94 protein-coding genes (2 of these 94 running past the window's edge) are annotated in these 115,343 nt (G+C 38.7%); 41 read left to right on the top strand and 53 right to left on the bottom strand.

Going from position 1 to position 115,343, the window contains the following annotated elements; translation table 11 throughout:
* The 3 genes from BUA72_RS18685 to gdhA form a co-directional block, all read left to right on the top strand.
* Positions 1-59, top strand: partial view of a rhomboid family intramembrane serine protease gene (locus tag BUA72_RS18685; protein ID WP_072924539.1) — the end only. It extends 709 nt beyond the left edge of the window; 59 of the gene's 768 nt are visible here — the last part of the coding sequence; the start codon falls outside the window, past its left edge; it ends in the stop codon at positions 57-59.
* A 227-nt stretch (positions 60-286) separates the two neighbouring features.
* On the top strand, positions 287-1,396 hold the full coding sequence (dprA, locus tag BUA72_RS18680) for a DNA-processing protein DprA (protein WP_072924538.1): 1,110 nt from the start codon (positions 287-289) through the stop codon (positions 1,394-1,396).
* Positions 1,397-1,586: 190 nt separating this feature from the next.
* The gene (gdhA, locus tag BUA72_RS18675) at positions 1,587-2,945 is read left to right on the top strand and encodes an NADP-specific glutamate dehydrogenase (RefSeq protein WP_047451015.1); all 1,359 of its coding nucleotides are present in this window, start codon (positions 1,587-1,589) and stop codon (positions 2,943-2,945) included.
* 410 nt (positions 2,946-3,355) lie between these two features.
* Here the strand turns inward: gdhA and BUA72_RS18670 are convergent, their stop codons facing one another.
* From BUA72_RS18670 to BUA72_RS18650, 5 genes are all read right to left on the bottom strand, one after another.
* On the bottom strand, positions 3,356-4,876 hold the full coding sequence (locus tag BUA72_RS18670; RefSeq protein WP_072924536.1) for an amidohydrolase family protein: 1,521 nt from the start codon (positions 4,874-4,876) through the stop codon (positions 3,356-3,358).
* Positions 4,877-4,979: 103 nt separating this feature from the next.
* A complete protein-coding gene (locus BUA72_RS18665) occupies positions 4,980-5,720 on the bottom strand; it encodes a LytTR family DNA-binding domain-containing protein (RefSeq protein WP_072924534.1) in 741 nt (246 codons plus the stop codon).
* A 150-nt stretch (positions 5,721-5,870) separates the two neighbouring features.
* Positions 5,871-6,209 (bottom strand): hypothetical protein, encoded by a 339-nt coding sequence (locus BUA72_RS18660; protein ID WP_072924533.1) that lies wholly within the window; start codon positions 6,207-6,209, stop codon positions 5,871-5,873.
* A gap of 115 nt (positions 6,210-6,324) precedes the next feature.
* A complete protein-coding gene (locus BUA72_RS18655) occupies positions 6,325-6,813 on the bottom strand; it encodes a YkgJ family cysteine cluster protein (RefSeq protein WP_072924531.1) in 489 nt (162 codons plus the stop codon).
* Positions 6,814-7,785, bottom strand: coding sequence for an ion channel (locus BUA72_RS18650; protein WP_072924529.1), 972 nt, complete (start codon positions 7,783-7,785; stop codon positions 6,814-6,816). It abuts the gene before it with no gap.
* Between the two features lie 153 nt (positions 7,786-7,938).
* Between BUA72_RS18650 and BUA72_RS18645 the strand changes: the two genes are divergently transcribed.
* Positions 7,939-8,319: a group III truncated hemoglobin gene (locus BUA72_RS18645; RefSeq protein WP_072924528.1), complete on the top strand. Its 381-nt coding sequence runs from the start codon at positions 7,939-7,941 to the stop codon at positions 8,317-8,319.
* A 168-nt stretch (positions 8,320-8,487) separates the two neighbouring features.
* Here the strand turns inward: BUA72_RS18645 and BUA72_RS18640 are convergent, their stop codons facing one another.
* From BUA72_RS18640 to hflX, 10 genes are all read right to left on the bottom strand, one after another.
* Positions 8,488-9,558: a calcium:cation antiporter gene (locus BUA72_RS18640; protein ID WP_034724228.1), complete on the bottom strand. Its 1,071-nt coding sequence runs from the start codon at positions 9,556-9,558 to the stop codon at positions 8,488-8,490.
* A gap of 241 nt (positions 9,559-9,799) precedes the next feature.
* Entirely contained in the window at positions 9,800-10,138 is a 339-nt protein-coding gene (locus tag BUA72_RS18635) for a DUF6122 family protein (protein WP_034724230.1), read from the bottom strand.
* 32 nt (positions 10,139-10,170) lie between these two features.
* Entirely contained in the window at positions 10,171-11,409 is a 1,239-nt protein-coding gene (locus BUA72_RS18630) for a hypothetical protein (protein ID WP_072924526.1), read from the bottom strand.
* Positions 11,410-13,440, bottom strand: coding sequence for a hypothetical protein (locus BUA72_RS18625; protein ID WP_072924525.1), 2,031 nt, complete (start codon positions 13,438-13,440; stop codon positions 11,410-11,412). It lies immediately after the preceding gene.
* Positions 13,441-13,456: 16 nt separating this feature from the next.
* Positions 13,457-14,125 carry a hypothetical protein gene (locus BUA72_RS18620; RefSeq protein ID WP_072924523.1) on the bottom strand — a complete coding sequence of 223 codons (669 nt, stop codon included), beginning with the start codon at positions 14,123-14,125 and terminating at the stop codon, positions 13,457-13,459.
* 85 nt (positions 14,126-14,210) lie between these two features.
* Positions 14,211-14,930: a DNA alkylation repair protein gene (locus BUA72_RS18615; RefSeq protein ID WP_072924521.1), complete on the bottom strand. Its 720-nt coding sequence runs from the start codon at positions 14,928-14,930 to the stop codon at positions 14,211-14,213.
* Positions 14,918-15,571 (bottom strand): DUF4919 domain-containing protein, encoded by a 654-nt coding sequence (locus BUA72_RS18610; RefSeq protein WP_072924520.1) that lies wholly within the window; start codon positions 15,569-15,571, stop codon positions 14,918-14,920. The genes BUA72_RS18615 and BUA72_RS18610 overlap by 13 nt, the downstream gene beginning before the upstream one ends.
* A 21-nt stretch (positions 15,572-15,592) precedes the next feature.
* A complete protein-coding gene (locus BUA72_RS18605; protein WP_047451036.1) occupies positions 15,593-16,879 on the bottom strand; it encodes a cation:proton antiporter in 1,287 nt (428 codons plus the stop codon).
* Between the two features lie 21 nt (positions 16,880-16,900).
* A complete protein-coding gene (locus BUA72_RS18600; RefSeq protein ID WP_072924518.1) occupies positions 16,901-17,530 on the bottom strand; it encodes a DUF4919 domain-containing protein in 630 nt (209 codons plus the stop codon).
* Positions 17,530-18,756 (bottom strand): GTPase HflX, encoded by a 1,227-nt coding sequence (gene hflX / locus BUA72_RS18595; protein WP_047451039.1) that lies wholly within the window; start codon positions 18,754-18,756, stop codon positions 17,530-17,532. Before hflX ends, BUA72_RS18600 begins: the two co-directional genes overlap by 1 nt.
* A gap of 204 nt (positions 18,757-18,960) precedes the next feature.
* Between hflX and BUA72_RS18590 the strand changes: the two genes are divergently transcribed.
* The 4 genes from BUA72_RS18590 (at position 18,961) to BUA72_RS18575 (ending at position 23,285) form a co-directional block, all read left to right on the top strand.
* Positions 18,961-19,668, top strand: a complete 708-nt coding sequence (locus BUA72_RS18590) for a LytR/AlgR family response regulator transcription factor (protein WP_072924516.1) — start codon at positions 18,961-18,963, stop codon at positions 19,666-19,668.
* 160 nt (positions 19,669-19,828) lie between these two features.
* Complete coding sequence (locus BUA72_RS18585) at positions 19,829-20,311, top strand: T9SS type A sorting domain-containing protein (RefSeq protein ID WP_072924515.1); 483 nt, start codon at positions 19,829-19,831, stop codon at positions 20,309-20,311.
* A 4-nt stretch (positions 20,312-20,315) separates the two neighbouring features.
* Entirely contained in the window at positions 20,316-22,865 is a 2,550-nt protein-coding gene (locus tag BUA72_RS18580) for a beta strand repeat-containing protein (RefSeq protein WP_072924513.1), read from the top strand.
* A 6-nt stretch (positions 22,866-22,871) separates the two neighbouring features.
* Positions 22,872-23,285, top strand: a complete 414-nt coding sequence (locus tag BUA72_RS18575; RefSeq protein ID WP_072924512.1) for a hypothetical protein — start codon at positions 22,872-22,874, stop codon at positions 23,283-23,285.
* Positions 23,286-23,368: 83 nt separating this feature from the next.
* Here BUA72_RS18575 and BUA72_RS18570 read toward each other — a convergent pair whose 3' ends face one another.
* Positions 23,369-23,803, bottom strand: coding sequence for an META domain-containing protein (locus BUA72_RS18570; RefSeq protein WP_072924510.1), 435 nt, complete (start codon positions 23,801-23,803; stop codon positions 23,369-23,371).
* Between the two features lie 86 nt (positions 23,804-23,889).
* On the opposite strand from BUA72_RS18570, the gene BUA72_RS18565 reads away from it, so the two are divergent.
* Both BUA72_RS18565 and BUA72_RS18560 read left to right on the top strand, forming a co-directional pair.
* Complete coding sequence (locus tag BUA72_RS18565; protein ID WP_072924509.1) at positions 23,890-26,100, top strand: S46 family peptidase; 2,211 nt, start codon at positions 23,890-23,892, stop codon at positions 26,098-26,100.
* A gap of 75 nt (positions 26,101-26,175) precedes the next feature.
* Complete coding sequence (locus tag BUA72_RS18560) at positions 26,176-26,646, top strand: YdeI/OmpD-associated family protein (protein ID WP_072925047.1); 471 nt, start codon at positions 26,176-26,178, stop codon at positions 26,644-26,646.
* 71 nt (positions 26,647-26,717) lie between these two features.
* Here the strand turns inward: BUA72_RS18560 and BUA72_RS18555 are convergent, their stop codons facing one another.
* Complete coding sequence (locus tag BUA72_RS18555) at positions 26,718-28,775, bottom strand: hypothetical protein (protein ID WP_139259648.1); 2,058 nt, start codon at positions 28,773-28,775, stop codon at positions 26,718-26,720.
* Positions 28,776-29,002: 227 nt separating this feature from the next.
* On the opposite strand from BUA72_RS18555, the gene BUA72_RS18550 reads away from it, so the two are divergent.
* A complete protein-coding gene (locus tag BUA72_RS18550; protein ID WP_072925045.1) occupies positions 29,003-30,226 on the top strand; it encodes a spondin domain-containing protein in 1,224 nt (407 codons plus the stop codon).
* An 82-nt stretch (positions 30,227-30,308) separates the two neighbouring features.
* Here BUA72_RS18550 and BUA72_RS18545 read toward each other — a convergent pair whose 3' ends face one another.
* The 10 genes from BUA72_RS18545 to BUA72_RS24260 all read right to left on the bottom strand — a co-directional run bounded on the left by BUA72_RS18545 (position 30,309) and on the right by BUA72_RS24260 (position 47,474).
* Complete coding sequence (locus BUA72_RS18545) at positions 30,309-33,416, bottom strand: non-ribosomal peptide synthetase family protein (protein WP_083544249.1); 3,108 nt, start codon at positions 33,414-33,416, stop codon at positions 30,309-30,311.
* A gap of 424 nt (positions 33,417-33,840) precedes the next feature.
* Positions 33,841-35,376, bottom strand: a complete 1,536-nt coding sequence (locus BUA72_RS18540; protein WP_072924506.1) for a YifB family Mg chelatase-like AAA ATPase — start codon at positions 35,374-35,376, stop codon at positions 33,841-33,843.
* Between the two features lie 178 nt (positions 35,377-35,554).
* Positions 35,555-36,517, bottom strand: a complete 963-nt coding sequence (locus tag BUA72_RS18535) for a T9SS type A sorting domain-containing protein (RefSeq protein ID WP_072924504.1) — start codon at positions 36,515-36,517, stop codon at positions 35,555-35,557.
* Between the two features lie 42 nt (positions 36,518-36,559).
* On the bottom strand, positions 36,560-37,954 hold the full coding sequence (locus tag BUA72_RS18530) for an outer membrane beta-barrel protein (protein WP_072924503.1): 1,395 nt from the start codon (positions 37,952-37,954) through the stop codon (positions 36,560-36,562).
* Complete coding sequence (locus tag BUA72_RS18525) at positions 37,947-38,513, bottom strand: RNA polymerase sigma factor (RefSeq protein ID WP_072924501.1); 567 nt, start codon at positions 38,511-38,513, stop codon at positions 37,947-37,949. Before BUA72_RS18525 ends, BUA72_RS18530 begins: the two co-directional genes overlap by 8 nt.
* 96 nt (positions 38,514-38,609) lie before the next feature.
* Entirely contained in the window at positions 38,610-39,194 is a 585-nt protein-coding gene (locus tag BUA72_RS18520) for a DUF4840 domain-containing protein (protein ID WP_047451347.1), read from the bottom strand.
* 312 nt (positions 39,195-39,506) lie between these two features.
* Positions 39,507-39,815, bottom strand: a complete 309-nt coding sequence (locus BUA72_RS18515; protein WP_034724272.1) for a hypothetical protein — start codon at positions 39,813-39,815, stop codon at positions 39,507-39,509.
* Positions 39,816-39,821: 6 nt separating this feature from the next.
* Positions 39,822-42,050, bottom strand: a complete 2,229-nt coding sequence (locus tag BUA72_RS18510; RefSeq protein ID WP_072924499.1) for a zincin-like metallopeptidase toxin domain-containing protein — start codon at positions 42,048-42,050, stop codon at positions 39,822-39,824.
* Between the two features lie 163 nt (positions 42,051-42,213).
* The gene (locus BUA72_RS18505) at positions 42,214-43,773 is read right to left on the bottom strand and encodes a hypothetical protein (protein ID WP_072924498.1); all 1,560 of its coding nucleotides are present in this window, start codon (positions 43,771-43,773) and stop codon (positions 42,214-42,216) included.
* Positions 43,774-43,808: 35 nt separating this feature from the next.
* Complete coding sequence (locus tag BUA72_RS24260) at positions 43,809-47,474, bottom strand: hypothetical protein (protein WP_139259647.1); 3,666 nt, start codon at positions 47,472-47,474, stop codon at positions 43,809-43,811.
* Between the two features lie 470 nt (positions 47,475-47,944).
* On the opposite strand from BUA72_RS24260, the gene BUA72_RS18495 reads away from it, so the two are divergent.
* Both BUA72_RS18495 and BUA72_RS18490 read left to right on the top strand, forming a co-directional pair.
* Positions 47,945-48,775 carry an AraC family transcriptional regulator gene (locus BUA72_RS18495; protein WP_072924496.1) on the top strand — a complete coding sequence of 277 codons (831 nt, stop codon included), beginning with the start codon at positions 47,945-47,947 and terminating at the stop codon, positions 48,773-48,775.
* Between the two features lie 63 nt (positions 48,776-48,838).
* Positions 48,839-49,474: a DUF417 family protein gene (locus BUA72_RS18490; RefSeq protein ID WP_072924495.1), complete on the top strand. Its 636-nt coding sequence runs from the start codon at positions 48,839-48,841 to the stop codon at positions 49,472-49,474.
* A 181-nt stretch (positions 49,475-49,655) separates the two neighbouring features.
* Here BUA72_RS18490 and BUA72_RS18485 read toward each other — a convergent pair whose 3' ends face one another.
* From BUA72_RS18485 to BUA72_RS18440, 10 genes are all read right to left on the bottom strand, one after another.
* Positions 49,656-51,071 (bottom strand): TolC family protein, encoded by a 1,416-nt coding sequence (locus tag BUA72_RS18485; RefSeq protein WP_072925040.1) that lies wholly within the window; start codon positions 51,069-51,071, stop codon positions 49,656-49,658.
* Positions 51,058-54,216, bottom strand: a complete 3,159-nt coding sequence (locus BUA72_RS18480) for an efflux RND transporter permease subunit (protein WP_072924493.1) — start codon at positions 54,214-54,216, stop codon at positions 51,058-51,060. The genes BUA72_RS18485 and BUA72_RS18480 overlap by 14 nt, the downstream gene beginning before the upstream one ends.
* 32 nt (positions 54,217-54,248) lie before the next feature.
* Positions 54,249-55,358, bottom strand: coding sequence for an efflux RND transporter periplasmic adaptor subunit (locus BUA72_RS18475; protein ID WP_072924492.1), 1,110 nt, complete (start codon positions 55,356-55,358; stop codon positions 54,249-54,251).
* Positions 55,359-55,748: 390 nt separating this feature from the next.
* Positions 55,749-56,516 (bottom strand): LytR/AlgR family response regulator transcription factor, encoded by a 768-nt coding sequence (locus tag BUA72_RS18470; RefSeq protein WP_072924490.1) that lies wholly within the window; start codon positions 56,514-56,516, stop codon positions 55,749-55,751.
* On the bottom strand, positions 56,513-57,631 hold the full coding sequence (locus BUA72_RS18465) for a sensor histidine kinase (protein ID WP_072924489.1): 1,119 nt from the start codon (positions 57,629-57,631) through the stop codon (positions 56,513-56,515). Before BUA72_RS18465 ends, BUA72_RS18470 begins: the two co-directional genes overlap by 4 nt.
* 418 nt (positions 57,632-58,049) lie before the next feature.
* Complete coding sequence (locus BUA72_RS18460; protein WP_072924487.1) at positions 58,050-58,841, bottom strand: phosphatase PAP2 family protein; 792 nt, start codon at positions 58,839-58,841, stop codon at positions 58,050-58,052.
* Positions 58,842-58,865: 24 nt separating this feature from the next.
* Positions 58,866-61,295: a TonB-dependent receptor domain-containing protein gene (locus BUA72_RS18455; protein WP_072924486.1), complete on the bottom strand. Its 2,430-nt coding sequence runs from the start codon at positions 61,293-61,295 to the stop codon at positions 58,866-58,868.
* 67 nt (positions 61,296-61,362) lie between these two features.
* Positions 61,363-62,649: a sensor histidine kinase gene (locus BUA72_RS18450; RefSeq protein ID WP_072924484.1), complete on the bottom strand. Its 1,287-nt coding sequence runs from the start codon at positions 62,647-62,649 to the stop codon at positions 61,363-61,365.
* 11 nt (positions 62,650-62,660) lie between these two features.
* Positions 62,661-63,338 carry a response regulator transcription factor gene (locus BUA72_RS18445; RefSeq protein WP_034724293.1) on the bottom strand — a complete coding sequence of 226 codons (678 nt, stop codon included), beginning with the start codon at positions 63,336-63,338 and terminating at the stop codon, positions 62,661-62,663.
* A 132-nt stretch (positions 63,339-63,470) separates the two neighbouring features.
* The gene (locus tag BUA72_RS18440) at positions 63,471-64,946 is read right to left on the bottom strand and encodes a hypothetical protein (protein WP_139259646.1); all 1,476 of its coding nucleotides are present in this window, start codon (positions 64,944-64,946) and stop codon (positions 63,471-63,473) included.
* Positions 64,947-65,326: 380 nt separating this feature from the next.
* Between BUA72_RS18440 and BUA72_RS18435 the strand changes: the two genes are divergently transcribed.
* Positions 65,327-66,478, top strand: coding sequence for a serine hydrolase domain-containing protein (locus BUA72_RS18435; RefSeq protein WP_072924481.1), 1,152 nt, complete (start codon positions 65,327-65,329; stop codon positions 66,476-66,478).
* Between the two features lie 107 nt (positions 66,479-66,585).
* On the opposite strand, the gene BUA72_RS18430 is transcribed toward BUA72_RS18435, so the two are convergent.
* Complete coding sequence (locus BUA72_RS18430) at positions 66,586-68,046, bottom strand: RagB/SusD family nutrient uptake outer membrane protein (protein ID WP_072924479.1); 1,461 nt, start codon at positions 68,044-68,046, stop codon at positions 66,586-66,588.
* Between the two features lie 7 nt (positions 68,047-68,053).
* Entirely contained in the window at positions 68,054-71,008 is a 2,955-nt protein-coding gene (locus tag BUA72_RS18425; RefSeq protein WP_072924478.1) for a SusC/RagA family TonB-linked outer membrane protein, read from the bottom strand.
* Between the two features lie 736 nt (positions 71,009-71,744).
* On the opposite strand from BUA72_RS18425, the gene BUA72_RS18420 reads away from it, so the two are divergent.
* From BUA72_RS18420 to BUA72_RS18395, 6 genes are all read left to right on the top strand, one after another.
* Entirely contained in the window at positions 71,745-72,308 is a 564-nt protein-coding gene (locus BUA72_RS18420; protein ID WP_072924476.1) for a hypothetical protein, read from the top strand.
* 10 nt (positions 72,309-72,318) lie between these two features.
* On the top strand, positions 72,319-72,963 hold the full coding sequence (locus tag BUA72_RS18415; protein ID WP_072924474.1) for a hypothetical protein: 645 nt from the start codon (positions 72,319-72,321) through the stop codon (positions 72,961-72,963).
* Between the two features lie 15 nt (positions 72,964-72,978).
* Entirely contained in the window at positions 72,979-73,749 is a 771-nt protein-coding gene (locus BUA72_RS18410; protein WP_034724302.1) for a sensor histidine kinase, read from the top strand.
* The gene (locus tag BUA72_RS18405) at positions 73,746-74,390 is read left to right on the top strand and encodes a response regulator transcription factor (protein ID WP_072924473.1); all 645 of its coding nucleotides are present in this window, start codon (positions 73,746-73,748) and stop codon (positions 74,388-74,390) included. Before BUA72_RS18410 ends, BUA72_RS18405 begins: the two co-directional genes overlap by 4 nt.
* A gap of 665 nt (positions 74,391-75,055) precedes the next feature.
* Positions 75,056-75,901 (top strand): caspase family protein, encoded by an 846-nt coding sequence (locus BUA72_RS18400; RefSeq protein ID WP_047451094.1) that lies wholly within the window; start codon positions 75,056-75,058, stop codon positions 75,899-75,901.
* Between the two features lie 65 nt (positions 75,902-75,966).
* On the top strand, positions 75,967-76,977 hold the full coding sequence (locus BUA72_RS18395) for a trypsin-like serine peptidase (RefSeq protein WP_052202345.1): 1,011 nt from the start codon (positions 75,967-75,969) through the stop codon (positions 76,975-76,977).
* A 176-nt stretch (positions 76,978-77,153) separates the two neighbouring features.
* Here BUA72_RS18395 and BUA72_RS18390 read toward each other — a convergent pair whose 3' ends face one another.
* On the bottom strand, positions 77,154-77,552 hold the full coding sequence (locus tag BUA72_RS18390; protein ID WP_072924470.1) for a hypothetical protein: 399 nt from the start codon (positions 77,550-77,552) through the stop codon (positions 77,154-77,156).
* A gap of 221 nt (positions 77,553-77,773) precedes the next feature.
* Here BUA72_RS18390 and BUA72_RS18385 point away from each other — a divergent pair, with 221 nt between their 5' ends.
* The 4 genes from BUA72_RS18385 to BUA72_RS18370 are packed head-to-tail and all read left to right on the top strand — an operon-like array spanning position 77,774 to position 79,673.
* Entirely contained in the window at positions 77,774-78,283 is a 510-nt protein-coding gene (locus BUA72_RS18385; RefSeq protein ID WP_072924468.1) for a hypothetical protein, read from the top strand.
* Positions 78,280-78,627, top strand: a complete 348-nt coding sequence (locus BUA72_RS18380) for a tRNA-binding protein (RefSeq protein WP_072924467.1) — start codon at positions 78,280-78,282, stop codon at positions 78,625-78,627. Before BUA72_RS18385 ends, BUA72_RS18380 begins: the two co-directional genes overlap by 4 nt.
* 14 nt (positions 78,628-78,641) lie before the next feature.
* Positions 78,642-79,343, top strand: a complete 702-nt coding sequence (locus BUA72_RS18375; RefSeq protein ID WP_072924465.1) for a 3'-5' exonuclease — start codon at positions 78,642-78,644, stop codon at positions 79,341-79,343.
* Between the two features lie 3 nt (positions 79,344-79,346).
* The gene (locus tag BUA72_RS18370) at positions 79,347-79,673 is read left to right on the top strand and encodes an SUF system Fe-S cluster assembly protein (RefSeq protein ID WP_034724315.1); all 327 of its coding nucleotides are present in this window, start codon (positions 79,347-79,349) and stop codon (positions 79,671-79,673) included.
* Positions 79,674-80,294: 621 nt separating this feature from the next.
* On the opposite strand, the gene BUA72_RS18365 is transcribed toward BUA72_RS18370, so the two are convergent.
* Both BUA72_RS18365 and BUA72_RS18355 read right to left on the bottom strand, forming a co-directional pair.
* On the bottom strand, positions 80,295-81,131 hold the full coding sequence (locus BUA72_RS18365) for a sulfurtransferase (protein WP_072924464.1): 837 nt from the start codon (positions 81,129-81,131) through the stop codon (positions 80,295-80,297).
* 193 nt (positions 81,132-81,324) lie between these two features.
* Positions 81,325-82,173: a hydroxymethylglutaryl-CoA lyase gene (locus BUA72_RS18355; RefSeq protein ID WP_072924461.1), complete on the bottom strand. Its 849-nt coding sequence runs from the start codon at positions 82,171-82,173 to the stop codon at positions 81,325-81,327.
* Between the two features lie 924 nt (positions 82,174-83,097).
* Here BUA72_RS18355 and BUA72_RS18350 point away from each other — a divergent pair.
* From BUA72_RS18350 to BUA72_RS18285, 14 genes are all read left to right on the top strand, one after another.
* Positions 83,098-84,822, top strand: a complete 1,725-nt coding sequence (locus tag BUA72_RS18350) for a S41 family peptidase (RefSeq protein WP_072924459.1) — start codon at positions 83,098-83,100, stop codon at positions 84,820-84,822.
* Positions 84,823-84,859: 37 nt separating this feature from the next.
* Entirely contained in the window at positions 84,860-85,057 is a 198-nt protein-coding gene (locus tag BUA72_RS18345) for a FlmA family RiPP peptide (protein ID WP_047451111.1), read from the top strand.
* A 231-nt stretch (positions 85,058-85,288) separates the two neighbouring features.
* Entirely contained in the window at positions 85,289-86,752 is a 1,464-nt protein-coding gene (locus BUA72_RS18340; RefSeq protein WP_072924458.1) for a FlmE/OhkG family radical SAM/SPASM peptide maturase, read from the top strand.
* Positions 86,753-86,767: 15 nt separating this feature from the next.
* Positions 86,768-88,642: a S8 family peptidase gene (locus BUA72_RS18335; RefSeq protein WP_072924456.1), complete on the top strand. Its 1,875-nt coding sequence runs from the start codon at positions 86,768-86,770 to the stop codon at positions 88,640-88,642.
* A 5-nt stretch (positions 88,643-88,647) separates the two neighbouring features.
* Positions 88,648-89,463, top strand: a complete 816-nt coding sequence (locus tag BUA72_RS18330) for a JmjC domain-containing protein (protein ID WP_047451117.1) — start codon at positions 88,648-88,650, stop codon at positions 89,461-89,463.
* A complete protein-coding gene (locus BUA72_RS18325; RefSeq protein ID WP_052202346.1) occupies positions 89,460-90,023 on the top strand; it encodes a FlmC family 2OG-Fe(II) oxygenase in 564 nt (187 codons plus the stop codon). The genes BUA72_RS18330 and BUA72_RS18325 overlap by 4 nt, the downstream gene beginning before the upstream one ends.
* Positions 90,020-90,280 (top strand): acyl carrier protein, encoded by a 261-nt coding sequence (locus BUA72_RS18320; protein ID WP_047451121.1) that lies wholly within the window; start codon positions 90,020-90,022, stop codon positions 90,278-90,280. The genes BUA72_RS18325 and BUA72_RS18320 overlap by 4 nt, the downstream gene beginning before the upstream one ends.
* Complete coding sequence (locus tag BUA72_RS18315) at positions 90,264-92,624, top strand: outer membrane beta-barrel family protein (protein WP_072924455.1); 2,361 nt, start codon at positions 90,264-90,266, stop codon at positions 92,622-92,624. The genes BUA72_RS18320 and BUA72_RS18315 overlap by 17 nt, the downstream gene beginning before the upstream one ends.
* The gene (locus tag BUA72_RS18310) at positions 92,621-92,989 is read left to right on the top strand and encodes a hypothetical protein (RefSeq protein WP_072924453.1); all 369 of its coding nucleotides are present in this window, start codon (positions 92,621-92,623) and stop codon (positions 92,987-92,989) included. Before BUA72_RS18315 ends, BUA72_RS18310 begins: the two co-directional genes overlap by 4 nt.
* Before the next feature lie 14 nt (positions 92,990-93,003).
* Positions 93,004-94,584, top strand: a complete 1,581-nt coding sequence (locus BUA72_RS18305; protein ID WP_072924452.1) for a glycosyltransferase family 9 protein — start codon at positions 93,004-93,006, stop codon at positions 94,582-94,584.
* Positions 94,585-96,234: an ABC transporter ATP-binding protein gene (locus tag BUA72_RS18300; RefSeq protein WP_072924450.1), complete on the top strand. Its 1,650-nt coding sequence runs from the start codon at positions 94,585-94,587 to the stop codon at positions 96,232-96,234. It begins immediately after the preceding gene.
* Complete coding sequence (locus BUA72_RS18295) at positions 96,200-97,096, top strand: DUF6734 family protein (RefSeq protein WP_072924449.1); 897 nt, start codon at positions 96,200-96,202, stop codon at positions 97,094-97,096. The genes BUA72_RS18300 and BUA72_RS18295 overlap by 35 nt, the downstream gene beginning before the upstream one ends.
* Complete coding sequence (locus BUA72_RS18290; RefSeq protein WP_047451133.1) at positions 97,080-97,607, top strand: hypothetical protein; 528 nt, start codon at positions 97,080-97,082, stop codon at positions 97,605-97,607. The genes BUA72_RS18295 and BUA72_RS18290 overlap by 17 nt, the downstream gene beginning before the upstream one ends.
* Before the next feature lie 4 nt (positions 97,608-97,611).
* A complete protein-coding gene (locus BUA72_RS18285; protein ID WP_072924447.1) occupies positions 97,612-98,937 on the top strand; it encodes a condensation domain-containing protein in 1,326 nt (441 codons plus the stop codon).
* 184 nt (positions 98,938-99,121) lie between these two features.
* Here the strand turns inward: BUA72_RS18285 and BUA72_RS18280 are convergent, their stop codons facing one another.
* The 11 genes from BUA72_RS18280 to BUA72_RS18230 form a co-directional block, all read right to left on the bottom strand.
* Positions 99,122-100,651: a TSUP family transporter gene (locus BUA72_RS18280; protein ID WP_228407918.1), complete on the bottom strand. Its 1,530-nt coding sequence runs from the start codon at positions 100,649-100,651 to the stop codon at positions 99,122-99,124.
* Between the two features lie 2 nt (positions 100,652-100,653).
* On the bottom strand, positions 100,654-103,530 hold the full coding sequence (locus tag BUA72_RS18275; protein ID WP_072924446.1) for a TonB-dependent receptor: 2,877 nt from the start codon (positions 103,528-103,530) through the stop codon (positions 100,654-100,656).
* 135 nt (positions 103,531-103,665) lie between these two features.
* Positions 103,666-105,339, bottom strand: a complete 1,674-nt coding sequence (locus tag BUA72_RS18270; protein ID WP_072924444.1) for an NADPH-dependent assimilatory sulfite reductase hemoprotein subunit — start codon at positions 105,337-105,339, stop codon at positions 103,666-103,668.
* A gap of 18 nt (positions 105,340-105,357) precedes the next feature.
* Positions 105,358-107,067, bottom strand: coding sequence for a diflavin oxidoreductase (locus tag BUA72_RS18265; RefSeq protein WP_072924442.1), 1,710 nt, complete (start codon positions 107,065-107,067; stop codon positions 105,358-105,360).
* The gene (cobA, locus tag BUA72_RS18260; RefSeq protein WP_072924441.1) at positions 107,057-107,902 is read right to left on the bottom strand and encodes a uroporphyrinogen-III C-methyltransferase; all 846 of its coding nucleotides are present in this window, start codon (positions 107,900-107,902) and stop codon (positions 107,057-107,059) included. The genes BUA72_RS18265 and cobA overlap by 11 nt, the downstream gene beginning before the upstream one ends.
* 24 nt (positions 107,903-107,926) lie before the next feature.
* Positions 107,927-108,838 carry a cysteine synthase A gene (gene cysK / locus BUA72_RS18255; RefSeq protein ID WP_072924439.1) on the bottom strand — a complete coding sequence of 304 codons (912 nt, stop codon included), beginning with the start codon at positions 108,836-108,838 and terminating at the stop codon, positions 107,927-107,929.
* 33 nt (positions 108,839-108,871) lie between these two features.
* On the bottom strand, positions 108,872-109,702 hold the full coding sequence (gene epsC, locus BUA72_RS18250; RefSeq protein WP_072924438.1) for a serine O-acetyltransferase EpsC: 831 nt from the start codon (positions 109,700-109,702) through the stop codon (positions 108,872-108,874).
* A 3-nt stretch (positions 109,703-109,705) separates the two neighbouring features.
* The gene (locus BUA72_RS18245) at positions 109,706-110,944 is read right to left on the bottom strand and encodes a sulfate adenylyltransferase subunit 1 (protein ID WP_072924437.1); all 1,239 of its coding nucleotides are present in this window, start codon (positions 110,942-110,944) and stop codon (positions 109,706-109,708) included.
* Between the two features lie 131 nt (positions 110,945-111,075).
* Positions 111,076-111,984, bottom strand: coding sequence for a sulfate adenylyltransferase subunit CysD (gene cysD, locus BUA72_RS18240; protein ID WP_072924436.1), 909 nt, complete (start codon positions 111,982-111,984; stop codon positions 111,076-111,078).
* A gap of 11 nt (positions 111,985-111,995) precedes the next feature.
* Positions 111,996-112,709: a phosphoadenylyl-sulfate reductase gene (locus tag BUA72_RS18235; protein ID WP_072924435.1), complete on the bottom strand. Its 714-nt coding sequence runs from the start codon at positions 112,707-112,709 to the stop codon at positions 111,996-111,998.
* 84 nt (positions 112,710-112,793) lie between these two features.
* Positions 112,794-113,210, bottom strand: coding sequence for an RrF2 family transcriptional regulator (locus BUA72_RS18230; RefSeq protein ID WP_072924434.1), 417 nt, complete (start codon positions 113,208-113,210; stop codon positions 112,794-112,796).
* Positions 113,211-113,356: 146 nt separating this feature from the next.
* Between BUA72_RS18230 and pepT the strand changes: the two genes are divergently transcribed.
* The 3 genes from pepT to BUA72_RS18215 form a co-directional block, all read left to right on the top strand.
* Positions 113,357-114,604: a peptidase T gene (gene pepT / locus BUA72_RS18225; RefSeq protein ID WP_072924432.1), complete on the top strand. Its 1,248-nt coding sequence runs from the start codon at positions 113,357-113,359 to the stop codon at positions 114,602-114,604.
* A gap of 5 nt (positions 114,605-114,609) precedes the next feature.
* Positions 114,610-115,179: an energy transducer TonB gene (locus BUA72_RS18220; protein WP_047451157.1), complete on the top strand. Its 570-nt coding sequence runs from the start codon at positions 114,610-114,612 to the stop codon at positions 115,177-115,179.
* 159 nt (positions 115,180-115,338) lie between these two features.
* Positions 115,339-115,343 carry the 5' end (the start) of a hypothetical protein gene (locus BUA72_RS18215; protein ID WP_139259645.1) on the top strand. It continues 229 nt past the right edge of the window, so 5 of the gene's 234 nt are visible here — the first part of the coding sequence; it begins with the start codon at positions 115,339-115,341; its stop codon lies beyond the right edge, outside the window.

Here is a 115,343-nt window from a genome sequence, read left to right as displayed (position 1 = left end):
TCCCTTATAAAAAAAGAGATGATATCTGGGATCATTTGGAGGAGTTGAGAAGGAAGTAAAATAAAGTTGGAAGCTGGAAGAGGGAGGATGGAAGTTACTACTAACCTTACAGCAACTAATAAAGTTCCGGGATACGGGTTTCGTGGTTAGGAAAAACAACTTCAGCCAGCAACCCTCAAACCCTCAAACACTCAAACCCTCAAACACTCAAACACTCAAACACTCAAACTCATACCACGTAACTTCAACTCGGGTTATTTTATTACATTTGGGGGAAACACATACAATGATCTCTGAAGAATACCTCTACGCCATCGCTCTGCGCGAATGCAGCCTGATTGGCGACATTAATTTTCATAAACTTGTAAGAATATTCGGAAGTGCTGAAGAAGTCTGGAAAAAAGCAAAGAAAGAGTACAGCAAAGCCGATGGCATAGGACGAAAAACGGTTGCCGATATTGGAAAGGAAGATTATCTGAAATTTGCAGAAAAGGAAATAAAATTCTGTGAGAAGAACCAGATTATGATCAGGCTGAGACACCTCAATGAACTTCCCTATTTGCTCAACGAATGTGATGATTCGCCCGCCATTCTATATCAGAAAGGAAGTTTTGAGGATTCGTTACCAAAAATAAGTCTTGTCGGAACGCGCAGTATGACTTCTTACGGCAAGCAATTCATCAGCGATTTCTTCGAAGCAACCAAGCCTTACAAATACATATCCGTCAGCGGATTAGCGCTTGGAGTGGATAAAGAAGTTCACGAACATTCCCTTCAACATCAAATTCCTACCATAGCTGTTCTGGCTCATGGATTTCACACGCTTTATCCATCGAAAAATAAAAAACTGTCTGAAAAAATTGTAGAAGAAAACGGAGCATTGATCACCGAATTCAATTCCTCCAGAAAACCTGACCGCGAAAATTTCATCCAGCGAAACAGAATAATAGCCGGACTTTCTCCTTCAACGATTGTCGTGGAAACCGGATTTGGAGGCGGATCTGTAAGTACCGCTTCATTTGCCAACGACTACAACCGGGAAGTTTTTGCCTTGCCGGGAAAGATCACAGATCCACACAGTCAGGGATGCAATCAGTTGATTTTCCAGAATAAAGCATCCGCCATTTCTACCATAAAAGATCTTATGAATTCACTTGGATTCAATCCTACCAAAGAGAAAACATCAGAACTCTTCCCGTATAGTGAATTAAACATACAACTTACTGAAAGTCAGGAAACCGTTTATCAGTCGATCAAAGCCCATCCGCAGGTATCTCTGGACGATCTGGCGCAGATGATTTCGATGGCTTCTTACAAAATTCTTCCTATAATTTTAGAATTGGAGCTTTTGGGGAAAGTAAAATCATTTTCCGGGAGGCAATTTACCGCAATTTGAGAATTAACGATTTCTTAATATTGCATTATTTGAGACGTAACTTTTAATTTTCAACAAAATTTGATCACTAATTATCAATTTAATAATATTTCGGGACATTATTATTTAATTTTTAACAATGTTGAAATAGAGTATTGTGAATCTTGAAAAAAAAATTAAATTTGTTGACAATAATATTCAACCCTAATATATGGAACAATATAATATTGACCAGAAAATCCAGGAGTTTATTGCCAAGATTGAAGCAAAAAATCCTAATGAACCAGAATTTTTACAAGCCGTAAAAGAAGTAGCTGTGACTGTAATTCCGTTTATTATGACCAAGAAGGAATATACGGGAATGAAGCTTCTAGAGAGAATGGCTGAACCTGAAAGAGTTATAATTTTCAGAGTTCCATGGGTTGATGATAAAGGAGAGATCCAGGTAAACAGAGGATTCAGAATCCAAATGAACTCTGCGATCGGACCATACAAAGGAGGAATTCGTTTCCACCCTACTGTAAACCTTTCAGTTCTTAAATTCTTAGCTTTCGAGCAGGTATTTAAAAACTCATTGACTACTCTTCCGATGGGCGGAGGTAAAGGAGGTTCAGATTTTGATCCGCAAGGAAAATCTGATATGGAAGTAATGCGTTTCTGCCAGGCATTCATGACTGAATTATGCAAGCATATCGGTCCTGAAACAGATGTACCTGCAGGAGACATCGGTGTAGGAGCAAGAGAGATCGGATATCTTTTCGGACAATACAAAAAAGTAAGAAACGAATTTACAGGAGTACTTACCGGAAAAGGTCTTGCTTACGGAGGTTCACTGATCCGTCCTGAAGCTACAGGATACGGTGTAGTATACTTCGCAGAGCAGATGCTTAAGACGATCAACGAAACATTTAAGGATAAAATCGTAAGTGTATCAGGTTTCGGAAACGTAGCCTGGGGAGTAATCAAAAAGGCAACTGAGCTTGGAGCTAAAGTAGTAACAGTTTCTGGTCCGGACGGATACATCTATGATAAAGACGGTATCAGCGGAGAAAAAATCGATTATTTATTAGAATTGAGATCTTCAGGAAACAACAGAGCTGAAGACTATGCTAAAAAATATCCTTCTGCTGAATTCCACGCTGGAAAACGTCCTTGGGAAGTGAAATGTGACGTAGCATTCCCATCTGCAACTCAAAACGAACTGGATCTTGAAGATGCTAAAGTTTTGGTAGGAAACGGATGTCTTTGCGTTACTGAGGCGGCTAACATGCCTTCTACTTTAGATGCAATTAACTATTTCTTAGACAATAAAATCTTATTCTCGCCTGGTAAAGCTTCCAATGCCGGAGGTGTTGCTACTTCAGGTCTTGAGATGACGCAGAACTCTATCCGTCTTAACTGGACTTCTGAGGAAGTTGACGCAAGACTGAAAGAGATCATGATCGGAATCCACAAGGCTTGTAGAGACTACGGAAAAGATGAAGATGGCTACGTAAACTACGTGAAAGGGGCAAACATTGCCGGCTTCGTGAAAGTTGCGGAAGCAATGCTGGCTCAGGGAGTGGTATAAAATAAATAAAGGTTGGGTAAATTCCCAGCCTTTTTTGATACAGCCTGTTCCCGGGATAATGGGAAAAAAGTAAAAAGTGAAAGGAGAAAGCGCTGTACATGTTACAGCGCTTTTTTTATTGTATCAACTGAAAAAAATTAACCGGTATCTTCAACTTAATCTCAAAACTTGGGGAGCAAGCTTTTTTAAACATTAAGACATTAAGATCTTAAAAGATGGAATACTTAAAGATCAATTTATTGATTTCTTCATTCATAATAATAAGGATACTGCTTAAATCCTTACTGTTTAAATTAAGAAATAAACTAAAGTTTATTGAGGTTAAGAAAATTAAGATCAATTTTAAACAGACCATTATAAGTTTGATTGTATTTATTGTACTCTCCAATTTTTGAGACTGATCCGTATCTTCACTTCAGGTATTCACCAATTTCTATATTCCTGTTTTCATTATTGGCATTCTCAATGCTTTTCAAGAGCATTTTAATTTGAGTTTTGCTTATGATATGACTGTTAAAAAACACATACTCAATAGCCTTTGTATTCCTGATATCTTCCAATGGATTTTTAGCAAGCAGTACCATATCTGAATGATACCCCGTCTTGATCTTCCCGGTCTTACTTTTCATCCATAGACCCGGCTCCACCGTCGCAGAATAAATAGCCTGTGAATTGGTCATCCCGGATCGAGATAAAGACTCTAATTCATCGTGAAGGGCAAACCCGGGAACAACCGTGGCAACATTAGCATCTGTTCCGGCCATAACGGGGACATGGTGATCTACCAATGCTTTGTTCATGATATGGATCGCTTCCGCATAGGTCTTCCAAAACCTTAGTGATAACTTTTTGGCTTCAGGTGTATCTTTTCCATCATATTCATAGCCATTCTTACCGGGTAGCCAACCCATTTTGTATAATGGTGTTCCTTCAATAATTTTGGGATTAGTATATCTTAGTTCTATTTCTTTAAGTTTAGTTTTTAAGTCAAATCGCTGGGTTAAAAAGCTTTCGCATAACCAAACGGTTGAAGTAACACTTATTTTATTTTCTTTTAGTTTTTTGGCGATCTGATCTGACCGTATTTTTAAAAACCGGAGATATTCTTCTGGATTTTTAGAAATTGGTTTTCCGAATTCATCAATTGTTTTAACCGTTATTTCCTCAATGTGGGCAACTTCCTTCTGACCTGAGGAAGAAAAGGTTTCTAAATCAACCAACGGGATGTGCCCAATAACTGGTATCTTATTTTCTTTCGCAATTTGTATTGTTGTTTTAAACATTTCCGGATTGACAAAACCGTACATTTTAATGGCATCGTAGCCCTGCTCCTTTATTTTTTTTATGGCTTTTTCCGCATCTTTTTTATTGGAATAATTGACGGACTGTCTTGTCCAGCTATAATAATAACCCGCCAGACCAGCCTCACTAAAAATAGGTGGTGAAGCAACAAACATTCTCGGTCCCAAACCGCTTTTCAGGATTGATTTCCGCCATTCTAAAATCTCCGGACGCCCGGCCATTTCCCTGATGTAGGTAACCCCATTCGCCAGATATAAAAACAAATCATTCTTACTTTCTTTCACATGAACATGGCTGTCTACAAGACCCGGAATAAGATACTTTCCCGTACCGTCAATGATAGTAGCATCCTTATTCACCTGCTGATTGGCGTCAAGCTGAACAATGAGTCCATCTTTGATAAGGACGGTCTGATTGGTAATAAAATGAGTACAATCTTCCGAAAGGACATTAACATTTCTTATCTGAACTAATGATGATGATTTAGTAAATGAAGAAAAATCAATAACCCGGGTAGATTTCCCAAGAACTTTATTCAGTTCATGATCTGCCCATAAAAAAACACAGCCCATCATACACAATCCTATTGCAGATGACCATAAAATTCTCCTGATCCAAAGTTTTTTCATATAATATCTATTCTTATCTGGAAGGCAAAATAAAAACAAAAACACCGTTCAACAAGGTGACATGAGGGATTAGGGATGAAATACGCGGTTTTAGGGACGGAAATTATAAGGACAACAACTGTTCTCTGTAATTTTTAGAAACGGGAAGTTCAATTTGAGTAAGCGAAATGGTATCCGCATTTTTCCAGGCCTTAAAATGAGATGGATTGATGAGATGCGAACGATGAATCTGAATTAAAAAATCAAAATCATTCTGAATCTTTTTAAGGGTACTGCGAATGAGTTTTACCTTTACTTCATTTCCTTCTACAAAGAAAATCTCAACATAATTCTGAGCATTGGAAACACAGATCAGTTCATCTTTTTTTATTTTTAAAATATCCAGCTTATTGTCTCCCCTGATAATGATGATGTCATTCGGTGCAGGAATTAATGAAACCACATAGATCCTTGCCAAAACGATGATGGGCGTTGAAATCAAGGCTGATTTAAGAATGATGGTCTCTAAAAACTTAAAAAAACCATATCCTCCATTCAAAACAGGGCTTTTATAAAAACAATACGTGCCTATCCAAAAAAGAAACTGAAAAAAAACAATGCTTATTAATTCAAACCCGATGTTCCATTTTGCCAGTTTACTATAAACCCATTTCTGCAGGAAAGCAATAACTCCATAACACAGAAATGCAATGACACTAAATCCAATACTGATAATGAGCCATACCTTAAAACTAATGGTTCCGTCGTCAAACGGTCTTATAAAAAAAGCAAAAATGAAAAGCCATATACTCAGGAAAACTCCTATCAGTAGATGATGCTTAACGGAAGGGTTTAATCTTTTCATTGAATAAATCAGCTTGGCCCGGGTAATCCGGATCTATATTTACGCCCGAAATATACGTAAATAATGAACGGGTTGATTATTCAAAGAATGGATAACAAAAAAATCCTGAAACATGAAGTCTCAGGATTACCTTTCTACTTTGCTCAGTATTTACTTAGATGACTTTGCTTTTTTCTTAGCTTTTTTCTCTGCTTTTGTTACCTCTGATGGTTTCGTAGCATCTGTAGCTGCCTCCGCATTTACGGTCGCCGCAGCATCAACTGTTGTAGCAGGAGTGGCTGCTGCATCTACCGTAGCGGTTGCAGTTGTGGTTGTGGTTGCCGGAGTATTTTGTTTTTGGGTAGAAGTTCCCGGTGTAGTCTGTTGTTTAGTTTGAGTGGTCTGGTTATTAGGCGTCTCGGCTGGCTTCTGCTGTTGTGTCTGGGTCTGAGCCGATACTGCGATTACGCCGACTAAAGTAAACGCTGCTGTTAAAACTAACTTTTTCATAATACAATATTTTAAATGGTTGTTTAAATTAAACGACTCTTATTATATTAAATTATGCGTAATAGTCTTATTTAACGTACTTTATCATTATTTAAGAGATTTTACAAACTCTGATTTATTTCATAATATTCTTCATCATCTTTTCCACGAATTCAAATGCAGCGGGGCAGATAACGGTGTTTTTAAGCATCAAATCATTGATCTGATAGATCTTTTTACGGTCTGTATGCGGATATTCCCGGCAGGCTTTCGGCCTTACTTCATAAATAGAACAGGTATTGTCATTATTCAGGAAATAACACGGAAGATTCTGAAGGACCTTATCGTTATCTTCGTCTACTCTTAAGAATTTGGCTTCAAAATCAGCCTGCTTCATCCGCAGATGTTTTGAAATACGCTCGATGTCTTTTTCGGTGTATAAAGGTCCGGTGGTTTTGCAGCAATTAGCGCACTGAAGGCAGTCTACTTCATCGAAAACTTCATCATGGGTTTCCTGAACGATATAATCGAGGTTCTTGGGCGGTTTCTTTTTCAATCCGTCCAGAAACTTTTTGTGCTCCTTCTGCTTCTGTAAAGCCTGCTTTTTATAGAGGTCTAAATTCATTTATTCGTTATTTCCAGCTGTAGCCGGAAGATCTGTTTTTTGATAGTCATTAATTTTATCCAGATCCAATATCGTGGTCAGATCATTCTGGTCGGGATAATACATCGGAGTAAATTTAGCTCCGTAAACAATTTCTGCAGAGACGTATGAAGATCTCTGAACCACTGTATTGGAAAAGACTTCGTCAAATGCACGCACCTGAACAATAATCTCAATATCCGTATTCTTAAAATCATCCTCAGAAAAGCCATAAAAAGGTGAATCTTCCTTGATTTCGTGAACAACCGTCCAGTTCAGCGCCAATGTATTGATCTTGCTTAAATGGGTCTTTAAAGAGTAGAAGTTACTTTTCGGAACTCCATTCTCAATCACTTCAATCGCTGTAGAAACAATCACATCCGCATCCGTTAAAGCATTATTTTTAAAAGGTGCCAGTCTGAACATCAACGCCCGTGAATGTTTAAACGGAGCAATCACAGCGATATCCGAAAATCTCAGATAAGCTCTCGGTCTTGAAAATCTTCCGTAAAAAAGTCCGGTTGCGATGGCAAAGGTAAGCAATCCCAGAAAAGCCTCAAAAGTAGCTACAAGACTTGCCGTAAATCCTACAGGCGCAATTCTCCCGTAACCCACGGTAGTAAAGGTCTGCGAACTGAAGAAAAACACATCAATGAACTCGTTCAGCGGATCGCTTTTATCAATTCCGGTAAGATGCTCTACGCCTATCAGATAATAAATCATTGCGAATACGAGATTGATCAGAATATAGGCCACCACCAGATAAGACAGGAACCGGAAAGTCGAAAGGTTCAGCATCGTGTGATACCAGCTTAGTCTGTTGAATACATTCACGCCTCTCCGCTTGACATTCGGAAGTCCGTCCTTATTGATGAACCTTCCGGATGCATTGCTTCCAAAACCACTGTTTTCAGTGTTTTTCTGACGGATCTTCTGTCCGAAGCCTCTTGCCATTTTTATACTGTTTATCTTTTAAAAGTAAGTGAATAAAATGATTTTACAATCTCTTATTTCACCATTTCCGCTGCAAAGATAAAATATTGTTTTCATGAAATTTATCAAGCTGCCGATTCAGTTTTTAATTTGATTTTGCAGTACATTTGAACTATGAAAAAATTGGAATCCAGAGAGGATATTGAACATCTTGTGAATTCATTTTACACGAAAGTTGTTAAAGATGAGACCATTGGGTTTTTCTTTAATGATGTAGCCAAAGTAGACTGGGACAAACACCTTCCTAAAATGTATTCATTCTGGGAATCTATTCTGTTTGGTCAGATGAGCTACAAGGGAAATCCTATGGGCGTTCATTTTCCGATCAATGAAATTCAGGCGATGGAACAGCAACATTTTGACCGCTGGCTAAAGCTCTGGAGCACCACTATCGAAGAAAATTTCGTTGGAGAAAATGCCGACATGGCTATTTATAAGTCTGAAAATATCGCTAAGCTCATGGCTTTTAAAATGGAGCTGGCGAGGAGGCTCTAATAAGTTTGAGAGTCGGAGCGTTTTGGGTTTGAGAGTTTCGGGATGCCGGTTTTCGAGATGCGGGGTACGAGATTTTTGGATTCGAGTTATAGATTTTGGATTAAAAAAAACGGAAACTCCAGGAAACCTGACTTTTCTAACTTCTAATATCTAATTTCTAACCTCTAATTATGGAACGATGACCGTAAAGATGTAAGCAGCAAGGTTAACTAATAAGACCGTTCCGTACAGGATATTCGTCTTTCCACGGCTTAAAGAAAGCATCACAATAAATACGGACAAAGAAAGAAGGATAATGTCTTTTTTATCCAATCCTAATACCAAAGGAATATCATACATGATACAAACGGTAGATACCGCTGGAATCGTCAGTCCGATACTCGCCAATGCAGATCCCAGGGCCAGATTTAGACTGGACTGTATCTGATTGCTTCTCGCCGCACGGATCGCTGCCACTCCTTCAGGAAGAAGTACCACTCCCGCAATAATAACCCCAACCAACGATTTCGGAGCGCCTATGCTCTGTACCATTCCTTCAATCGTTCCGGAAAGTCCCTTCGCCATCAGTACAACAATGACAAGACACACCACCAGGAAACCGAAGCTGATCAGCGTTTTGTTCAGGGAAGGAATATAATGCTCTTCAGGATGTTCATCAGGAACGATAAAGTAGCTTCTGTGACGCACCGTCTGTACCATCAGGAAAACTCCGTAGATCACAAGACAGGCAATAGAAATAAATATTAATTGGGCTTCGTTATAGAAAGGTCCGTTGACACTTGAAGTAAAATTAGGAAGGACAAGGGTAAGCACCAGAATGGAAACAATACTTACCAGATAAGTGGTTGCAGAAGTTCTTGCAAAGAACTGTTCGTGGTATTTCACACCACCTACGAGGATACAGATCCCCAGAATTCCGTTAAGAATAATCATGACGGCAGCAAAAACGGTATCTCTGGCCAGCGTGATCGCCTGATCTCCGCCGGCCACCATGAGCGAGATGATAAGCGCGACTTCAATAATGGTGATACAAAGGGCTAGGATAATGGTTCCGAACGGCTCGCCTACTTTATGAGCCACCACTTCTGCGTGGTGCACTGCAGATAAAACACTTCCGGTGAGCAGAAGTCCTGCAATAATGTCATTGACAACTCCACCGCCCATCAGGCCGGAAAAATAATACCCCACCGCCAGAACAGGGAAAATATACGTATAATGTAAAAGTTCTTTTAATCTCATAAAGTGTCTACAAAATACAAAAAATCTATCAAATTTGAAATACTAAAAGAAAATATTAATGATATTTTAATGTGATAAGGATGGAAGTCAGAAGCTCGAAGAGGGAAGTTATCGAAGTCATAAACGACGAAGACTACCATTCTTTTCTCTTTTAAATCCTACTTTACTAATCTATTATCACCGTAATTGATCCTGAAACTGACTATTAACTTCCAGCTTCCCTCTCCCATCTTCCTCTCTCCTAGTGCATCCACAGGTTAAAATCCAGAAAATCCGTCAGCATATGAAACAGAAGACCAATAGCAATAATTCTGATATTTCCTTTGAAAAACAGCAGCAAAAAATACACCGCAATGGCATAATAGGAATGTAAAATATGAAAACCTATGCTATTTCTTGACGGATCAAAAACAGGATTGGCAAAAAGATGGTCCAGATCCACCAGCATCGTCGCCAGCATAATGCAATACGCCTTTTTCCAGTTTTTACGAAAAAAGACCAGCGCAATGAAAACCGGAAAAACCAGATGTAAAAAATAATGGGTACAAGTTTTCAGCAGTGCAATGTCAGATGGATTCATGAATACTTTTTATGTTTAAAACTGAAGAATTTCTACCATCTTAAAATTAAAGGCAGTTTTCCCTTCTTCGCTTTGATCTTCACCCAATAGTTCTGTGCTTTATTCCCGTAGAATATATACTCCAGGTCAGAAAGCACTTCCTTTTCCTTAGGTGTTAAAGTACTTAATGAAGAGAGCAACAACGGACTGTTTCTGATGAAGATATAGTTTTGTTTAAGCTTTGGAGATAAGGGTATCGTCTTTCTGGTAGACTTTATGATCAATCCGCCATCATTTTTTCCGATATGATTGGGCTGAAATGGAATCGCCGTGAACTGATCCTGAGCATTGATCCATTTTTTATACTGAAAATAATCCCAGGTCTTTTCAGGAGCCGGACTTTGAAGATCCATCACATAATTGGGCTGAATAATTTTCTGAAAGGTCTTTTTCTCGACTTCATTAAAATTATCGTCATATTCATAACTGATGATGGTATCATTTACCTGTTCAAGATCGGAAGTTGCTTTAAAGTAACTGATCTGGGCGGAATCTGCGAAGTTTTTATCGAAAAATCGGGTGTAATGCTTTACATTTTGAGCATCCAGTTCAATATCTACAAAGTGATTATTCTTCTGAATTCCAGCTATAATAGAAGCCAGAGTTCCTGTATCTGATATATTTTTGATCTCAACTTCATCTGCATGTAATTCAATAGAAAAATTCTGAATTTTCTGTCCTGAAATGAATGAGATACTTCCTACCCCATGATCAATCAACTGATCTGCTGTCAGCGTATTTTTTTCGGAAGAATGAAAAAGAAGCTTGTTGACATGATCAAAAGCCTGATCAGAAGTTCCTATCAATGCGTTGTCACCTTGTATTTTAATGAATATCTGATCTTTTTGGAAGAGATCTTTTCCTTTACTGATAAACTGATGGCTCTTTAGAAAAGCTGAGAATTGTTGCGGGTCTTTCAGTTCAACCACGCTGTACCATTCAGAAAATTTGGTGTCTTTGAGGTGGAAAATCTGTAAAAAATCCGGAATTCTGATCCCTGAATCTTTTAATGAAATCTCCTTTTTATCTTTTTTTTTGCTTCCCGACCATTTTGAAGGATGGACGATGAAGCTTGAAATATACTGTCCCGTTAATTTTTTCACATCGATTAAAACGACTGCATCTGCATTCTTAGGGACAAATTTTAATGTTTTGTCTTTATAAAAACACACAAAATAGAGCGCAATTGCGAGTACAAGAATTAACGGGACAATAAGTTTCTTTTTATTCATCTATAATATTTGAGGCTTTTTGTCTGCTTCTTTAATTTTATAAATCTCATCAAACAGATCAAAGAAATACATCAGGCTGTTTTCTGAAGAATTTTTAATCTTATAATCCATTTCCGTTTCTATGCTTTCTCCTTTTACTTCAGTTTTAAAGTACATTTCACCTACATTTTTTCTGAACAGATCCAATGTTTTTCTTTCGGAAGGCGTTTTAAATTCTTTCTCCAAACCGGTTACCAGTCTCTGGATATCCAGTCTTCCTGATAGTGGATATTTAGAAGAATCTTTGGCCCACTGCTTAGAAATATCAGACTGACTTTGAGGATTGACATTCTCTGTAGCGCTCGTCAGATAAACGATACCATCTTTTACCGTCATAAACAGTTGATCCATATATCCGTCTCCTTTTTCATCCTTGAAAGCATAAAAGTTTCCGATTTTTGAGAATTTCTTAGACAGATGTTTATTGGTAGCCATTACATTGAAAACACGGTTCCAGTAGCCTTCATTCTCTGTGGCAAAAGCAAATGTGAAATTAGGAACGGCTACATCTTTGGTTTTCTTTACTTCCTTTTCATTATAGTCTTCATCATATTCGTAGTCTGTGTAGTCTACTTTTTTGGATTTCAATTCATTCAGAACAAAGATTCCGTTTCCTGGAGCTATTTTGGTGATGGCTTCTTCATCCAGAACAATTTTCATGGTTTCCATCATCAGCTCCATTTCCTTCTTATATTCACCATCTCCGGTGTCCTGAAGCAGGTCGTACATCATGTCAAAAGATTTCGCGCCATTCACATTCATCACATAATACCCGATGCTTTTGTCATTGATAAGCTCAGCCAGCTTTTTGTTTTTCTTCCCTTTATAAACGGATGAAATGGTTTTCTGAATACCCGGATTTTTATGCTGATAATTGTTCACCAGCTTCACTTTATCTTTATCGAAATATAAGTTGTAGTAGGAATTGGAATCGTATGCATTTCTGAAAAACTGTCCGAATTCAAAACGCTTCATCATTTTCCCATAGATTCCGTCATTCATCATTCTTCCGTAATCTGTGTAGACGTATGCATCTGAATTTGGATCTCTGAAGCTCAGCATCGCTTTCGGCACTTCAAGCTCTAAATTGGAACTGAAATACAGATCGAAACGGTCTTCGGCAATTTTCTTGACTATTTTGAAATTCTCAACATTCATGGAATCCAGTTCTTTCTGGTACGCAGAATCTATTGCAGGCTCCGCATACTCCTCCTCTTTAGGATAAACATCCGGTTCTCCTTCAGAATGCTGGGTATCTACGTTTTCCTTCGGATATTTATGATTCTTTTCCAGGTATTTGATGTCTTTCTGAATTCTCGTGATCTCTTTATTATTTTCTTTGATGTTATCTTTTAAATATTTGATCTCATCTTTCAGATTGATGATTTCTTCCTTATAATCGAAAGGTTTTTCCGGCTCTCCGACATACACACTGTCTACAGCGACAGCAGCATCTGCAGCAGCAGTTGCAGCACTGTCTACCACAGCATCAGACCAGATATCTTTATAAGGTTTGGTATAGTTCACCATACTCAAAACAGCACGGTCATTGCTCCAGGCCACAAAAATATTATCATCTATGTCTACGTAAGAATAGTTCTTTTTCTTAGAAATTTCAAGCCCTTTTTTCTTGGTTGAATTGATGAATTCCTGAAATTTCTCTTTGTTGTCTACAATAAAATGAGTCGTGTAGGTTTGTATAGAGTCATTGAAACTGGCATAATGATACTGCGTGGCATCATATTTAATTCCCGTTTTAGAATAGTCGTTCCACGAGGTTTTTTCTTTATCCTTGTCCTTATCTTTCTTGCTCAGTTCATGCAAAAGAGGATTAAGCTTCTGCCAATTGATTTTCTGATTAAGCTGCTTTCCGTTGATTTCCATATAAAATACGGCATCACTAGGAAGTTTCATACTTTTCTGTGCGAAAACAAGCATAAAACCAAAAAGCGCGAAAGTAATTATCTGTGTTTTTAATACTATAGATTTCATGGTCGAGTGTTAGAATTTATTGAAATAATATGGTGTTTTGTAGTTGTTTCTTTTGAAAAATAAGGTCCAGGATATCCGCTTCCAGCTTGACCGCTTTTTTGTTCGGAGCCAGTACGTAAGAAGAATTGGTTTGAGATTTCACCGTGTTTTCAAACTGCATGATGGACGTATATCTGGCATCATTAAAGACTTCTATGTCTGCCTTTCCCATCTTGTCGTAATCTGCTTTGAAGGTATTCACCTTGTTTCTGGTCAGTGATTTTTTCTCAAGGCTCTGGCTGTAAATTTGAGTAGGAATCATTTTACCGAGGATCTTTTTAGCTTTCAGCTGCTCCAGTCCGGCGTTGATATTTTCAATTTTTTTGAAATTACAGCTTAATTTGATCACGTAATTATCGAAATCCATGGAAGTTTTTACGTTGCTGATTCCCGGCGTTCCTTTAAAAATTTTAGCCGCTTCATTGATTTTATTCTCAATTTCAGACTTTTTCGGAACTTTTTTCCCGTTAATCGTTTCCATTTTAGAGATGGAAGCCAACCTAGTTTTGCTTTTGCTGGCATTCAGAATGATGGTATATTCTCCGGTTCCATCGGCTTTGACATTCACTTTATCTAAAATATCAAAACAGCTGCTCAGCAACAATAAAGGCAGAAACAGCGCCAACAGCTTCAGAAAATTTTTCATAATTGAGTTTTAAAACACAAAACTACTTAATTCCGTTTGAAAATGCTTTATAGACTCTGGTATTTCACTGAAAACAGCTATTTTTTTAAACCCTGCCTTTCAAAAAATCCTGCCTCACTTGCTCATCCAGCTTTTCGATAGCGTATCTCAGACAGGTTCTCGGCATTTCCTGATAGTGTTTATTTAAAAAAGTGATCAGTTCGGATTCATTTTTATTCCCCACTTCACGAAGCAGCCATCCGTTGGCTTTATGCATCAGATCATGCGGATGTTTCAGATTTTTGGTCACGAATTCTTTCGTCAGTTCAAAAGATCCTTTTTTCACATAATGCATCGTGCCGACCACAGCAATTCTCTTATGCCACATTTCTTCAGAATCCGAAAGGGTTCTCAACAGGTCTTCCTTTCCATGTTCAAAGGCATATCGTCCCAGGATTTTATAACAGCTTGAATCTACCAGATCCCAGTTGTTGACATACGGAAGATGATCCAGATAAAACTGAATGATTTCTTCTTTTGCAGCTTTATCCTTTATTTTCTCAAACTTAGAGATCAGCATAAAAAGCGCGGTAAGTCTGTGTTCGTGGTATTTTGAAGACAATATAACACTTAAGTCTTCTAAGTTTATTTTGGAATAATACTCCTTAGCTATCGATCTTTGGTCCGGAACGGTTACGCCCAGAAACAAATCTCCCTCTCCATATTCTCCTTTTCCTGTTTTGAAGAACCTTGGAAAGAATTCAGCTTTTTCAGGAATGGAAAGGACAGCCAGAGCTTCCTGTATTTCTTTGACTATTGTTCCCATCTGAAGCCGCCAACAAGTTTTACAAAAATTTTCTTTTTTCCCATGGAATAAGCGGTAATTGTGCTGCCATCAGGTAAATATTTCATATTTTGCTTAAAATCTGCGGCTGTTCCGTAGCCATGGAGATTATCAATCTGCGCAATAACATCTCCTGCCCAGATGACACATATGGGAGAATCTTCCGAATCCCCACTCCCACTATTTTTAATGGTATTCATCACAGCGTTGTATTGTATCATGGCCAGTTCTTCTTTGGCATTATCTCCTAACACACTATAGATATTTGAAATGTTTTTTAATATTAATCTATTCAATGGATCTTTGACGTAAGCTTTCTCAGCCTTAGTTACAATTTTTTCAGCGTTGCTTTTGGAGAGTTTTTTTTCAGACGGTTTCCAGACTTCTTTATAATCGTCATTATAATTTGAAAGATCATATTCAGACTTCACAAAACGACTTCCATAATACAGTTGATTCATTTGCTCCTGAGTAAGGCTGGCCGGATTCTTTTTGAAAATCTCCAAATAAGACTTGTATTCCTGTGGATTTTCCGTCACGTTCTTTTTAATTTCCTCAACATTGATTTGAGAAAAACAGATTCCAAAGGACAGAATAAATATAATTTGAAATAATTTATTCATTTCAATTCGTGTTTTATTTAATTAAGCATGGTCATCCAAAGCAACACTTTCCTGCGCCTCCTCTTCTTTTGCAATGGCTTTCGGATTGGCCACTTTAGCAATGGTAAGTCCCTGAACGATAATGGAGAACACCACAACGCAATACGTGATACTTAAAATAATTTCGCTGTATTCACTTTTTGGAATAGACATGGCCAAGGCTATGGAAACTCCCCCACGGATTCCTCCCCAAACCAAAACTTTGATGGTCTGCGGACTAAATCTTGTTCTTAAAGACATAAATCTTGTAGGCACCCAGATCGAAATCAGACGGGCAATCAGAACGACTGCGATGGCCAAAAGCCCCGGAACCATAAAATGCTTTAAGTCTTTGATCATCAATAATTCAAATCCGATGAACAGGAATAAAACGGCATTCAGAATTTCATCAATCAGTTCCCAGAATTTGATGAGATAATCCTGCGTGACAGACTTCATTTTAAATCTGACGTTAAAATTACCCATAAACAAACCTGCGGCAACCATCGTCAACGGTCCGGAAATATGCATCTGTCTGGCGATAAGATAACCTCCCATTACCACAGAAAGCGTTACCAGAACGGAAATTATATAATCATCCACTTCACGCATCAGTCTGGAAGTAATCCATCCCAATACGACACCGAGAAGAATACCTCCACCGGCTTCTTTCATCAGGAGTAAACCTATGCTTTCAACCCCAAGATCCACTTCTTTTCCAATAGCCAGCTGCAATACTACGGTAAATACCACTACGGCCATACCATCATTGAACAGAGATTCTCCGGCTACTTTTGTCTCCAGTGATTTGGACACATTCGCCTGCTTCAGGATACTTAAAACCGCAACCGGATCGGTAGGTGAGATAAGCGCTCCAAAAACCAGACAGTAAATAAACGGCAGCTGAATTCCTAAAAACGGCAATAGATAAAACATCCCGAATCCTACCACAAAGGTGGAAATAACCACGCCCGCTGTAGAAAATATAAGGACCGGCCGGAACTGCTCCTTAAGATCGTTGATATTGATATGAATCCCTCCCGCAAAGAGCAGGAAATTAAGCATAGCACCCATCAGAACTTCTGTGAAGTCAATACTATTCATTAAATTATTAAGGTGCCCGAAAGTACGCGGAAGGACAGCTTCTCCAAACATCACCAGAAAAATGGAAACGACAATGGCAATCACCATAATCCCGATGGTACTCGGAAGTTTCAGAAATCTGTAATTAAGATAGGCGAAAATTGATGCTAATACTATTAAGGCTGAAAATGAATAATATAACTCCACTAAGTGTTTTTTTTAATTAATTTATAGGTCTAAATAAAGTATTTTAATAAATAACTGATGTCCGTCTTTCTCCCAGACATCAAACATTCCGTCTTTGCCTGCCTTTGATGCTCTCACATAATCTTTTCCGATATTCAGGATATTCAGAAGGATGTATTCGTCTCCTACAGAATTTACGAGATAGGCTGTCTTTTCAGAGATTCCGTCTCCGGAATTCTTGATCCCTCCCGTCAGTGAACGGAACTGGTCCAGGTGATGGATGAAATTGCTACCGTCTTTCTTTGAATCATACGCCCTCAGAAGGACAAGAAGGATATCCAGGTTCGTAGGATCTTGATTATAGAGAATTTTTCCCTGCCTAATGCATTCTTCAAAATTATTTTCTTTAAAAGCATCCGCAAGGCTCTTGAACTGGTCATCAGATGTCGAAATTTTATCATCCCTGAAGTTTCTTCCGTAGTACAGGTACTGGGCTTCAATGCTGTCCAGGGATTTCGGATATCCTTTGTATTTAAAAATCAGTTTCTCATAATTGTAAGGAGAATCTTTCTTTTTAAGGCTTTTTTCAATGTCTTTCAAATCAATTTTTGATTTCTGGCTGAACCCAAAAACCGAAAATAAAACGAACAACAGGAAAAAGTGATATTTCATTAATCGTTGTTTTCTTCTACCTCGTCGTTGTCGAAATATTCGAAAAGGAAATCATTGTACGGGAATCTGGAGATATGAATCTTCATCACCTCATCGTAGATCATTTTCTTCATTTCCGGGAAATTTTCTTTCGTCAGAGCCGAGATGAAAACCGTAGGATATTTAGATTTACCCATCCACGTTTTGGTCCATTCCTCTAAAGAAATATTCTTTTTGGTAGACGGCGTAAGGTCATCCTCATCTTTTTTATCGTAGCTGAAATCATCGATTTTATTGAACACCATGATCATCGGTTTCTGATGGGCATTGATCTCCATTAAAATATTATTCACAGATTCTACCTGGTCTTCAAAGCTTTCATGGGAAATATCAACGACGTGAATAAGCAGATCTGCCTCGCGAACCTCATCCAAAGTGGATTTGAAAGATTCTACCAGCTGAGTCGGAAGTTTTCTGATAAATCCTACCGTATCCGTTAGCAGGAACGGTAAATTTCCAATCACCACTTTTCTTACCGTAGTATCCAGTGTTGCAAATAATTTGTTCTCTGCAAAAACGTCAGACTTGGAAAGTGCATTCATCAGCGTAGATTTCCCTACGTTGGTATAGCCCACCAAAGCAGCACGCACTACTTTTCCACGGTTGTTACGCTGGGTAGCCATCTGTCTGTCGATGGTTTTCAGTTTTTCTTTTAACAGGGAAATTCTGTCACGAATGATACGACGGTCAGTTTCAATCTCCGTTTCTCCGGGACCTCTCATCCCGATTCCCCCTTTCTGACGCTCCAGGTGGGTCCACATCCTTGTCAGACGTGGTAAAAGATACTGGTATTGAGCCAGTTCTACCTGAGTTCTTGCATAGGAAGTCTGTGCTCTCTGTGCAAAAATATCGAGGATAAGATTGGTTCTGTCCAGAATTTTTACTTCTATTTCCCTTTCAAGGTTTTTCAGTTGGGAAGGAGATAATTCGTCATCAAAAATGACTGTTCCGATCTCGTTTTCCTTGACGTATTCTTTTATTTCCTGCGCCTTTCCGCTTCCGATAAAGGTTTTGGAATCCGGCTGGGTTAATTTCTGTGTAAATCGTTTTTGTACCGTTGCACCTGCTGTGAACGCCAAAAACTCTAATTCATCCATATATTCCGTAAGCTTGTCTTCATCCTGATGTTGGGTGACAACCCCCACCAAAATAGCCTTCTCGTAATGATGTTCTTTCTTATCTAGCATTAATTTCTGTCTATGTTTGTGATTTTCACAAGATACCAATTTTCAGGAAAAAAAACAAAATCATTTTTGAGTATTCCCTATATTTTAATGTTAATTTAAGTTTACAATACCTTTCTTTTGCGAAAAATTAATACCTTTATAAAGCTGATTTATAATTAATAAACATAAAAAATTATAAATCTTATAAAAACTAACACCAAAATCATGATTACGCGTATTAACTGTATGATCATTGATGATGATGAACTGGACAGACTGGTTCTTCAGCATCACATCAGACAATATGACAATATAGAAATTATTGCGTCTTTTAATTCGGCGGAAAAGGCTGTTCCTTATCTGGAATTCCCGATAGACCTTCTGATCTGCGAAACACGACTCTCCGGCATGAGCGGACTGGATTTCAGAAAGCTGGCCTCTAAAATCCCAGCCTGCATCTTCGTAAGTTCCCACACAGAAATGGCCGCAGAAGCTTTTGAACTCGATGTACTGGACTTCGTCACCAAACCTCTTAAACCGGAACGTTTCCACACGGCAATGGAAAAAGTTTTCCATTTTTTTGAAACGAAGGAAAAATGCGACTGCTTCGATGCCCTTCTCGGTGAAAACTGTATTAAAATAAAAGAAGGCAGCCATGTCTCTCAAGTCAAACTTACCGACATCCTTTACCTTGAAGCCTTAAAAGATTACACCCGGCTCATCACTTATGATAAGAAACACTGCATCCTGGATTCTCTGGGTAATCTGCTCCATAAAAGTTTTTTCGACTCTTTTGTAAGGATACACCGCAGCTATGCCGTTCCCCGTCATTTCATCCGTGGAAAAAACAGCCATGAAATTGAACTGATCCATCAAATCAAGCTTCCTATAGGCAGAACCTATAAAGACAGCCTCTCTTTTCTCGATCCTTAATCTCTGAATACCAACATTTTTGTGACAAAGTGCCGTTGGTCGATTTTTTTTACCGTTAGTCTATTTTCCTCTTATCCGGTTGTGATATGTGGTAATTTAGTGTCTACAAATTTTCAATTGAAAACTTGGAAAACCAATTAATAACCACAAAACTATTTACATGAAAAGAACATCTATTCACTGCTTCTTTCTCATCCTGTTCTCCTTTACCGTCAGTATATTACACGCCCAATCTGTGGTGCTGGCTACGGGAACAAATGCATCAGGAAGCAACGGCTCGGTTTCTTACAGTGTCGGCCAAACCACTTACCTGTACAAGGGAGCCAGTTCCCAGGTAACAGAAGGGGTACAGCAGGCCTACGAAATCACGACACTTTCTGCCAGTGAAACCGCATCAAAGCAAGACGGCATTTTACTCTATCCTAATCCTGTGAGAGATTATCTGTACATCGATTTTAATTCAGCTCCCTACAAAGGATCCGAATACCAGGTGTTCGATGCTCAGGGCAAGTTGATCAAAAAGGACATGATCTCACAGTCAAAATCCGAACTCGATTTTTCCTCTCTTCCTTCGGCAGTATACATTATCCGGATCAATCAGAGCGGGGAAAACCTAAAAACATTTAAAGTCATCAAAAAATAACGCCATGAAAAAAATATTACTATCGCTGGGGATCATGCTGGGCCTCTTTATGGGGCATGCGCAGGCTCCGGAAAAAATGAGCTACCAGGCCATTATGAGAAACGGAACCGGCCAGCTTCTGGTCAATCAAAATATCGCTGTTAAAGTAAGTGTGCTACAGGGCTCTCCTGCCGGAACACTGGTCTATTCTGAAAGATTAACAGGACTTACCAACGCGAATGGACTTATCAGTATGGAAATAGGAACAGGAACGGTGCTTTCCGGAACATTTTCTACCATCAACTGGCCTTCAGGCAGCTACTATTTAAAAACTGAAACCGATCCGGCCGGTGGTACCAACTACACCATAGCAGGGACAAGTCAGTTATTAAGCGTGCCTTATGCCCTATATGCCAAATCTGCAGGTGGAACTGGTGGAACCTTCGCCATTCCTTACACCAATACCGTAAACAATGCCTCCACTCTATTCTCGCTCACCAATGACGGCGACGGAACTTCTGTGGAAGGGATCAACAATACAATGACTTCCAGTATTGCCCCGGTACGCGGAATTGTAAACAGCACCACACCAGGAGGATTCTCCAGTGCAGTAAGAGGGATCAATAACGGAACCGGCGGACTGGGAATAGGAATCTGGGGAAGCCAGGCCGGAAGCGGATGGGGTGTGTACGGAGTTACTCCTACCGGTCTTGGAGTATATGGAAATTCATCAGGCGCGGGAACAGGTGTCTATGCCAACAGTAATACCGGAACAGGTCTTACTGCTACCAGTAACAATGGCATTGCAGCCAGTATATCTATTTTCAACAATGCCAACAGTAATAATGTCCTTAATGCCAATACACTTGGAAACGGAACCGTTATCAATGTTTCCTCATCAGGAAGCGGTGCAGGGGTTTTCAGTTCAACAGGAAGCGGATTTGCGGTACACGGTATTACCAGTGCACAAACTTCAGCAGGTATTATCGGGGATAATAACGGAGCTGGTGAAGCGGTAGTTGGAAGAACCACAAGTGATATTGCCGGAGCCGTAGTAGGAAGAAATGATGGAGGTGGTTATGGGGTAAGAGGTTTTGTCGCGACCAATACAACCGGAACGGCTGTCGGGGTTTTAGGACAGGTAGGATTAAACAACAGTAAAGGACGTGCAGGACGTTTTGAAAATTTAAATGCAGCCAATGAACTCAATAATGTATTTGAAGTGGAAACCAACGGTAACGGAAATATTCCGGATAATACCCAGGGTAATGCCGCTTCTTTCTTAGTTGACAATACCAACAGTGTTGGGGCAGCAGTAAGAGGTGAAGTGAACACTATTTTCGGAAACTTCGGTGCCGCAGCTGTTTTTGGCGTTTCTTCAGGAACAGGAGGCCGTGCAGGATTATTCTACGCATCCAATCCTTCCGGAAACGGAGCCGCATTAATTTCTTTAACTGACGGAAACGGAAATGCCATCACAGCCAATGCCGGTAAAGATGGAAACGGTGTTGAAACCAATATCGACGGTGCCGGAAATGCTCTTTACGCATGGGTCCCTACTTTTGCAACAGGCCGTGCCGGGAAGTTCAATATATTCAATGATACGAATACAAGCGATGTCATAACGGTAACCACTGTGGGTAACGGTACTGCCGGAAACTTTAAGGTTGACCGCGTAACAGGCACCTCTCCCGCTGTAAAAGGAGAAGTAAATTCACAATTTGCCAATTTTGGAACTGCCGGTGTTTACGGTTTATCATCCGGAACAGGTGGTTTTGGTGGACTATTCTATGCTTCCAATGCTTCAGGAAATGGGCCTGCTCTATTAGCTTTAACAGAAGGCAACGGAAACGGAATCACTGCCAATGCCGGTAAAAATGGAGATGGTGTTGAAGCAACAGCAGACGGAACAGGAAATGCCGTGTATGGATGGACGCCCAATTTCGGAGTCGGAAGAGCTGGAAGATTTGCCAATTTCAATGCAGCCAACGGTAATCCTACCGTCCATGTAACCAATGTGGGAACAGGAAGTGTATTATTACTGAATCATCAGGGCCCAAGCGGAAATATTGCGATACTGCAAACGAACAGCGCGAATGTAGCCCGTGTAGACAGAACCGGCAAAGGATTCTTCAACGGAGGAACCCAAAACAGTGGTGCTGACGTTGCAGAAGCATTTGATGTGGAAGGGCATACTTCAGACTATGAGCCGGGCGATATTTTAACTATCTCAACAGATTCTGACCGTACCGTAGAAAAATCATCAAAACCCTACTCTACACTTGTTGCCGGAGTTTATGCAACAAAACCGGGTGTTCTTTTAACAGAAGAAAATATAGATTCTGAATTAATTGGAAAAGTTCCGATGGGAGTCATTGGGGTTATTCCGACGAAAGTATGTCTTGAAGGTGGGAAAATTAAGAGAGGAGATCTTTTGGTGACCTCTTCCCTATCCGGAACTGCCATGAAAGCGAATCCTAAAAAGGTAAAAATAGGACAGGTGATCGGAAAAGCGCTTCAGGATTATGATCAAAATTCGGTTGGTAAAATTAAAGTACTGGTAAACATTAAATAAAGTATCATGAAATCACTATATATCATTGCATTCGCAGCATTAAGCGTAAGTGTTTATGCTCAGGAAAACAAGAAAGCTGCCGAACCTGAAGATCAGGCCCAAGTCGTTAAACAGCTCAGGGATCAGGAAACTCAAGTAGCCAAAGCAGCTCAGGAAAATGCTCCCAAAAAGCAGGCTGTAACCACTCTGGCCTCGGAGCAGGGACTGGAAGTGAAAAAGCAGGAGACAAAAGCTCAGGCTGCTCCATCCAATAATTCAGGGAAATTACTGCCCAATACGGTAAGTCTCGCTGAACTTAAAACTTCAATTCCCAACAGACAGGCATCTCATCCGATTTCTAATAACACAAATAAAAGCGTACAGGGCTTGCCCAATACCGCAACTTTGGAAGAAATAAAAAAAACAATCCCAAAAAACTGATAACCAAAATCGATTTCAAAAAGAAAGTCCGCTCAATGCGGACTTTTTATATTTTTACACCTAACCGGACTAAGACTATACTTTTAGTCCCAATCAGCGGCTACAAATTTCATCACATTTCCACTGTCATCCGATAAGGTAAGAAAATGTCCTTCTACGGAATATTGGGTCATCTTATCAAACTTTTGAATAAATGCAGTTTCGAGATCCATATTCTGGCAGGCTTTCATAGTACTTCCCACTCCTGAAATCTTTACTTTTCCTCCGCTTTTAAATTCAGAAGTAAAGAACATCCCGTTGCATCCCATATGGGCACTTCCTTTTATTCTTCCTTTCTCCATTGTCCCTGTCAGATTGATTTCTGCCTTGTTTCTGATCAATTCATCCTTGGAAAACTGACCGAAAGAAACGAGCATCCACTGCCTTTGAAGGCTCGGATTCTTTTCAGGTACAGCAGAGCAGCCGACAATGGCTCCGAGAAGTAAAACGGCAAAAAATAATAGGAGTATTTTTTTCATGCGCATTATCCTTCCATTTTCATACCATTCCGGGACAGAATATCGTAAAAATTAGTAAATTAGCGACACAAAAATTATTTTATAAAATGAAAAGACTATTTCTACTGTTCACTTTCTTATTGGGCTTTGCTCAGATGAGGGCGGATGAGGGGATGTGGCTGTTAATGCTCATCAAAAGACTTAACGGGGTCGATATGCAAAAAGAAGGACTGCATTTGACACCTGAAGAAATTTATTCGGTAAACAATTCAAGCTTAAAAGATGCTATCGTGAGCTTCGGAGGGTTCTGTACCGGGGAAATTGTTTCTGATAAAGGACTTATTTTCACCAACCACCACTGCGGTTACGGAGCTGTAGCTGCTGCTTCTACTCCTGAAAAAGATTACCTGAAAAACGGATTCTGGGCCATGAAGCAGAAGGATGAATTTAATGCAAAAGATCTTTATGTAAGATTTTTAGTAAGAATGGATGATGCTACGCAGAGAATCAATTCTAAGCTAAATAACAATATGACCGGGGCAGAGAGAAAAGCAGTTATTGATGCTGAAACAAAGGCTATCCAGACTGAAAACTCTGAAAACGGAAAATACACAGTAGTGGTAAGAGATTTCTTCAACGGAAATGAATTCTACTATTTCGTTTACCAGGATTACAAAGACATCAGACTGGTAGGTGCACCACCATCATCATTAGGAAAATTCGGAGGTGATACAGATAACTGGGAATGGCCAAGACATACGGCTGACTTCACCGTATTCAGAGTGTATGGAGATGCAGCAGGAAACCCTGCAGAATTTGCTCCAAGCAACGTTCCATTGAAGCCTAAGCACTTCCTTCCGGTTTCTCTTAAAGGAATCAAGCCTGGAGACTTCTCAATGATCCTTGGATACCCTGGAAGAACCAACCGTTACCTGACTTCTTACGGAATTCAGCAGATGGTAGGCAAAGACTATCCGGCTTGGGTAGAAGCTTCCAAACTTGCTATGGACGTTATGAAGAAGTATATGGACAAAGATAAAGCGACTCAGCTTAATTATGCGTCTCAATATGCTTCTGTAGCCAACTACTGGAAAAACAGACAGGGAACTATCGATGCGGTAGAGAAAAACGGAACGATCTCTGACAAACAAAAAATTGAGGATACTTACAGAAAATGGTCTGTAATGCCAGGAAATACGGCTTATGACGGTATCTTAGAAGATATTGAAGCGTACTACAAGCAGGTTTCTGAGAGAAATGTTGAAAGAAATTATGCTTCACAGTTCTCAAGAAACGCAAAATATATTACGCTTGCCCTACAGGTAGGATCTACACTTAAAGCTTACGCTGCTCAGGATATGCAGGGAAGACTTGCGATGAAAGCTAAGACTGAAGCAGCACTTAAAGGAGCTTACGAAAACTTCAATCCATCTCTGGAAGGAGAAATGCTTGCTTCTATGGCCAACCTTTACCAAACCAGAGTAAAGAACAAGGAAGTGGCCTCTGCTACTATTTTAGGATTGGATGCTAAAACGCTTTCTAACGTAGCTTATTCTTCAATCTTCGCGAATAAGACTTCTGCTACAAACTTCTTACTGAACCCGGATGCATTGAAACTGGATGCTGATCCACTTTGGAAAATTGCCAACGGAATCGTGGCTGACCAAAAAATGAGCACTGAGAAGTATGCTAAAGTTGATGACAACTTCAACAAAAACAACCGTCTTTTCTTAGCTGGATTAATGAAAGCTATGCCTGAGAAGAAATTCTACCCGGATGCTAACTCTACGATGAGATTAACATACGGAACGGTAGATAAACTTCCGGTAAGACAAGACAGAAACTACTTCGGTGTTACGGATAACTATTATACTGATATGACTGGTCTTGTTGGAAAATACAAGAAAGGTGATGAAGAATTCGACCTTCCACAAAGAGTGATCGATCTTTATAACCTTAAAGATTTCGGACAGTATGCGGATGCTGCAGGATATATGCCTGTCAACTTCCTTTCGAACAATGACATTACTGGAGGTAACTCTGGTTCTCCGGTAATTGATGGAGACGGAAACCTTATCGGTATTGCATTCGACGGAAACAGCGAAGCATTAAGCGGTGATATCGTATTTGAACAGGAGTGGCAAAAAACGATTAACGTAGATGTACGTTTCGTTCTTTGGACTATCGACAAATACGCTGGTGCAAGAAGATTAGTTGACGAATTAAAGCTTGTAAGAGGAGAAAACACTCCTGCTGATACCAAGACTAAAAATTCCGGGACTACTCAAATGCCTAAGAAAACAAAAACCAAAAAATAATCTTTTTTGATTTAAATATAAAACCGTGAATGTATGTTCACGGTTTTTTTATTTTTGAACTATAAATCTTTCCCTATGAAACCGATAGAGTTTAAAGCAATCATCCAGCAGAACGGTGAAATGAACGCCGCTTTTGTAGAGTTTCCGTTTTCTACAGAGGAACTGTTCAGCAAAAAAGGACAGATTAGAATTAAAGCAACATTCGACCGTAAAGTTGAGTATCGCGGAAGCCTTGTTAGAATGAATTCCGACTGCCATATTTTAGGACTAACACAAGAAGTACGAAAGCAACTTGAGAAAAGTTTCGGGGATGAGGTTTCTGTTTCCTTAATTGAAGATAAAGAGGAAAGAACAGTGGAAGTTGCTGATGATATTGCTTCTGTTTTTAATGAGAATTCTGACGCGAAAGCCCTGTTTGACAAGATGAGCTATACGCACCGGAAAGAATATATCCGCTGGATTGAGGAAGCTAAGAAACCGGAAACTAGGGAGAAAAGAAAAATTAAAATGATAGAAATGATTCTGGAGGGGAAAAAGGGAATATAAAAAGAGCCCAGGAAAATCCTGAACTCTTTGGGTTTATTTTAAATGAATTGGTTTAGTAAGTATTTGTTTTTTTATGCAAACGGAGGATTCATACTGTTGACAATATTAGAAGGCAATCCTGAAACACCGGCATATTTAACATTATTAACCAATGATACGCTACCAACTGAAGGAAATACGTAATTTCCGGTAAAAACACAGTTTTGAAACAGAGCATGAGTAAGATGATCAATTTTCCCCCCTTTCCATTCTACATTTTTGAACTGGATGTTACAATTAGAAAGGGATGCTTCCGCACGATCCGTATTAAAATCATTGATTTCTCCACCATCCATGATAAGAGTTCCAAGATTTGCTCCACTAAATACAACTCTTCCATATCCGAAACAATCGGTTAAATATATATTAGCTCGACGGCTAAATACAGTGTGGTCTATTGAACTTAAATATACACATGTGGTAGCAAGCGCATTTGTTGTCAGCCTACCGGTGATTTCTATATTTGTATTGTGGTCCTGCTGATTAACATTATCCTTAATGATTTGTACTGCAGTATATTGAGTTGTAGGCTTTGCATTTAGAATGGTATCCGTTATTTTCAAATTTTTAATATTGGTATACGCCCGATTTAGAACGCCCAAGAAGAAGCCATACACTAAATCAGCATCCGTATTAATAATTGGGTTGATTATATTAAGGCTCTCAGGAAGTTTTGGATCTACCGCATACTTTTGTAGCATTGCATTCCCAACATTTCCGCCCGGGCTGGTATATGAGAACATATAAATATCTCTTGTGCCTGATTGATTACTGGAATCTTTAGTGTTAAAAACAGGATTATTTATATTTACAATTCCCCCTAAGCTGGGCGTATCCAACCTGATCCCGAAGAATATGCTGGCACTTCCATTCACTATCGGAGAGTTGAGAGTAATATCATTGCCTGCAAATTGAAATGCGGCCGCGCCTTTCCCTGTTTTTACAATGGTATTATTGGCTGTAAATCTATCTGTCCAGTGATCATCTATACCGTCTTCCCAAACGCCTCTGTTGATGGTGACATCTACACTGTTTCTCCCGGTATATCCATGTCTGCATTCTACTACATTTCCATCATTAATAATGACACCTATTGAGTAATAATTTGCAATACCATACCCAACACCAGCCTTTCTAAACCCTTTTATGAAAGGACTATTTATGATAACGTCAGCACACTCCTGTATTTCAAGAGCTACAGCTCCTACATTAACGACTCCCATATTATTTATTTTATTAATAATTTGCGGGTTGTTAAGGGTAACATTATCTCTATTAACAAATAAATATTTAGCCTCGTTTAGATTTCCATCCGTTTCAATACTAAGATTATCTATAGAAATAGGCTCTTCAAAGATGTATTTCTTAACCTTCAGTACCTGAAGGTTAAGAGAATCTTGTCTGTAAGAACAAACTAAAGGAGTAGTCAATTTACCGTCAACACTTCTAATAAATTCTCTCTTATTATAATAAGTTTCAGAAGAAGTACCATCACGGTCAATCAGTATCTCTTCGGAATCAAAATACAGATTAGCAACGCCTGTATTACTAAAACCTACATCCAAACTGCCACGTTTCATTTTAACCGTATCCCATGTGCTTATATCCACTGCCTCACCATTGAATTTTCGGGCAATTGTTATGGCCACCTCACTATTCTCATTCCTAAGAATAAATTTTCCGTCGCATCTTCCGCTCGTTTTAATTTCAAAAGACTGCTTTACAACGACTTTAAAATTACCCGGAACGACCCAAAACAGATTATTCGCATTAACGTAATTAAAGTAAGATAAGACAAACGGCGTATCATTATACGTCCCATTTCCTTTTACTCCAAAGTATCGGACATCCAGATCATGGGTGAAATTATGTTCCAGTTTGATTCCTCCCGTTTCAATAACACTGCCTCCATCATCTGTGCCCAATGTAGCAGACAAATGATAAATAACAGGGTTTGGTGTATCTCTTTTTTCATAATATCCTAAAAGACAAACTCCCTTATAAATGCCGTTTTGAAGATCTGTTATTTCCGCAGCCGACAGACTTCTCATCTCTGCCATCGTGTTCTTTACAATACATGGAAAACTCATAAAAATATTTTTTGTTGGTTAATTTTAAGACAGAGATTTTATAGGTAACTATCTCTCTTCCCTCCTCCTGCAAATATCGCCACGCAAAACGACAGAACTCGACGTGTTATATTTAAAAAACAAAAAATAAATACACTGATTTTCAATACATTAAAAACAAATGAATGAAATTCCTGTCAGGATTTACCAACCTCCCCGACAGTAGTGGTGTAACAAAAATTTTATTTATGAAAAAAAACCTATTCAAAACAGCGTCGTTAGCAGCGGGAATACTGACAGCGTTTATTCTTAGCTCTTGTGATGATAATGACAATATGATGATGGAAAATACTTCTGTCCAAAGAACCATCACTTTTGAAAATGTGGTCACCCCAAAAGATTTTGTCGAAAGCGGAAGCTTTCAGGGGACAGGCAGCACGGTGATTTTGCCCGGGCAGTCAGCTTCTTTTACATTTAGTGCGGGAAAAACACAAGCTCTTATGTTGGCAACGATGTACGGAGCTTCCAAAGATTGGTTTTTTGCCTCAAAGCAGCCTGGAATTAAGCTATTTGATGACAATGGAAATGCGGTCATCGGAGATGTTTCTTCACAGGTACTATTGTGGGATAACGGAACAAAAAATGACATTTCCGGCCAGGTGGAAAGCAAACCTATTGCTCAGGTTCCAAATGTGAACGCTCCTCAACTGATGAAACTTAATCTTACGTACAATGACGTTTCTTCTGAATTTACACTGACCATCAGCAACAATTCCGGAGGAACAGCCAACGAAACTCCATTTTCGCCGGGCGTATGGGCAGTTTCAAATTACAATGGATCTCAACTTCTTAACAGCACTCCCTTTTTCACAGCAAATGCTTTATCAAATCCTGAAATTACGGATATAGCCCAGATGGGGAACATTAGCAAAATGATGATGAAACTTAATGCAAATACGGGAATTATGACAGGATTATCCCCTGCTTTAGTCGTTGTTTACACCGGTGATAAAAATCCTGTGTATGAATTAGGGCAGACGGATGCAGGAAAAGGATTAAAGGAAATTTCACAGTCTGGAAATGTTTCAAAACTTCAGACCAGCCTAAAAACTTTACCGAATGTTAAAGGTGTTTATGTGGCAGGAAGTGCACCTGTAGCTCCCGGAAGTAAGGTGATGACTCAATTTACGGCCGCTCCCGGAGATAAAATCGCCTATGTTACCATGTTTGGGTTCTCCAATGACTGGTTTTATGCTAATGAGCAAAGTATTGATGCCAATGCTAAAGGTGATCTTACTTCAAAAACTACCCTATTTGATTCCGGAACGGGAGTAGATCAATATCCCGGTGCAGGAAACAGACAGGCTTTATTCGGAGGAACACCGCAAAGTGAAAGCAAGCCTATTGCAAAAGTGGGAAGCATCTTTCCGGTTGCGGCAGTGCAGAATGTGATTAAAGTAACGATCAATTAACAATTTAAAAGTCTTTTAAATTCAATTCATAAAAATACCAGACAGCAAGACTGTCTGGTATTTTAGGCTATAAATAAAATAATTACGAAATAGGAATTCCTAAATAGTTAAGGTAAGCATCAAGCATTTTCTTATCAAATGCAGGTTCCTCAATTCCGGAATTTTCTAAGAACTGTATCACATTGGAACAATCCCAAACATACGTATTCTGATACAGCTCCACCGTGGAAAGTCCTTCATGCATATTATCCTTAAAGAGACTGGTCAGTGGATATAGCCTGTTTTTACTGTCATCTTCCCATTGTTTTCTCCATTCTTTATAAGGAAGTCCTTCAAGAGTCAGCGGATAATATTTCTTCAACAGCGCAAAGAAACTTTCCAGGGTAAGATTGGTTTCCGGTCTGGCGATAAGATTGAACTTTTTCCCTACTGCTTCTTTATTTTTTGTGATGTGAGCCATTGCTTTGGTCATATAATCTACCGTGATCAGTCCTTCCCTTAGCTCTGTCAGCAGAGGATAGGATTTAAATTCCACACAGTTTTTTACCAAACCGGACCACCACTGATAAGGCGCACTGGCACCTGTTTCACTGTGACACATCGCATAACCCAGACGGTAGGTGATCAGCGGAAGGCCTTCTTTAGCCGCGAGATCAGCGACTGCTTCCATCACCCATTTGCTTCTTACATAACCAATGTCTTTGCTTACAGACATCAGATTCTGGGCAATGTCATCACTTTCCAGCATAACTGTTTTACCAGTAAATACGTGTCCCCAGCTATAAACAGAAATGGTAGAAAGAAGGGCCAGACATTTAGTTTTTTCGGCGCCGGCGAGCTTTATAATCTCTCTTAATCCTTCCACATTTGGAGCCTTCATATAGGAATAAGGTTCAATAAAATTCACAGAACTTCCGGAATGATAAATAAGGTCCAGCATCCCCGCAAGGCTTTTAAACACCTCATCAGAAAGGCCCAGTAACGGAAGTGAAAGGTCACCAATTACCGGAATGATTCTTGGTTTCTGCTCTTCTTTCCGTTCAATATGATACTGTTTAAAACATCGGTCTATTTTCTCCACGGCATGAAATTCATCCTGAGCTCTCACCAGACAGTAAATATCCGCATCGGTCGTATTTAAAAGTTCCTGCAGAAGATGAATTCCTACAAATCCGGTCACTCCGGTCAAAAATATCGTCTTAGGTTTTTCCAATTGTTTAGGATCAAAACCGCCGGCAAAAACGGTTCCGGGAGCAAGGTAAACATCCTGTTGAAGAGCGACATAAGGTTCAACATCTTCCACGGGAATAGCTTCACGCGCTTCTTTAGCTCTGGTAATCAATTCATCTGCGAGCTGTTTCAATACCGGAAACTGGTAGATATCCCGCATATAAACTTTGGTATCAAGCTTTGAGTTCAACGCTGTAGCCACTATAGCCACGAGGAGAGAATTTCCTCCGATATCAAAAAAGTTATCTGTTATATTAATCACCGGACGCTCCAGTTCCTCTGACCAGATGTCTGCAATAATTCTTTCAGTCTCGTTGGTAGGCGGTTCTGTAGAAATAAGTTCTTTAGCCTCTTTATCTGCCAGTTCTTTCAGGAAATGAATGTCAGTTTTTCCATTCGAAGTAAGGGGTATCTTATCCACACTTACAATTTGCGCAGGAATCATGTAGCCGGGTAATTCTTCTTTTAACTGCTGCCTTACCCACGCTGCATCTGCTTTTGCATCCGATTTAAATACGATAAACGCAACGATGTATTTATTGCTTCCCGCATGGTCTTTAGTGATTACTGCGGCTTCCTGTATTCCATCCAAACGGGCAAGCGTACGTTCTATTTCTCCCAGTTCCACGCGGAATCCACGGATTTTCACCTGATTGTCTATTCTTCCTAGAAATTCAATATCGCCGTCCGGTTTCCAGCGGGCGAGATCTCCGGTTCGGTACAGTTTTTCGTTTTCCCTGAACGGACTCGCAATGAATTTTAACGCAGTAAGTTCTTCATTATTGAGGTAACCTTTGGCAAGAATATTTCCTCCGATGTATAATTCTCCGACTGCTCCAACAGGCAGAAGTTCATAATTTTCACTTAAAATGCAAGCCTTTGCATTGGCAACCGGTTTACCGATGGAAGAAACATAGGCTCCATTGATGTCTTTTACTTTTTTAAAAGTTGCATAAACCGTGCATTCCGTAGGCCCATAATAATCGATCAGTTCATAACTCAATTCGCTGGTAAGAACAGGCTTTAATTTTTCACCTCCTGTAAAAAGGTATTTGAGCTCCAGATCTGTATAATTTCTGGTTTCAGCTACGACAGAGGGAACCAGAACAGTGGGTACAAATCCGTGAGTAATGCGGTTTTTACGGTAATACTTCACCAGTTCTGAAGCTTCTACCCGGTCTTCATTGCCTGCGATAAAAAGTACGGCACCGGCAGTAAGTGCCGACCAGGTTTCCCATACTGAGATATCAAATGCCAGTCCGGCGACAAGCGTAAGGCGTGAGGTATGATCAACATGAAAATAATGGTTGTGCCATGTGACCAGATGCTGGATGCTGTGATGAGAGATCATAACCCCTTTTGGATTTCCTGTAGACCCGGAGGTGTAGATCGTATAGGCCAACGCATCCTGATGAGGCGTGATATCCGGCTGCTCCGGAGAAAACCCGGCAAGGCTTTCCATCTGATCCAGATAGAAAATTTCAGTCTTGATCCCGTTCGGCAGGAGATTTCCCCGTGACGGGTCGGTCAGTATGATTTCTGCTGAGGCGTCTGCAAGAATATATTCTACACGCTTAACTGGATAAGCAGGATCTATCGGTACATAAGCGGCACCGGTTTTCAGAATTCCCAAAATGGCAATAAGCCATTCTAATGAACGGTCCAGCCATACCGGAACATACATTTCCTCTTTTATTCCTTTTTCTAAGAGAGCATTGGCCAATTGATTACTTTTCAGATCAAGTTCCCGATACGAAATCTGTTTACCCTGATAAACAGCAGCAGTATTTTCAGGATGAAGAGCTACCTGCTTTTTGAAAAGGGAAACCAGCGTTTCTTCTTTGGGGTAATCCCAGTTTGTGGTATTGAAATCATTAAGAAGTTTTTCACGGTCTTCTGAAGATAAAAGAACCGGCACACCGGCCGGCTGCCCCGATGGGTTTGATAAGGTATTTGGCATATTAGTTTTTTCGTTTTTGGTTAATGATAAAGATCGGAATGATCTGCATGCATAGCAGAACCTTAAACGTGTTTAAAAACAGTCTATTACAATTCAACCGGTAAAGAATAGGATTAATTCTTCAGGAACGTTATTTAATTTAGGCTCTCCTAAGTTCCATTAATTGATTTTTCTTTCATAATGTAATATTTTTAAAAATTTGGTAATCAAATTTAACATAATATTTTGCATCATGAGTTAAATAAATATAAATCTTCCCATTGAAGAGAATTAATTCAAATCATAAAACCAATCATTTTAGACTGTATTTAGGAGAAAATTAAATCGAAACACCAAAATCAATCAAGATTAAATACTTAAAATAAGAGATTTTTATAAAGAAGACAGGATTATTGAAATTAAGTATTTATTGCACAATTCAGAATTATACATTCCAAAACTCACGGTCCAGACTTCTGTATTGAATCGCTTCTGAAATATGATGGGAAAGTATAGGTTCAGATCCCTCCAGATCGGCGGCCGTTCTGGCCACTTTCAGGATCCGGTCGTAAGCTCTGGCGGAAAGGTTCAGCTTTTCCATCGCCATCTTGATGAGGTTCAGTGATGTTTCGTCCAGACTGCAGAAGGCCTCAATTTCCTTTGGACCTATCTGAGCATTATAGCTGATATTAAGATCTTTATACCGTTCATTCTGAATATTGCGCGCTTTTAGAACGCGATCCCGGATATCTGAACTCTTCTCCCCTTTCCTTTTTTCAGCAAGCTGTTCAAATTCAACTTTCTGTACTTCAATATGAATGTCGATCCTATCTAATAAAGGTCCGGATAATTTATTCATATATCGCTGCATTTCATAAACGGACGAAGTATTCCCCGGATCATCGGGAAAAAAGCCACTGGGACTTGGATTCATGGATGCAATGAGCATAAAACTCGCAGGGTAGTTGACGGTAAATCTGGCTCTTGAAATGGTGACTTCACGGTCTTCAAGCGGCTGTCTCATGACTTCCAAAACCGTTCTTTTAAATTCCGGCATTTCATCCAGAAATAAAACTCCGTTGTGGGCGAGAGAAATTTCTCCGGGCTGAGGATAACTTCCGCCTCCTACCAGCGCCACATCCGAAATCGTGTGATGCGGTGAACGGAAAGGACGAACCGTCATGAGGGACGTTTCTGCTCCTATTTTTCCTGCGACAGAATGTATTTTAGTGGTTTCCAAAGCTTCTTTGAGGGTGAGAGGAGGTAAAATTCCCGGAACTCGTTTGGCCAGCATGGTTTTTCCACTGCCCGGAGGCCCAATCAATATAATGTTATGTCCTCCTGCCGCAGCGACTTCCATGGCTCTTTTTGCGGTTTCCTGTCCTTTAACTTCAGAAAAATCGAAGGGAAAATCATTGATCTTTTCCTGAAATTCTTTTCTGGTATCTAATATGATTCTTTTAATTGGTTTTCCTTCATTAAAAAAATCGATTACTTCTTTGATATTCTCAGCGCCGTATACTTCAAGACTGTCTACAATAGCGGCTTCCCGGGTGTTCTGCATGGGAAGAATAATCCCTTTAAAACCTTCTTCTCTGGCCTGTATGGCGATAGGAAGCACTCCTTTAATCGGCTGCAGGCTTCCGTCTAATGACAGTTCGCCCATGATGATGTAATCCTGGATATTTTCGGCGAGAATCTGATCTGAAGCGGCCAATATTCCAATAGCGATGCTGAGGTCATAAGCAGAGCCTTCTTTCCGAAGGTCTGCGGGAGCCATATTGATGGTAATTTTCTTCCCTGGAATTTTGTACCCGACATTTCTTAATGAGGCGGAGATCCTGTAGCTGCTTTCTTTAATAGCATTATCAGGGAGCCCAACCAGATGATAGCCTACTCCTCCGGTGTCTACATTCACTTCAATAGTAATGGTTTGTGCCGCAACTCCATGGATGGCACTTCCATAAATTTTTACCAGCATGATTGTGTTTTTGGTAAAATTAGAGAATATAATTTTTCAAAATTTGGTCTTTAAAATTGACAGATTTAAGCTTCTTCATCCATTTTATAAAAAATTTCAACAAAAAGACAAACCGGTACAGACTGTCTCTATACCGGCTCATCAGCGATTAAAAAAAACTAACTCAGGATGTGTTCTATTACTTTTTTATGAACTTATTCTTGTAGGTATTTCCTTCCGTATCTTTAGAAAGAATCATATAATTTCCGGGAACCAGACGGCTTACATCTATCGGTTCGCTATAGTGATGACTGTTTTTCTGCAGTGCTACTTTTCCGGACATATCCATGATGGTGACTTCTTTATATTTCTTATCGGAATCTTTTCCGATGTACAGGAACTGCGCCGTAGGATTCGGATATATTTTAAGCGTATTTTCTTTGCGCTTTGTTTCGCCTGTTGCCAGCGTGCACTGTTCAAAGTTTCCGAAATTCAGCTTTATAAAATTTCCTGTGCCTAAAAATTCACACTGATCCGGACAATACTCGGTACAGGCATAGAATCCAAATACTCCGGAATCTGTTGCTGTATATGAATCTCCGGTTACTCCATTGATGACACAAGGATCTCCCGGCGAAGGCGGCGGGCTGTTCGGAATACATCTGTACCACACGTGGTTTCCGTAGAGATCAGGAAATACATCATCAAATCTCACTGATGCTCCGGCACAAATATTATATTCTCCATCTCCCAAATCCTGAAAAGTTCCGGGGGTAAAAGTGCTGAGCATCGCGGGAAGAGCATAAGCAAATCCATCTGCCATCACCGCCGGACTTTCTGCGGAACAGTCGCCTTCTGTAACCTGTACTTTAAAATAATACAGCTGGTCATCATTCCCATTGATGGTCAATGTTTGTGAAGTGGCTCCCGGAATTGCCGTCCAGGGATTGTTGTTGGGCATCTGCCATGTCCACTGCTGTTTGTACCATTGATAACTTCCAAATGTTTGGGTAGAAAGTGTCTCTGTTTCGGTATTACAGAACACGATCTTATCCGGAAATTTTACGCCCAGTCTGGGACTGGTAATGGTAGGATTACACTGTGCTTTCATATTCATTAGGGCCATGAATAGTACAGCCAAAAAAATCAGTTTGGTTTTCATATTTAAATATTTTAATGGTTTGGTTTAGCTTTTTTAGTGAAATCAGTCCAGTAACAGTCTGATTCCGAACTTCATATTAAAGTTTAATGGTTTTTCTTTGTAAATGGTATTAAGCTGGCTGTCATTTTTGAAATGATACCCTATTCCCGGCTCAGCATAGATTCCGATTTTATCTATAATTTTCACCTGAAGACCTACCGCGGAACTCACAGAAAACTGTACCGGTTTCACATCCAGACGCTCGTCCTGAGTTTCCGTCACCTCATCATTGACTATATATTTTGTCCTAAGTTTTCCTGCCACTGCTTTTTCAGCAAGCACTCCGCCGGTTACGTATCCTGTAAATCTTCCTTTCTGAATCACATTATAATTGACCTGAACCGGAATACCGATATAATGAATGCTCTGTTCGCCTTTTATATAATTGGAGTTGCTTCCGGAATGCAGTTCCGAGGTAAGTTTCGTATAACTGACTCCGGTTCCTATTCCCCATCTTTTTCCGATATTATAATACATGGACAATCCAAATGTCACAGGAATTTTATGCCTGATTCTCGCTTCCACTTCTTTACTTTGGTTGGCCAGCAGAACTTCCGTAAGCGGATCGGCTTCTGTACCTGACATAAATACATCACTGAAAGTCATGGGACTTCCGCTGATGGAAGCGTACCCCGGAAACTTCTGATCGGATGAGTTGGAGGAAACATTTCCTGTAAGCATGCTTAGCATCCAATTTTTGGATTGGCGCCCTGAAGGTTTAGGTTTCTCAGTAGCAGCCATCTTTTCATGAAGTTCATTTTCAGTTTTGTTGAAAATTTCCTCAACTTCTTTTTTGTCTTTTAATACCGGATTCTCATTAGTTGAAGGAAAAATATTTGTGGGTTGGGTTTCTTTCGTTAAGAGTTCAACTCCTTTTTCCTTTTCATGAGATCCTGAGATCACTTTATCGTAATCAAGTCTCTGCCCCAATACATTTTTTAAAATTTCTTTAAAGCTTGCCTTATCGGTCAATATATTTCCTACATGACCGTATTTTTCAACTTCACTCGTTTTTGTCTTGTCATTGGTATCTGCAGTTACAGGATCTGTGGTCTTTTTTCCGGTTAATGTACTGTCATCAACATTTTCAGCTCTTTTTGTAATCTGAGGACCGCTCTTCTCTGCATTCATATCCAGTAATAATTTTCCGGTAAAGAATAACATGGCAATAGCAGCAGCAATTCCTCCGACACGGTACCATAGGGATTTTCTGCTTGTAACAGAAGGATTTATGTTTTCTTTTTCATCATCAGCTCCAAGCATCATGGCTCCGGCCATTCCGTTTTCTTCCTCTTCAGAAAAAAGCTCATCTTTTATATCTTCCCACAGCCCATCCGGAATATCCTCTTCGTGGTCTTCCATTTTCCTGTGAAGGTCATTTAGCCACTGATTATTCATATTGTGCTTTTTTTGACATTTTATACTCTTTAATTTTCTGGACAAGCAGTCCTTTAGCCCGGTGAAACTGGGAGGCGGAGGAGTTTTCTGCTATACCTAAAAGCCCTGCAATCTCCTTGTGGCTTTTCTTCTCAAATACAAACAGGTTAAAAACCGTTCTGTAGCCATCCGGGAGCGACCGTATCATTTTCATAATGGCAGCCTGCGGAATTTCCTCCAGATCAGGTTCTTCCTCATTGGGGATATCAGGAAATTCAGCCAGATCTGTTTCTGTGGTCATGCCGGAATGTTGCTTTATATGTTTCAAAGATTCATTGACCGTGATCCGCATCATCCATGCTTTCAGGGAACCGCTTCCTCTGTATTCGAATGTTTCAATAGACCTGAACATTTTGATAAAACTGTTCTGAAGAACATCATGAACATCATCTTTTCCCGGAACATAACGAGCGCAGACCCCGGCAAGATTTCCGGAATAGGTTCCGAAAAGTTCTTTCCAGGCAGCTTCTTCCTTCGTGAGAAGGCGTCTTATCAAAATCTGCTCTTTGTTTTCTTCCATGTATGGGTAAGGTCCGGTTTAGCGGCCGGTTAAAATTTTAAGCAAAAATAGACTGCATCCGGCAAAACACAATCTATTTTTCATATGATCTGTCTATTAATTAATCCTAATACAGTATGGAAAGTTGTAGTAAATTGCTTCAAAAGGGCTCACAACCGTTGTTCCGTCTACCGTAATCTTTTCTGCTGCCAAAACAAATCTCAGCGTATAATCCAGTCCTATGAAATATCCTTTCTGCTTGGTCACCAGGGTAACGACTGCCTTTTTATTGACCCCGTCCACCGGAATCTGAAGTTCCAGCTCCTTTGGAACAAAAGTGAGTTCCACCCAGTTTTTCTCAGCATTTAATACAGAGGTGTAATTTAGCTTGTATTTCACTTTTCCCATAGCAGCCAATGCGGTCTCTGTTTTTATGGGATCTTTCACCACGGCTTTCACAATTTCTTTGATGGGAAACTCCGGAAATGTAAGGGTATCTTTCTTTATTTTAAAATCTACTACTTTCTCTCCTCTGCTCTCTCCCTGCACGGTAATCAGTCTTCCTTTATAATCCCCATAGACATTTTCAAGCTTTACCGGTGGTACTTCTATCCTGTCCTCATTCATGCATGAGAACAGGGAGAAGATAATTGAGATCACCAAAACGGTAGTAATCACCTTAAGTACTATTAAATTCTTCATTTCATTATTTTTTTTAACATTAAACATTAATTGTATTGAGTACTCATCTATAAAATCCCTTTTTGAGAAAATCTTGCATGAGGTTTTGAAAAAAAGAATGAAACAACACGGTAACCCACTGATTTTAAGGCGATAAATTTTTATTTTTTTATTTTTTAAAAATGAGAAACCAGCGTGGTTTGCACGCTGGTTTTGAAAGTAAATATCATTTTTAATTACTAGAGAATAGATATTTCGTAAATATATCTTTCTTTAAATCCAATAATATATGCATCGCTTTTTAGCTTATCTATCAATAAAAATTATTGCTGCCTATGGTCTTTTTTCTATAATAAAATATTTATCTTTATCTTCATTATACTCTATTACAATAGAACCATTACGTATGGATATATCATTTTTCACTATTCCAGTATCAGCATCAATCATTAAATTTCCATAAATATGTCGATCAAAGTCTTCAAAACCATATGGAAAACTTAACAACCAACAATTAAAATCATGATATTTTCCTCTTTCTAAATACTTAACATCAATCTTAGCATTGTTGTCATAATTAAAATTTATATCAGACATTACTTTTAACCCTATAGCTAATGCGTCTTCTTCTGTTAAATTCATAGTTTTCTATTTTAATAATTTTTCTAATTCATCTATTATTTTTGGTTCTGCTCCTTGTCTTAAGCATTCATCTCTGTAATACTTATATGAGTCAATTAGTTCCTGTTTTGTCCAACGGTGCTTTTGTTTCCAAACTCTTTGCCAAACCAATTCTTCCAATTTCCAATTAGGTATATTATGATATTCTTCAAAACCAAATTTTTTAAAATCATCAATATGCCACATTTCATGCTGTATTGTAAGTTCTGTTGCATCAGCTCTGAGAAACATTATAGGTGGAATTTCATGTGTTCTACAACTTGCTAAAATATCGTTTGGATAGTTGGTCCATCTTCTATACCTTTCTGGATGACTGTTTTTAGTAACAACTTCAACTTTTAATCCAATATCAGAATATCTTTTTTCGATTTCTTTTGCTATTTGCCTTAACGTACTTCTTCGATACCTTTGCCCCCCACCAGAACCTTTTTGAGCCTTCCTGAAAACTTCTTCTTCATCACCAGGAAGATAACCTTTATTTTTTTTCCTTACTAACCTTTCCTGCCTTCTCCCATTCTTCTCCTTCACCCTCCTTTCCGAAGGTGTCAAAGCATGATCCGCCACTTCATCTCCAAAACCAAAAACCTCATCTAAAACTTTCCCTAATTTAGAGAAAATTTCTTTTGTTCCTTTTTTAAATTCGCGAAGGAGCATGCCAATAAACTCCATAATCCTTGTCAGAAAATTTCCAGCCTGTGTAATCGCTTTGGAAATCTTCTCCAATGGGTTTAAGATAAAGCTTTCCACTGTTTTAGCCAACTTAGCCACAGCTGCTGCTCCACCGGTAAGAAGAGTTTCTACGATAATGTCTATAATGATCCCAATGATATAGCCGTAATAATAAGCCGCTTTCTCTAAAGTAAACTGAGGTACTTTTTCATCAATCCACATTACAAGGCGGATAATAGTTCTTATCTGAAATGTAATGCACTGCTTAAAAAAGTCTACATAATCAAATTTCATGATTCCTTCCATCAGATCTTCCATCAGTTCAAGAAACATTTCACCATATTCAACTTTGCGATCATTCACTTTATCCATGGCAGCCACTGCTTTGAAGATAAAACCTATAATTGAAAAAATTCCGGCAATAATATCAATGAGACTGTTATAAATTCCGCAAAGAAAAGCATTGACCGACTGATAACTTCTGTGGATGACATGTTGCATTCCCATAAGCGGATCAATAAGAAATTCTTCTATCTTATCGATCTGCTTGAAAAATAAATCCAAAGACTGTTTTATTTTCTTAAAGATAAAAGCAGGAAAGAAGCTTTCCCCATTGCTCAAGAGATTATTAAAATCTGCTTTAACTCCGTTTATCCTTTCAAATAAGGATTTAATGATCTTGGAATTTATTTTCTTCTGTCCTTCCAGTTTTTCATATGGATTGCCGGGAGTTGTATGTTCATAAAATTTTTTAAGCTCTTCATAAAGTGCATCAGGGATAAATGCAGGATCGTATTCCCCTTCTTTAGCATCCGGATTCCAGCCGTTTTCTGAAATTCTTAACTTAGCGACGTTATCTGCGATACCCTCAATAAAAAAATGAGCAGCTCCCTCTAGGATTTCCTGTTTAAAAAAGCTGAAGATTTGCCCTACACTGGCATCTTTTAAACCCAAAAGCCAGCTGACAAAACCTACTTTATTTCTATAAATACCATTTTTAATCAGGTCTTCAAGTGCTTTTGGAGAAACGGCCACTTCATGCTTCCTTGTAAAAGTCAGTATATCATTGAATGGTAACTCTTTATTTTTTGCAAGATCCGCTCCGGCCACAACGCGCATTACTGTACTGTAATTATATTCGTCATTGATTTCCAGGAAAAGAATCAGCTGTTTACTGCCGGGCAAAGCTTCCATATAGCGCTGAAGAAGGAATGCACCGTTTTTACTTGCAAAAAGAACAACATCAATTCCTCCGATCATTTGACTAAACCTGCTTTTATACACCACTACTTCTTCGATATTTCCTCCGAACACCGGTTCATCTGAATAAATCTGAAAACCATTGCCCTCCATTACGGGTTTGCCACTGTAATAGGTATTGGCGATCTGTTTTGCTGTGAGCTGTTTAAGCTCTGGAGGAGAGGTCAAAACTGGAAAAGTAGAACCGGGGAATTTTGCAGACTCGCCCTTTAAAAAGGAATTCAAAGAATTTCCAGCTAAAGGATTATTTAATATTTCTAAACTCATTTTGTGATTTTTAAGTGTTTAAAAAGGCAGAGCATTACGCCCTGCCATCAATTCATATTTCCTAGGAAAGCTTATCCAGCTGTTCTTTGTGGGTTTTCAATGCTGTTAAGCATTTCCTTAATGTTTTCCGGTATTATTAAATGTTCATTCATAATTTTAGATTTTAAAAAGTGTATATCTCTTTAATTCTCATGCTGATATACTTTGGGACAGCGGAAGCATATGCTGAATTCTGAAAAATTGCAGCGATGTAGAATGCTGTTCCATTAGGTATTGTAACATTGTCTATATAAGTTGTAGGAGCTGTCCCTCCCCCAAGTCGCGTCTGGAATATACGCGTGAGTACATTTCCTCTCTTTATAAAGGTCATCACAGCAGTTTGATTATATTCAAGAGGCGTCAATGCTGGTCCATTATAATTCGTCCATCTCATATAGTCCAGCCTGATTCCAATATCTGCTCCACCAACACAATCATTGTTTAAGTCATTATGATTAGGTACGGCCGACAGCCCGAAAGTATTGGTATTGATATTACCGTTTACCCAATACATAGGAATCTCGAATTCAAAATAAAAATCAGAATTTGCCGGAAATATCGGAGTTTGTGTTTTCGCCTTAAACAAGTACGAAGATTCATCCGCATTTGATTTAACGTTTGCATCTAATCCGTAATACACTGTATTTCCGGTGGCATACATTTTTGAAGTTACTACATCATTATACACCTTTGTATTCCAGGTTAAAGTTGAAGGATCTATTGTCGTTACAGTATCAACCAACTGAAAGTTTACAGGCGTTGTATATTCTGCCACTCCGTTTCTTAGTTTTACTTTATACGTTCCAAGAGACAATGAAAATAAATTAGCCCAAAATACCAAATCCAGTCCCGAGGTATAGAGCTGTACCTGTGAGGAAGGAATATTTAAAACAACATTCCCGTTAAGATCTACAATGTCAACCTGAAAATTGGTAGGATTGAGATTGAGATTGGCTCCTTTCAATGAAATGTAGCTTATATTATTTTTCTTTTTAATGATAACCGGGTTAATAATTGCTACACTCATTGTTACGGTAGTCCAACCGCCATTCATGAGGGTCCTCCATGATGTTTTCTCGGTTTCAGTCAACTGGTTCGGAAGATTCATAAATGCTCCCTTTCCGTTTGATTTTCCCATTCTGCCGGATGCATTCTGAGACAATAACATATTAAAAGTTGCATCACTTGATACATCACCTAAACCGCTAATGGAATAGTAAAGTCCAGAAGTATTAAGTGTCCAGTTGGCTCCTAATGTCAATCCTGCGCCGGACACGGTAGTTAGAGAGGAGTTTGCAACATTTTTTCCCAAATCCCCTGCAGGCAGTTTTGCCGTGTTCCCGTTTCCATCCAGGCCTATCACTTTTGTAAAGTTCTGGGTGTTTCCGTCAATTAGTGGAACATTAAGTTTCTGATCCAGATTCTCATTCATATTTTTATTGAATTGAGCCTGATTTGAAAATCCCTCTGACACCAGATCTGGATCAGAAATTTTAACGAGGCTATCCTTAAGATCCTGGGCAGAAGAATCTGTAGCATGCGTTTTCATATCGCCGTTTTCATCAATGGCATAGTCTGTATAAGTAGCTGCACCGGGTGCAGCTACTTGGTAAATGACATTGTTTTCTCTTTCTCCTTGCGGAGGCAATACACTTACCCTAATAATTTTTCCTATCGTAGACATATTTGTGTTGTTTTAATTGATTGCGATTGATTGTTTTATTTCCAGTCTCCGGAAATTACTTTTGTGGCAGTAGTTGCAGTCTCCTGAACCCCCAAAAGATTAGTATTGTGTTCGAAATTGAATTTCTCCTCAGTAATTACTTCTGAAGGCACTTCAAAATCATCCGGATTTTCTGTGCTGAATGGCAGCGCATGTCTTACTTTCAGCCCGATACTTTCAGCCTGAAGAATATTCAGAGCTGTAGGAAGTCTTGTAATCCATGCCTTTCCCTGTTTCAGACCTTTTGGTTCTTTCATTTCATCCGCAATTGACAGATAAAGTTCATCTCCAATGACAGGAACTTCACCACCATTCCAGATTTTTCCGGTTGCCAAGTAGAACTGTACTGTTTCTTCAAATCCTGGTCGTACCGTCACCACTACCCTGGCCATCCCACTCTGCATGAAGGCTCTGAATAAAGGATCCGCATCTTCAGACTGGTAAAGGTTCACCCAGTTTTGCTTGCTGCCCCAGTAATAAGGGTACAGATTATAAGAAAGATTTTCCCATTCAAAAGCCTGCTCCATAAATTTCACAAAAGCAGTGTATTTGTCCAGACTACCATTTAAAACGGTTTCATAGTTGTTGAAAGAAGAACCACTGGTCAGCCCTTCCAGACCATATCCATGGGTAGATCCTGAGGCTCTGTCTGCCATGTAAGAAATACAGTTTTTACGCAAAATGGTATTCTCAATCTGACGATAGAACATTGGATTTGAACCTTTGATTTCTACGCCCTTGCTCTTTTCTTCTGTAAGCTTATTATTGTATTCTACCAACGCATCTTCGTAAGCATCCATAATGGCTTTAAATACTTTTTGATACCATGCATTTTTAGCTTCCTGTGTCAATTGAAGATCAACTACACAATTTGCTGTTCCTGAGAAAATCTCATAAAAAGTAGCTGAAATAGGAACTGCTTTAGAATAAGGCTTAGCAAAAGATTTTCTTGGATAAAATTTTAACTGTGACCAGAACCCATGATGGAAGAAATCCTGATCTCCTACCATAATACACATCGCAGATTCACTGCTGTCTCCTGCTGCACTATACCCCGCCAAACAGCTTACTGCTACATAGCCATCCGGAATCTGAATTTCATCTTTAAAAGCAGCATTCTGAATAGCACTATGCTCATCTGTAAACTGACCGCTTAACGATTTTCCTATGCTGTAGTTTTCAATAGGTTTTTCAGGAACTTCCACATTGTATTTTGATGCCCAGTATTTTAGAACAGCATCTGTTGCTAGCGCATCATAGTTTTTCATTGGCATGCCAACTGATGTTCTCGGATCTTCCGGTTTGATCAGATCGATCTGGTCAGGGGCTTTCTGAGACTTCATCCCCAATAAATGTAATTTAGCCGGTTCAGGAACCATGAATTCAAACATCATTCGCTTACCGTAATTGTAGATCTGATTTTTCATCAGTTTATCTACCCATCGGTAAACACCTACTACATTTTTATCGCCCTTTCGGTTATCAAATCCGTGAGAATTGTTTTCCTCAAATTCCTCAACAATTTTTTCGATCCTCTCTTCATGGACTTTTGTTACAATCCTGTCCATAGCTCTTGCCGTAATATCCTGAGCCTGTGTGACAGCCTGCCTCGTACTTTCATCTTTAGAACGGTGATTCGCATAATTTGCGCCAGCGCTCACTGAAAACATTTTACCACCATAGCTGGCATTGACAAAACCTGCAAAATCATTGGACTCCTGTAGAACCTTGGAAACTTCAGACTGCATTTCAAAACGGTTAGCCGTCGTAGTATCTGAAAGCTGCTCTCTTTCGGTATCAGAAGATGAAGTGGTGGTATTTTCGCTTCTTCTTAATTTTCGGGTAGATTTCTCACGATATTCTCTCGCCATGATATTCTCAATATGAGCCACTTCTCCCTCTACATAAGCATGGGTACTCTGCTCAACTTTCAGATAATCAGCAATTCCGATCTGTTTGAAGCCAAATCCTGAAGGAATAAAATTCTGTTCCTCATTAATTGGTATTACAGGATGGTCTGTGTCTTCAATTTCCAATTCAAACTTGGAAGAAATACAGCCTCTTATAGTAATTCCCGGTGTTTTAAAGTGAGCTACGCGACCATTGGTAAAAGATATTCTAAGATCAAAAGAAGCGCCCTCAAACATGGCAAATTCTACACCCTGCCCTAAAAGATCATTTAAGAAAATAGTATTCCCGTTTCTGGATTTTACAAAATTAGATCCTGTTTGAGTAGGCAGGCTCCCACTAACTAATTCATAATAGACGTCTGAAACATCCCAGGAAGCATCAGGAACATTTAATGACATGGTAAGTCCAAATAGCTTATAAATTCCTTTTGGGCACAACTGATAAGTAAATGGTACTGCCGCAGCTTTTGCCATTGGAACAATAACACCTCCGATACTTGTATACACTTCTGTATTCGCTTCTGTATTTTCGGCAATAACTTTGTTGCTTTTTTCTCCGGCCTCTGTGATCAGAGAAGTGATTTCTGAAAACGTATTTCTTCCTTCCAGTAGTTGATTCAGGTCAGGTGCTCCCGCCTTCTCTACACGTTCTTTATCTGTTGATTCACGTTGGAAATCGTACCCTAAAATATCCAGTAAGGTATCCATATTTTCAGGTTTCAATGCCCTTGTAAGATATTCTGCTTCAATTTCAGTACGGAATTGAAAATTAAATTTAGGTAATACAGGTTCAGGAACTCTCGGAATTTGCTGGCAAGGATCTTTCGGATCATAAGGTACACCAGGAGTTCTAGTAGGACAGTATTTTTCTCTGACGGCAGCTACTTCCTTATTGTAATTATCAATAATCTGTGCTATTTCAGACTGATACTGTTCATATTGAGTTTCATATTCTTTCTGATATTCATCTCTGTACTGTTTTTCCAGAAGAGAGAAATTCTTTGTCAGTTTCCCATACCTTTCAAGTTTTACCTTTCCTTCCGAAATAAGCTGTTGCTTTCTCATTTCCTCATTGGGAGTTGTTTCCTTAAACTCATTGCCTTCTATCTTTGAAAGCCTCTGAGGCCCTGAAGCCGTATTTTCATCCAGCATCAGTTCTTTAGGGAGCACAACCTTAGCATCCAGTAAAAGTTTTAGCTCCTCTTCATTGGCTGCAGAATAAACATGCTGTACCAAAAGAACCTGCATAACTACTTCTTTAATATAAAAATCTTTTTGAGCGACAACCTGATAAATAAGGTTATTCCAAAGGTCTATCCTTTCAGGTGTGGGATACAACTGGTTAAATTCACCTCCATATATTCTGGCTTTTTTTGCCTCAAACTCTGCATATGTACACGTATTTTTATTTTTTACGAGCCATGCCCCAAATTGAACATCTCTGGAATAAATTCTTTTGAAACCTTCAAGATTATATTCACTATTAGGTCCGGAAGAAATACATTTTGGGTTGTTCGCAAAATTCGCGGCACATTCAAGCAATTTTCTATGTTTCGACCCTGATGCACTATTGACTACGGGCTTATAAAAAGTTTCATTCTCTTTTAATTCCTGAGGAAAAAGAATAAATCTTTTATTCTGTTCATTTTCATCAGACAGTTGCGGGCTTCTTAAGCTTACAAATCGGAAAAGCGTCTGTGACGGAGTGTTTTCTGCCGGTAATTCAGCAGCATTGTTTTCAATGTTGTTCATTTTGTAATTTGATTTGGGTTGTATTAATTGATAAGATTGAATGTCATTTGTATCATAATGACTTCTGAAGTGAGCCTTATTTTTTTAGGTGGTATCCGGCCGGAGATCTCCACCCTTGGTTTTAAAGTCTGTTTTCATTTGTGTGTTTTTCTGAAGCAAATATCAGAGCTGGAAACGACAGAACTTGACGTGTTGAAAATAAATTTCAAATTAAAGTCTGATTTTTAAGTTGAGTCTAAGGTTGAGAAACGTCAATGGTGAATTTTGCTTCGCAAGTGAATGGTGAATTTCTGAGCAGATACCAGATGTCAGACATCAGATTTCAGACAATTCAAAACCTACATCCTAAAAACTCATCACTCATCATTTATAACTCATAACCTCTCAAAACTCTCCAACACTACGGCGCTAAAACCCGCATCCCGCATCCCGAAACTCATAACTTCCCAAATATTTCCTATATTTATTCCATGTCAGTGCAAGTACAATCCTATCCCGCTTCCGATTTTCCATCAGATTTTAATACTGAAAATTATGGTGTGGTTTTACTGAAAGGAACTGGTGTCTTTTCGGTGGATCAGATCAATTATTCTTATGAAGGCTGTACCGTTCTTTTCCTGACCCCTTATCAAAAATTAAAATTGATTTCAGAAACGGATGACCCAATTTTTATTCTGTTCTTTCACGGCGATTATTACTGCATAGAGTATCATAAAGAGGAAGTGGCCTGCAATGGACTTCTTTTTAACAATATTTATCTTAATCCAAGTATTAAGCTTACCTCAGAGAATTATGAATATATTCTCGGGATTTTTGATCATATTCAATATGAGCTTTCTGAAAAACATCTTTTCTCAGAATCTATCATTAAAACATACATACAACTGATCCTGGCGATTTGCAGCAAACAAAAAAGCGGCAGTCTGGAGGAACAGATATCCACAGGACGGCTTCCCAATAAAAACGCAGCCGAATTTCAAAAATTGCTGGAACTTCATTTTAAAGACGAAAAAGAGCTTTCATTCTACAGTACAAAACTCAATATTACAAACAGTACCTTGAGTAAAGCTGTTAAGAAAGAATTTGATAAAAGCCCCAGCCAGCTCATCAATGAAAGAATCACACTGGAAGCCAAAAGACTTCTTCATTTGACGTATCGTTCAATAAAGGAGATCGCTTCAGACTTAGGATTTAGTGATGAATTTTATTTCAGTCGGTATTTCAAGAAATCGGTGGGTTGCTCCCCAAAAAAGTACCGGGAAAAAGTAGGCATTTCCATGGTGGCTAAAATGTCCATGTAATGTCCTGATATCTCTATTTTTATGCATCCTGCAGCGATATACCTTTGTCAAAAAGTAAATCAGATGCAAACAAATAAACTTTACACCCGTCTTCTTAGATTGGATTCTTATTTTCTTAATTTTTTAAGAATCTCCATATTCATAGTTATGGCCTGGATCGGAGGACTTAAGGCTTTTCAGTATGAAGCTGACGGAATTGTTCCTTTCGTAGCCAACAGTCCTTTTATGAGTTTCTTTTATAAAAACGCTGGACATAAAGTACTTAACGAAGAACAAAAACTGGTCTCAGAATATACGTTATACAAAAATCCGGAGGGAAAAACCGTAAAGAAAAATATCGACTGGCATACAGAAAACGGAACTTATGCATTTTCTTACGGATTGGGGACCATGATCATCATTATCGCTATTTTGGTATTGCTTGGAATATGGTATCCTAAGATTGGAGCTTTGGGTGGGGCTTTAACTTTCATCATGTCTTTTGTGACGCTTTCTTTTCTTGTAACAACTCCGGAAGTATACGTTCCCAATCTGGGCGGAGATTTTCCTACGCCACAATTCGGGTTTCCTTATCTGTCAGGAGCCGGACGATTGGTTTTAAAAGATATTATCATGATGACTGCCGGGCTGGTACTATTTTCAGACAGTTTAAAGAAAGTTCTCAGAAGTTCAGGCATGACCACGGCCAATCAAAACTAAACACTTAGTTTTTAAATATTTAAAGTACAAAACAACAAAAAGAAGCTCCATTTTGCAGCTTCTTTTTGTATTGAATTTGTTCAATTTTTATTTTCATATTTCAAACATTCCTGATTGGGTTTTGAAACTTATCCAGCTAACATTTATTATGTTGGAAAAACAAGTTTATTTAAAGATAAAATTAACGAGTCCCTCCTCCTAATGCTCTGTACAAATCAACTTTGGCATTGAGTTTTTCCAGAGTGACATTCACCGCTTCCAAATCATTCTGCAATTTGTTATTCTGTGCTGTAATGACTTCCAGATAGGTTGCCATTCCACTTTTATACAGTTTCAGCGCATCGTTGATTCCTTTATCTAAAATAGCCGTTCTCTGCTCCAATAATTCCAGCCTTTCAGAAGAACCTTTGGACTTAGCCATGGCATCAGAAACTTCCCCCACAGCTGTCATGACGGACTGTTTAAAACTTATTACAGCCTTCTCCTGCTCTATAACTGCCGTTTCGTACGCTGTTTTCAGCTCTTTCTTTTGAAAAATAGGAGCTGCAAGATTGGCTGCCAGCGTTTTGGTAATAGATCCCGGCAGGTCAAACCAGGTATTAAATTTGTTCGAATTCACTCCAATTTGTGGCGAAAGGCTGATGCTTGGGTACATCGCTACTTTTGCCAGACCAGTTTTTGAATTCAGACTGATCACATTGAATTCTGCCGCTTTCAGATCCGGACGGCGGCTCAATAACTGGGCAGGAATCCCTTCTGAGAGTTTATTTTCAGGAATCATTCCTGCCAGATGACCTTCTCTTTCAATGCTTCCGGGATATTCCCCGCAAAGAATGCTCAATGCATTTTCCTGAACGGAAATATTCTGTCTGGCCAGTGGAATCAATAGCTCCGCCGTTTTTTTCTGTGCTTCCGACTGCTGTACCGCCAGTGAATTGATTTGTCCGGCTTTGAACTGAAGATTCATCATCTGCAACGTGTTATTGCTTAAATCAATATTTCTCTCCGCTATTTTCAGCTGTTCATCCAGACTTATTAAATTATAGTAAGCCTGTGCCACCTGAACAATAATTCTGCTTTTTAAGGCATTCAGGTTTTCCTTCTGAGCAAAGTATCCGGCAGCAGCTGATTCTTTCTGCATTTTGGATTTCCCCCAGATATCCACTTCCCAGGAAAGTCTCAGGGAGGCGCTGAAATCATCGATGTACTTATTTCCGGTAAACTGCTCGTTAAGCGATCCGTTAAGACTGTTTTTCGAGGCCCAGCTTCTGTTGGCTCCTGCACTGAAATCAAGCGTTGGCAGCAATGCATTTTTTGCCTGTTTATAAGCGAGATCCAGCTGTTCCATATTCTTAAGTGCTATGGAAACTTCATTATTTTTAGCCAGTGCTTTCTCTATTAATCCCTGAAGTTTCTGATCTTTGAAGAAAGTTTTCCAGGGAAGTACGATGGTATCTCCGGTTACCTTTACCGGATCTCTGTATGCTGATGGGATATTGACATCCGTTCCTGCATAAGGTTTTCTTACAGCGCAGGAGGCCAATATAGAGACCAATGCGCCGTAAAAAAATATTTTATTGATGTTAAATAGTTTCATTTGATGGTTGATTTTCCAGTTTCTCATTATATTTCTTTGATGAAAACTTCTCATCCAGATATTGAAAAAACATATACAATACTGGAATGACAAAAACGCCCAGTACCACACCGCTCAGCATTCCCATCGCCGCACTTGTACTGATGGATCTGTTTCCTGAAGCCATTCCTCCTGAAGAAATCATCAGTGGGATCATTCCTACAATAAATGCCAGGGAAGTCATGATGATAGGCCGAAGTCTTGCTTTTGCTCCGTCTAGTGCAGATTCCAGAATAGACAGCCCGGATTTTCTTCTCTGAACCGCAAATTCCACGATAAGAATGGCATTTTTAGCCAGAAGTCCGATCAGCATGATCAATCCGACCTGCACGTAGATATTATTATCCAGTCCGATGGCCTTTATTCCCAGAAACGCTCCTACAACTCCCGTAGGAATGGAAAGCATTACCGCCAGAGGAAGGATGTAGCTCTCATATTGTGCCGCAAGAAGCAGATACACAAAGAGCAGACACAGTCCAAATATGGCAATGGTTTGATTTCCGGCTGATTTTTCTTCCAGACTTAATCCGGTCCATTCGTAGCTGTAATCGGAAGGAAGTTTATCCAGTGTTTTTTCCAGTTTTCCCATCAATTCTCCGTTACTTACACCTGGTTTTGGGGATACATTGATGTTCAATGAATTATAAAGATTATATCGCTGAGTGGATTCAGGTCCGTAGACTTTATGTAAGGTGATCATGGTATTGGCCGGAACCATTTGCCCCTGATTATTTTTCACGAAAATATCGTTGAAAGCCTGTTCATCCATTCTGAACATTCCATCCGCCTTGATATTAACTCTGTAAAACTTCCCAAATCTTGAAAAATTCTGAGACTGATCTCCTGAAAAGTACGTCTGAACAGTTCCCAAAAGATTAGAAATACTTACTCCCAACTGTTTGGCTTTATCTTCATCCACTTCAAGTTCCATCTGCGGATAATCTGCCCTGAACATGGTATACGCAAACCCTACTTCCGGCACTTTCATCAGCTGTCCGATAACCTCATCAGCTTTTGCTTTCAGTGCCTGAGGATCTCTTCCCATTCGGTCCTGAAGCACAATTTCTGCATCATTGGTCATCCCGTATCCTTCTACGGGTGGCATTCTGAAAGTCATTACACTTCCTTCTTTAATGGAAGCCAGCTTTTCATTGACTCCGTTTAAGATTTCATCAATATCCTGGACTTTTCCTCTTTCTTTTTTAGGTTTAAGTTTCACAAATCCCATCGCATAGGCCGGACCAGCACTGTTACTTAATAAATTGTATCCTGTGATGGATGTATTTTCATGAATTCCCTCTACATTTTTCAGGATAGCATTGATCTTGGCTGCTGTTTCAGTCGTTTTGGTCAAACCTGTTCCCGGCGGCATGCTTAAGGTGTACATGAAAAGCCCGTCATCTTCCATCGGAACGAAACTTTTTGGAGTACTGGTCATCAGCCATGCTGCCACACCGATTACACCAACAACCAAACCTCCTGCTATCCATTTGCGTCCGATCAGAAATCTTACACCGTTTACATATCGGTCGGTCATATTATTAAAACCGGCATTGAAAGCTACTGCAAATCTTTTCCCAAATCCCTTCGGATGTTCTCCGCCTTCTGAATGATTGTTTTTAATGAATACAGCACACAAAGCAGGCGTTAAAGTCAAGGCATTCACTGCTGAAATAATGATGGCAATGGCCAATGTATAGGCAAACTGCTTATAGAACATTCCCGCTGATCCGGACATAAACCCGATGGGAATAAATACGGCAGACATCACCAGAGTAATGGAAATAACCGCTCCTGTAATTTCACTCATGGCTTTATGAGTCGCTTCTTTTCCTGAAAGATCTGTTCCTTCCATATTGGAGTGAACGGCTTCTACGACGACAATAGCATCATCCACCACGATACCGATGGCCAGTACCAAAGCGAAAAGCGTCAGTACATTGATCGTAAACCCTAATACCAAAAGGAAAAAGAAGGTTCCTATAATGGCAACGGGAACTGCTATTGCCGGAATAATAGTAGATCTGAAGTCCTGCAGAAAGAGAAATACCACAATAAACACGAGAATAAATGCTTCGATCAAAGTAGATTTCACCTGTCCGGTGGCTTCATCCAGTCTTTCTTTTGTACTCATCACCTTGGAATATTTTATCCCGGGAGGAAACGATTTTGAAAGCTGTTCTATGGATTTGTCGATTCCTACTTCAATGGCGTTGGCATTAGAACCTGTCGTCTGCATAATCGCCACCGTCACAGCATTTTTCCCGTTGGAAAGGTTATCTCCACTATAAGAAAGCGACCCGAATTCTACGCGGGCGACATCTTTCAGGCGTATCACCTTGGTTCCGTCGTTTTTAACGATAATATTTTCATACTGTTCCGGTTTGTTCTTTTTTCCTTTATAGCGGATCACGTATTCCAGTGCTGCATCAGATTCCTCGCCCAATTTTCCCGGGGCAGATTCTAAACTGTGATCTGCAATAGCATTGGAGACATCAGCCGGCTCAAGGCCATACGAGGCCATTTTTTGAGGATTCAGCCAGATTCTCATGGAGTAATCTTTAATTCCGAATACCTGTGCCTGTCCTACTCCTTTTACTCTTTTGACCTGCGGAATCAGGTTGATATTGGCATAATTCTGCAGAAATGTTTCGTCATATTTGCTGTTATCATCGGTATAAATATTGAAAAGCATCACCATGCTGTTCTGCTGTTTGGAAGTTGTCAGTCCCATCCTTACCACTTCCTGAGGAAGTATCGGAGTGGCCTGCTGAACCCTGTTTTGTACGTTGACAGCGGCCTGATCTGCATTAACGCCCTGTTTGAATATGATAGAAATGGAGAAGCTTCCGTCGTTACTGGCAGTAGATTTCATGTATTCCATATCTTCCACTCCGTTGATCTGCTCTTCCAGAGGCGTTACCACAGAACGTATTACGGTTTCACTGTTTCCGCCCGGATAAGAACCCATCACGGTAATGGTGGGCGGCGAAATATCCGGGAATCTGGTCACCGCCAACTGGCTCAGTCCTATGATCCCCAATATGACAATGATCAGAGATATTACCGTTGCCAGTACCGGACGGTCTATTATCTTTTTTAACATGTTTAAATTTTCTAAGAATGAATGATTATCTATTATTTCACATCCGCTGACACCAGCGCTCCGTCTGTAAGCACGTCAATCCTGTTCACTGCGATTTTATCACCGGCTTTCACTCCGTTTTTCACGAAATAATCCTGAGATGTGCTTCCTGAAATTTCAATCGGGGACATTTTTACTTTATCCTTCCCTTCCAGTTTGTATACGAAGAATTTATCCTGAATATCTTTGACTGCCGTTTTGGGAAGCTTAACAATTCCGTCCAGAGACTGATGTAATAAAACTCTTGCAGTTCCTCCTGCTCTCAATAATTTATCCGGATTCTGGAAAACGGCTTTCATCTGAATGCTCCCCGTGTTTTTATCAAAATTCCCACTGGCATTCTCCACTTTTCCTTTGTAGGGATATTTTGAGCCATCAGCAAGGATCAGTTCTACATTTTCGGTCTGTTCTCCTGATGATGCTTTTCGGCTGTAGGTTATAAAATCTGCTTCATTCATTGAGAAGTAGACATTGACCGTATTGATATTCGAAAGTGATGTCAATGGTGCGGCATCCGACGGACTGATGAGGTTTCCTACCCTGTTTGGGATTCTTCCGATATAACCGCTTACCGGTGCTTTGATGTAGGTGAAATTGGCATTGATTCGTGATGAACCTAATGAAGATCTCGCCTGTGCTGCCTGTGCCGCTGCTGCATTATAATTGGCCTGAGCGGTTTTGAGCTGCATATCGGAAACAACTTTTCCTTCTACCAAAGGCTTTAGCTTTTCCACTTCCAGTCTTGCCGTTTCCTGAGCGGCTATAGCGGCTTTCAAAGCAGCTTCATTACTATTCACCTGCTCATTATAAACAGAAGGGTTGATTCTGAACAGGGTTTGACCTTTATTCACATACTGTCCTTCTTTAACATAAACGGCTTCCAGATATCCTGTGACCTGAGCTTTAATATCTACATTATCCTGCCCTTCAATACTTCCCGGATATCCCGCGGAAACATCTGCATCACCGGATTTCAACTGAATAAAATCTGTAGGTACCGCCGTCATCTGCTGAGCTGTTTCCTGACCGTTTCCTGAACCGCAGGAGCTAAGCCCCACAACAGCGGCTAACGACAGCACCCAATATCCTTTTTTATAATTCATAATGATCTTTTTTTTAAATTTTACACTTGCAAAATAAGCGCACAGAATAAGGATACGGATGAAGAAATCCGGTGAAACGTAATTAATCGCAGGTGAAACGTAGGCTGAGGAAAATGAAAAAATCTCTCACGAGAGATTGCAGATGTCAGATATGAGATTTTGAGGTTGAGGTTGAGGTTGAGGCAGAGATTGAGGAAAGTGAATGGTCAATTTTGCTTCGCAAGTGAATGGTGAATTTCTGAGCAGCTACCAGATGTAAGATTTCAGACAAATCCAAAACCCACGTTACATGATTCATAACTCATTATTTATACCTCATCACTTCCCGAAACTCTAAAACGCTAAAACGCTCCGACGCTCAAACCTGCACCTCGTATCCCGTACCTGATTTTAATAATCCATCCAGGACTTGAAGACAGAGGCTTTTTCTCTGCTGACAATGATTTCCATGTCAGATTGCTGTTTTCGGAGTTCCAGTTTTAGTTTTCCGTTGAAGTGGTTCAGCACCTGCTTTACCGAGTCTATGTGAATAATGAACTGCCTGTTTGCCCGGAAAAAGAATTTCGGATCAAGCTGTCTTTCGAGTTCTTCGAGAGTTTGAGGAACATTTTCTATGGCACCGGTATTCAATACGGCTTTGCTGATTCCGAGTTCTGTATAAAAATAGAGGATATCTTCAGCCAAAACGGTTTTATATCCGTCGCGGTGGGCAAGAAGGAAACGTTTTCTGTAGTCTTTGGGTTGGATATAATTCAATAGCCCCTCAATCGCTGTTCCTACGAACGGAACGGTTTCTATAAAGGTTTCATAACGCCTCAATGCGGATTCCAGCTCATCTTCGTCTATGGGTTTAAGAAGATAATCTATGCTGTTGTATTTAAAAGCCTGTACGGCGTATTCGTCATAAGCTGTTGTAAAAATCACCGGGCTGCGGATGTCAAATTTATTAAAGATCTCAAAGCTAAGACCGTCTGCCAAACGCACATCCATCATGATCATATCGGGAGCCGAATGATGATTCAGCCATTCCACTGCTGAGGTAATGGATTCTTCTACCGACATGATTTCCACGTGAGGCCTCAGTTTTAAAAGAAGCCTTTTCAATCGGTCTGCATTCAATTTTTCATCTTCGATGATTAAAATCTTAGTAATCTTCATATCAGGGGAAGTTTTACAATGAATTTGTTTTCTGTCTTTTCTATTTCCGGCTTTCCGTAGCCTAAAATCTCATATCTGGCTTTGATATTTCTAAGCCCGACACCGGAAGAATCCGGTTTATTGATCAGGGGCAGAAAGGTATTCGCAACGACCAGTTCTCCGGTCGGAAGCGTATAGACTTCTATTTCCAGCGGATTTGTTTTTGAGGTTTGATTATGTTTAATGGCATTTTCAACCAACAGCTGAAGAGACAGCGGAACGGTATGCATTTTCCGGTGTTCTTCGCGGACATCAATCTTAAATATAACGCCGTCTCCGATTCTCTTTTCAATCAGAAAAATATAGGATTCCAGAAACTTCAATTCTTCTTCTACAACAATGACATCTTTCCTGGAATTGACGAGAAGATAGCGGTAGACTCTTGCAAATTTCTCTGAATATTCATAGCCCAGCTGCTGATCTTCCAGAATGAGTTCAGAAAGCACACTGAGATTATTAAAGATAAAATGGGGATCTATCTGTAGTTTAAGGGCCTGAAGCTCTGCAGCCATTGCGGCCTGTTTATGTTTTGAAGCTCTGAGTTTATGCTGGGCAGCTTCTTCTGCGGTTTTTTTCCAGTTTTCGAGCAGATAATCAACGGTATTAAAAGCACTGATAATCAATGATATCATGATATTCGTCGCGACCCACTGACCTAAAAGTGTGAATTCCTTACGGTAATCAAGTTTGGAGAGGTTTTCTGTGGTACTTTCTATGATAAAATTGACGATGATGATGATGAGTACACTCCCTACAATCTGGATAACACACTGGATGAGAAGTCTTTTCACTGTTCTGTTGCTCCAGGGAAGAAGTTTATTAAGCGTCCTGTCGATGAATATACTCACCTCTGACAGAAGGATGGAGAAAAGAATTACCCACAAGAAATCTTCTACCATAAGCTGCCACGGACCATTGAGATAATCCATCCATGCAGGATCAAACGGGTCAATCAGGTAGGAAAAAATATAGAAGGTAATAATAGCCACCAGCCAAATCACCAGCCTTCTTTTTGCGGTGGAGATAATTTTCCTGTTTCGGGTTATTTTTTTTCTGATCTTGCCAATCCTGTTCATATTCGGGACTTTGTAAGTGTAAATATAAAAATTGATTTGATAGGAAATCTTTCTATTTTGAACGAGCCCGCGAAAACAGCAGATGAAACGTACCATAAGCCGTTTGGAATGTACCTCAACGTTTCATCATCAAAAAAATACATTTCATCACCTTATTCAGTCACATCACCCTCTTTTTTATAAAGAAGAGAGTCTTCTCATCCTAATTTTGCCATATTGAATTTGAAAGATGAAAAATTTTCACCTCATCAAAAAATATCAAATAATAAATGCCTCATACTATCAATCCCCAAACATAGATTAAGTTCAATAGAAATCTGAAAATATTTGAATTATCCTTTTGCCTTAACGGGCTAAATTTTACACTTAATCTTGTTAGTAAGGCCCGGCAATTGCCGGGCCTTTATTTGGTTTGATCTTAAAAAGTTTTGACAATTCCTATTCCTATGCTTTTATCCTGATAGAAAGGCATGATCATGGTCGCCGTATTTTTGTTTTTACCTTTTAACAGGGTATTGATTTTAGGAAAAAGCCAGTAGGCAAGTTCTGTGGAAAGAATCCCAAATCCAGCCCCTGCAACTACATCTCCTACCCAGTGTTTATCATTCAGCATCCGGTAGGCTCCTGTAAAAACAGCAATAGGATATCCGGATAAACTCAGCCAGAAATTGGTGTCTTTATACTCCCGGAACATAAACTGAGCGGAAGAAAAAGCGGCCGCCGTGTGCCCTGACGGAAAGGAAAGATTATTAGACTGATCGGGTCTTTCTTCTTTCACAATATGCTTCAAAGGAAGTGTAATGGCTGCTGATATGATCTGGGATGTCGCATAAATAATGGTCCGGTCCCTGAAATTATGTTTCCCTTTAATTCCTGCTGCATTTAAGCCATAGACCAGAACTGCCGGTGCATATTGTGTATAATTATCCAACCTGATATGATCCGGTTTGTGCTCATTGATTTCGTCCCTGGTAGAAAAGTTGAGCTGCTTCAGATCTTTTACCGTTAAGCTGGCCACTCCATAACTGATAAAAGCGGCTGGGATGATCAAGCTTTTATAGTTTAAAACAGGCTTTTGATTATTCAGTGTAACCGCACTGTCCTGCTGAGGTTTCTGCACCTGAACCGAATCATTTTGGGCGGCGAGTCTGCCATATGCTGACAATAAAACAATACAGCAGACCGTTATTTTCTGATGAACAATTGACATTTTGATCGTAGTATTAGTTGGTTATTAAAATTTATAGCTGTACCCTAGTCTTACGACCTGTGTTTCGTAATAATCATCGCTTGTGTACTTAAATCCTGAGCCCTGAATCTGTTTCTTAATCACCATTGTATTCAAAAGATCCGATGCGTTCAGGAATAATTCTCCTTTCCCATTCTGAATAGATTTTTTCACCCCCATATCTATTGAAAATCTTGACTTTATCTTCCCCTGCGGAATAATATCCGGAGCTAAATAAACAGCAGTAAGCTGGGCATCAAATCCTTTAGAAAATTTGAATGTATTGTTGAATTTTAAGTTTCCGGAAACCGCCGTTTGTCTGCCCGCTGAGAAAACAACAGGCTGCGGATAGAGATTTTCCACCGAAAAAGCATTGATCTGATTACGGTACAGATTTCCATTGACATTGAATGAATACACCTTCGATACTTTCTGATTCCAGATCATTTCCAAACCTGAATTGTAGCTTTTTCCTGCATTCTGAAATACAGCATAGATTAAATTACTTTGTGGTGCCGTACTGGAAATCCTGGTAATCGTTCCATCTGCAAAACGATGGTATAAAGCTGAGTACAGATACCCATTATCCCAATTGTATTTATGTCCCATCTCTATTGAGTTGGTAAACTGAGGCCTAAGACCAGGGTTTCCTACTTTAATAATTTCGGCGTCATCATATTTCGGAAAAATCCTGATATCTACTTCGTTAGGGCGGTCTACTCTTCTGTTATAAAATATGGACAGTTTATTATGACCATTAAGCTTATAGGCTAATCTCAAATTGGGAAACGGCTGTGTATAATTATAACTGTCGCTTTTGTAAGTAGGATGGTTGGGATTGACATCATACTGAACTTTTACATATTCAAGTCGTACCCCAAGTTCTGCTTCCCATTTTTCATTTTCGAAAATATAATTTCCATAAACGGCCGGAATTAATTCTTTATAAGTTGCTTTTCCTCCTGCATTGACATCCAGAACGGAGTTGGTTCCCGGTATAAAATTCATATCGGTAGGAATACTTCTGCTCCTAAGTTTGACTCCTGCCTCGATGCGCCCGTATTTCAAAGGTTTTACGTAATCTACATTGAAATCATACACCTGTTCATCGGATAAAAGTTTAAAAGCATCCGTTCCTGTAGAAGCCGGCAGATAATTGTCATAAAAGTATTTTTCATCTTCCCTGTGGAATGTATAATTGAATCCTACGTTTAACAAATGTCCTGCTTCTTTAAATTTATGCTGATAGGCTGCCGTAGCCATCACGGTCGTTTTCAATTCATCTTCCAGAAACTGCCAAAAGCGTAGACGTTGGGAATAATCTCTATTGAAAAAAGGCTGATCACCACGGTCTATAATCTTTTCACTTCCGTAAAGTCCGGAAACCGTCAATGTATTTTGAGCGTCAATATTCCAGTCTATTCCTGCTTTGGTGGTGAGATAATTCGTGTTCCGGTTTCTTTTTAACTGTGAATTAATGACCGTTCCATCATCATAAGTTCTGGTTACAAATTCATTTTTATTAAGAGTCTGCGTATATAAATTATCTGCCTGCAAAAAGACATTGACCTTATCTTTTCTGTAGTTAAGGGAAACCGATGGATTGATTTTCGGTGTTAAAGTATATTGCGTTCTTATGGTTGGCAGATTCTGCTTTCTTTCCCAAAGCGAGCCTAGTCCGGCGGTAAATCCTACTTTTCCATTCCAGCCGTTCTGCTTGTTTTTCTTCATGATAATGTTAATGATCCCCGCATTACCGTTCGCATCGTACTTTGAAGACGGATTGTTGATGATTTCTATTTTATCAATGGCCGAGGATGGAATGTTATCCAGTTCTGTCTGACTTCCAAAACCCGTCAGTGCGGTTTGTTTACCATCTATTAAAACCGTGACCTTATCATTTCCGCGCAGCTGTACTTTCCCGTCCTGAACGGTAATTCCCGGTAAATTCTGCATGCTTTGCAAAACAGATCCTCCGCTCTGGCTGATATTATCTGCAACGGAATAGGTCTTTTTATCAAGTTGGCTGCTTATTTCGTTCTTTTTCGAAGCTGATACCACCACTTCTTCAATTTTCGTTTCCGTTACTCCCTGATTCTGATCCAGTTCAATGGGCGGAATTTCCAGAAACTCAGAAAGGCTTCCGATGAAAAGAGGCTGAGCCTGTGTATGATATCCGGAAAGAGAAATTTCCAGTTTGTAATTTCCCGGTTTTATATTGGCCAGTGAAAATCTGCCCTCTTCATTAGTGATCGTTCCCGCCACAAATGCGGTGTCTTTTTCAGTTTTTGCCAATATATTCACATAGGCCAAAGCCGATTTGTTGGTTTTATCCTTAACGATACCTGAAATGGTGACAGAAGATATCTGTGCAAACGAAAAATTAATAAACAGCAGTGAAATAAACAGTGAAAAAATTAAACTCCTTTTTTGCATGAGTAGGTGTCTTTAAGATTAATTAATGACACAAAATTCCAACCCGATTTAGAAGAAATTTAGAATTTTAGAGGGACACAGAAAAAATATGGTGATTATTTTCAAATCTGTAGGACACTTTCCATCCGTGGAATGTGCAAATCTCTTTGATAATAGCCAACCCCAGGCCGCTTCCGCCACTTTCTGAAGATAGTTTGGAAAATCTTTTAAACAAAAGATCGCCATTCAGTGGTTCTGTCCCGGAATTGGCCACTTCAAAAACTGAATGGGTCAGTTTCATTGAGATTGAACCATGAACCGGCGTATGACGAATGGCATTTAGCAGTAAATTATTGATCAGGATTTCAATCAGGCTGCTGTTTCCATTCACCTGCACCTGTGATGAATTGTATTCCTCAACCGAAATATTTTTCTGTTCAAAGTGTTCCTCTACCGCCTCCATACTTTGTTCTAAGATAACGTCAAACCGAATCTCCTCCGAATTATCAAACTGGTTGTTTTCTATCTTGGCAAGGAGTAAAAGATTTTTGTTGATCCGGGAACTTCTCGTTAAAGCCTTATTCATTTCCTCAGCAATCCGGTATTGTTTTTCTGTGAGATCTTCACTTTGCAATAAAATATCTAATTTATTTTTTAGAATGGCTAAAGGCGTCTGTAATTCGTGGGACGCGTTTTCTGTAAATTCTTTCTGGGTTTTGTACACCGAAATATTGTGCTCGATCAATTTGCTCAACGACTGATTTAATTCTTCAAACTCAGCAGTATCGGTTGGGTCAAATTCAATTTTAGTCTGACTGTTCAGATTAAATTTCTTTAATTTCTCCAAAGTATCCCTGAATGGCTTCCATACCGAATCCGAAAGTTTTCTGTTGATGAACAAAAGCCCTAAAACAATCATGATAAAGAAGAAAACGGTCGTTATGGCAATAACCACAATGGTTTCCTGAGATTCTTCGATATTGGTTTCAACGGTAAAACGGAATGGTTTGTTATTAACGTAAATAATGGTTGAAAGTGTTCTGAAACGGTCAATATTAGGTTCTTTGGTATAGGATTTCTGTTTTTCAAAAGTATAAATACTGTCTTTTAACAAGTCGCCTTTTTTTATATCCTGAATATCCGTTCCGGGTTGGATGCTGTTCCAGAGTTTTATACTTTCGGCCAGTTTCTGATCTGTCAGTTTTAATCGGTTGAGTTCGTAGGCCGTTTTCTCAGCGATAATCTTATTGTGCTCATCCAGTTCCGCTTTCCAGATGGTATCCACCACCAGATAATATACAGGAATACTGATGACCAGTACACAAAGTACATAGATCAGGAAAGGTTTTGTGATTTTGCTTAATAATGGTTTCATAGGTCCGTTATTTAATTACTTTCCCATTTATATCCCGTTCCGTACACTGTTTTCAGATAATGATCGCAGCCGGCGTCATATAATTTCTTCTTCAGATTTTTCACATGGGCATATACAAAATCATGATTGTCCAGCATATCTGCAAAATCTCCCGAAAGATGCTCTGCTAAAGTACTTTTAGAAATCACTCTGTTTTTGTTTCCAATAAAATAAATGAGTAAATCAAATTCTTTTTTGGTGAGGATGATGGTCTGATCATTCACGGAAACTGTTTTTGCGAGCAGATCAATCTGCAATTCATTCTGCTTGATAATATTGGAGTTGCTGAACTGCTTCCTGCGGATGATAGAATAAATCCTGGCCATCAGTTCTGAAAGATGAAAAGGTTTGGTGAGATAATCATCGGCTCCCAGCTGCAGCCCTTTTATTTTGTCGTCCAAAGCATTTTTAGCGGAGATAATGATCACACCGTCCTGCTTGTTCTGCTTTTTAAGTTCTTCTAAAATAGTAAGCCCGTTGCCATCCGGCAGCGTGATATCCAGCAGAATACAGTCATAATGAAAAGCTTCAATTTTACGCATCGCCTCACTGAATGTGGCTGCAAATTCGCACAAATAGTTTTCTTCCGAAAGGTATTCGGAGATGCTTTTCGCCAGCTCGGTTTCGTCTTCTATGATCAGTAACTTCATGGTGCAAATCTAAATACTCAATTTTGAAGAAATTTTGAATTAATATAAAAAGAATATTTTATTTTGCACCTATCTTACTGAAAAAGACCCGACAATTGCCGGGTCTTATATTAAAAATTAAAACAGGTCAGATTACGGACAGCCGTATATCGTTTGCTTGAAACTCCCGTTTACCCCATCCGATGTTCCTACTTCATGCTGTACCGTGAAGGAAGACAATGCTGCTGTTGCGTAGGTATTGGTATTATACATTCCCATATGCCTTTCTACTCTTTTCTGATTGGTATTTGATCTGCATTCGTACTCATTCGGCAGATAAATAGGATCTAAACAAAAACTGGAACTGAACGAAGAATTGAATTGTCCCTGATACAGCGTACCCTGTACAAATTTGACACAAAGGGTGGTGCTTTTATCTTTTCTTCTGTTCCAGTTGCCATTACCGTCAATGTGATGTAATTCTGTCCAGCCAGCCAGGGATGATCTGTTTCCACCAATAGGAAAAGGATGCCAGTTGTAATAATCTATTTTTCCTCTCAATACATTCGATGAGTTAATCACCATATCCTGTAATCCTCCCTTTGTTGCCATTGAACATGATTGATCCATCGACCTCACATAAACATTATAGGTCTGAACCACATTCCATGCGCTTGCATTACTGTATGGACTGATTGACTTTACTTTCACTGTAGGATGATAAGTGGTATTTGTAGCTGGATAAACGTGTTCTACAACCGGTAAAATGTACTGATTAGGAAAAAGCATAAATTCCGCGGCAGCATTGGTCCCATCATTAAATTCAATTCTGTATCTGGCCTGTTGGGAAACCGACAGACGGCTTAATGTAAATCCTTCAAATCTTACTTTCCCAGGACTTCCGCAAGTGAAATTTTCATAAACTGTACCGCTTAATCTGAAAATCTGAACAGGAATAGGTGTTCCTCTTATCCCTTTGGCATTCGCAAAATCAACGGTTCCAAACTCCCTTTGTACATTTTTAGCAGAAGAAACTGATATAATTTCCCTGGCCAGATCGAGCTCTAATAGCTGTTCCAATGAAGGATTATCTCCCAATGCTTCTACTTTTTTCAGCACTTCAGGATGATCTGCCTTTACGGAAACTATAAATTCAGGATTGATATACTTTAACACATAATTCCCCACTTTTACTTCTCTGTTTACATTTAAAATAGAGCGGAGGATATTGGAAGTGATCCAGTGTTCTTCGGGAATTTCCTGATAGGAACTCCAGCCGATCGCATTTTTCTGTTCAAATTTTGCAAAAGCATCTGCTCTCAGGGAATTCAGACCCATAACCTGTTCTACTTCCATTAAAAAATCATTTTCACTCATTTCATCATTGGGTGTAGACGCTACATCTGTCAGGTAATCGTAGTAACAATAGAATTGTTTCTCATCGGTAAATTCCAGCATTCCATTGTAGATGGACGGTGCGGAACAGGGTAATGAGACCTTTGATGAGGTCTTTTTTAATAATAACTCATTGTCTGCTTTCTTATTTTGCTGAAGCTCATCTTCACAACTCCAGAGAAAAAACAGTGAACACAGTATCACTATATACTGCTTTTTGAAAATTGGTTTCATATACATATTCTTTGTCTGAAATTACTTCTTGCTGTAAAATCCCACAATCAGGACTTATTAAGTGTATATTGATTTTAATTAAGTGTAGGAAAAATAGGGTTAGCTGTTTTTAGTGAACAGAATCATTACACCTGGAGAAATTCTTTTGAGAAAGCTATACAATATAAACCGACCAGTCTCTTCTTACAGAATTAAAAATTTATTAAAATAACAATGGATCAGCGTTCGGTTTTTCTTAATACATTAGCGTAAAATAATCCTATATAAGAAAGCTTTAAAACGAGATAAAAAACTGAGCGACCATGTTCATATCCTCATTTTAATCATTAATATTTTGCCTTTAAATTTAAACATCCATTTAAAAAATATTAAAATTTCTTATGAAAAAACTAAGGTTTATCGCCGCGGCAATAGCCGTTTTTACTTTAACCAATTCCTGTGAAGACGAAAATACATCCGTCCCATCTGTTACAACTCCCTCTAATTCCGACCAGTATCAGAAGATTGTAGATCAGTTTATGGCTGCCGGAGCTGTAGGGGTAAGCATCGCTGTCATTTCACCTGAAGGAACCTGGTCAGGGACCGGAGGAAAGGCCGACCGGGAGAAAAATATCGCCATGAGCCCCGACAGGAAACTACGGATCGGGAGTATGACCAAGATGTTTGCAGCGACCACAATTCTGAAATTACAGGAGGAAGGTCTTCTCAACATTAAGGATAAAATTAATAAATACCTTCCCAAAAGTATCACAGACCATATTGCAAATGCCAATGAAGTGACCATCGAGCAATGTCTCAATCACAGATCAGGTATCCGAAATTATCTGCAGGATATTTCAGCCGGTGTTTTTGATGGCAGTATCGCGAATTATTCGGCAGCACAAACGCTTAGTCTTATTTACGATAAACCGGCAGATGACCCTATTGGAAGCGGATATTACAGCAACTCCAATTATCTTCTGCTCTCTTTAATTATCACGAAGGTTACGGGAAAATCTTCTTACGAGGTCGTGAAGCAGAAGATTATCAATCCACTGGGTTTGCTTGACACCTCTGCCAGTACTCTACTTCCTGAAAAACTCACCCGCTCTTACTATACGGAAGATCCGGCAGGAAACAGTCTGAATGACGTCACTCAAATAGACAATAACGGAATTGGAGGCCAGGATGCTTTAGATGGCGGAATGATCTCTACAGCCTCTGATGTCACAAGATTTGTAGAAGCTTTAATAACCGAAAAGCTTCTTTCTCCTGCGTCCATGCAACAGCTGGAAACTTTCGTTGATAATGATCCCACTCGCCTGGAGCCTGATCTGAAGTATAATAAACAGTATGGCCTTGGCCTGATGAAGCTGGAAACTGATCAGGGAGTCGCTTTGGGACATGATGGACATGTCTTTGGATTTGGCGGAAGGGCCTATTACTTCCCCAAACAAAAAACTACGGTTTGTATCTTGCTAAACACCTGGTCTCCAAAGGTGGTGGCGGTACTTAATGCAAAGGCTACTTTGAATTTGTTTTTTAAGAATTAAAAGATAAGTTTCAGAATAAGATATCTAAAAAACCGGAGCCTATAATGACTCCGGTTTTTATGTTTTTAATCACCATCCATTTTAAAACAAATCTGAGATCTGTCTTATCAATTCTGTATAATCTGCGGATTGTTATTGATCTCTTTGTTCGGAATCTGGAATATGAATTTATCCGGTGAAAGGTTCAACCTTCCGAACGTATGATTGGTTCCCGTGTATATTCTTTCCAAAGGAGTTCCCAGTCTTTTCATATCAAACCAGGCGTATCCTTCGCCCCAAAGCTCAATTCTTTTTTGGAGAATAATTTCATTAATCAACTCGTTTCCTGTTTTGACGGATAAGGTGTAAGCACTGTTTCTTTTCGAAGTGATTTCATATAAAACCTGTCGGGCTTCGGCTTCTTTTCCCTGTCTCGCCAACGCTTCAGCTTCTGTATAATAAAGTGAGGACGCTCTGATGTAGATATAATCTCCTTCAAAAAGCGTAGGATCTTTAAATTTCCAGTTCACATAAGCAGGATAGTTTTTCGTTTTTGTATTAAAGGTATAGGCAGCGCTCTGGCTTCCATTGAATACCTTTTTACGGTAATCGGTGTTGGGTATCGCATCATAAAGACGTTTGTCAATCAGCTTGTAAATTTTTGCTGCACCGGCGTAGCCTTCGTTGGTATTATCAAACATAGAGAAGAAAGAAGCATAATAGTTTCCAATACTCATGGTAGATACCGTGTTATGAAAACCCCATAAAACCTCAGGATTATTGATATTTGAGAATCCGGTTGTGGTATAATCATTTTCCGTCATCAGTGCGATTCCCTGTTTGCTTTCATTGGCGTATTTTCCGGCTCTGGTATAATCTCCCGTTTCCAGATATATTTCAGAAGCAATGGCTTTCGCTGTTCTTTGATCGATCTGAGCTCTGGACGGACGTGCATACGTATCCAAAAGAACAATAGATTCTTCAATATCTCTTTTAATCTGAATATAAACATCTGAAACCGACGACCTTGCAAGGCCCAGACTTTGGTTACTGCTCGTCAGTACCAACGGAAGACCCGGAGCTGACTGATTGTCTTTGTAGCTTTTAGCATAAAAACGAACCAGATAAAAATAAGAATATGCTCTCAGGGCAAGCAACTGTCCTTTGATGGCTGCATTATTGTTTTTGGTGTCGCTTTTTAAATCATCAAGGAGTTTATTGATCACAAATATCCTTGCATAAAAAGTGGTCCACACAAATTCAGATGCAGAATTACTCGCATTGGTCGCTTCATAATTATAGAACATTCCCAGATGCTGATTGGTGGCCTGTATCACATCATTGGACATCAGATCTGATCCTCCTTTGATGGCCATAATTCCAAAGTCAGAATGTGCTGTAGAACCTCCGGCCCCGTTACTGCGGAGATCCAGATAGATTCCGCCCAGTATTTTTTCGGGTTTGGACTGGTCGGTACTTAACTGTTCACCGGAAATATCGCCTTCCGGAAGTGTATTTAGATCATTGGCACAGCTGTTTGTGATCACGCTGATGGATAAAGCTGCTATAAAATATTTTATTGTTTTCATCTGTTTTTTAAAAGTTTAATTTGAAGCCTAAAGAAACGCTTGACAGCAATGAATATCGGTATGCATCTGATACTCCGGTTAAGGACGCTCTCGGATCATATCCTTTTCTTTTAGACCATAAATAAAGATTGTTTCCTGTGACATATACTTTCAGGCCTGATAGACCAGCCTGTTGTGCAAAACTCTCCGGCAGCTGATACGATAAAGTAACATCCTGAAGACTGACGTAGTCCGATTTAATAAGATACAGCGTAGAATTCCCGTTCTGATTGGTTGAGGTCAGATCTACTCTTGGCAGGGCTGCATTCGGGTTTTCCGGTGTCCAGGTTTTGCTCAAATCCGTTGAATAATTGGAAGCATAGGTATCTGAATGGAATAAAGATCTATAGATGTCATCATAGCCGTAGCCTCCGAACTGGTAGGCAAAATTAACCGCCAGACTGATCCCTTTATACGTAAAATCTGTCCCGAAACCACCATATACTTTAGGAATCGCTGATTTTCCAGTGTTATAATCAGTAGCCTCTTTATAATTATTGGTAATCGTTCTTTCCTCTCTTTGTGTCGCTGGGTTAAATATTGTTTTATACCATTGTGCATCCCCGTTTCCAGGATTTACACCTGCAAATTCTTTCAGATAGTAAGTATATCTGTCACCACCTTCTGACAGAATAAACAGACCGCTTACAAGACCTGTATTTCGCTGCTCGGCAGGCAGTTTGGTGATTTTATTTTTGTAATGAGTCGCATTTCCGTATACATTCCACTGGAGCTGCTCTGAACGGAGAATTTCCAGATTCAGATTGGCCTGAACTCCTTTGTTGATCATATCTCCAATGTTTCCGTATTTTATAAACGAACCTGCGTTGGATGGAGGCAAAGGAAGCGCATAGATCATATCTGAAACTTTTCTCTCAAAATAATCTGCATTCAGATTAATTCTGTTTTTTAGAAGGGAAATTTCAAATCCGGCATTGAGGTTTTTAGAGGTTTCCCATTTCAGATCTTTATTTCCCTGTTTTTTAAGGGACAGAACTGGTTTGTCATCTCCAAAATTATTGATTCCGTAGATATCCTGATAAGCATAATAATCCCTTGCAGAACCGTCCAGCAAAATATTATCATTTCCCTGCTGCCCATACGAAGCTTTTAGTCTTAATGAATTGATGACTGTATTATCTTTAAGGAAATCTTCTTTAGCCACATTCCAGGCTACGCCCAAACCGTAAAAATTACCCCATCTGCTCTCCGGAGAAAATACGGAAGAACCGTCTCTTCTGATATTGGCATTGAAGAAATATTTGCTGTCATAATTATAGAGCAATCTCGTAAAATAGCCTTCTACAGCATATTCATAGCCATTTCCGGATAAATCGGTGATTCTTACCGCATTATCAAAAGACAGCGAATTGGGTAATAAGAGTTGCTGTTTGGTTCCTGAAAAACCGTCACTTTTTATTTTATTCAATTCATGTCCCGCCAGAATATTGAAGCTGTGTTTATCGAATTTTTTCTGATACGTCAACAATTGCTGATGGTTTAAGGTATATTTAAAAACAGACCCCATATTGATATTCCCTCCTACCGATGAAGAAGTTCCTCCCAATGTGTTTCCGAACTGAAGATTTTTTGTATTTTCCAGATAACCTCCGAAATTGTAGGTGAAGTCTAATCCTTTGATAATTTCATAGTTCAGTCCTAAATTAATATTCGTTATATTATTGGTTGTCTGAGATTTATCATACTGAAGGTTTCCTACAGGATTTTCAAAAACGGCATAAGATCTTGTAGCTCCGTTGGGCCCCTGCCCGTCTCCATAATCGTATAATACCTGCCCGGTATTGTCATACAGAATATTGTAATTGTCATCTCTCAGAAAAACAGGATAGAAAGGCGCTATATTTCTCGCAAACTGAAACGGATTCGAGAAGCCTCCTGTTTCTCCAAAATCCTGTTTGCTGTATGTATAGGAAAGACTGCTGGTCAATTTTAATTTGGAAGTAATGGTATAATCCAGATTGGACCTTATCCCAAATCTTTCAAATCCTGATCCAATAAGATATCCCTTATCATCCAGGTAATTTAATGAAGTATAAGATTTTACCTGATCGCTGTTTGCCGTAATTCCTATGCTGCCTTCTCTCCTTAATCCCGGCTTAAATATCAGTTTTTTCCAGTTGTCCTGGTATAATAATTTGGCATCCGGATTAAAGACTCCATCCTTTCCTATCAGTTGGCTAAAAGGTACACTATAAGCATTATACCCCAATTTATTTAAAGCTGCAAGGCCTACATCATGAGGACTTGTTCCGGAAGAAACCGCTCCCGGCTGCGTTAATCTTGCCACTTCACCCACTCTTGCACGGTTATAATACGCAGTATAATAATCCTGTGGCGATGTATACACCGAATAGTCTTCAATCGATCTGAAATTCACTCCGGTTTTCACATCTGCCTCGATGTGGAGACCTTTGGATTTACCTCTTTTCGTATTCACGATAATCACGCCGTTTGCCCCTCTGGAGCCATACAGAGCATTAGACGAAGCATCTTCAAGAAAAGAAATGCTCTCGATATCCGACCCCGGAATGCTGTTCAGGTTTCCGTTGTAAGGAATTCCATCAAGAACAATGAGTGGGTCACTCGATGCATTAATGGAACCTATTCCCCTCATTCTGATGACAGGCTGTGATCCCGGCTGACCGGATGATATCACCTGTACTCCAGCTACTTTCCCTCCAAGTCCCTGAAGGATATTTCCATTTTGAAGATTGGCCAGATCTTTGGTTTTCAGTGACTGTACCGATCCTGTTATTTCCTCTTTTTTCTGTTTTCCAAAAGCAACTACTACCACTTCCTTGATGGCCTGTTCTTTCGAAATACTGTCCTTTTCCTGTGCAAAGGCAAATTCTGCAACCAGAATCAGGGCCAATGCACCGATTTTACATTGTGTTCTCCTCATTATATGAATTTTAGATTTAAAGTTGAATGAATGCTTTCCTGTTTTTCCTTCCGGTCAGGGAACAAGAATCCCCCTCTCCCCTTTTCAGGGAGATTGTCAGATAGAAAATGTTTGAAACCGACAGGAGATTACCTGTCTTAAGAAATTTTGAAATTACTTCTCCTTAATTCCTACAGCAATGTCTGTGTTTTAGAAGCTTACGCCTTGGTCATCATCTCGCACATCATACCATCAAAACACATATTGCGAATGATAAATTGATGTTGTAAAAGGCATACATTTCCACAACAATTCTGAGTGAATATCCCAGCTTTATTGATGCATAAGTAAGAATTAACTGAATTTTTATTCATGAGAATAAATTTTAACTTTTTTTAACTGTGTCAAAAGTATTTAATTATTCACGAACTCAATCAAGTGAACGTATGAGATAAATCATATAAGCCTACTAAATTAGTAGACTATTAAAAATACATAAACGATTTGTGAATTAATTGTAGGTCTCTTTATGTAAAAACGCCTCAATATATTTTTAGAAGCAGCTGTATCGCTTTTCCAGTTTCAGAGATAATCTTCTGAAAACCGCACTGGATCAGTATTGTTCTAAAATGATTTATCTTGCTGAAAATCAAAACAAATTGTTGTAAATTTATTAAGCGTAAAAACAGTGTTTTCCCCCTTTTGTAGAGTTAAGCAGTTCCCTAATTTTGCTTTATAAAATTAAAAACCATAAAAAATGAACACTCCTTTTCTATTCAAAAATCTAAGACCGCTTCTGGCTGTTCTTATTTTAAGTTTTTGCACGTTAAGCTGCACCCGCTGCTCCAACCCGCCTACAGAGCCTGTAAGTGACAGCTATAAAAAGAAGCTGATCAGCTACAAGGAAGGCAAGATCCTTTATGATGAATACACCGTAACCAACAATGCCGTTCTCACCAAATACCGAAACGGAGATCCCGATTCCCGCTGGTACTGGTTTTCTGTAGAAGATCTTGAGGGCTATCTTAAATATGTAAAGGAAACTGCCAAAAAACAGAATCTGAAGAACCCAGGGATCCGAATTTACATGGGAAAATATCCTGTAAATCATCCTAAAAACAAAATGGCCAAGCCAGAGTATGCCGGCTATCAAACCATCTTTTTAGTTCCTACTGCTAAGAATCTGAAAAGAGATTCCGCAGGAAATATGTCAAGAATGATGAGAACTACAGATGAAAATTTAAATGTAAAGGAAATGGAAGTTCTGAATATGACCAATCTCGCTCCTCCCCCTAAAGTTTCCACCGCAGATATGCCATAAAAATAAAGTCATGAACTGGAATATAGAAATCGGGAAGCAAATCACCATGGTCATCTCCATTTTAGTGATGGTTTTAATGGTCATTAAATACAGAAAAATAGGGAAAGAGAATTTATTTTTTATTGTTGGGTACATATTATTTACAGTAATTGATATTTTTTGTTATTTCTATTTTATATCCACCAACCTTTCTACTGAAATATTTTTCGTGATTGGCTTTTTAATGATTGTATTTTTCCTCTATTTGCTGTATTATTTTCAATTGCTTTATTGGCCAGTTCTGAAAAAGATTCAGTTGATCCTGTTGATCCTTTTTGTAATCAATATTATCGTGATGTTTTATATAGAGGACGATCTCCTGCATCATTTTTCATTTAATATGCTGTATACGGATATCCTTTTACTGATGTTTTCCATTATTTTATTTTTATATCAGACTTTTAATTCCGATAAAATACTGGATCTTAATAATTATCTGCCCTTCTGGATTTCAGTTTCTTTACTGATTTTATTTATTGGTAGTATTCCTATTTTATATTTCAGAACCACCGTATCCCAGCATATTTATTTCTTTATCTTATTTATGCTAAACCTTATCAGTAACGGAATACTTGTCCTGGGACTAATTTGGAACAAACAGGAGAAGCTCAGATAAACATCCTTTTGAAGTATGGAAGAAAATAATTTGGTTATCACCTTTACCATTACTTTACTGATCGTTGTTTTGACGATGATCTTCATCTATGTGGTCTTTATCAAAAAGAAAACGACCCTTTTGATCGAGCAGAAAGAAAAGGATATGCGGTTTGAAAAAGAGCTGGCGACTTCGCAGGTTGAAATCAAAGAGCAGACACTCAACTATATCGGCCAGGAACTGCATGATGATGTGGGACAAAAACTTTCGGTGGTTCGATTAAGGCAAAATCAACTGATTTCCAAGCTTAAAAATGCAGAAAAAGAAGAACTGAACGAGTTGAGTGAGTTGTTGGGTGAATGCATTCAGGACATCAGAAATTTATCCAAAACACTGATTACTGAACAGATCATTCATTTCGGACTGACGGAATCTATTGAAAGAGAAGTTAAAAGAATACAGAAATTAAGATTATTAAAAATAGATTTCATCACCCAGAAACAGGATATTGATATCTCTCCCAAACACGGGCTGATTCTCTTCCGGATCATTCAGGAAAGCATTAATAATATCTTAAAACATTCCAGGGCTAAAAATGTGTCTATACAACTGGAAGATGATCATAACACATTACGAATCAACATTTCTGACAACGGAAAAGGATTTAACACCTCCAAGATACAGGACGGTTCGGGACTGAAAAATATGGAACTGAGAGCGAAACTTATTCACGCCGAATTTTCCATACAGTCGGAGCTTGATAAAGGAACACAGACCTCTATAACCTATTACAAACACATCATATGAAAACCATTCCCATAGCGATTGTAGATGACCATACTTTAATGTCCAAGGCATTGGAAAATATGATCATGGAAAACCCTCAGTACAGTGTGATCATGAATCATCCCAACGGAGAAGATTTTATTGCCGCCATAGAAAAAACCTCAGAATTACCCGCTGTAGTCCTGATGGACATCAATATGCCCTATAAAAACGGTATAGAAACCACAGAATGGCTAACCGAACATCACCCGAACATCAAAGTGATTGCCCTCACCATGGAAGATGACGAAAAAATACTCATCAAAATGCTGAAGGCCGGAGCAAAAGGCTACCTGTTGAAAGATATGCAGCCATCTATTTTATTCCAAGCCATAGATACGGTATTTGATAAAGGAAGCTTTTATACTGATTTTGTCGCCCAAAAATTATTGAAAGTAAGAACAGAAGACTTCAAAACAGCCTCTCTCCTATCCGAATTAAAAGACCGGGAAAAGGAATTTATCAAATGGGCCTGCAGCGAGCTTACGTACAAAGAAATAGCGGATAAAATGTTCCTAAGCCCCAAAACCATTGATGGCTACAGAGATTCCGTTTTCACCAAACTGGAAATAAAAAACAGGGTCGGCCTCGTTCTTTTTGCTTTAAAACATGACTTGTGCTGATTTTATCTTTCCTTTTAAACTAACATCGTCCAAAAACCATTATAACTTAATCACGCATCCGGTAGATTTTTACAATTTGCCGGATTTTTTCGTTCCCTTCCATTCGTCTTATTCCTAAAAGAAAGTGGCTACCAAGCTGAAGAAAAAAGCTTACTTATTTTTCCCTCCAAATACCCTCAATCATCTGTGTAAATCTGTGAAATCTGTGGTTAATTTTTAAAATTCAATTACAAAAAAGACGTGGCTCTTTTTTCTTACGCAAAGTTCGATTATAATGCTGTATAGTATTAGTTGAGCAAAGGAGGAATCAATTTCATTGATTCGACTAAGCGGACGTTTATCCATTCGCTTCATCAAGGACGCACTCAAAACCTTTGTATTCCTCAAAATTATACGCTTCCTAAATAAACCTTTGCGTTAAAATTAATTTTTTTCCTTAAAAAAACACCTAGAAACATCAACACAATCATCTGTGCAAATTCGTGAAATCCGTGGTTAAAAAAATCACTACAAATAAAAAAAGGTGTTTTACCTACCACATAATCAGTCCTTTCCCTCTGTTTTTGCTCTTTTTAATTATGGAATTTTGTCCTGTAAAACTAATCCATGAAGGCCGAACCCGAAAAGCCGAAACAGAGTAGGGACAATTTTAAAAACTAATCGAAATGAAAAAAGCACTCGTCGTAGGAATCAATGACTATGCACCTATAGGATCAGGAGGACCGGACTTAAACGGTTGTGTAAATGATGCCAGAGATATGGCCAACACTTTGGTAATTTGCGGATTTGCTCCAGCCAATATTAAAATTCTCACCAATCAGAATGCCAAAAGAGCCAATATATTAAACTACCTTAAAACACTGGTAAACAGCAGCGTAAAAGGAGATTCACTGGTCTTCTATTATTCCGGACACGGAACAAGGGTGGCCAATATCGGGGCAGATCTGGAAATAGACGGACTGGATGAGGCGATTTGTCCACACGATTATGCAAGCGCAGGAGTCATCCGTGATGATGATTTTAAAGCCGTACTCAGCAAACTTAAAGCAGGCGTCAATCTGGAAGTAATATTCGACTGCTGCCACTCAGGAACCGGAACCAGAAAACTGGATATCGGACTGGATCTGGAACTCTCTTATGAAGCGCCCCGTTTCATTCCGCCAATGCTCGAAGATGAATTTTATATGACTTACGCCAGCGAATTGCAGTCTTCCAAAAGTTCTAAAAAAATAACGACCATGACCAAAGCTCTTGTTCCTGTAGCCGGCCTCAATCATACGTTATGGGCTGCTTGCAAAGACAATCAGGTGTCTATGGAAGGAAATATGAGCGGGCAGATAAGAGGCTATTTCACCTATCATTTCTGTAAAGTCCTTCGTGCTACCAACGGAAATATTGTAAGAAAAACACTCGACAAACAGGTTGCAATGGCTTTAGCAGCAATGGGCGCCGCACAAGTCAACCAGACAGAAAGCATCACCGCAGAATTTTCTCAAAAAATATTCTCATAAAACCACTGGCGGAATCCGAAAAGCCATCCAAAGAGTAGGAAAAACTGATTAAAAACTCAATAATCATGTCTAAAACTGAAAATACACAACCAATGACGGCGGAAGAAGTGTCAAGACTTAAAACCGTTAAAGCAAAATCAACCGAAAAACTGGCGAATGCCGAAAAAACGACCAATCAGGGACCTGCCATGGAAACCATTGACGGACGGTCTTACCCAAAAGGAATGAAAACAGTCGGAATATCTGCCAATGAAAAGGCAGCAGAAGGAAAAGGCCTTGAAACCGATCACTTCTATCCTACTCATTCAGATTTTGAATATCAGCCCAAACTGGAAGCTAAAAAAGACCGCAAACCAAAATTCATTGAAAGAGAATCTTTCCTAACCACAGAAGGGGTAAAAACTATATTCGGTCCCGATCAGAGAAAAGTATATAATTCTACGGCTTACCCATGGCGATGCGTAGGAAAAGTAGAAAGCGCATTAGGCTCAGGAAGCGGAGTGATGATCGGTCCGAGACATCTTCTTACTTGCGCCCATATCGTAGACTGGAAGGCTAACAACAGCACTGGCTGGTTAAAATTTACACCAATGTATTACAACGGAAGTGCTCCATACGGAAGCGCGTGGGGAACATTGACTTATTACAAATACAAAGTAGCCGGACCTACCATTGATTCTACGGAAATTCAATATGACTATGTCGTGATTGTCCTGGACCGACGTATTGGAGACAACATAGGCTGGATGGGTGCAAAATCCTACACCGATGCATGGGACGGAAAACCTTACTGGACTCATGCGGGTTATCCGGGAGATTTAACCGGTGGACAGAGACCTACTTACCAAACAGACATTGCTTTAGATGGTGATTTCTGGAGTGCTGATGACAATGAAAGCATGAGCCACAAAGCAGACATCTGGCCAGGACAAAGCGGCGGACCATTCTGGGGATATTGGGATGGTATTCCTTACGCTGTAGCTACCCAAAGTGCCCACAATCCAAGTGAAAACTTTGCGAGCGGCGGTTCAGATCTCGTGAATCTCGTGATCAAAGCCCGAAATGAGCATCCTTAACCAATTTTTTTTCTTTATACGAAGAGCCTGATCCCAAGTCCAGGCTCTTTTTTTATGTACACTGTTTTTGTGAAGTATCTTTAAGTTTCATCGTTTAAAAAATCCAACGAAAACTCTTTGTTTTTTCAAAAGTGTCTTTTATCAATTCAAAACCTGTGGCTTATCAATATAATCTTTCATTGTAGAGAAATGTATTTATTTTCAGTATTAAAACTTTTAACATGTAAATCAGCTGTGGAGGAATCAAATAAAAGATTTTTTATAACACCAACTGTAAGTATCGTTAAAAGCAAGAGTAAAAAATAAACGAAAAAGTTTATCAATCGTTGTCTATTATCACCTTTAACAAAAGTCTTAAACCCTAAACCAGATATAACAATAATTACTGTAAATACGATGTAAGGAATTATAGATTCATTTAACTTAAAAAAGAAGAAGATTACTAAAATATCTACTAATGCAATGACCCAGTTTAATTTAAAAATTTTGGAAGGGAATATGTTTTTTTCCAACATCACAAAAATTGAATTTGAAAATATAATTATGAGTAATATTACCTGTAAGGCTGTATTCATATGTAAGAAAATAATTTTTAAAAATATAAAAAAAGAAAATATTCAAAAAAGAATAAAACTACATTATATTAAAATTGAATTCTTCAAAAAATTAAGAACAAGCAACTGAATTCTGGTATCTAGCACTCAATTTTGTCAATAAAAATCTCTTCTATTCTTTCACTTCAAAACACTACCAAAATTTTCAATATTTTAATACATTTGTTTAAAACATATTCTGAATGAATTTCGAGCAGATCAATTTACATCTTGAGGCTTACAAAGAACACGACCAGATCCTGGATGCCGCGAAATTTCTAATCCATTCTTTTGAACTGGAACATGAAAATTTTGCCGGTTTTGGTTTTAGGGAAGAACTCTCGCCTACCTCTATGCTTTTAACGGCTGAAGGAGAATTGGGAGGGCCTCAAAAAGTAATGATCCCGAGGAATTTATTTGATTTTGATCTCAATCTCGTCCTGAATATGGTGGCCCACGAAATGCTTCATGTACGGCAAAAAGCTCCCGGACAAGTCATTGAAGATAAAAATGAGCGGGAATTCCAGGCGTATTATGAAATGCTTTTCCATAAAGTTTTTCCGCAGGTTCCGGAAGTTTCGGATTTTCACAAAAAATTCTTTGGAAATAAAGCCTTGGAATATTACAGAAGAATGGGCGAAGGATCAGAACTGCAACAAAAATATGCAGAAGGAAAAACAGAAGTAGAACACTTAATCAATTCATTATCATGACGATAAAACCGGAAATATCCTGGACAGACTTTGAGAAAATAGATATAAGATGCGGAACCATAGTTTCCGCCAATGATTTTGAGAAAGCAAGAAACCCTTCTTATCAATTGGAAATCGATTTCGGAGACCTTGGCATTAAACAGTCTTCAGCACAGATCACTTCTCTTTATCAGAAAGAAGACCTTGTAGGAAAACAGGTAATGGCTGTCGTGAATTTCCCCAAAAAACAGATCGCTAATTTCTTCAGCGAATGTCTGGTTTTGGGCGTTTATGGAGAAGATAAGAAAGATGTTACGCTTTTGGCACCATCCCTTCCGGTAAAAAACGGAATGCAGGTAGGATAAAAACACAAACACATATGATACAGCACATTCCATTAGAAAAAGTTTTATTCCTTGATATTGAGACCGTTCCGGGATCCGGTTCGTGGGACGAGCTTCCTGAAACCGAACAGAAACTTTGGGACAAGAAAACCAGATTTCAGAGAAAAGATGAGGTAACCGCTGCAGAATTTTATGACCGGGCAGGAATTATGGCCGAGTTTGGAAAGATAATCTGCATCACAATCGGAATGGTGGAAAAGAATGACAAGTTAAAAATTAAAAGCTTTTCGGGCCATGATGAGAAAAAAATGCTTCAGGAATTCGGGGAGCTCTTCAACAGTCCAAGGCTGAACAACATTATTCTCTGTGCCCACAACGGAAAAGAGTTTGATTTTCCATGGATCGCCAGACGCTTCCTCATCAATGGAATGCAGCCTCCGGTTCCGTTTCAGATGTTTGGAAAAAAGCCTTGGGAAATCCCGCATATCGACACCATGGAGCTCTGGAAATTCGGGGATTATAAAAGTTTTGTTTCCCTGGAATTGCTGGCTCATGTCTTCGGAATTCCCACGCCCAAAGATGATATAGACGGTTCAATGGTTTCATCAATCTACTACATAGAAAAAGACTTGGAACGAATTGTGAACTATTGTGAAAAAGATGTCTTAACTTTGGCAAATGTTTTCCGGCGGATGCGTCAGGAAGATTTGTTGAAAAGGAATATCAATCTAGATTAAAAAATGAAATTTACAGACGATCAAATTGCTGACATTGGTGAGGAAATCATCAGGGTCTTAAAATCCGTATACGACCCAGAAATTCCGGTAGATATTTACGAATTAGGCCTCATCTATGATGTACAGATCTCCGAGGAGGGCGATGTAAAGATTATCATGACCCTTACTACCCCAAACTGCCCGGTTGCAGAATCTCTGCCACAGGAAGTAAAAGACAAGACAGGAGAAGTGGAAGGCGTGAAAAGCGTAGATTTAGAGCTTACTTTCGAGCCTAGCTGGAACAAGGATATGATGAGTGAAGAAGCAAAATTCGAATTAGGAATGCTTTAAATTGAGGTAAGGAAGATGGAAGCAGGAGGATGGAGGTTTTGGAACGTCATACAATCACTCTTCTTTCCATATGAAACTTCTTGTTTACATCAAATACAATACAAAACCCGGAAAATTTCCGGGTTTTTCTGTTTTATATAAATACGTTTTTCTTTTGTAATGTTTTATAAAGGGAAGCAATATCATTGATTCTGATGAAGGGAATGAATATCCCTTACGTGTTTTAAAATTTCACGCAGATGAATCAGATGAGGCAGATTTTTACTTCTTTAATCTGCTTAATCCATATCATATGCAAGAGAAAAAATTCAAACCATTAATGAGATGAGCGAAGTATGATTCACTGGAGATTCTGATAGGACTGCATCCTATCTTGGGTTAAATCGCCACCTTGTGGCTGGTGTTTCTCAGCAGTTTTAACTTATGATTTCTTAACTATTCTTGTTCTATTCAATTACCTTAATGTTTAAGCGAGAATATGAATCTGTTCCATCAGCTCAATCAGCGGGACTAAAAAACAATCATCATAAAGTTTAAAATCAAACTACCATAAATAAATGACAAAATTTTTAAGATAAGGCTACCAGTAACTTCCAGCCTCCCGCTTCCATCTTCCTGTCTTTAAACTTCTCTCGCTATCTCCTTTCCTTCCCTCCTGCTCCATTCGCTCCACGAGCCTACATAAAGATCCGGAATAGGAAAACCCGCATAATTCAGGGCTAAAATAGTATGACACGCCGTCACACCAGACCCGCAATGGATGATAAGATGCTGAGGTTTATCTTTTAAAAATTCTGTATATTTTTGTTTTAAAACTTCAGGTTTCAGGAAGTTTCCGTTCTCATCCAGGTTTTCAGAAAAAGGAATATTGATGGCTCCCGGAATGTGTCCGGCTACGAGATCAATAGGTTCAGATTCACCATTATAACGGTAAGCATCTCTTACATCGACCACTGTTGAAGAATGGCTTAGTAGTTCATTTTCAACACCTTCTAAAGCTTTAACCGGAAGAAGCCAACTTTCTCTTTTAACGACAGAAGATTTTTCAAAAGATTCTTCGCCAGATGAAAATTCTAATCCGCTTTTCTCAGCAGCCTGAACTCCCCCATCCAGAACCTGAACATTTTTAAATCCGAAAGACTTCAACATCCACCAGGCTCTTGCTGCTGCATTAGCTCCGTTTTTATCATCATATATCACGACATGGGAATCTTCTGAAACGCCAAGATTTGAAAGCGTTTGAGCAAATTTTGTGATATCAGGAAGCGGGTGTCTTCCTCCAAAAGCCGCATCTTCACCAATCTCAGCCAGATCTTTATCCAGATCTATAAAACGGGCTCCTTTGATGTGCTTTTCAAGGTAAGTTTGATGGATATCTTTTCCTACTCTGGCATCAAGGATGATGAGGTTTTCAGCTGAAAGATTTTTTAATTCGGATGATGAGATGATGGGTGACATTGTTGGTGATTTTTGGGTTAAATGATAGGTTTTGGCTAAAGCCGGTTGATTTTTTAATACAGGAGAGCGGGTTAAAACCCGCTCCTATTGATTTATTTTGTCTCGCAGATTGCACAGATTATGCAGATTTTTATGCTTTAAAAACAATTCTATCAGCTTTATCTGTCTTATCTGCGCGAGCTTTATTTTTTATTTAAAAATGAAAAATATCCTTCGCCTTATTATATGAGCTTTCAAAATTCAGCAGATTCAGTTTGTGTTCTGCTTTTTCTACGCTCATAAAATTGATAACCTGTTCTGTAGGCATATTTCCTACCAGATCATCTTTGGCCATAGGACAGCCTCCAATACCTTTAATAGCACTGTCGAATCTTCTGCAGCCTTTATCATAAGCCGCTTTCAATTTTGAGTAAGAATCTTCGTACCGGTTATGGAAATGTCCTCCGAAATTGATTTCAGGGTATTTTGACGGAATTTTTTCGAATAAAAGCGCAATGGTTTCTGGAGTTGCAACCCCTGTCGTATCAGACAGAAGCACATCCTTGATTCCGATTTCTGAAAACCTTTTGGCCCAGAAATCTACATCTTCCCACTTCCACATTTCGCCATACGGATTTCCGAAAGCCATGGAGAAATAAATATTCAGCTGTTTTCCTTCACTTTTAACCAGTTCAAGCATTTTAATGATCTCAGCAAAAGCCTCTTCCTGGTTTTTGTTGGTATTCCTGTGCTGGAATGTTTCCGAAATAGAAAACGGAAACCCTAAAATATCTACCGTCTGATGTTTTAGAGCTTTTTCGGCACCGCGGTAATTTCCGATGATTGCGGAAACCTTTGTATTGGATAAAGATTTATCAATATTTTCGGCAACCTCATCAGAATCAGCCATCTGTGGAATTGCTTTCGGGGAAACAAAACTCAGACAGTCCAATACATCAAAGCCAACCTCCATCAGAGAGTTGATGTAATCTATTTTTTTGCCGGTAGGGATAAATTCTCCCCAACCCTGCATGGCATCTCTAGGACATTCAGTAAGAAACATTTTAACTTTTTGATTTTCTCAAATATAATAAAACTAAACAAGTTTATATACGGTACATACAAATCTAACATTAATTTGATTTTCAAATATTTATAACCGATTCAAAATTTCGATAACTGATATTCAATTGTAATAATATATGTTGAGCATCCCATCTGTCTAGCTTTTACAAATAATGAGAGCTTGAATGTCCGTTTGATTTTAAGTACAAATCCGTAGAAAATATGTTCATGAGTTATATTTTTATTTGTAATAATTAAAAATTAAAATCTTTACTATTAAATTTCAAAGATAATCAGACTCGCAACACTGGCCGCGACCTACCACACCACATGGTGAAATAATATTTATCTGTCTGCCCAATCCTATACACCTATTTTATTGCCCGAACTAAGAACATTTAACAGGATTTATCCAAAATAAACTATGTTCAATTAATAGAAAAAAATAGTAGAAATAAAGACGAAAAAAAACCTCCATTTTATAAATTTTCTTTGCTTCAGAAATTTCCCGATTCCCTTTCAGATATTCAAAAAAAAACAAATAATTCTAATTATTGAAATCTCTTATTTTTTTAGGTGAAAATGATTTCTAAAATATTATTATTTCCATTTTTTAGTTAAAAAAATCAATCACTCTTTTCTTTGACATTAAAAACAAATAACTCTAATTTTTCTTTTTCAAAAAACAATTATATCACATCCGATTGATTTATTAAAATTAAATAATGAATTAATAAATATCTCAGTAGCCCTTTAAATACTGAGTTTAACATAATAAAAAAAATCCCTTCCAATTGATTTATCTTATTACATTTGTCAATATCGATGTTCAGACGTAAAGAAAAAACGTCAAACATTACGATATTCATTAGGATATTGGGAACTGATTCAATTATGCTGATTAAAAATTTATTTTGTTTTTATGAATACTTTGGTCAAGAATTTTATTTTACTTCTGTTTCTGTTTCGATCATCGTTTGGGTATTCTCAAAACAGTTTCGCTTATCTTGAAAAAAAGACCGATACATTATATTATTTAAAGTCAGGATATACCAATTACAATATCCCAAGCGTAGAAGATTTCAACATCAACGGAGGGACATTTAATTTACTTAATCAAAAAACTATTGTATTAGACAAAAACATTAATACTATTCCTACATTGGGCAGAAAGCCAAACATAAAATTTCAATTACTGACTAAGAATATCAAGCAGATTGCTTTATCCGATGTAAAAAGTAAAAAAGTTCTCCTCAGTATTTCGCCTAAAGACGGAATAACTGAAATTGACACTCCTTTTGAAGATATTGGAAGCATTGATGCAGAAGTCATTAAAGCAAATAATGACGGTGCTGTCTGTGAAATAAAAAATGTATTTCTGGGGTATACTACAATCAATAAAAAAGAATTTACACCGAATACGCTGTCTGGGAACAGGCTGGGAATACCATATGATTCTTATGGGCTGTATAAATATTACCCCGAATTTGATAAGGAGGAAGACAATAAAGGCACGCTCTATTTTGGGCTGAAAGATAAAAACAGATCTATCTATAAAGACCTGGATCATCTTACCGCTGTTATCGAAAAAAATTATCCTTTTTATGGTAAAAGAGAGATAGGCAAACAGGTTAATAAGCCTATAGATACGGCTAAGGGCGTGTGTAATTATATCTCAGAGCTCAACAGTTATTTTCGTGCGAAATTTAACGATCCTCATTTTTCTGTAAAAGACAATGAGTGCCCGTCTAAAAATAAAAATACACCCATCCTGATTTATAAAATTGGCAGGGCTTATAAAATCTCCGGAATTCTGGATGACAGTTTAGGTCAAAAAATGAGTTTGGGAGAAACGATTATTGCGATCGATGGAGAAAGGATAAAAAGACTCTCTGATGAAAAGGTCAATGAATTACTGAAAAAGGCACCGAATGACACTACAAAATTAGAGATTGAAGATATAAACGGAAAGAGAAAAAAAATAGATTACGCTCATCATAACACGTATAAAGTTCCCTCCAATTTCACTCAAAAAACACAGTTTTCAACCATTGGAGACAGTATAGCTTATCTGAAGCTGAAGCATATTGATAAGGAATCATTATATGAGTTGATGGCTAGTAAAGAGCAGCTTAAAAACAAAAAAAAACTGATTTTGGATTTGCGGAATAATGGTGGCGGAGATTTTTTAATAGGTGCGCAGATTCTGTCTCAGTTTATCAACAGTGAATTCACTTATTATCAGCTCAAAGATAAATTTTCGGATACCATCGATCAGGTGATTGTTGATGATAAGAAACTGGCATTCGGGATCTCTCCACAATTGGAAATAAGAGTGCTCGTGAATAAATCTACCTCCTGTGTTTCTGAGCTGATTGCGTACAACTTAAAAAAGTACTCGAAAAATGTGAAAATCATTGGGATAGAAAATACGGCAGGTGCTCTTTCGGTTCTGTATGAAGTTTTTTTAGAAAAGAACAACCATATTAAATTCAGAACCAATGCTTTTAGCAGAAGTAAAATAATGCTGGACGGAAAAAGTATCGAAGGAAAAGGAATACAACCGGATATTCATGTGAATATCAAAAATGTAAAAGATCTGCAGCCTTATGAGGATAAGGTTTTAATAACGGCTATTTCGAAATAAGCATAAACTTTTATTAACAAATTTCAAAAATTAAAAAATGAAAACAGAAATTAACACTCCAGAAAACGTACAAAACGTACAAATTGAATTAGAAAAAACAGAATTGGTAAAGCCAACTCCAATCGACACTATGCTGTCTAACGAGGTTGAAGCTTTATGCGAATCTTTCGGATGTGGTTACAATGCTGCTAAAGGGAGCGGAGATACTACAGAAGATACAGATATCTTATTCTAAAAAGGTCCAGAGGCATTTAGCAATGCTAAATGCCTCTTTCTTATTCTTGTCAAGATACCAACTTATTTAATTTACAGGAGCAGGAAAGACGGCGCAAAGCAGCCCTATTTCTATGCCCCTTCATTAGGATTATGGTGATGGAACGGGCTATAAAAAGCGATCCAACGAAGTATTCTATAATTGATTTTATTGACCAATATTTAGCTTGTTAAATCTTTAATTCTAATAATTATGATTTTAAAACTCAAAACAAATCCCTACAATTTTCTTATTCCCGTTAAAGAAGAAAATCAGATTATATTATACAATTCTCTTACGAGCGGACTGGAAATACTGAATTTCGAAAGCGGACAGTTTCTCCTGGAAAAAAGCCAGTATTCTTTCTTTGAATACGATGATCAAAAAGAAAAACACAATGAACTTATTACTTATTTATACGATAAAGAATATTTAATAGATCATGATAAAGATATAAAGACATTATTCTCCCGTTATACGGATGAGAACCAATATAAGTTTGCCAAGACCATTAACCTTACGATTGGCACTACCATCACCTGTAATATGGGATGCTCTTACTGTTTTGAATTTGTAAAACCTAACCATACCTTAAAAGACGATAAGGTAAAAAAAGGGATCAAAGACTATATCGAAGATTTAATTTTAAAATCCGGAAAAAATATTGAAACCCTATCCATAACCTGGTATGGAGGTGAACCGTTGATTAACGTAAAAGCAATAGAGGATCTTACCGTAAGCCTCACAGAGGTGGCCCGGAAACACAATCTCACCTATGTTTCCAATATCATTACCAATGGGATCTATCTGACGGAAAAAAACATAAAAATTCTTGAAGACTGCCAGGTACACAATGTACAGATCACGATAGACGGAGCCAAAGAAACCCACGATAAAAAAAGACCTTTAAAACAGGTTAACAAAAAGAATTACGAGGTTATTTTAGAAAACCTTTCTAAAGTTCCACTTGAGTCAAAAATAAATTTCCTGATCAGGGTAAATGTTGATAAAGAAGTTGCGGCTTCCATAGACGAGTTTTTAGATGACCTGAACGGTTTCGGGATCTGGCCACAAAGATTCAGGAAAGTTTCTTTTGACCCCGCGTGGTTAAGAACATACGACGAGATCGATACTTCAGAGGAAGAACTGGACAAAAGAATGAATCTGGATGAATTTTTTGATTTTAAAATGAGTTTCAGAAAAAACATCATGAACAGGTTTAATGCATGGAGCGACCGTACAGAACTAAAAATAAAGTCAAAATTAAAATGGGATCTCCCTACCTATCAGACCACCTGTGCCACATGGGCGTCTCCAATAAGTATGACCATAGATCCTAACGGATACATCCATAAATGCTGGGAAACCATTCACGATGATTCTCAGGCACCTGCCTCTGTATTTGACGGCTATAATGCTGAAAAATTCACCAAACATTCTTCGTTTAACAGATTCAGTCACAATGAGGTATGCACCAATTGCAAAATTCTGCCTATCTGTGATACCATAACCTGCTCACACGAAGCCATAAAAGCTAATGTCCCGGTATGCAGCTCGTGGAAATACAAACTGGAAGACTACCTTAAAGAACAGTATATCAACATGCTGTACTCTCCGGAAACTATTTCCCGACCACAGGTATTTACTTTAGAAAACACAGGACACTCTGCAAAATAAACATTGTAAAGATTTATGACTATCGGTATTATTGATACGGGAGTAGACTATACCCATCAAAGACTTAAAATGTGCACCATCAACGGGATTACTTTATTTAAGGATTCCCAGGGCAATATTATTACAAAAAACAAAGATTTCAGTGACCATAAAGGACATGGTACGGGTATAGCCTCTATCATTAATTCACACTTAAAGTCATGCAGTATATACGTTATCAAACTGGACTCCCACAACAGCTTCATTTCGGAAGATCTTCTGACGGAAGCCATATTTCAGATGATAGAAAGTAATGTAAACATTATTAATATCAGCATGGGCATTAATTCAGAAATCATTCCTGAAAGAATGCAAAAAGCAGTCAATACCTGTCACGAAAAAGGAATTCCTATTTTTGCGGCCAACTATTATGATGCTACCAAACAGTGCTTTCCGGCTAATTTTTCCACTACCTTTTCAATAGGGACAGGGTATATCAAGGAAAAGCAAAAGTTTAAAGTGCTTAATAATGACTTTGACATTATCGCTAAAGGAGGATTTCAGAGAGTGGCCGTTCCTGATCATTCTTTTGCATTCAGTGTAGGAACCAGCCTTGCGACGGCCCATATTACAGGAATTGTCTGCAATGCCTATACAAGAAATGAATGGAAAACAATTCCGGATCTTAAAAAATGGCTTAAAGACAATTCTGATGAAAGTATTTTCAGCCTAACCAAGCACGATACCGCAGTAACCCGTAATTTATTAAGTATAAGAGAATACATTAAGGAAGATATTAAAGCATTAGACAGCCTGTTAAAGCCCTCAGAAAAGATAAAGAAAACAGCTTTGTTTCCATTTGATGAGAAAGAAATACAGTCCATCATCGAAAACAGAGAACATGCTGAGTATGAAGTGTCTTTAATTATAGATACACCAAGAAACATCATCAATAAAGAAAAAAATACGGGCGAAATTCCGTTAAAGAAAAAACTTGAAGAAGATGATTTTTCTCTATTCGACACCCTTATAACAGGATATTTTAATGATTTAAAGGATGAAGTGAATACGCTCTTCGGATTGAATCTCATCAGAGAGTGTCTGCGAAGAAATAAAAATTTCATTCTGTGGGATCATTCGGTAAAGGATATTATTAAAACGCTTATTAAAAACGAAAATATAGACTATACAGGAGAGATCTTTTTAACGCATATTGATAACAGGATAAAGAAGAAGATTTATGCCAATATTTCTTCCTCTTTTGAAACCACAATCCCTTCGATATGTGTCATAGGAACCAATAGCAGACAGGGGAAATTTACCACGCAGCTGCAGGTGAAAAAGATTCTTGAGCGTAATAATTACAGGGTATCATTTATTTCAACAGAGCCTCAGGGTGCTGTTTTGGGTGCTGATTCCGTTTTCCCGTTCGGACATAAAAGCTCGGTGAATATAGATGCTGAAGAATGGTATCATGTTATTAATGCTTTAAAAAACTATTCAAAACAGAAAAAAAATCCGGATGTGCTCATTACAGGAATACAAAGTGGAATTATTCCGAAATATCCGGTATATGCCAGTAAACTTCCTGAAAAACTGATTTATACAAATGCTTTTTATCCTGATGCCCTTATTTGTACAATCAGTCCGGACGACACCCTCGATTTTATAGAGAAAACAACCTCTGCCGTAAAGTCTTACAACTTTTGCGAAGTGCTTTTTTACTGTCTTACCCCCTGGGTGATAAAGCATGAAAAAGGGATCACTTTAAAAGTCAAGCTTTCACCGGAAGAGTATGAAGAAAGATTACATTTTTTCACAGAGAAGCTCAACAGACCGGTTATTGATATAAAAGATGAAAAAAACTCAGATCTGATCATCAGGCAGATTCAAAACTATTTTAAAAAATAAAAACCATGGATTACACTATTTTTTTTGACCAGATAAAGGACCTATTGCCCAAAATAGAAATCAATAACTCATCGGATCTTACAGAATCCGAATTCAAAATAAAATATGGCTATCCTGAAGTTCCGGTACTGCTGAAATCCAGATTCAATGATCTGCACCAAAGCGTCAATTTCGGAGAATTGGATGAAAAGTTTCATTCCAAAGAATGGAATTTTGATTCCACGACAGGAAAAGCAGAAGCGAAAATGTCTTTAGAAGACTATTTCCTGAAAGAAACGACTGAATATTATCTTAAAACGAATATAAGGGATCTGGACTTTAAAATAGATTACCCGAGCCTTTTTAAATGCTGGTATAAATCCTACCCTACGGAAAAGGAGAAAAAGGAGCTGGTATGGCTTTACTACGGAAACAAAAACACCTTTACCAATATCCATACAGACATTTGGAAATTCAATTCCTGGCTGCTGTTGCTGAAGGGTAAAAAGCTGTGGTTTATTTATCCGAAAGCGTATAATTCCATTATTAAAGAGCATAAAGAAAAGTATGGGATTGATCATATTGAAACGCTTATGAATGGAAGCATCAAGCCTTTTATTGCGGTTCAGAATCCGGGAGAAATGATGTATGTTCCAAGTGACACTTTTCATTTTGTCATCAATCTGGAAGCCTCGCTGGCCTACACCGGAAATTTTATGAATGAGACCAATTATGAAAATGTAAAACAGTATTTCGCAAAATCTGAGAACTCCAATAATAAAAAGTTCATCAACAGTATTATCTCCACAGGAATGACTCACTTAAAAATAAAAAATCTATGAAACTCAGACAGGAAATAATAGATCGTAAAAATGTGTATATCATTGATGATATACTGACGGAAAACGAGGTGAATTCATTTCACAAATTTGCATCTTCTTTAAGCTATGCGAGAACAGAAAAAAGCATTCAGGTGGATCAGTTTCCAAAATATGTTGTGAATTTTGAGCCTGAAAAATTTGAAAACACCACTTTTCTCGGGAAAAAATCTAAAGAACTTCTTGAAAAATTTGTTGAAGATTCTCAGGACTACAAGGTGTTCAGGGCCTATATCAATCTGTCTCTTTACGGAGATGTGGAGTTTCCTCACAGAGACTGTCCTGACGGGCGCGGAGACATCACCATCCTTTATTACATCAACGAATACTGGGAAAAAAACTATGAAGGGGAAACTATTTTTTATTCTGAAGGAGATTCAAAATTCTGTGTTCTTCCGAAGCCGGGAAGATTTATCGTTTTCAATGGAGATGTGGAGCACAAAGGAGGCCTTCCATCCAGAATATGCAAAGTACCGAGATACACATTAGCTATAAAATACTGTTATAAAAACTTAGAACTATGATGGACAATGTAGAACAAAAAGTAAGTGAGATCCTGAGAACAATCACTGGTGAAAATCAGTTATTTAATGATCTTACTGATGAAGAAAAAATTCAAATGCTGCCTTCTGAGTCTATGCTTACCTTACAGTTTGTAACTTATCTGGAGGAGGAATTTGATATAGAATTTGATGATGAAGAACTGGATATTTCCTTCTTCGAATCATTTGAGAATGTTATCAATGCGGTTACGAATCATGTGAATGAAAAAATTGCCTAAATCCTTCTTTTTCTGTTTCCTTTTTCTGGGAATATCCTTTCATGCCCAATACTCTGTTTCAGGGACTGTGACAGACGGATCATCCAATACAATTTCAGATACACCGCTGTTTCTGAGAGCAAAGGGTGATTCTTCAATTGTTGCCAACGCTACGACAGCAGGCGACGGAAGGTATATTTTCAAAAACATACCCAAGGGAAATTATATCCTTCAGGTCCTGTATCCAAAACAGGATCAGTTCAGGAATATAACTTTGGAAAAAAATACGCAGCTGGATTTTTTGGTAAAAGCTGAAAAGGAAACGGCTATTGAAGGCATTGTCATAACCTCTCAACGTAAATTTATCACAAGAGAACTTAATAAAACAACCATTAATATCTCAAATTCAATCTATAAATCCGGGGACAACGGATACACCCTGATGAATGTGATTCCGGGTGTCAACGCCAATATAGCCAATGGTATACAGTACCGTGGGCAGCAAGGGGTATCGGTATACATCAACGGGACCAAAGTAAGAATGTCCGGAGCCCAGCTGCAGAACTATCTGAAGAGCGTTTCTTCTGCATCCATTGACAAAATTGAATTTACTTCAGAAACAGGAGCTGAATTTGAAGGGGATGAAAAAAACGCAGTGGTGAATATTATTCTCAAAAAAAATTATAATTACGGACTGAGCGGATATGTTTATCAAAACACCCAGCAGCACAGATATACAAGTCTGTCCTCCGGGTTCGGCCTTAATTATAAGACGAATAAGCTGAACTATTTCATCAGTCATAATAATTATTTTGGCAAAAGCTACTCTGACAATGATGAAACCCAGCGCTATTTAAGTTCCGGATTATCAACTGTTCAGAAAGAGAAATATATAGAAAAACCTACTTATAATGACTTTAAATTCGGAATAGATTATGAACTGTCGTCACGACAGGTTTTAGCCGCCGATTACACCTACTCGATCAATAAAACCACCTCATCAGGAAAAACGGATCTGGCCTATATCCGTAATGCTATGGATTCCCTGGATTATATCAGTAATGATAAAAAAATCAATGTAAAAAATCATTTATTCAATATAAGCTATAAGAACAAACTGGATACGCTGGGAAGTAAGCTTGAAGCCGGGTATAACTATATCGGATATTTCAACACCTCCTTTTCGGGTATAGCATCTTCTTATTTTACAGATGTGAATACGGAAAGAAGACCTTCGGATCTTCTTTCCATCAATAATCCACTTGATATCAATCTGCATATAGGATATGCCGATCTCAGCTATGTACTGAATGGAAATAATAAAATCCAGCTAGGCACAAAATACAGTTCCTCTACAAGTAAAAATGAAATTGAGTATTCAGGCCGGTATCAAAGTTCAAATTATACCTATAAAGAGCGTATTTTTTCAATGTATTCATCTTATCAGGGTAAAATAGGGTCATTTATATTCAATGCTGGAGGAAGACTGGAGCATACACAATACAATGGAGAGGATTATTTTTCAAATTATAAAATCTCGGCGGACCGGTGGAATTTTTTCCCCTCCGTATTTGTTCAGAAAAATCTGAAGAATGGCAACATCAATATGTCATACAACAGAAAGATAAGCCGTCCTTCTTTTCAATTGTTAAATCCGTTTAAAGATATTGAAGATACCCGTTTTATCAATGTTGGGAACCCTTCATTAATGCCTTTCTTTAAAAACAGCTATAAGATCTCTTACCTGCTGAACAACAAATATTCTTTTGATGTAGGATACAGCACCACAAAAGGAGCGATCAATGAAGTATATTATTTAGATCCGATAGAAAATATCACGTATAAAACCTACGCGAACTTAAATAAAGAAAAGGAAGTGTATTGGAACGTATTCATTCCGGTAGATATTACAAAATGGTTTAAACTTAATATTTTCACCAGCAACAGCTATAAGGAATTAATGACCGGTAATGAAAAAATAACCTTACTGTCGCCTTATTATTCTTTATCGGCCAAGCTTACCCTTCCTTCGAAATATTATTTGGATATCAATTATGATTATAAAGGCAAATCACTGTGGAACAAATATTTCCTGGAAAGCCAGCAAAGTTTGAATTTCACTTTGAGAAAGTCCTTTTTTAATGATGCTTTCTCTTTGAGCTTTGATGCCTCAGATCCCTTTCGTTTAAGAAAAATCAAAATTAATATTTCGGAAAGTGATTTTACAAGAAACATCATCAACAGGCTGCCTACTACATTTTATTCGCTTAGTATGACGTATAATTTTAACTACGGCAAAAAAAACACCCAAAGAGAACAGTTTGACAATACAAACGAAGAACAACAAAAAAGACTAAACAAATGAGACATCTGACGACAGTAATTACGGTAGTATTCCTGTGCTTTTTCAGCACATCATTCATTGATCAGCAGAATCAGTGGGAAAACGAAATCACAGAATGCGGCTTAAGAATGAAGTTTGTAAAGCTCCGCAAAACCCAGGAGTTTGAAGTACCCTGCCAATCTCAGACAAAGAAATTTGCGATAGAGTACCAGCTGAATAATGAAAAGGTAAAACTGAATTTTTATAACAAAAACAAACAGCTTTTACAAAGTACTGAACTAAGCGGAAACTCAAAAAAAGAAATCTCACTGGACTATAGCGGAAGTTTTGTGGTGCAGATCAGCTCTAAAGGAGGTACAGGATCTGTTTTGATCAAAGCCAATTAAAACCCTGAATCATTTTGAAAAAAAACATATTAATACTGCTGGATTTTCACTGCCTTTTCAAAGAAGGCAGCTGGGATCTTGATATTATACGTCAGTTCATTGCGGTATTACATATGTTTAAGCAGGATAAAATAACGCTTATCGATCGTGATGATAAGGTGTTTTCTGCCATCATTTCTAGCATCGGAGCTATAGAAACAGAAAACATAGTGCATAAAAACTATTTTGATGAGGCTTTACTGGATCATTATGATATCACAATGGCGCATTATAAACTGGAGGCAGACTTTATTTCATTAAGCAGCAAAAGAGAACTGCTCAATTCCTTTTATTTTTTTAATAATAAATCGAATCCTAATTTACTGTTTCCCAGCATTTCTGTGTATATAAGAGAAAATAATACTGTTTTTGATTTAAAAATGATCAATGAGCAGGTTCAAAGTGTGGTAGAGAAAATGGGTCCTGCGATTTCTTCAGAAAGCATTGAACCCGTACTGGAAAAAGAAAAAATTTCAAAAATCTGTATCATCTGTGATTTTAATCAAAGGTTCTTCATTGGAGACAGCTGTTTTTGGTATTATGACCTGAATCAGAAGCTTCATATTTTAAACCGGATCAATGCTCTTCCTAAAAATATAGACATCTACATCACGGGTGTGCAAAATTATTCAGAAATAAAAAGAATCTTTAGTTCTTCATTACCTGAAAACGTACAATTTTATAATTCCTCTGTTAAAAACATTGATTTTGAATCCTATGATTTAGTTGTTGTTGAGTATTTGCTCTATCTCGATGTAAAAGCCCTGACAGGCAATAAAAAAGAAAATATCTTAACCTATACTTTCCCTTTAAACAGTGAAAAGATAAAAGGACTGCAAAGCATCTCTTTCGCGAAATATTTCCCGTTTCCGGACATTAAGGATCAGCTGCAGTACAACAAAAAATACTATAATAATATTGAGATAAAAAACGAAGAAATTGATTTTGCAAATCAGTGGCTGGAATTACACGGAGTAGAAAAAAACGACAAGGTATTTGCCCTTAACAACGCCGCCTCACAATCTGAAAAAATGATTGATGGTGCCGCATTGCTGAATATTATTCAGTGGCTTACTGAGGAGAAAAAATATAAAGTTCTGATGTTTGGCCATGATCTGACGGTACAGGACACACTTGAAAACGTTTTGGATATCAGCACCTACAACCGCATTATTTTTCCGGGAAAGATGGAATTAAGAAAAGAAATGGCCCTTATGGCCTCAGATTATGTACACGGATTACTGTCGCCCTGCACCGGTCTTGCGCATTTATTCAACGGAATCAATTATTATCTCCATCATATGGCAGGAAAAGAAAAGAAAAAATGCATCGTATATACCGGTAAACAAACCTATACAGATGATTATCACCCTTTAAAATGGTGGAATTTTAAGTATGTAGACTGTCTCTCCTATATTCATACGGATGATCAGTACTTTTTAGCGGAAAAAAAAGATCTTTTAAATATCAAAAATTTTGATGAAGTATCCGTACCTCCTAAAAATATACCTTATGTAATGTTACGCAATAAAATTGACGAAATTCTCCTATCATAAATGTTTAAATTTTATTACCATATCGTTAAAAAATATACCAGCCAATACCTTTTGCTGATCATATTATTCACCATTACTAATGGCTTATCATTAGTAACCCCTTATGCGCTGAAAATTATCATCGATAAAACGATACCTCACGGAACGTATAACGATCTGGTTCAAATCATTCTCGTGCTTTTGGCCTGTTATATCATACGAATAGGGCTGGCTTTTTACTCAGGTATTTTATATGTGAATGTAAGCCGGAGAATCGTTGCAGACATACGGAGAATCCTGTATAAAAATTTACTGAATAAAGAGACGTCTTTTTTTAAGGAAAGCAAGACGGGAGAACTTATTTATTTTCTTACGAATGATGTAGACAAAGTGCAGAACTTTTTCTCATCGACTCTTTTGAATTATATTAATAATGTCATGGTCGTAGTGGGAGTTATAAGCGTGATGTTCTATTTTAATGTCAATCTTACCCTGATAAGCCTTGTCATTTTTCCTTTTGTGATCATTAATACCTTTCTATTAAAAGGGAAAATAAAAGAAAGCTATCTGAAATTAGTAGATATTGAAGGAAATATTTACAATTATTTCTTAGAAAGGATTCGAAACATCAGAGTATTAAAGAGCAATAATGTTTTCCCCAGCGAAATCCAGACTCTTAACACCTATCATGATCAGTGGAGAGCCCATGCTGTGAAAAATACCTACTGGAACGGAATCAGTTCGAACATTACCACTTTCCTTATCGCAATAGGTCCTCTGATTGTCTTGTTGTACGGAGGAAAACTGATCTATTCTAAGGTATTGACAATCGGGACGCTGATTGCTTTTATCCAGTATTTAAACAGAATATACGCTCCTATTATTGCTCTTGCCGTGGGCGTAAACGAATTTTTCCAGTCAAAGGTTTCTATGAAGAGGATTTATGATAATATTGACCCGACCCGTGAAAATGACTTTTCAGGAGAAGAAATAGAGCAAGTCCAGTCTATTGTCCTAAAAGATATCGCAGTACAATATAATGATAAAATTATCCTCCACAATTTCAATTATACCTTCAAAAAAGGAAAAACCTATGGCATAAAAGGGAAAAGCGGAATTGGGAAAAGCACCATGGCGAATCTCATAATGAAATTTGTAAAAAGTGATTCCGGAGCTATTTACATCAACAATATTCCTCTCGAGAAGGTGAAGAACCTTTACTCTATCACAGCGCTTATTGAAAAAGAAAACCAGCTTTTTCATGATACGGTAAGCAACAACATCCGCTATGGCTCAGAAGAAAAAGAAAATACAGACATTGAAGAAGTCCTTCGTATGAGCTGTCTGTCGGAAGTTGTGAATAAATTATCTGACAGAGAAAATACAACCATCACCTTCAGCGGCAGTATGCTCTCTGATGGGGAAAAACAAAGGATTGCCATAGCAAGGGCTTTTCATAAGCAGCCGGATATCATCATTTTTGATGAAGCTACCGCATCCCTGGATATCAATTTGGAATACAGCATCATTCAAAGTATAAGAGAAAAACTGCCGCATGCTATACTGATGATTATTTCACACAGAAATAATCTGAATGAGTTTTGTGATGAAATAATAGATTTTGAAAAAATAACCCATGAAAATAATACAAAGCTACTGGTCACATCCTGACCTCTCTACCAGAAATCAGAGAGAATTTATTAAACTCAATCTCAACAAGTATATGACATTTGCCCTTAGTGTTCTGAGAGCAAAAAAATTCTACGATCAGGTAGAGCTGTATACGGATAACGTTGGAAAAGAACTGCTTATCGATCTGCTGGAATTACCGTACACAAAAGTTCACGTATGCCTCGATGATCTTACGGAAAAATACGGAGAATACAGCCATCTTTGGGCACTCGGGAAAATTTATACATATTCCTTACAGAATGAACCTTTTTTTCATGTAGATAATGATGCTTTTATCTGCAAGCCTCTTGATGATTTTCACAATGCACCTATCGTTGCCCAATCTTTTGAGCGGAATAACGGGCATCATAAATATAATCTCAAAAAACTTAAAAAACAGCTGGCTTTTCTTCCGGAAGTCCTTGATACCGATTCGGAAATGCTAAAAGACGGATCTCAATATAATGCAGGAATTATAGGAGGAAATGATATCGCTTTTTTTCAGGATTTCTGTCGGACTGCCTTTCAGTTTATTGATAAAAATCTAGATATTCTAAACGATCTGAAAGGTGAAAATATCTGTTTCCCATGCATCTTTGAACAGTATCTGTTTTCCTGTATGGCCCATCAAAAAGGGATTGAAGTGAAAACTTTATTACCTATATCGGACACGCCTTTGGATAATTTTAACAGCCTGCTCGATTTTCATGACAAACAGAACATTCTATTCATCCATCTGATAGGAGATCATAAAAAAGAAGCCCATAATATGTGCCTGGTAGCCGAAACACTGTGGCAGGAATTCCCTGAGTATTATGATAAAATAATCAAAAAATATAACGCATATGAAACTACTGTGTAATGAAATAAAGACCGCCTGGACTAAAAATAACGTCTCTGATTCATCCATAGAAAAGGAGATTATGAAAATGGAAGATGAAATCAGGAGTCATATGAAACCTCTCACCGGTGATGAGCTCTTGTCATTTGAGAAAGATCATCTTTCAGAAGCCAACCGTATCCTTCATCTGTCTAAAAAAGATTTTTTGAATGTAAAATTTCAGTGCAATCCTTTTGTGGTTGTATTCAACAGTGAATATACCTACAATAGTGAGAGAACTGAAAAATCAATCGCTTTAATCCCGAAATTTATTGCTTTTGCCGAACCCAAGATTCTTCCGCTTTATCTTACGTATGAAAGACGGTTTTTTACTCAGTTTCATTCATTACCCGCATCGTTTTCCGGTTCTGATTTAATAGAAAAAAGCATCAAAAAAAATGGTATTGAGCACCAGGAATACTGGGAAGGTTTTTATGAATATATCTTAAAAAGATTTTTATCATTTTTTCTAATAACCCCTATAATTAATTAACGAAATGGAATCAACCTATCATTATCCTTTTATCCGGCAGATAAAAGATTTTTACCGTTACAGAGCACAGGGAAATATTTTTCTGGAAGTGGATGTACATTTCAGAAAAGCAGATCTGAATAAAATAAACACGTCTATCGCTAAGCTTCACAAAAAATACAGCCTGCTGAACTGTCAGTTTATTTTGAGGGATGATATGCTTTATTTTGAAGATACCGCAAAAAATACGGATGGTTATTTTAAAGAAATTCCGGAAAGCAGTCCCGTTAAAAATCCTAATGACTACTTTCACCCGTTAAGGATCATCAATCAGTCTTTAGACATTCATAATGTGCCTCTTATCTATTACCATCTCTATAAAAATGATGAGTTCATTATCTTCAAAATCTTTGCCCATCATATGCTTTGTGATGCCAATGGTCTGCAGAAAATAAAAAATGACTTTATCAGTTTCTATAATGGAGCAGAAGTTACGGAGGTTTACAATTTCGGAGAATATGCTGTTAAAAGAAATAATAAATTATTCAAATCCCTGGAAGACAACTACAAATACTGGAAAAATGTTCTTTCAGAATATGATGACTCTATCATCTCCCCTATAGACTTTAGCCTTTTTAATTCCCAAAGCTATGGTGAGAAAATATCATCGTTGGTACACGCATTTTATTACACACCTACAGATGAATATTCCAGACAGGGGAAATCTTATCATGACAGCTTTTTTATAGATCAGTTTCAGGACGTACAGTCTGCCATGCAGAAAATAAAAGTAAGCTGGATCAGTATATTTATGCTGGCTTTTTCTAAAACAGTCTACGCGTATCAGGGAAAATCTTTAATAGGGCTTCTGGTTTCGGGGAAAAATGATGTCTTTTCAATGAACAGTATTGGAGAATACTCTGGAGAATGTTTTTATCCTGCCGAAGATAAAGCCTTGAATTATGATCATATACTGGCCACAACCAATTCGTTTATGACCGTATCCAAACATCTCATTTTTAATTATGCTTTATTGAATTGGGATGAGAAAAAATTTTTCAGGACCGTCTGCAAATCGTTCATTAATTTATCAATCGTAGATCAATTCACCTGTGAAGAGGAAAAACTGAAGACATTTGAAAATATTGATTTAATCTTCCTTGAACTGGAACCTTTATTTTTTATGTCAAAATCTGATGGCCTGGTCTATATCAACTGGAGATTTAATACGTCAAAAATCAGTGAACAGACGATGAAGCAGATTGCTGAAGATTTTGCAGAGAACTTCCGGAAATGCTTAAACATATGTTTAAAAACTCAGGACAGACCGGAATTAAGCGTAAAATCTTAGTTGCGGCGAATGATCATACTTGATTATGAAGTCCGCTCTGTCAAAAACAAAAGGCATCACACTATGTTGATTTTCAAATACTAATATCCTATTTGGAAACTTATAAACAGACAGGTGATGCCTCATAAACCGCTTACTATTTAAAATCCCTGATGAGTCCGAATCTAAATTCAATAAGGACCGGTTATGCTAATGATTTTACAATCGTAATCAGACTCATAACAATCACCACGACCCCTACCACGGCAAACATTTTCTTAGCCGGAAGCCGTGACGTAAACATCGCTGAAAAAGGTGCCGTAAAAACGCCTCCCAGAAGAAGACCCAGCACAATGTTCCAGTGATGGATTCCGATGGTGAAAATAAAGGTTAAAGCACTTACAACGGTCAGTAAAAACTTAGCCAGCGTCGAACTTCCCACTACATAACGCGGCGTTCTCCCCTCTTTGATCAAAGTTCCGGTAACTAATGGCCCCCAACCGCCTCCTGCAAAAGAATCAATAAATCCACCAACCAATCCCAATACTCTGAGATTGGTCCTCTTTTTCCGTATCATTTTTCCTGTTCTTTTATCCTTTCCTTTAAACGCATTTCTAAGAATATTGATCCCTAAATACAAGGTATAGCACGCGATGACTGGCTTTACAATGTGAGCATATTTCTCTCCGAAATGAGACAGTGCAAACGCCCCAATAAAAGCGCCCACAGCCGCCACAGGAAAAAGAATCCAGACCATTTTTTTGTTGACATTTCCTAATTTGTAATGGCTGATACTTCCAGCAGCTGATGTAAATGACTCTGCAGAATGAATACTTGCACTTACCACCGGCGGCGGAACATTCAGCATCAAAAGAATGGTGGTACAGATCACTCCGTATCCCATTCCCATAGATCCGGCAACCACCTCAGCCAGAAAACCGGCCAGCAGCATCCAGTAAAAAATATGCCCGTCTTTACTCAGGAAATCCTGAATATCTCCGGACAGATTGAACTGATAAATGATTAAAGCTAATACCGCAACAAGAGTGAAAACGCCTATTATACCGAGATAAATATTCGCTCTTCTCTGTGCTGTTTTCGTGATCTGAATCAGTTTTTCCATCTCTAGTTTTGTTTCTTCAGGCTGAATGGTTTTTTCACCTAAATAATCCGTGGTCAGCCGGTTCAGTTCTTTGACTTTGTAGGTAAAATCTCCTTTTAACTGATTCCGGATGTTCTGCATATTATCCAGCAATCCCTCCATATCTTCATCGGGAATGGTTTCTGTTAAGATTTCGCGTAACCGTTTAGCCACCGTTGGAGATTTTCCATTGGTTGAAACGGCAATTTTAAGATCTCCTTTTCTGACGATAGAACCCAGATAGAAATCGCACAAGCCCGGTTTATCAGCAATATTCACCAATGTATTATTCTGATGAGCCCTGCTGCGGATCTGCTCAGCCAGAATAATATCATTAACGGCTACGATAGCAATATCAGCGCTGTTAAAATCATTATCTGTGTACGATCTTTCATGCAGGGTAAGATTGGGATAATTCAGCTTCAGATCTTTAACCTGATTATTGATTTCTTTTGCAACCAGTTTAATACGTGCCTTGGGAGAATTAGCCAAAACAGACTGCAGTTTTTCCAGAGCAATGTTTCCGCCGCCAATGATCAGCAGAGATAATTCCTCGAGCTTTAAGAATATGGGATATAAAGAGTTACTCATCATATTTAAAGTTTTAGATCATAGGTGAATGCCAGATAATACAGTCCTCCCACCTCAGGTCCTGCGGCATATTGAAGGTATCGGCGGTTAAGAAGATTGGTCGCTCCGATTTTAACGCTGGCTTTTATTTCAGGGATTCTCCATGTTGCCTGAGCATCAATGGTATAGTAGGAAGGAATATTTCCGGAAGCCAGCGGACTTTCCCATAAGAAACTGTCCTGCCATCTTGCGGCCACTGTAAATCCGATGTTTTTGATAATTTCCCTGTTTCCAACACTTAGATTGACCGCCCACTTAGGCGTATTAAAAGCTGTAATAAACAGATCTGAAGTATTGGTTGAAATAAGGTCGTTATAAGACACGTTTACATTGACATTATAATTTTTCACGAGGTTATAACGGATGCCTAAAGAAGTACCAAAACTTTTGTACTTACTGGTACTGTTGGTATATACTCTGTACCGGTCCTGCTTACTTCTGTCCAGCATCGCTAAGACCGCATTATCGCTTCCGATATTTTCATTTTTGGGTACCGCTACTTCCACCTGTCCCAGAAAACCTTCATAGATGTTGTAGTAAAAATCCCAGTCGATAACCAGTCTGCTATTGAAAAGGGCTGATTTATACCCAATTTCAAAAGACGTCACCTTTTCCGGCTGTAATTTGGGAAGATTGGCCGCCGTTAAAATATTTCTGTTTTTCAATGCAGACTGATTTTGGTTTGTTCCTCCGTCTACGTCTTTATTCACGGCAGAAATAAACTGATCGATAGAAGCCAGCGTATAGGAGTTTTCAAGATAACCCAGTCCATCATTAGCTTTGGTAAGCCCGCCTACTCTTCTTACATTCCCGTTATTAACGAATGACAATGCTTCAAATAAAGAAGGAAAACGATAGCCATTTTGGAAAGAAGCTCTGAAATTATGCTCATTAACCGGAGAATAAACCACGCTCAGTCTTGGGTTTAATTTTGTGTCAAACTCAGGATTTCTATCTGCGCGAAGGGCCAGATTCACTTTTAATTTATCCTGGAAAAAAAGCTTGGTAAGCTGGACAAATGCACCGTATTTCTGATAAATAACATTGTTCCCGAAGGTTCCGTCAGACAGAGGAATATTTCTTTCGCTAACTGGTCTGTCAAAATCAACAAAGTTATTTCCGTCAGGTGTGATGCTGTAAAGTCGGTAATCTGCTCCTGCAAGAAAGCTGAAAACCTTTACAAATCGCGTGAAATCATAGGTAATTTCGCCCTGATAAAAACGGGACTTCTGTTCAAGCTTTGCACCTCCTGTGGCAGGCGCTCCCACAATTCCGGAATTGGCTGAATCCCAGTTATTAATCCCGATAATGGTGTTTTTTAACTGCTCAAATGCCGCTGTCCCCGGAATCACTCTGTTTTTATCTGCTGCCTGCCTCGCCAGAATAAAAGCATCATTCAGATTGACTCCTGAATTAAGCCTGTCCTGTAAAGTCGTCTGAAAGATATTCCTCCAGTTGGTATTGGAAAGATTCGTAAGATCCAGATTATCAGCCAAAGGCTTCAGATTATAAGAATCTCCGGTATTCTCTATGGAAACATAGGCTCTGAATGTCAATTCTTTACCTGTCAGCTCTACTTTATGGTTCTGAACCGTTGCATTCTGAAGACGGATCTTGTTCCCCCGCTGAAAAGTGCCGTCCAGCAATCCATAACGGTAGACATACGATGTTCTCCACTGATCTCCGAAACGATAGTATAATCCTGCATCAAACTTTATATTCTTCACTTCAGGACTTATCAGATCCTTTTCGTAATAGCCTGTTCTTGATACATTAAAAGTGGTTGGCTTTCCATTGTAATTCACTTTTACCGATGTCCTGTTGTTTCTTTCGTCACCGTATTTATTCCAGAGATCTTCTGCGGGATTATTGGTGAGAGAAAAATTGGGATTTGCTGTAATCAGTGAATTGGGGTTCTGATCTGTGCGGTTATCCGAGATCCAGTCTACGCCGCTGAAATAGGAAGCATTGACCTTTACAGCAAAGTTTTTATTGATGACTTTTGCAATTCTCACTGCACTTTCGCCCAAAGCAGCCGTTTTGTGATTCACATTATCGACATGATTTACTCCACCTCTGAAATACAGACTTACGCCTTCCGAAGTAAACGGATCTTTGGTCTGAAGACTCGCCAATCCGTTAACAGCATTCATTCCATACAGCGCAGAAGCCGCTCCGGGCGTAATCTCCATAGACTGGATATCCAATTCTGTGGGACCTATGGCATTTCCCAGCGGAACACCTAGCGTGGCGGACTGTACATCTACTCCATCCACCAGCTGCATAAAGCGGAAGTTATTTGGAGAATTGAATCCTCTCGAGTTGGGAACTTTTAAAGTAAGGCTTGAGGTTAAAAGCTGTAATCCCTTCACATTCTCTAATGTTTCGTAGAATGAGGCTGCGGGACTTTCCCGGATGGTTTTAATATCAATTTTTTCAATCGCAATCGGTGATCTCAGAATTTTTTCCGGAACTCGGGAAGCTGAAATAACCACTTCATTGATGATGGTATTCTGTGGATTTAATTCGATAGCAATTTTACTGGACAATGAAAGTATTTCGGCAGTATGAGCTGCGAATCCTTCCTTGGTCACTACAATTCTGAAAGGAATTTTCACTCTTGTTCTCAGGTTAAAATTTCCTTCCTGATCGGTTACTGCCGTGTCCTGAGTATGTTCTACCTGGACCTGTACTCCGGCAATGCCTTTATGGGTGTCCGTATGTTTAATGATTCCGCTTACTTCGATAAGCTGCTGTGCCTGTAAAACGGCAGTAAAAGAAAGGGTAAGGAATAAGATAAGACTTATTCTCTGCTTAAGATATTGGTGGGATATGGATTTCACTTGTTTAAAATTTTAGGGTTAAAAATGATTTATGCGTCGTCAATTAATGAACAGCACACACACATTCGGATCCCTAAAAGATGATGGTAGTGTTTTCTGGCACTTTTCTGCCGGTAAAGAATATTGATCATAGTTTTATTGTATTGTTTGTAAATAGCGGTAAGAGAAGTCTCCAAAAGTTTCCTCAGAATGTCTTCCTTCCAAGTAAATTCCGAAAAGTTCATCCAGAGTTTCAAGGATTTCATCTTCGCCGATGTTTTCTTTAAATTTTGTATTGAGACGCATTCCAAGTCTGTCGCCGCCTATATGAAGATTGTATTTTCCGTAAGCCGTTCCTACAAATCCTATTTCGGCATTGGGTGATCTTCCGCAACCGTTTGGACAGCCTGTCATTCTGATGGTGATATCTTCGTCCTGAAGTCCGTATTTTTCAAGAATAGGTTCTATTTTGGTGACTAAAACAGGCAGGTAACGCTGACCTTCCGCTAAAGCCAGTGAACAGGTATTCAGTGCAACACAGGCCACAGAGTTTTTACGCAAAGCACTGGCTTTTTCTGTATAATCAGAGATTCCATGTTCTTTAAGGAGGTTTTCAATGTCTGCCTTATCCTCTTCGCGGATATCAGAAAGAATCAGATTCTGATTACAGGTGAACCGGAAATTCACGTTTCCTGTCTCCGCTATTTTCAACAGCCCTGATTTTAAAGGATATTCTTCTATATCCAGAACCCTTCCATGCTCTACAAATAAGGTGTAAAACCATTTCCCTTCATGATTTCGGGTCCAGCCATAGCGGTCTTTTCTCTGTTCAAACTTAAATTCACGGGCTGGTTCCAGGATAAATCCACATCTTTTTTCAACTTCATTTCTATAGCCTTCAATGCCCAGTTTATCGATTGTATATTTTAATCTGGATAATTTTCTGTCGCTCCTGTTCCCGAAATCACGCTGTACGGTGATAATTTCGTAGACCGCCTTCAGCAGCTTTTCTTCTGTATCTACAAAACCTAAAAGAGAAGCCAGACGTGCATAAGTCGCATCATTTCCGTGGGTAGCACCAAGTCCGCCGCCGGCCGCGATATTGTAACCTACAATTCTGTCATCTTCAACGATGACAATCAGGGCAATATCATTAATAAAAACATCCACATCATTGTTGGGAGGAATGGCAATTCCGATTTTCAGTTTTCTCGGCAGGTATCTGTCCTGATACAAAGGATCTTCCTCTGTTTTTCTGTCGATTAACAACTCATCATCAATCCACAGATCATAATAGGATTTTGTTTTCGGAAGACACATTTCACTGATTTTCCCTGCCAGTTCATACACCACCTGATGCAATGGTGATTCAGATGGATTTGAAGTACAGGTTACATTTCTGTTCACATCACCACAAGCCGCAATCGAATCCAAGTGTTGTAAATTGAAATTCTGGATGGTAGGTCTTACATGAGATTTTAAAATCCCATGCAGCTGAATGGTCTGGCGTGTCGTAATTTTAATCACGCCTGTGGAATGGTTTTCTGCAATTTCATGAAGTCCCGCCCATTGTTCAGAAGTTAAAAATCCTCCCGGAAGTCTTAGCCTGATCATATAGGAATACAGCCACTCCAGTTTCTTAGCGACTCTTTCTTCGCGCCTGTCCCGGTCATCCTGCTGGTACATTCCATGGAATTTGATGAGGGTTTGGTCATCTTCTCTGATGGCTCCGGTAAAATCGTCCAAAAGGCTTTCCTTTAAGGTTCCCCTGAGCCCGTTGCTGCCGGTTTTTATCCTTTCTACCGGCGAAAGGTTATTCTTATCTGTCATATCGTATCCTTTAATGATTTAATACACATCTTTAACATATCTGCCGCTGAGTTCCAGCTCTTCCAGATAATTCTGCGCTTCTTCCGGGCTGTGTTTTCCCTTATCCTGAATAATGTTCAGAATGGTTTTCTCAACGTCTTTACTCATGGGTTCTTTGGCTCCGCAAACATAAAGTGAAGCTCCGCCTTCCAGCCAATGATAGACTTCCTGTGCTTTTTGTTCCAGTTTATGCTGAACGTATATTTTTTCGGCGGTGTCTCTTGAAAAAGCAAGATCAAGATGCGACAGCGTTCCTGTTTTCAGAAAATCCTGAAGTTCGGCCTGGTAAAGGAAATCTGAAACGAAAGTCCTGTCTCCGAAAAAGAGCCAGTTTCTTCCCTCTGCTCCTACAGCATCCCTTTCGTAGAGAAAAGATCTGAAAGGCGCGATACCCGTTCCCGGACCAATCATAATGATATCTTTCTCCGGCTTGGGAAGTCTGAAATGTTTGGCTTCCTGAATATAAAATTCAATATCTTCTCCTTCTTTAAATTCTGCCAGAAAACCGCTACACAGTCCGTTTTGTTTTTTATCATTGATGAAAAACTCTGATTTAGCGACTGTGATATGAATTTCAGTATCTCCGTGGGCTTCCAGTGAGGAAGAAACAGAATATAACCGCGGCGACTGGCCGGTTAAAACAGGGATCAACTGTTCAAATTCATCCGCATTTTTTACAGGATAAATTCTCAGCAAATCGAGAAGACTTAATCGTACTTCCGGAATAGAATGTCCTGTGATCTGTGCATATTGAGCGACTGTTGTTTTAAGCAGATAGCTGATATTAAGATGTTTGTAGAGCAATTCTTTTGCGCTGGCTGTAATTTTTGCCGTTTTAATCTGCTTTTCAGGATCAATTCCGGTTAAGCTAATCATTTCTTCAACCTCATCTTTTGAATTGAAAGCGATCACGCCCAATGCATCACCGGGACTGTACACCAGAGGTTCTTCGGTTTCTATTTCTATATGATAGGTTTCCTTGTCAGAGCCTATATCATTAAGATTGATGATGGTTGAAATCTTTCCCTGATATTTTTTTCTTCCTGTTGATGTTTTTACAGCAACCGTAGTTTTCTGGCTGCTTTCTTTCGTTTTATTGGTAACATCCAGAATATGTTCGGCCCAGGTATGAGCTTCCTGTTCATAATCGATATCACACCTTTTTAAAGGAAGAATTCGCTGTGCTCCCAATACTTCAAAACGGGAATCGATGTCTTCGCCTGTTTTGCAGAACAAAGGGTAGCTGGTGTCTCCTAAGGCAAGAACTCCAAATTTCAAATGACTGATATTCAAATCATTTTCATGAATGTGGTCATAAAATTTCTTCGCCAGAACAGGTGGATCACCTTCTCCCTGAGTGCTGATAATGATGAAAAACAAATCTTCTTTGGCAAAATCTTTCGGTTTGTACTGGGAAAGGTCTGCCAGTTTTACCTGCACGCCTTTTTTCTTGATCACTCCCGCAAGTTCAACTGCCAATTTCTTACTGTTTCCGGTTTCAGTGCCATACGCAAGGGTAATTTTCTTTGGAGAAACGGTATCGGTATCAATATCCGACGTAATCTGATGTTGTACGGCTGCAGATATTCCGGCAATTCCAGCGAGAAAACCACTGGCCCAGACCGCTTCATCTCTTGAAAAATCTCCTGATATTTCTTTAAGGGCTTTTAATTTAGTTTCAGACAGCATATTCCAGTATATTTTGATGGTTGGAGACTAAGGTTCCGTTCGTTACAGATTTAAAGTAAATCCCTTCCTGTATAGGCGATTCAAGCCACGAAAATTCTTCATGCAGATTCACCACCTTCCCTATCACCACCAATGACGGAGATACAAAGTCTTTATTTCCAAAGTTTTGCTGAAAATCTTCTAGAGAAGAGGTGTAGACTTTCTGATAAGGTGTAGTCGCCTGCTCTATGATGGCAATTTTTTTATCTTCCGTTTTGCCCAGGGTCAGAAACTTTTCTACCAGGCTGTTCAGATTTCCTTTAGACATATAAAAAACCAGTGTGTCATCGGATGTTCCGAGCTCTTTCCAATAAGCATCGCTTAGAATTTCTTTTTTATAATAGGTCAGAAAACGGACGGATGTCGCATATCCTCTGGCTGTTAACGGTATTCCTGCATACGCCGCTGCTCCGGATGCTGCAGTGATTCCCGGAACAATTTCAAAGGCTATATGATACTCTTTTAACGCTTTCAGTTCGTCTAAAACATTGGAAAAAAAGGAGATATCCCCACCTTTGAGTCTTACCACAGTTTTCCCCTGTAAAGCATAGTCTACAATCAGGGTATTGATATGGGTCTGAGGTGTAGAAGCATTTTTGCTGCATTCTTTTCCAACATAGATGATTTCGGTATTCTTACTCGCGTAACGGTCTATTATTTCAGGACTTACGAGACGGTCACACAAGATGATATCAGCTAAGGCAATGGCTTTTACGGCCTTTACAGTGATCAGATCAGGGTCGCCGGGTCCTGCACCCACAAGGTAAACCTTTGGTGTTGTATTCAGTTTTTTCATTTTAAATCTTCTTATGGATGTTATCTAGAAAAGTCCTTCGATGGACAGGTATCTTTCGCCCGTGTCATAATTCACGGTAAGTACAGTGGCTCCTGCAGGGATCTGAGGAAGTTTTTTCGCAACTGCAGCTAAAGCAGCTCCTGTAGAAATTCCCACAAACAGGCCTTCTCTTTTAGCGGCTTCTTTAGTGAATTCAAAAGCTTCGTCTTTATTGATCTGTACAATTTCGTCCAGCAGTCCGGTATCAAGGATTGACGGAACAAATCCCGCTCCCAAGCCCTGCAGCGGATGTGGTGCCGGAGCTCCTCCACTAAGAACCGGGGATAATTCTGGTTCTACAGCAATCACTTTAAGGTTAGGATATTTCTGCTTCAATACCTGTGCAAGTCCTGTGATGTGTCCGCCGGTTCCTACCCCTGTGATCAGGTAGTCCAGTCCTTCCGGAAAGTCTTTCAGAATTTCCTGAGCAGTGGTTTCAGCATGAACTTTAACGTTAGCAGGATTGTCAAACTGTCTTGGGATCCATGAATTTGGAGTTTCTTTTGCCAGTTCTTCCGCTTTTTCAATGGCTCCTTTCATTCCTTTTTCTCTTGGAGTCAGAACGAATTCTGCTCCGTAAGATTCCATAATTTTCCGGCGTTCCAAACTCATACTTTCGGGCATCACCAGAATAAGCTTATAGTTTTTTACAGCAGCAACAAGAGCAAGTCCAATGCCTGTATTTCCGCTGGTAGGTTCTATAATGACGCTGTTTTCGTTCAGCAAGCCTTTAGCTTCAGCATCTTCTATCATGGATAAAGCAATTCTGTCTTTGATGCTTCCTCCGGGATTGGCTTTTTCCAGTTTGATCCAGACTTCATGTCCGGTATCAAAAAGCTTATTAATTTTTACGACCGGGGTATTTCCGATGGTTTCTAGTGTGTTTTGGAACTTCATACCGATTCAATTTTATATTGTTTTTTGTTGTTTTTATATCACAAATGTTAAAGATTCAGGAAGAGTTCCGTTATCTTTTATTTTTATTTCACTTTTATGATAGACCAGAGAGCCGGAAGGAACGTTTTGTGTGATCCATACATTTCCTCCGATGATGCTGTCTCTTCCTATGGTTGTATTCCCACCCAAAATAGTGGCTCCGGAATAAATAATGACATGGTCTTCAATATTGGGATGCCTTTTCTCATTGGCTTTATCCTTTGAAACATTCAAGGCTCCGAGCGTTACGCCCTGATACAGTTTGACATGGTTTCCGATCTCCGTTGTTTCTCCAATTACAATTCCGGTTCCGTGGTCGATAAAGAAATATTTTCCAATCACCGCTCCCGGATGGATGTCTATTCCGGTTTTGCTGTGGGCATACTCTGATATCACACGGGGCAGAACTTTTACCTTTTGAATCCAGAGCTCGTGGGAGATCCTGTACACATACGTGGCAAAAAAGCCGGGATATGAGAGGAGGATTTCTTCCAGAGATTCTGTAGCGGGATCAAATTCTAAAATAGATTCGGCATCCAGAATCAGTGTGCTGTAGATATCAGGCAATGTAAGAAAGAAGCTGTCAGTCTGTTCTTTACCAAAAACCTCATCTTCCGAAGCATTCTTTATCAGATCAAAAAGAATTGTCTGCACATTTTCAAACCTGTCATGAAGCTGATCTTCCGTATTGATTTTTTCCGGAAGAAACAGGATATTATACAGGTCCGTAACAAAACTCTCCATCTTACTTTTGTCAAAGAATCCCTGAGAACTGCTCTGCTTTTTTTCAAGGATTTTCTTAATAAAATGCTCTGAAACTTTCATGTCTTACTGAATTATACATGCCGCAACGGTAGCATTGGAAGTTTCATCCACCAAAATAGCCGATCCCGTTTTTTTATTGCTTATAAAATCATCAAAAACCAAAGGCTGTGCGGTCTTTATGGTAACTTTCGCGATCTCATTAAGCTTGATTTCACCTTCTGAGGCTTCCTGCTCCAGCGTATTGACATTAATTTTGTAGTCTACGTGTTTTACTACCGCTTTCAACTGTCTGCTATGATGCTGTATCAGGTATTTATTCCCTGGTTGCAGGCTTTTATGATCGAGCCAGCACAATAATACTTCCACTTCTTTTTCAACATTGGGCAATTCTTCTGCTGATGCAAAGAAATCTCCACGGCTCACATCGATGTCTTCTGTAATCTGTATGACGGCCGGCTGCCCTTCAAATGCTTCCTGAACCTCAACTCCATTCACTTCTATGGTTGCTATTTCAGTAATAATTCCTGCCGGAAGTATGGCTATTTTATCCCCTTTCTTAAAACTTCCACTGATGATCTGTCCCGCATATCCACGGTAATCGTGAAGCTCTTCTGTCTGAGGACGGATGACGTACTGTACCTGAAAACGGCTTCCGCTGTTGTGTACATCATCAAGTTCTACCTCCTCCAGATAATCGAGCAGAGAACTTCCCTGATACCATTCTGTGATGGATGACAGGGAAACAATATTATCTCCTTTCAGTGCGGAAATAGGGAAATAGGTCACATCATTTAAGCCTAACCCTTCCGCAATCTTAGAATAATCTGCTTTAATGGTTTCAAAAACTTCTTCCGAATACTCTACCATATCCATTTTATTGATCGCAACAGCTACTTTTTTCAATTTAAGCAGCGAAGCGATGATGGAATGTCTTCTGGTCTGTTCAATAACTCCTTTTCTGGCATCGATCAGAATAACCATCAGATCTGAGTTGGAAGCTCCTGTGATCATATTTCTGGTATACTGAACGTGTCCCGGAGCGTCCGCGATGATAAATTTTCTTTTTGAGGTCGAAAAGTACCGGTAAGCCACATCAATGGTAATTCCCTGTTCTCTTTCTGCCCGAAGTCCATCCGTTAAAAGTGCCAGATCTACCCCATCTTCATTTTTATTCTTAGAATGTTTTTCAAGGACTTCCAGCTGATCCTGCAAAATACTTTTGCTATCGTAAAGCAGTCTGCCGATGAGGGTACTTTTGCCGTCATCTACGCTTCCTGCTGTTATAAATCTTAATATATCCACGAGTTTTTTGTTATAAATGATTAATAATGATTGATCAATGATGAGCAGTAAGTAATGGGTAATGAGCAATTTATTTATTACTGATATTTTCCACGCTGTATGATTGCTTATTACTCATGGCTCATTACCTATCAGAAGTAGCCTCCTTTTTTCCGGTCCTCCATAGCCGCCTCGGTTACCCGGTCGTCAATTCTGGTTTCTCCTCTTTCTGAGATTCTGGTGGCTACGATTTCTTCAATCACGGTGTCTACGGTAGTGGCTTCAGATTCTACTGCTGCAGTACAGGTCATATCTCCTACGGTGCGATAGCGTATTCTTTTGGTCGTTACCGTGTCACTTTCTTCCAGAACTGCAAACTCTGAATTCGCAATCCACTGTCCGTTAAGGTCTACCACTTCTCTTTCATGCGAAAAGTAAATAGATGGTAAGCTTATATTTTCTCTCCGGATATAATTCCAGACATCAAGTTCTGTCCAGTTGCTGATTGGAAAAACTCTTACATTTTCACCTTTCTGAATTTTTCCATTGAAAATATTCCACAATTCAGGTCGCTGAAGTTTAGGATCCCATTGTCCAAACTCATCCCGGACAGAGAATATCCTTTCTTTAGCCCGGGCTTTTTCTTCATCTCTTCTGGCTCCCCCAATGCATGCATCAAATTCGAATTCTTCAATCGTGTCAAGAAGGGTGAAGGTCTGCAGCCAGTTTCTGCTGGGAAATTTTCCTTTGGGCTCCGTCAGTTTTCTTTTATGGATGGTATCTTCTACTTTTCTTACGACCAGATCTACATTGATCTCTGTGGTCAGCTGATCCCTGAAGTCTAAAACTTCCTGAAAATTGTGTCCTGTATCCACATGAACAAAAGTGAACGGGATTTTTCCGTGAGGAAATGCTTTGGCAGCCAAATGAGCCAGTACAATACTGTCTTTTCCGCCGCTGAACAGTAAAGCCGGACGCTCAAACTGTCCCGCTACTTCCCGTAAAATATAGATGGACTCAGCTTCTAACTGATCTAAATAATTTAAATGATATAATGACATATTTTATTTTTTTATTGATGAACATGTAAGCCGCATTCTTTTTTATCGGCATCTTCCCACCACCATCTTCCGGCTCTGAAATCTTCTCCTTCTTTGATCGCTCTGGTGCAGGGCTCACATCCGATGCTTACAAATCCTTTTTTGTGAAGGTGATTATAAGGAAGGTGATGCGTTTTTACATAGTCTGTCACCTGTTCTGTGGTCCAGTGAAGGATAGGATGAAACTTGATGATCTGGTGATCCGGATCCCATTCCAGCTGTGGCATTTCTTTTCTGCCTGCGGAATGTTCAGATCTTAAACCTGTGATCCAGACCTTGTATCCCTGAAGTGCTCTTTTTAGAGGAATAACCTTCCGGATATTACAGCAGGCTTTTCTCTTTTCTACAGATTGATAAAAGGAATCCGGCCCGTTTTCTGACACAAACTGCTGCAGTGATTCCGGATCCGGATAATAGGCTTTAATATTTTTTTTGAAGAAAGCTCTGGAGGAGGTCCAGGTTTCGTAAGTCTGCTCAAAAAGTCGTCCCGTATCCAGTGTGAAAATATCAATATCCAGGTTTTTTATCTGATGAGTCACTACCTGATCTTCGTAACTGAAGCTGGTAGAAAAGATGACTTCACCAGGAAACCTGTTGGTAAGAACTTCTAAAAAATCAGCGCTAAAAGCACCTGCAGAGGCCTTTTCCAGTAATTGATTGAATTCTATTTTCAGGGTATTTTCCATTTTGAATTGAAATTAACTCCTGCAAATATATATAAATCCTATTTATCCTACCAAATTAGTAGGATATAAAAATTAAAAAAAATTTCAGCTGTTTTTTATAAAGGAAGTAAGAGTCGCTTCCATCATGCTTTTTCTTGTTTTTTCTCTTACGATCATCAGTTCATTTCTGAGATAACAGGTTGCCTCATCGACACAGTCATCGCAAGGTTCGTAGAAATTCAGTGAAATACAAGGAGTTAAGGCAATCGGGCCTTCAAAAATACGGTAGATATCCGCCAGCGAAACATCGTCAGGAGACTTCAGAAGATAATATCCACCTGCGTTTCCCTGTTTGCTGTTGACTAATTTGGCTCTTTTCAGTTCGAGAAGAATCTGCTCTAAAAATTTTTTGGAAATATTCTCATCCTGTGCAATAATAGCCGTTGACAAAAATCCCTGGTTGTAGTTTCTTGCCAATCTAACCATCGCTTTCAAAGCATATTTGCAACGTTTGGACATCATAATTCATGCAAGTTATAACAATTTATTTGATTAACGAAATCGCAGCTTTAGATTAAAAAAATCAACATAAATAACCATTTGAAAATATGCCTCAAATTTCAGATTTGAAAAATTTACATTGTATATTTGTTGGAAATTTATGATCGATGAGTATAATAGAATTCAATCCATTGTGGAAAGAGAAATTACTGAACCGTTTTCTCGCCTATGTAAAAATATATTCAACCAGTGATGCGGAAAGCGAAGCAACCCCTTCTACCCCGCGACAGTGGGACATTGCAAAGTATATTGCAGAGGAACTGAAAACGATCGGCCTTGCGGATGTTTCCATTGATGACAACGGGTATATTATGGGATATGTTCCTTCTAACCTTGACAATGACAACACACCTACCATAGGATTTATTTCACATTACGATACATCTCCGGATTTCAGCGGGGAAAATGTAAAACCTCAGATTTGGGAAAACTATGACGGAGGTGATCTTCTTTTGAATGAAACCACCGGATTCACCCTGTCTTCTTCAAAATTTGAAAGCTTAAAAAAATATATCGGACAAACGCTTATTACGACAGACGGAAATACCCTTCTTGGAGCTGATGATAAAGCGGGATGTGCAGAAATTGTAACGGCTGCTGAATACCTTATCGCTCACCCGGAAATCAAACACGGAAGAATTGCAGTAGGATTTACACCGGATGAAGAAATCGGAAGAGGTGCTCACAAGTTTGATGTCGCTAAATTCGGTGCAGAATGGGCTTACACGATGGATGGAAGTGAAGTTGGAGAATTGGAATACGAGAACTTTAATGCTGCAGGAGCTGTGGTAAAAATCCACGGACTGAGTGTTCACCCGGGTTATGCTTACGGAAAAATGGTCAACGCAGGTCTCTTAGCGGCTGAGTTTATCCAGTTGCTTCCTGCCAATGAAACTCCGGCTACGACTAAAGGATTTGATGGTTTCTATCATTTAATGGATATCACAGCTGATATTTCTGAGGCTAAACTTCAATACATCATTCGTGATCATGATGAAGAAAAATATGAGGGCAGAAAGAAATTCATGGAGGAAAAGGTTGCTGAATTCAACCAAAAACATGGTGAAGGAACGGCTGAAGTTGAAATAAAAGAACAGTACCGTAACATGAAGCAGCAGTTTGAAGGAAAAATGCACATCATTAACCTTGCTGCCAAAGCGATGAAAGAAGCTGATATTGAGCCTAAAATCAAGGCTATCAGAGGAGGAACAGACGGCGCTCAGTTATCTTATATGGGACTTCCTTGTCCAAATATTTTTGCAGGAGGAATGAACTTCCACGGACCTTACGAATATGTGGCGCTGGAAAGCATGGAAAAAGCAGTTGAAGTGATTATTAATATTGTAAAAGCTTAAACCTGATGAAGAAACTTTCAGCATTAGCCTTTCTGTTCATTTTTGCATTCAGCAGTGCGCAGATCTCTGAATTTGAGAAGGCTGATTCAAAGTACAATAGAAAAATAACGTCACTGTACAAGAAATATCCGAAGCCTAATGATGAAAGAACCAAGCAGGAGTGGCTCCTTACGGAAGCAAAAATAGCGTCTTATCAAAGTGCCTTAGAGAAGATTTCTGAGGTGGAAAAGAAAATGATGACGGATGTTCCGCCTCCTATGGCTCCTAAGATAACCAAAGAAGCGGAATATGAAACCGGAAAGGCCGCTTTCCAAAAACTTTTAAATGAAGCTGTAGATCTCACTTTCCTGAATTTTGCAGTCAATCCTTATAAAGTAACCCTAAAATTTACTTTAGATTCAAAAGGGAATGTCTACAATGCGAAAGTAAAAGGGAATAATGAAGATGTAAATTCTTTTATAGAAGCTGGTTTTTACCGCATCAAAGATAAGGGTAAATGGAAGCCTGCAGAATCTAACGGACGGCCAGTCCTTTCTGTGGTGACACTTCCTTTACAGCTGAACTTCAGTAAATAATACAGATCAACCCATTGCAGATGCAGTGGGTTTTTCTTTTCCCTTATGTTCAGTTTTTACATCTTATTTCTCTCATTGATGAAAAGTATTTGGTTTTTTGATTATATTTACTTAAACATCAGACTATTAACTTTAAAAGATCAATTTATCATGAGAAAAATGAA

It is taken from the genome of Chryseobacterium sp. OV279, from assembly GCF_900128945.1.
GTDB lineage: Bacteria > Bacteroidota > Bacteroidia > Flavobacteriales > Weeksellaceae > Chryseobacterium.
The sequence above is the reverse complement of the archived record's forward strand: the minus strand, read 5'-3'. Positions and strand labels throughout refer to the sequence as shown.

Bases quoted from the DNA above. Each gene is read 5' to 3' on its own strand.
- dprA (WP_072924538.1), top strand. From the start codon at position 287: ATGATCTCTGAAGAATACCTCTACGCCATCGCTCTGCGCGAATGCAGC.
- gdhA (WP_047451015.1), top strand. From the start codon at position 1,587: ATGGAACAATATAATATTGACCAGAAAATCCAGGAGTTTATTGCCAAG.
- BUA72_RS18670 (WP_072924536.1), bottom strand. From the start codon at position 4,876: ATGAAAAAACTTTGGATCAGGAGAATTTTATGGTCATCTGCAATAGGA.
- BUA72_RS18665 (WP_072924534.1), bottom strand. From the start codon at position 5,720: ATGAAAAGATTAAACCCTTCCGTTAAGCATCATCTACTGATAGGAGTT.
- BUA72_RS18660 (WP_072924533.1), bottom strand. From the start codon at position 6,209: ATGAAAAAGTTAGTTTTAACAGCAGCGTTTACTTTAGTCGGCGTAATC.
- BUA72_RS18655 (WP_072924531.1), bottom strand. From the start codon at position 6,813: ATGAATTTAGACCTCTATAAAAAGCAGGCTTTACAGAAGCAGAAGGAG.
- BUA72_RS18650 (WP_072924529.1), bottom strand. From the start codon at position 7,785: ATGGCAAGAGGCTTCGGACAGAAGATCCGTCAGAAAAACACTGAAAAC.
- BUA72_RS18645 (WP_072924528.1), top strand. From the start codon at position 7,939: ATGAAAAAATTGGAATCCAGAGAGGATATTGAACATCTTGTGAATTCA.
- BUA72_RS18640 (WP_034724228.1), bottom strand. From the start codon at position 9,558: ATGAGATTAAAAGAACTTTTACATTATACGTATATTTTCCCTGTTCTG.
- BUA72_RS18635 (WP_034724230.1), bottom strand. From the start codon at position 10,138: ATGAATCCATCTGACATTGCACTGCTGAAAACTTGTACCCATTATTTT.
- BUA72_RS18630 (WP_072924526.1), bottom strand. From the start codon at position 11,409: ATGAATAAAAAGAAACTTATTGTCCCGTTAATTCTTGTACTCGCAATT.
- BUA72_RS18625 (WP_072924525.1), bottom strand. From the start codon at position 13,440: ATGAAATCTATAGTATTAAAAACACAGATAATTACTTTCGCGCTTTTT.
- BUA72_RS18620 (WP_072924523.1), bottom strand. From the start codon at position 14,125: ATGAAAAATTTTCTGAAGCTGTTGGCGCTGTTTCTGCCTTTATTGTTG.
- BUA72_RS18615 (WP_072924521.1), bottom strand. From the start codon at position 14,930: ATGGGAACAATAGTCAAAGAAATACAGGAAGCTCTGGCTGTCCTTTCC.
- BUA72_RS18610 (WP_072924520.1), bottom strand. From the start codon at position 15,571: ATGAATAAATTATTTCAAATTATATTTATTCTGTCCTTTGGAATCTGT.
- BUA72_RS18600 (WP_072924518.1), bottom strand. From the start codon at position 17,530: ATGAAATATCACTTTTTCCTGTTGTTCGTTTTATTTTCGGTTTTTGGG.
- hflX (WP_047451039.1), bottom strand. From the start codon at position 18,756: ATGCTAGATAAGAAAGAACATCATTACGAGAAGGCTATTTTGGTGGGG.
- BUA72_RS18590 (WP_072924516.1), top strand. From the start codon at position 18,961: ATGATTACGCGTATTAACTGTATGATCATTGATGATGATGAACTGGAC.
- BUA72_RS18585 (WP_072924515.1), top strand. From the start codon at position 19,829: ATGAAAAGAACATCTATTCACTGCTTCTTTCTCATCCTGTTCTCCTTT.
- BUA72_RS18580 (WP_072924513.1), top strand. From the start codon at position 20,316: ATGAAAAAAATATTACTATCGCTGGGGATCATGCTGGGCCTCTTTATG.
- BUA72_RS18575 (WP_072924512.1), top strand. From the start codon at position 22,872: ATGAAATCACTATATATCATTGCATTCGCAGCATTAAGCGTAAGTGTT.
- BUA72_RS18570 (WP_072924510.1), bottom strand. From the start codon at position 23,803: ATGAAAAAAATACTCCTATTATTTTTTGCCGTTTTACTTCTCGGAGCC.
- BUA72_RS18565 (WP_072924509.1), top strand. From the start codon at position 23,890: ATGAAAAGACTATTTCTACTGTTCACTTTCTTATTGGGCTTTGCTCAG.
- BUA72_RS18560 (WP_072925047.1), top strand. From the start codon at position 26,176: ATGAAACCGATAGAGTTTAAAGCAATCATCCAGCAGAACGGTGAAATG.
- BUA72_RS18555 (WP_139259648.1), bottom strand. From the start codon at position 28,775: ATGAGTTTTCCATGTATTGTAAAGAACACGATGGCAGAGATGAGAAGT.
- BUA72_RS18550 (WP_072925045.1), top strand. From the start codon at position 29,003: ATGAAAAAAAACCTATTCAAAACAGCGTCGTTAGCAGCGGGAATACTG.
- BUA72_RS18545 (WP_083544249.1), bottom strand. From the start codon at position 33,416: ATGCCAAATACCTTATCAAACCCATCGGGGCAGCCGGCCGGTGTGCCG.
- BUA72_RS18540 (WP_072924506.1), bottom strand. From the start codon at position 35,376: ATGCTGGTAAAAATTTATGGAAGTGCCATCCATGGAGTTGCGGCACAA.
- BUA72_RS18535 (WP_072924504.1), bottom strand. From the start codon at position 36,517: ATGAAAACCAAACTGATTTTTTTGGCTGTACTATTCATGGCCCTAATG.
- BUA72_RS18530 (WP_072924503.1), bottom strand. From the start codon at position 37,954: ATGAATAATCAGTGGCTAAATGACCTTCACAGGAAAATGGAAGACCAC.
- BUA72_RS18525 (WP_072924501.1), bottom strand. From the start codon at position 38,513: ATGGAAGAAAACAAAGAGCAGATTTTGATAAGACGCCTTCTCACGAAG.
- BUA72_RS18520 (WP_047451347.1), bottom strand. From the start codon at position 39,194: ATGAAGAATTTAATAGTACTTAAGGTGATTACTACCGTTTTGGTGATC.
- BUA72_RS18515 (WP_034724272.1), bottom strand. From the start codon at position 39,815: ATGAATTTAACAGAAGAAGACGCATTAGCTATAGGGTTAAAAGTAATG.
- BUA72_RS18510 (WP_072924499.1), bottom strand. From the start codon at position 42,050: ATGAGTTTAGAAATATTAAATAATCCTTTAGCTGGAAATTCTTTGAAT.
- BUA72_RS18505 (WP_072924498.1), bottom strand. From the start codon at position 43,773: ATGTCTACGATAGGAAAAATTATTAGGGTAAGTGTATTGCCTCCGCAA.
- BUA72_RS24260 (WP_139259647.1), bottom strand. From the start codon at position 47,474: ATGAACAACATTGAAAACAATGCTGCTGAATTACCGGCAGAAAACACT.
- BUA72_RS18495 (WP_072924496.1), top strand. From the start codon at position 47,945: ATGTCAGTGCAAGTACAATCCTATCCCGCTTCCGATTTTCCATCAGAT.
- BUA72_RS18490 (WP_072924495.1), top strand. From the start codon at position 48,839: ATGCAAACAAATAAACTTTACACCCGTCTTCTTAGATTGGATTCTTAT.
- BUA72_RS18485 (WP_072925040.1), bottom strand. From the start codon at position 51,071: ATGAAACTATTTAACATCAATAAAATATTTTTTTACGGCGCATTGGTC.
- BUA72_RS18480 (WP_072924493.1), bottom strand. From the start codon at position 54,216: ATGTTAAAAAAGATAATAGACCGTCCGGTACTGGCAACGGTAATATCT.
- BUA72_RS18475 (WP_072924492.1), bottom strand. From the start codon at position 55,358: ATGAATTATAAAAAAGGATATTGGGTGCTGTCGTTAGCCGCTGTTGTG.
- BUA72_RS18470 (WP_072924490.1), bottom strand. From the start codon at position 56,516: ATGAAGATTACTAAGATTTTAATCATCGAAGATGAAAAATTGAATGCA.
- BUA72_RS18465 (WP_072924489.1), bottom strand. From the start codon at position 57,631: ATGAACAGGATTGGCAAGATCAGAAAAAAAATAACCCGAAACAGGAAA.
- BUA72_RS18460 (WP_072924487.1), bottom strand. From the start codon at position 58,841: ATGTCAATTGTTCATCAGAAAATAACGGTCTGCTGTATTGTTTTATTG.
- BUA72_RS18455 (WP_072924486.1), bottom strand. From the start codon at position 61,295: ATGCAAAAAAGGAGTTTAATTTTTTCACTGTTTATTTCACTGCTGTTT.
- BUA72_RS18450 (WP_072924484.1), bottom strand. From the start codon at position 62,649: ATGAAACCATTATTAAGCAAAATCACAAAACCTTTCCTGATCTATGTA.
- BUA72_RS18445 (WP_034724293.1), bottom strand. From the start codon at position 63,338: ATGAAGTTACTGATCATAGAAGACGAAACCGAGCTGGCGAAAAGCATC.
- BUA72_RS18440 (WP_139259646.1), bottom strand. From the start codon at position 64,946: ATGAAACCAATTTTCAAAAAGCAGTATATAGTGATACTGTGTTCACTG.
- BUA72_RS18435 (WP_072924481.1), top strand. From the start codon at position 65,327: ATGAAAAAACTAAGGTTTATCGCCGCGGCAATAGCCGTTTTTACTTTA.
- BUA72_RS18430 (WP_072924479.1), bottom strand. From the start codon at position 68,046: ATGAAAACAATAAAATATTTTATAGCAGCTTTATCCATCAGCGTGATC.
- BUA72_RS18425 (WP_072924478.1), bottom strand. From the start codon at position 71,008: ATGAGGAGAACACAATGTAAAATCGGTGCATTGGCCCTGATTCTGGTT.
- BUA72_RS18420 (WP_072924476.1), top strand. From the start codon at position 71,745: ATGAACACTCCTTTTCTATTCAAAAATCTAAGACCGCTTCTGGCTGTT.
- BUA72_RS18415 (WP_072924474.1), top strand. From the start codon at position 72,319: ATGAACTGGAATATAGAAATCGGGAAGCAAATCACCATGGTCATCTCC.
- BUA72_RS18410 (WP_034724302.1), top strand. From the start codon at position 72,979: ATGGAAGAAAATAATTTGGTTATCACCTTTACCATTACTTTACTGATC.
- BUA72_RS18405 (WP_072924473.1), top strand. From the start codon at position 73,746: ATGAAAACCATTCCCATAGCGATTGTAGATGACCATACTTTAATGTCC.
- BUA72_RS18400 (WP_047451094.1), top strand. From the start codon at position 75,056: ATGAAAAAAGCACTCGTCGTAGGAATCAATGACTATGCACCTATAGGA.
- BUA72_RS18395 (WP_052202345.1), top strand. From the start codon at position 75,967: ATGTCTAAAACTGAAAATACACAACCAATGACGGCGGAAGAAGTGTCA.
- BUA72_RS18390 (WP_072924470.1), bottom strand. From the start codon at position 77,552: ATGAATACAGCCTTACAGGTAATATTACTCATAATTATATTTTCAAAT.
- BUA72_RS18385 (WP_072924468.1), top strand. From the start codon at position 77,774: ATGAATTTCGAGCAGATCAATTTACATCTTGAGGCTTACAAAGAACAC.
- BUA72_RS18380 (WP_072924467.1), top strand. From the start codon at position 78,280: ATGACGATAAAACCGGAAATATCCTGGACAGACTTTGAGAAAATAGAT.
- BUA72_RS18375 (WP_072924465.1), top strand. From the start codon at position 78,642: ATGATACAGCACATTCCATTAGAAAAAGTTTTATTCCTTGATATTGAG.
- BUA72_RS18370 (WP_034724315.1), top strand. From the start codon at position 79,347: ATGAAATTTACAGACGATCAAATTGCTGACATTGGTGAGGAAATCATC.
- BUA72_RS18365 (WP_072924464.1), bottom strand. From the start codon at position 81,131: ATGTCACCCATCATCTCATCATCCGAATTAAAAAATCTTTCAGCTGAA.
- BUA72_RS18355 (WP_072924461.1), bottom strand. From the start codon at position 82,173: ATGTTTCTTACTGAATGTCCTAGAGATGCCATGCAGGGTTGGGGAGAA.
- BUA72_RS18350 (WP_072924459.1), top strand. From the start codon at position 83,098: ATGAATACTTTGGTCAAGAATTTTATTTTACTTCTGTTTCTGTTTCGA.
- BUA72_RS18345 (WP_047451111.1), top strand. From the start codon at position 84,860: ATGAAAACAGAAATTAACACTCCAGAAAACGTACAAAACGTACAAATT.
- BUA72_RS18340 (WP_072924458.1), top strand. From the start codon at position 85,289: ATGATTTTAAAACTCAAAACAAATCCCTACAATTTTCTTATTCCCGTT.
- BUA72_RS18335 (WP_072924456.1), top strand. From the start codon at position 86,768: ATGACTATCGGTATTATTGATACGGGAGTAGACTATACCCATCAAAGA.
- BUA72_RS18330 (WP_047451117.1), top strand. From the start codon at position 88,648: ATGGATTACACTATTTTTTTTGACCAGATAAAGGACCTATTGCCCAAA.
- BUA72_RS18325 (WP_052202346.1), top strand. From the start codon at position 89,460: ATGAAACTCAGACAGGAAATAATAGATCGTAAAAATGTGTATATCATT.
- BUA72_RS18320 (WP_047451121.1), top strand. From the start codon at position 90,020: ATGATGGACAATGTAGAACAAAAAGTAAGTGAGATCCTGAGAACAATC.
- BUA72_RS18315 (WP_072924455.1), top strand. From the start codon at position 90,264: ATGAAAAAATTGCCTAAATCCTTCTTTTTCTGTTTCCTTTTTCTGGGA.
- BUA72_RS18310 (WP_072924453.1), top strand. From the start codon at position 92,621: ATGAGACATCTGACGACAGTAATTACGGTAGTATTCCTGTGCTTTTTC.
- BUA72_RS18300 (WP_072924450.1), top strand. From the start codon at position 94,585: ATGTTTAAATTTTATTACCATATCGTTAAAAAATATACCAGCCAATAC.
- BUA72_RS18295 (WP_072924449.1), top strand. From the start codon at position 96,200: ATGAAAATAATACAAAGCTACTGGTCACATCCTGACCTCTCTACCAGA.
- BUA72_RS18290 (WP_047451133.1), top strand. From the start codon at position 97,080: ATGAAACTACTGTGTAATGAAATAAAGACCGCCTGGACTAAAAATAAC.
- BUA72_RS18285 (WP_072924447.1), top strand. From the start codon at position 97,612: ATGGAATCAACCTATCATTATCCTTTTATCCGGCAGATAAAAGATTTT.
- BUA72_RS18280 (WP_228407918.1), bottom strand. From the start codon at position 100,651: ATGATGAGTAACTCTTTATATCCCATATTCTTAAAGCTCGAGGAATTA.
- BUA72_RS18270 (WP_072924444.1), bottom strand. From the start codon at position 105,339: ATGACAGATAAGAATAACCTTTCGCCGGTAGAAAGGATAAAAACCGGC.
- BUA72_RS18265 (WP_072924442.1), bottom strand. From the start codon at position 107,067: ATGCTGTCTGAAACTAAATTAAAAGCCCTTAAAGAAATATCAGGAGAT.
- cobA (WP_072924441.1), bottom strand. From the start codon at position 107,902: ATGAAAAAACTGAATACAACACCAAAGGTTTACCTTGTGGGTGCAGGA.
- cysK (WP_072924439.1), bottom strand. From the start codon at position 108,838: ATGAAGTTCCAAAACACACTAGAAACCATCGGAAATACCCCGGTCGTA.
- epsC (WP_072924438.1), bottom strand. From the start codon at position 109,702: ATGAAAGTTTCAGAGCATTTTATTAAGAAAATCCTTGAAAAAAAGCAG.
- cysD (WP_072924436.1), bottom strand. From the start codon at position 111,984: ATGTCATTATATCATTTAAATTATTTAGATCAGTTAGAAGCTGAGTCC.
- BUA72_RS18235 (WP_072924435.1), bottom strand. From the start codon at position 112,709: ATGGAAAATACCCTGAAAATAGAATTCAATCAATTACTGGAAAAGGCC.
- BUA72_RS18230 (WP_072924434.1), bottom strand. From the start codon at position 113,210: ATGATGTCCAAACGTTGCAAATATGCTTTGAAAGCGATGGTTAGATTG.
- pepT (WP_072924432.1), top strand. From the start codon at position 113,357: ATGAGTATAATAGAATTCAATCCATTGTGGAAAGAGAAATTACTGAAC.
- BUA72_RS18220 (WP_047451157.1), top strand. From the start codon at position 114,610: ATGAAGAAACTTTCAGCATTAGCCTTTCTGTTCATTTTTGCATTCAGC.